At 29.7% G+C, this 115,343-nt stretch carries 98 protein-coding genes and 1 pseudogene (2 of these 99 running past the window's edge); 85 read left to right on the top strand and 14 right to left on the bottom strand.

Going from position 1 to position 115,343, the window contains the following annotated elements; all coding sequences use genetic code 11:
- Positions 1-277, top strand: partial view of a [FeFe] hydrogenase H-cluster radical SAM maturase HydG gene (gene hydG, locus L3B96_RS04190; RefSeq protein WP_238858931.1) — the 3' end only. It extends 1,142 nt beyond the left edge of the window; 277 of the gene's 1,419 nt are visible here — the last part of the coding sequence; its start codon lies beyond the left edge, outside the window; its stop codon occupies positions 275-277.
- A gap of 274 nt (positions 278-551) precedes the next feature.
- Entirely contained in the window at positions 552-2,264 is a 1,713-nt protein-coding gene (locus tag L3B96_RS04185) for a methyl-accepting chemotaxis protein (RefSeq protein WP_238858930.1), read from the top strand.
- Between the two features lie 83 nt (positions 2,265-2,347).
- Here the strand turns inward: L3B96_RS04185 and L3B96_RS04180 are convergent, their stop codons facing one another.
- Positions 2,348-2,947, bottom strand: coding sequence for a tyrosine-type recombinase/integrase (locus tag L3B96_RS04180; RefSeq protein ID WP_077309346.1), 600 nt, complete (start codon positions 2,945-2,947; stop codon positions 2,348-2,350).
- Between the two features lie 390 nt (positions 2,948-3,337).
- Between L3B96_RS04180 and L3B96_RS04175 the strand changes: the two genes are divergently transcribed.
- The 12 genes from L3B96_RS04175 (at position 3,338) to L3B96_RS04120 (ending at position 20,411) form a co-directional block, all read left to right on the top strand.
- Positions 3,338-4,762 carry a bifunctional diguanylate cyclase/phosphodiesterase gene (locus tag L3B96_RS04175; RefSeq protein ID WP_238858929.1) on the top strand — a complete coding sequence of 475 codons (1,425 nt, stop codon included), beginning with the start codon at positions 3,338-3,340 and terminating at the stop codon, positions 4,760-4,762.
- Positions 4,763-4,790: 28 nt separating this feature from the next.
- Complete coding sequence (locus L3B96_RS04170; protein WP_238858928.1) at positions 4,791-6,497, top strand: methyl-accepting chemotaxis protein; 1,707 nt, start codon at positions 4,791-4,793, stop codon at positions 6,495-6,497.
- A gap of 717 nt (positions 6,498-7,214) precedes the next feature.
- Positions 7,215-8,285, top strand: a complete 1,071-nt coding sequence (locus L3B96_RS04165) for a galactose ABC transporter substrate-binding protein (RefSeq protein WP_012060590.1) — start codon at positions 7,215-7,217, stop codon at positions 8,283-8,285.
- 88 nt (positions 8,286-8,373) lie between these two features.
- Positions 8,374-9,873, top strand: a complete 1,500-nt coding sequence (locus L3B96_RS04160; RefSeq protein WP_012060589.1) for a sugar ABC transporter ATP-binding protein — start codon at positions 8,374-8,376, stop codon at positions 9,871-9,873.
- Between the two features lie 205 nt (positions 9,874-10,078).
- The gene (mglC, locus tag L3B96_RS04155; protein ID WP_023973608.1) at positions 10,079-11,305 is read left to right on the top strand and encodes a galactose/methyl galactoside ABC transporter permease MglC; all 1,227 of its coding nucleotides are present in this window, start codon (positions 10,079-10,081) and stop codon (positions 11,303-11,305) included.
- A 336-nt stretch (positions 11,306-11,641) separates the two neighbouring features.
- Positions 11,642-13,258: a response regulator gene (locus L3B96_RS04150; RefSeq protein ID WP_238858927.1), complete on the top strand. Its 1,617-nt coding sequence runs from the start codon at positions 11,642-11,644 to the stop codon at positions 13,256-13,258.
- 11 nt (positions 13,259-13,269) lie between these two features.
- Positions 13,270-15,078 (top strand): sensor histidine kinase, encoded by a 1,809-nt coding sequence (locus tag L3B96_RS04145; protein WP_077856087.1) that lies wholly within the window; start codon positions 13,270-13,272, stop codon positions 15,076-15,078.
- Entirely contained in the window at positions 15,078-16,058 is a 981-nt protein-coding gene (locus L3B96_RS04140; RefSeq protein ID WP_012060585.1) for a substrate-binding domain-containing protein, read from the top strand. Before L3B96_RS04145 ends, L3B96_RS04140 begins: the two co-directional genes overlap by 1 nt.
- Positions 16,059-16,135: 77 nt before the next feature.
- The gene (locus tag L3B96_RS04135; RefSeq protein WP_038457975.1) at positions 16,136-17,194 is read left to right on the top strand and encodes a galactose ABC transporter substrate-binding protein; all 1,059 of its coding nucleotides are present in this window, start codon (positions 16,136-16,138) and stop codon (positions 17,192-17,194) included.
- Positions 17,195-17,568: 374 nt separating this feature from the next.
- The gene (locus tag L3B96_RS04130; protein ID WP_012060583.1) at positions 17,569-18,630 is read left to right on the top strand and encodes a galactose ABC transporter substrate-binding protein; all 1,062 of its coding nucleotides are present in this window, start codon (positions 17,569-17,571) and stop codon (positions 18,628-18,630) included.
- Positions 18,631-18,686: 56 nt separating this feature from the next.
- Positions 18,687-19,730: a galactose ABC transporter substrate-binding protein gene (locus L3B96_RS04125; RefSeq protein ID WP_238858926.1), complete on the top strand. Its 1,044-nt coding sequence runs from the start codon at positions 18,687-18,689 to the stop codon at positions 19,728-19,730.
- Between the two features lie 108 nt (positions 19,731-19,838).
- Positions 19,839-20,411 carry a carbonic anhydrase gene (locus tag L3B96_RS04120; protein ID WP_087701205.1) on the top strand — a complete coding sequence of 191 codons (573 nt, stop codon included), beginning with the start codon at positions 19,839-19,841 and terminating at the stop codon, positions 20,409-20,411.
- 865 nt (positions 20,412-21,276) lie between these two features.
- On the opposite strand, the gene L3B96_RS04115 is transcribed toward L3B96_RS04120, so the two are convergent.
- The 7 genes from L3B96_RS04115 to L3B96_RS04085 all read right to left on the bottom strand — a co-directional run bounded on the left by L3B96_RS04115 (position 21,277) and on the right by L3B96_RS04085 (position 29,680).
- Positions 21,277-22,023 carry a TIGR03915 family putative DNA repair protein gene (locus L3B96_RS04115; RefSeq protein ID WP_236896123.1) on the bottom strand — a complete coding sequence of 249 codons (747 nt, stop codon included), beginning with the start codon at positions 22,021-22,023 and terminating at the stop codon, positions 21,277-21,279.
- 2 nt (positions 22,024-22,025) lie between these two features.
- Positions 22,026-23,450, bottom strand: a complete 1,425-nt coding sequence (locus L3B96_RS04110; protein WP_077830879.1) for a putative DNA modification/repair radical SAM protein — start codon at positions 23,448-23,450, stop codon at positions 22,026-22,028.
- A gap of 493 nt (positions 23,451-23,943) precedes the next feature.
- A complete protein-coding gene (locus L3B96_RS04105) occupies positions 23,944-24,957 on the bottom strand; it encodes a LacI family DNA-binding transcriptional regulator (RefSeq protein WP_238858925.1) in 1,014 nt (337 codons plus the stop codon).
- 12 nt (positions 24,958-24,969) lie between these two features.
- Complete coding sequence (galT, locus tag L3B96_RS04100) at positions 24,970-26,469, bottom strand: UDP-glucose--hexose-1-phosphate uridylyltransferase (RefSeq protein ID WP_238858924.1); 1,500 nt, start codon at positions 26,467-26,469, stop codon at positions 24,970-24,972.
- 182 nt (positions 26,470-26,651) lie between these two features.
- Complete coding sequence (gene galE / locus L3B96_RS04095) at positions 26,652-27,644, bottom strand: UDP-glucose 4-epimerase GalE (protein WP_012060576.1); 993 nt, start codon at positions 27,642-27,644, stop codon at positions 26,652-26,654.
- Positions 27,645-27,751: 107 nt separating this feature from the next.
- Complete coding sequence (locus tag L3B96_RS04090) at positions 27,752-28,921, bottom strand: galactokinase (RefSeq protein ID WP_012060575.1); 1,170 nt, start codon at positions 28,919-28,921, stop codon at positions 27,752-27,754.
- Positions 28,922-29,218: 297 nt separating this feature from the next.
- Positions 29,219-29,680: an RNA-binding protein gene (locus L3B96_RS04085; RefSeq protein WP_105411519.1), complete on the bottom strand. Its 462-nt coding sequence runs from the start codon at positions 29,678-29,680 to the stop codon at positions 29,219-29,221.
- Between the two features lie 369 nt (positions 29,681-30,049).
- On the opposite strand from L3B96_RS04085, the gene L3B96_RS04080 reads away from it, so the two are divergent.
- From L3B96_RS04080 to L3B96_RS04040, 9 genes are all read left to right on the top strand, one after another.
- Positions 30,050-30,877 (top strand): hypothetical protein, encoded by an 828-nt coding sequence (locus tag L3B96_RS04080; RefSeq protein ID WP_238858923.1) that lies wholly within the window; start codon positions 30,050-30,052, stop codon positions 30,875-30,877.
- A gap of 247 nt (positions 30,878-31,124) precedes the next feature.
- Positions 31,125-31,688, top strand: a complete 564-nt coding sequence (locus L3B96_RS04075; RefSeq protein ID WP_238858922.1) for an HDIG domain-containing metalloprotein — start codon at positions 31,125-31,127, stop codon at positions 31,686-31,688.
- A gap of 82 nt (positions 31,689-31,770) precedes the next feature.
- Complete coding sequence (locus L3B96_RS04070; protein ID WP_238858921.1) at positions 31,771-32,373, top strand: HAD family phosphatase; 603 nt, start codon at positions 31,771-31,773, stop codon at positions 32,371-32,373.
- Positions 32,374-32,568: 195 nt separating this feature from the next.
- Complete coding sequence (locus tag L3B96_RS04065) at positions 32,569-32,913, top strand: DUF3892 domain-containing protein (RefSeq protein ID WP_017212590.1); 345 nt, start codon at positions 32,569-32,571, stop codon at positions 32,911-32,913.
- A 222-nt stretch (positions 32,914-33,135) separates the two neighbouring features.
- Complete coding sequence (locus L3B96_RS04060; protein WP_238858920.1) at positions 33,136-33,828, top strand: hypothetical protein; 693 nt, start codon at positions 33,136-33,138, stop codon at positions 33,826-33,828.
- 283 nt (positions 33,829-34,111) lie between these two features.
- Positions 34,112-34,930, top strand: coding sequence for an adenosylmethionine decarboxylase (speD, locus tag L3B96_RS04055; RefSeq protein ID WP_171781401.1), 819 nt, complete (start codon positions 34,112-34,114; stop codon positions 34,928-34,930).
- Between the two features lie 18 nt (positions 34,931-34,948).
- Entirely contained in the window at positions 34,949-36,406 is a 1,458-nt protein-coding gene (locus L3B96_RS04050) for an aminotransferase class I/II-fold pyridoxal phosphate-dependent enzyme (RefSeq protein ID WP_238858919.1), read from the top strand.
- Positions 36,407-37,261 (top strand): polyamine aminopropyltransferase, encoded by an 855-nt coding sequence (gene speE, locus L3B96_RS04045; RefSeq protein ID WP_238858918.1) that lies wholly within the window; start codon positions 36,407-36,409, stop codon positions 37,259-37,261. It begins immediately after the preceding gene.
- Positions 37,262-37,404: 143 nt separating this feature from the next.
- Complete coding sequence (locus L3B96_RS04040) at positions 37,405-38,607, top strand: saccharopine dehydrogenase family protein (RefSeq protein ID WP_238858917.1); 1,203 nt, start codon at positions 37,405-37,407, stop codon at positions 38,605-38,607.
- Positions 38,608-38,623: 16 nt separating this feature from the next.
- Here L3B96_RS04040 and L3B96_RS27165 read toward each other — a convergent pair whose 3' ends face one another.
- Entirely contained in the window at positions 38,624-38,752 is a 129-nt protein-coding gene (locus tag L3B96_RS27165) for a hypothetical protein (protein ID WP_275297085.1), read from the bottom strand.
- A 265-nt stretch (positions 38,753-39,017) separates the two neighbouring features.
- On the opposite strand from L3B96_RS27165, the gene nspC reads away from it, so the two are divergent.
- The 38 genes and pseudogenes from nspC to L3B96_RS03845 all read left to right on the top strand — a co-directional run bounded on the left by nspC (position 39,018) and on the right by L3B96_RS03845 (position 84,690).
- Positions 39,018-40,157: a carboxynorspermidine decarboxylase gene (gene nspC, locus L3B96_RS04035; protein WP_238858916.1), complete on the top strand. Its 1,140-nt coding sequence runs from the start codon at positions 39,018-39,020 to the stop codon at positions 40,155-40,157.
- Between the two features lie 402 nt (positions 40,158-40,559).
- Entirely contained in the window at positions 40,560-42,737 is a 2,178-nt protein-coding gene (locus L3B96_RS04030; protein ID WP_238858915.1) for a transcriptional regulator, read from the top strand.
- 57 nt (positions 42,738-42,794) lie between these two features.
- A complete protein-coding gene (locus L3B96_RS04025; protein ID WP_012060562.1) occupies positions 42,795-43,220 on the top strand; it encodes a hypothetical protein in 426 nt (141 codons plus the stop codon).
- A 27-nt stretch (positions 43,221-43,247) separates the two neighbouring features.
- Positions 43,248-43,673 carry a membrane-associated protease 1 gene (locus tag L3B96_RS04020; protein ID WP_238858914.1) on the top strand — a complete coding sequence of 142 codons (426 nt, stop codon included), beginning with the start codon at positions 43,248-43,250 and terminating at the stop codon, positions 43,671-43,673.
- Positions 43,674-43,777: 104 nt separating this feature from the next.
- Positions 43,778-44,215, top strand: a complete 438-nt coding sequence (locus L3B96_RS04015; RefSeq protein WP_238858913.1) for a DnaJ domain-containing protein — start codon at positions 43,778-43,780, stop codon at positions 44,213-44,215.
- Between the two features lie 160 nt (positions 44,216-44,375).
- Entirely contained in the window at positions 44,376-44,945 is a 570-nt protein-coding gene (locus tag L3B96_RS04010) for an FHA domain-containing protein (protein ID WP_238858912.1), read from the top strand.
- An 82-nt stretch (positions 44,946-45,027) separates the two neighbouring features.
- Positions 45,028-45,528, top strand: a complete 501-nt coding sequence (locus L3B96_RS04005; protein WP_238858911.1) for an FHA domain-containing protein — start codon at positions 45,028-45,030, stop codon at positions 45,526-45,528.
- Between the two features lie 11 nt (positions 45,529-45,539).
- Positions 45,540-46,388: a protein phosphatase 2C domain-containing protein gene (locus tag L3B96_RS04000; protein ID WP_238858910.1), complete on the top strand. Its 849-nt coding sequence runs from the start codon at positions 45,540-45,542 to the stop codon at positions 46,386-46,388.
- Positions 46,389-46,450: 62 nt separating this feature from the next.
- Entirely contained in the window at positions 46,451-48,289 is a 1,839-nt protein-coding gene (locus tag L3B96_RS03995; RefSeq protein WP_238858909.1) for a PP2C family serine/threonine-protein phosphatase, read from the top strand.
- Between the two features lie 72 nt (positions 48,290-48,361).
- Positions 48,362-49,642, top strand: coding sequence for a normocyte-binding protein (locus L3B96_RS03990; RefSeq protein WP_173714304.1), 1,281 nt, complete (start codon positions 48,362-48,364; stop codon positions 49,640-49,642).
- Positions 49,639-50,337, top strand: coding sequence for a hypothetical protein (locus L3B96_RS03985; protein ID WP_238858908.1), 699 nt, complete (start codon positions 49,639-49,641; stop codon positions 50,335-50,337). Before L3B96_RS03990 ends, L3B96_RS03985 begins: the two co-directional genes overlap by 4 nt.
- A gap of 73 nt (positions 50,338-50,410) precedes the next feature.
- Complete coding sequence (locus tag L3B96_RS03980) at positions 50,411-53,041, top strand: molecular chaperone (protein WP_238858907.1); 2,631 nt, start codon at positions 50,411-50,413, stop codon at positions 53,039-53,041.
- A 682-nt stretch (positions 53,042-53,723) separates the two neighbouring features.
- Complete coding sequence (locus tag L3B96_RS03975; protein WP_238858906.1) at positions 53,724-54,503, top strand: hypothetical protein; 780 nt, start codon at positions 53,724-53,726, stop codon at positions 54,501-54,503.
- Between the two features lie 188 nt (positions 54,504-54,691).
- Positions 54,692-55,297: a hypothetical protein gene (locus L3B96_RS03970; RefSeq protein ID WP_173714301.1), complete on the top strand. Its 606-nt coding sequence runs from the start codon at positions 54,692-54,694 to the stop codon at positions 55,295-55,297.
- Positions 55,297-56,727, top strand: a complete 1,431-nt coding sequence (locus tag L3B96_RS03965; protein WP_173714300.1) for a phage tail protein — start codon at positions 55,297-55,299, stop codon at positions 56,725-56,727. Before L3B96_RS03970 ends, L3B96_RS03965 begins: the two co-directional genes overlap by 1 nt.
- A gap of 26 nt (positions 56,728-56,753) precedes the next feature.
- Positions 56,754-57,356 carry a hypothetical protein gene (locus L3B96_RS03960; protein ID WP_173714299.1) on the top strand — a complete coding sequence of 201 codons (603 nt, stop codon included), beginning with the start codon at positions 56,754-56,756 and terminating at the stop codon, positions 57,354-57,356.
- 70 nt (positions 57,357-57,426) lie between these two features.
- Positions 57,427-57,954, top strand: a complete 528-nt coding sequence (locus L3B96_RS03955) for a hypothetical protein (RefSeq protein ID WP_173714298.1) — start codon at positions 57,427-57,429, stop codon at positions 57,952-57,954.
- 18 nt (positions 57,955-57,972) lie between these two features.
- Positions 57,973-58,353: a DUF4280 domain-containing protein gene (locus L3B96_RS03950; protein ID WP_173714297.1), complete on the top strand. Its 381-nt coding sequence runs from the start codon at positions 57,973-57,975 to the stop codon at positions 58,351-58,353.
- Positions 58,354-58,388: 35 nt separating this feature from the next.
- Positions 58,389-59,879, top strand: coding sequence for a phage late control D family protein (locus L3B96_RS03945; RefSeq protein WP_238858905.1), 1,491 nt, complete (start codon positions 58,389-58,391; stop codon positions 59,877-59,879).
- A 1-nt stretch (position 59,880) separates the two neighbouring features.
- Positions 59,881-61,029, top strand: coding sequence for a hypothetical protein (locus tag L3B96_RS03940; protein WP_173714295.1), 1,149 nt, complete (start codon positions 59,881-59,883; stop codon positions 61,027-61,029).
- Between the two features lie 2 nt (positions 61,030-61,031).
- Positions 61,032-61,289, top strand: a complete 258-nt coding sequence (locus tag L3B96_RS03935) for a hypothetical protein (protein WP_238858904.1) — start codon at positions 61,032-61,034, stop codon at positions 61,287-61,289.
- 306 nt (positions 61,290-61,595) lie between these two features.
- Positions 61,596-61,871 (top strand): annotated as a pseudogene (locus L3B96_RS27400) (DUF4176 domain-containing protein).
- Positions 61,872-61,901: 30 nt separating this feature from the next.
- Positions 61,902-62,447, top strand: coding sequence for a hypothetical protein (locus L3B96_RS03920; protein WP_173714294.1), 546 nt, complete (start codon positions 61,902-61,904; stop codon positions 62,445-62,447).
- Between the two features lie 187 nt (positions 62,448-62,634).
- Positions 62,635-64,077, top strand: a complete 1,443-nt coding sequence (locus tag L3B96_RS03915; RefSeq protein WP_238858901.1) for a phage baseplate assembly protein V — start codon at positions 62,635-62,637, stop codon at positions 64,075-64,077.
- Positions 64,078-64,146: 69 nt separating this feature from the next.
- The gene (locus L3B96_RS03910) at positions 64,147-64,764 is read left to right on the top strand and encodes a hypothetical protein (RefSeq protein WP_238858900.1); all 618 of its coding nucleotides are present in this window, start codon (positions 64,147-64,149) and stop codon (positions 64,762-64,764) included.
- Positions 64,765-64,851: 87 nt separating this feature from the next.
- Entirely contained in the window at positions 64,852-66,294 is a 1,443-nt protein-coding gene (locus L3B96_RS03905; RefSeq protein ID WP_238858899.1) for a late control protein D, read from the top strand.
- A gap of 65 nt (positions 66,295-66,359) precedes the next feature.
- Positions 66,360-67,454, top strand: coding sequence for a pentapeptide repeat-containing protein (locus tag L3B96_RS03900; protein WP_238858898.1), 1,095 nt, complete (start codon positions 66,360-66,362; stop codon positions 67,452-67,454).
- Entirely contained in the window at positions 67,451-67,972 is a 522-nt protein-coding gene (locus L3B96_RS03895; protein ID WP_041899850.1) for a hypothetical protein, read from the top strand. The genes L3B96_RS03900 and L3B96_RS03895 overlap by 4 nt, the downstream gene beginning before the upstream one ends.
- 2 nt (positions 67,973-67,974) lie before the next feature.
- Positions 67,975-68,748 carry a DUF4280 domain-containing protein gene (locus L3B96_RS03890; RefSeq protein ID WP_012060533.1) on the top strand — a complete coding sequence of 258 codons (774 nt, stop codon included), beginning with the start codon at positions 67,975-67,977 and terminating at the stop codon, positions 68,746-68,748.
- Positions 68,749-68,937: 189 nt separating this feature from the next.
- A complete protein-coding gene (locus L3B96_RS03885) occupies positions 68,938-76,560 on the top strand; it encodes an RHS repeat-associated core domain-containing protein (RefSeq protein ID WP_238858897.1) in 7,623 nt (2,540 codons plus the stop codon).
- A gap of 13 nt (positions 76,561-76,573) precedes the next feature.
- A complete protein-coding gene (locus tag L3B96_RS03880) occupies positions 76,574-77,173 on the top strand; it encodes a double-CXXCG motif protein (protein WP_041899848.1) in 600 nt (199 codons plus the stop codon).
- A gap of 346 nt (positions 77,174-77,519) precedes the next feature.
- Positions 77,520-77,855, top strand: a complete 336-nt coding sequence (locus tag L3B96_RS03875) for a hypothetical protein (protein WP_238858896.1) — start codon at positions 77,520-77,522, stop codon at positions 77,853-77,855.
- Complete coding sequence (locus L3B96_RS03870) at positions 77,846-78,469, top strand: transposase (protein ID WP_238858895.1); 624 nt, start codon at positions 77,846-77,848, stop codon at positions 78,467-78,469. The genes L3B96_RS03875 and L3B96_RS03870 overlap by 10 nt, the downstream gene beginning before the upstream one ends.
- A gap of 405 nt (positions 78,470-78,874) precedes the next feature.
- Complete coding sequence (locus tag L3B96_RS03865) at positions 78,875-80,017, top strand: ADP-ribosylglycohydrolase family protein (RefSeq protein ID WP_238858894.1); 1,143 nt, start codon at positions 78,875-78,877, stop codon at positions 80,015-80,017.
- A 198-nt stretch (positions 80,018-80,215) separates the two neighbouring features.
- Positions 80,216-81,049 (top strand): Rpn family recombination-promoting nuclease/putative transposase, encoded by an 834-nt coding sequence (locus L3B96_RS03860; RefSeq protein ID WP_238858942.1) that lies wholly within the window; start codon positions 80,216-80,218, stop codon positions 81,047-81,049.
- Positions 81,050-81,780: 731 nt separating this feature from the next.
- A complete protein-coding gene (locus tag L3B96_RS03855) occupies positions 81,781-81,873 on the top strand; it encodes an SHOCT domain-containing protein (protein WP_238858893.1) in 93 nt (30 codons plus the stop codon).
- Between the two features lie 873 nt (positions 81,874-82,746).
- Positions 82,747-83,550, top strand: a complete 804-nt coding sequence (locus L3B96_RS03850) for an RNA ligase family protein (protein ID WP_236896179.1) — start codon at positions 82,747-82,749, stop codon at positions 83,548-83,550.
- A 3-nt stretch (positions 83,551-83,553) separates the two neighbouring features.
- A complete protein-coding gene (locus L3B96_RS03845) occupies positions 83,554-84,690 on the top strand; it encodes an AAA family ATPase (protein ID WP_143765805.1) in 1,137 nt (378 codons plus the stop codon).
- Positions 84,691-85,008: 318 nt separating this feature from the next.
- Here the strand turns inward: L3B96_RS03845 and L3B96_RS03840 are convergent, their stop codons facing one another.
- The 3 genes from L3B96_RS03840 to L3B96_RS03830 all read right to left on the bottom strand — a co-directional run bounded on the left by L3B96_RS03840 (position 85,009) and on the right by L3B96_RS03830 (position 87,425).
- Positions 85,009-86,226: a DUF5105 domain-containing protein gene (locus tag L3B96_RS03840; RefSeq protein ID WP_236896181.1), complete on the bottom strand. Its 1,218-nt coding sequence runs from the start codon at positions 86,224-86,226 to the stop codon at positions 85,009-85,011.
- Positions 86,227-86,633: 407 nt separating this feature from the next.
- Positions 86,634-86,939 carry a hypothetical protein gene (locus L3B96_RS03835; protein ID WP_238858892.1) on the bottom strand — a complete coding sequence of 102 codons (306 nt, stop codon included), beginning with the start codon at positions 86,937-86,939 and terminating at the stop codon, positions 86,634-86,636.
- 15 nt (positions 86,940-86,954) lie between these two features.
- On the bottom strand, positions 86,955-87,425 hold the full coding sequence (locus L3B96_RS03830; protein ID WP_236896185.1) for a hypothetical protein: 471 nt from the start codon (positions 87,423-87,425) through the stop codon (positions 86,955-86,957).
- 444 nt (positions 87,426-87,869) lie between these two features.
- On the opposite strand from L3B96_RS03830, the gene L3B96_RS03825 reads away from it, so the two are divergent.
- The 3 genes from L3B96_RS03825 (at position 87,870) to L3B96_RS03815 (ending at position 90,051) form a co-directional block, all read left to right on the top strand.
- On the top strand, positions 87,870-88,388 hold the full coding sequence (locus L3B96_RS03825) for a hypothetical protein (RefSeq protein WP_238858891.1): 519 nt from the start codon (positions 87,870-87,872) through the stop codon (positions 88,386-88,388).
- Between the two features lie 128 nt (positions 88,389-88,516).
- A complete protein-coding gene (gene splB, locus L3B96_RS03820) occupies positions 88,517-89,539 on the top strand; it encodes a spore photoproduct lyase (protein ID WP_238858890.1) in 1,023 nt (340 codons plus the stop codon).
- A 191-nt stretch (positions 89,540-89,730) separates the two neighbouring features.
- Positions 89,731-90,051 carry a YddF family protein gene (locus tag L3B96_RS03815; protein ID WP_012060517.1) on the top strand — a complete coding sequence of 107 codons (321 nt, stop codon included), beginning with the start codon at positions 89,731-89,733 and terminating at the stop codon, positions 90,049-90,051.
- A 182-nt stretch (positions 90,052-90,233) separates the two neighbouring features.
- Here the strand turns inward: L3B96_RS03815 and L3B96_RS03810 are convergent, their stop codons facing one another.
- On the bottom strand, positions 90,234-91,556 hold the full coding sequence (locus L3B96_RS03810) for an alpha-glucosidase/alpha-galactosidase (protein ID WP_238858889.1): 1,323 nt from the start codon (positions 91,554-91,556) through the stop codon (positions 90,234-90,236).
- 161 nt (positions 91,557-91,717) lie between these two features.
- Here L3B96_RS03810 and L3B96_RS03805 point away from each other — a divergent pair, with 161 nt between their 5' ends.
- The 3 genes from L3B96_RS03805 (at position 91,718) to cysK (ending at position 94,605) form a co-directional block, all read left to right on the top strand.
- On the top strand, positions 91,718-92,557 hold the full coding sequence (locus L3B96_RS03805; protein WP_238858888.1) for an AraC family transcriptional regulator: 840 nt from the start codon (positions 91,718-91,720) through the stop codon (positions 92,555-92,557).
- 147 nt (positions 92,558-92,704) lie between these two features.
- On the top strand, positions 92,705-93,226 hold the full coding sequence (locus L3B96_RS03800) for a nitroreductase family protein (RefSeq protein ID WP_012060514.1): 522 nt from the start codon (positions 92,705-92,707) through the stop codon (positions 93,224-93,226).
- 443 nt (positions 93,227-93,669) lie between these two features.
- Positions 93,670-94,605 carry a cysteine synthase A gene (gene cysK, locus L3B96_RS03795; RefSeq protein ID WP_077830614.1) on the top strand — a complete coding sequence of 312 codons (936 nt, stop codon included), beginning with the start codon at positions 93,670-93,672 and terminating at the stop codon, positions 94,603-94,605.
- A 76-nt stretch (positions 94,606-94,681) separates the two neighbouring features.
- Here the strand turns inward: cysK and L3B96_RS03790 are convergent, their stop codons facing one another.
- Positions 94,682-95,092, bottom strand: coding sequence for a hemerythrin domain-containing protein (locus L3B96_RS03790; RefSeq protein ID WP_171787537.1), 411 nt, complete (start codon positions 95,090-95,092; stop codon positions 94,682-94,684).
- A gap of 370 nt (positions 95,093-95,462) precedes the next feature.
- Here L3B96_RS03790 and L3B96_RS03785 point away from each other — a divergent pair, with 370 nt between their 5' ends.
- From L3B96_RS03785 to aepY, 18 genes are all read left to right on the top strand, one after another.
- A complete protein-coding gene (locus L3B96_RS03785; protein WP_238858887.1) occupies positions 95,463-96,593 on the top strand; it encodes an iron-containing alcohol dehydrogenase in 1,131 nt (376 codons plus the stop codon).
- A 106-nt stretch (positions 96,594-96,699) separates the two neighbouring features.
- A complete protein-coding gene (locus L3B96_RS03780; protein WP_238858886.1) occupies positions 96,700-98,145 on the top strand; it encodes an APC family permease in 1,446 nt (481 codons plus the stop codon).
- Positions 98,099-98,917: a carbon-nitrogen hydrolase family protein gene (locus L3B96_RS03775; RefSeq protein ID WP_238858885.1), complete on the top strand. Its 819-nt coding sequence runs from the start codon at positions 98,099-98,101 to the stop codon at positions 98,915-98,917. Before L3B96_RS03780 ends, L3B96_RS03775 begins: the two co-directional genes overlap by 47 nt.
- 281 nt (positions 98,918-99,198) lie before the next feature.
- A complete protein-coding gene (locus tag L3B96_RS03770; protein ID WP_017212547.1) occupies positions 99,199-99,924 on the top strand; it encodes an amino acid ABC transporter ATP-binding protein in 726 nt (241 codons plus the stop codon).
- 81 nt (positions 99,925-100,005) lie between these two features.
- On the top strand, positions 100,006-100,890 hold the full coding sequence (locus L3B96_RS03765; protein ID WP_065418959.1) for an ABC transporter substrate-binding protein: 885 nt from the start codon (positions 100,006-100,008) through the stop codon (positions 100,888-100,890).
- A gap of 58 nt (positions 100,891-100,948) precedes the next feature.
- The gene (locus L3B96_RS03760) at positions 100,949-101,656 is read left to right on the top strand and encodes an amino acid ABC transporter permease (RefSeq protein WP_238858884.1); all 708 of its coding nucleotides are present in this window, start codon (positions 100,949-100,951) and stop codon (positions 101,654-101,656) included.
- A 316-nt stretch (positions 101,657-101,972) separates the two neighbouring features.
- On the top strand, positions 101,973-103,190 hold the full coding sequence (locus L3B96_RS03755; RefSeq protein ID WP_017212544.1) for a PucR family transcriptional regulator: 1,218 nt from the start codon (positions 101,973-101,975) through the stop codon (positions 103,188-103,190).
- Between the two features lie 293 nt (positions 103,191-103,483).
- Positions 103,484-104,824 (top strand): 4-aminobutyrate--2-oxoglutarate transaminase, encoded by a 1,341-nt coding sequence (gabT, locus tag L3B96_RS03750; protein ID WP_012060504.1) that lies wholly within the window; start codon positions 103,484-103,486, stop codon positions 104,822-104,824.
- 219 nt (positions 104,825-105,043) lie between these two features.
- A complete protein-coding gene (locus tag L3B96_RS03745; RefSeq protein WP_238858883.1) occupies positions 105,044-105,979 on the top strand; it encodes a M14 family metallopeptidase in 936 nt (311 codons plus the stop codon).
- Positions 105,976-106,911 (top strand): M14 family metallopeptidase, encoded by a 936-nt coding sequence (locus L3B96_RS03740; protein WP_077830606.1) that lies wholly within the window; start codon positions 105,976-105,978, stop codon positions 106,909-106,911. The genes L3B96_RS03745 and L3B96_RS03740 overlap by 4 nt, the downstream gene beginning before the upstream one ends.
- Positions 106,912-107,174: 263 nt before the next feature.
- Positions 107,175-108,578 (top strand): cation:dicarboxylase symporter family transporter, encoded by a 1,404-nt coding sequence (locus L3B96_RS03735; RefSeq protein WP_238858882.1) that lies wholly within the window; start codon positions 107,175-107,177, stop codon positions 108,576-108,578.
- 159 nt (positions 108,579-108,737) lie between these two features.
- On the top strand, positions 108,738-109,118 hold the full coding sequence (locus L3B96_RS03730) for a GntR family transcriptional regulator (protein WP_077830604.1): 381 nt from the start codon (positions 108,738-108,740) through the stop codon (positions 109,116-109,118).
- 172 nt (positions 109,119-109,290) lie between these two features.
- The gene (locus L3B96_RS03725) at positions 109,291-110,145 is read left to right on the top strand and encodes an ABC transporter ATP-binding protein (protein WP_238858881.1); all 855 of its coding nucleotides are present in this window, start codon (positions 109,291-109,293) and stop codon (positions 110,143-110,145) included.
- Between the two features lie 158 nt (positions 110,146-110,303).
- Positions 110,304-110,963: an ABC-2 transporter permease gene (locus tag L3B96_RS03720; RefSeq protein WP_238858880.1), complete on the top strand. Its 660-nt coding sequence runs from the start codon at positions 110,304-110,306 to the stop codon at positions 110,961-110,963.
- 306 nt (positions 110,964-111,269) lie between these two features.
- Entirely contained in the window at positions 111,270-112,268 is a 999-nt protein-coding gene (locus L3B96_RS03715; RefSeq protein ID WP_238858879.1) for a hypothetical protein, read from the top strand.
- A 320-nt stretch (positions 112,269-112,588) separates the two neighbouring features.
- Positions 112,589-113,380 (top strand): phosphocholine cytidylyltransferase family protein, encoded by a 792-nt coding sequence (locus L3B96_RS03710; protein WP_238858878.1) that lies wholly within the window; start codon positions 112,589-112,591, stop codon positions 113,378-113,380.
- Positions 113,381-113,487: 107 nt separating this feature from the next.
- Positions 113,488-114,786, top strand: coding sequence for a phosphoenolpyruvate mutase (aepX, locus tag L3B96_RS03705; protein ID WP_238858877.1), 1,299 nt, complete (start codon positions 113,488-113,490; stop codon positions 114,784-114,786).
- 131 nt (positions 114,787-114,917) lie between these two features.
- Positions 114,918-115,343: the 5' portion of a phosphonopyruvate decarboxylase gene (gene aepY / locus L3B96_RS03700; RefSeq protein ID WP_238858876.1), read on the top strand. Its footprint extends 708 nt past the window's final position; only the first 426 of its 1,134 coding nucleotides appear in the window; the start codon lies at positions 114,918-114,920; its stop codon lies beyond the right edge, outside the window.

The raw sequence follows: 115,343 nt of genomic DNA, 5'->3' as shown, positions 1-115,343 counted from the left end.
TATTCCAAGCTTCTGTACTGCTTGTTATAGAGAAGGAAGAACTGGGGATAGATTTATGAGTCTTGTTAAATCAGGACAAATAGCAAACTGCTGTCAGCCTAATGCACTTATGACGCTAAAGGAATATCTAGAGGATTATGCGTCTGAAGATACACGAAGAAAAGGTGAAGAAGTAATTAAAAATGAAATTCCAAGAATTCCAAATGAAAAAGTTAAAAAGATAGTATTAGAAAATCTTGAAAACTTACATGAAGGAAAACGTGATTTTAGATTTTAAATAGATTAAATTAATTAATAGAGCTATATGCATAGTTAAAGTAGACTTGTGTATAGCTTTATTATTTTTTCTATAATTAAGTTTATAGTTAAAAATGATTAGCAAATACTCAACATTTCGATATAAGAGTAGATTTTTTAGTTGATTATATAAATTAAAAATATTATCATAATAATTAGCAATATATGTTAATTTCAACATCTTAGTAAAACGTTTTCTATTGCAAAAAGGGTAATAAATGGTCGAGATTATAAATTTAGAGAGGGGAAAAGTTATGTTTTTGAGAAGAAGCCTGCCTATAAAATTTAAATTAACCTTATCATTTTTGACGGTAGCAATTTTAATTGGCGTAGTAGGAATAATAGGAGCATTGTCTTTGAAAAATGTAAATAATAAAGCATCAGGAATGTACAATAGAAATTTTAATCATGTCAATGAGATCCTATCTATAAAATCAAATATGACAGAAATTAAAAGTAACATATTAATCATGATGTATGAAAAAGATAAATATAAGGTAGAGGAAGCACAAAAAAATGTTATTACTGCACTTAATGAGAATGATAAATATATAAATGATTATGAAAAATCACAAATGACAAGTAGTGAAACAAAATCTTGGAAGGAATTTAATGATAATGCGAAGGAATATAATCAGGTTAGAGACAAGGTAGTGAATGCTGTAAAATCAGAAGATTTAGAAGAAGCAAAAAAGAGGTATTTAGAAATGGTTCCTCTACAGACAAAAATGATGTATAGCCTGGATAAAGTTATAGATATAAATATATCTGATGCAAAATCAGCTAATGAGGATATATCATCTACTTATATTAATTCTAATAAAATTATGATTACACTTACTATCTTTGGATTAGTGGTAGCAATTATATTTGGGGCACTAATATCAAAGGCTATAAATATACCATTAAAAAAAATCAAAGGATTTGCAGAGAGATTAGCGTTATATGATTTTTCGACTCCAATTTCAATTAAAAGAAAGGACGAACTTGGACAAACAGGAAGTGCATTAAATAAAGCACAAGAAAATGTGAATAAACTAATTAGAGATATTATTCAAAATTCTCAAGATATAAGTACATCTAGTGAAGAACTTTCTGCAACAGCTGAGGAGCTTTCATCAAAAGCTGCGAGTATAGATGAAGCTGTAAGTACTATTTCACTAGGGATGGAGGAATCTTGTGAGGAGGCAGGAATTATAAGTACGACAGTAGATGAAGTAAACTCAAATATAAATGATTTATCTAAAAAAGCTATGGAAGGAAGCCAGAATGCTAATAGATCCAAAGAGAGAGCTATAGAAGTCAAAAACAATAGTAAAAAGTCTATAGATGAAATGGAGAAATTATCAAAGGAAAAACAAAAGAACATGTTAATTGTTATTGAAAATGGAAAGATAGTTGATAATATTAAAATTATGGCTGATACAATTGGACGTATATCTGAACAAACAAATTTATTAGCACTGAATGCAGCAATAGAAGCAGCAAGGGCAGGGGAGCAAGGTAAAGGATTTGCAGTTGTAGCAGATGAAGTAAGAAAGCTTGCAGAACAATCATCAGAGGCTGTAACAGCTATCAAAAATACTATAATTAAAGTTCAGGATGCATTTAATAACAGCATTAACACTGGAAATGATATATTGAAATTTATAAATACAGAGGTGCATGAACAGTTTAATGCCTATGGAAATACAGGAAATATATATTATAGCGATTCTGAATTTGTAAGTAAAATGTCAGAGAATATTGCAAACATGTCAGAAGAAATTACAATCACTGTAGGGAAAGTTAATAAGTTAGTACAAGAGATGGCATCGACAGCGCAGGAATCAAACGATCAAGTAGCTACGATAAAAGAAAGTGTAGATGAGACTTCAAAAGCCATAGAGCAAGTTGCTTTAACAGCACAAAACCAAGCAGGGCTTGCGCAAAAACTCAATGAAATGATACAAAAGTTTAAAATCTAAAGAAGATATGTGATGAAAAATAAAAGACTTATTTTAGTTATTTAGCAGCTAAAGTAAGTCTTTTTTAATTAATTAAGTAAATTTTATACCATTTCACTTTTTCCCTCTAGTTTTTCATACATCTTTTCTTGTTGTTTTGTAGTAAATTGAAAATATATTTCTGTATTGGTAACAGATTTGTGTCCAAGCCACCATTGAAGCTCTTTTATATCCATATCACATTCAGCAAGGTGAACTGCTGTAGTATGTTTAATGGTATGAAAATGGTGCTTTGACTTATCTTGAATACTTGCCATTGAGAAATATTGCTTCGTTAGGTGGTCTAGGGTTTGCCTTGAAATTGGCTTATTCTTTTGACTTGTAAATATAGTTTGAGATTCAGATGTAATTTCATTTTCAGTAATGTATTTGTCTAAAACGCTTTTAGTTTTCTCATCTAGCCGCAGAGTATTATTCTTACTACCCTTTAATCTTTTACAATATATTTCTCCTTTATTAATATTATAATTTTCCAATTTTAACATTGATATTTCGGAAGCTCTAAGACCGCATCTATAAGCTAATCTAAATATTGCTAAATCACGTGTTGAATGCAGCTTTCCAGAATTTTCAATTGCATTAAATAGTGATAATACTTCTTTTTGCGTTAAATATTTAATTTCAGTTTCATTAGATGCCCTCATATGCACTCTCCTCTAGAAGTAATGATACATAATAAATATTTTGTCCTATTATTTTATGTAATAATGTATTTATAGCTCTGCAAATATACAAATATTGCATATTAATGTGTCATAAGAATACAATTTAACCTATATTTGTACATTTTTTAAGCTTTTTTATACAATATTTACATATACTACAACTTATAATATAATAAAATTGGACAAAATATTTATTATGTTCAAATAAATGATATATTTAATTTTTTAAAAAGTCAAAGTTTAAAAGTTTGTAGAATAATTACGCAAAAATTATCATTGAAGATGTCATATTTTATTATTAAATAATAGGAGTGAGGTGGAGAGGTTTTACACGTGTTGAGTTGTACTAATTTAAAAAAGGAAGTTATTATGAATAAAATTAATATGCCCAAAAAAGAACTTAAACTTAAGATAAAAATGGTAAATACCACAAGAGGAAAATTAAACAAGGATATACATAGGAGAAAAAAAAGTAAGCCTAATGAAGAATTCTCAAGGTATGATATTCTTACTGGGCTACCAAATAGTACTTATTTTTTTGAAAAGCTTAATAGGAGTTTAGAGATATCAAAAGTTAATTGTAGAAAGGGTGCGATTATTTATATTGATATCGATGACTACAAAATTATAAATTATAATTGGGGCTATTCTTTTGGTGATTTCATATTAAAATGTTTTTCTGAAAGGGTAAGTAGATGCATTCAAGGAAAAGGTAAATTATTTAGATTAAATGGTGACGAATTTGCAATTTTAATCTATGAATTTAAATTTATAAGTGAAATAGAGGAAATTTGCAATAAAATTTATAAAAACTTATCAGTACCCTTTAAGATAACAGATGCTGAATTAGATATTTCTGTAAGTATAAGCATGGGAATATCTACTTTCCCGGATGATAGCATAAATTCTGATGAGTTGTTAGAGTTTTGTAATTTAGCTATGTACAAGTCTAAGAAAACTGGAAAAAACAATTATACAATCTTTAATAACGAAATATTTGAGACATATTATAGGGACGTATTGATTAGAAGGGAATTAAAGAATGCTATTAATAAGCATGAGCTAAATATTAATTATCAGCCACAAATTGATTTGTCTAATAATGAGATTGTTGGAATTGAAGCTTTATTAAGATGGAATAATGATAAGCTTGGAAATGTTTCACCAGCAGAATTTATTCCGATTGCTGAAGAAAACGGAGATATAGTTCAAATTGGCGATTGGGTGATGGAGAAATCTATAGAGCAAGCGAGTTTGTGGAAGCGTATGGGATACAAGTTTAATAATATTGCAGTTAATATATCACCAATTCAAATCAAGGAAAAAGATTTTAAGGATAAGTTGTTAAAATGCTGTAATAAGTATAATATTTCTCCAAACTTTTTAGAGATAGAAATAACAGAGAGTACTTTATTAGATATATCAGAAAAAAATATAGAAGTATTAAATGAACTTAAAGGGATGGGAATAAATATTGCAATAGATGACTTTGGGACGGGATACTCTTCTTTAAGCTATTTAATTAATATTTCAGTAAGTACATTAAAGATTGATAAAACATTTGTAGATCATGTAGAAAATTATAAGAACATGGTATTAATAAAGAACATAGTTAACTTATCAAAGGACTTGAAATACAAGGTAATAGTTGAGGGAGTTGAAACAAGAGAGCAGATAGAAGTGCTTACTGACTTAGGATGTAAGATAATTCAAGGTTTCTATTTTAGCAAACCGCTTACAGAAGATGGTATGAAAACTTTATTGGATAGTAATAGAAAAAATAATATGCAATAGCATTTTAACAGTAGGAGGAAATTTTAATATGAATTTATTAAACCAAGTAAGAGCTAAGTTAATATCAGCATTTTTATTAGTGGCTATATTAATTGCAGTTGTAGGCACAATTGGTGGAATAGAAGTAAAAAGAGTAAATAAAAATGCAGAAACAATGTATAGCGTAAATTTACAGAGTGTTAATGAAATCTTGTCAATAAAATCAAATATGTCGCAAATAAAGAGCGAAGTTTCAGTTATAATGTATGATCAAAATAAAAAAGAAACTGATAAAGCAAAAAAGAACATTACCGATATGGTAACTGAAGATAACGAATATATAGCTAAATATGAGAAATTAATCGCTACTGCAGAGGAAAAAGAAAATTGGACGAAGTTTACTGAGAATGTAACAAAATATAGAGATGCAAGAAACAGGATAATAGATGCAGCAGATCTAAACGATTCAAATGAAGTGACGAAACAGTACATGATTTTTTTACCCATAGAAGATGAAATGCTCGCTAGCCTTGATAAAGTTATAGAAATAAATTTAACGGCAGCAAAAGTAGCAAGTGATAATATCAATTTATCATCTGCGCGAACAAACATAATTATGATTTTGATGAGTATTGTAGGTTTTATAATTGCTGTTTTACTTGGAATATTTATGTCAAGTCATATAAATAAGCCTTTAAGGAAGATAAGAGATTATGCAGAGAGATTAGCAATGTATGATTTTTCAACTCCAATTGCCATTACTAGAAAAGATGAATTTGGACAAACTGGTATTGCTTTAAATAAGGCGCAAAAAAATGTGAACATATTAGTTAAAGAGATTATGGAGAATTCTCAAGATATAAGTGCGTCGAGTGAGGAACTATCTGCTACAGCTGAAGAATTATCTTTGAGAGCTAGAAGTATTGATGATGCTATAGCAAACATTTCTGATGGTATGCAAGAATCTAGTGCGGCAGCCGAGGAAATAAGTGCATCGGTAGAAGAAGTGGATTCAAGTGTTAATGAACTTTCAGGAAAGGCAATGGAGGGAAGCAGTAGTTCAAGTAAATCCAAAGAGAAAGCAACAGAGGTAAAGAATAGCGGTAAAAAGGCTATAGAAGAAACAAGAAATCTATATGCAGAAAAAGAGAACAAAATGTTAGAAGTTATTGAAGATGGAAAAGTAGTAGATAATATAAAAGTTATGGCAGATACAATAGGAAGTATAGCTGAACAAACAAATCTATTAGCTTTAAATGCAGCTATAGAGGCTGCAAGAGCAGGAGAACAAGGTAAAGGCTTTGCAGTTGTTGCCGAAGAAGTAAGAACACTTGCTGAACAGTCATCACAAGCTGTAACGTCTATACAGGAAACAATAAATAGAGTACGTGATGCTTTTAAAAATAGTATCGATACTGGCAATGACATACTTTCATTTATTAATACTGAAGTACATAGACAATTTAATGCTTATATGGAAACCGGTGACCAATATTATAATGATTCAAATTTCGTCAGCATGATGTCAGAGGAAATTGCAGCTATGTCAGAAGAGATAACAGCTACTGTAGGTCAGGTTAGTGAAGTTGTACAAGATATGGCACAAACTACTCAAAAGTCTAGTGAAGAAGTAACTACAATCAAAGAAAGCATGGATGAGGCAACTAAAGCTATAGAGCAAGTTGCGCTAACAGCACATAGTCAGGCAGAGCTCGCCCAAAGACTTAATGAAATGGTACAAAAGTTTAAAATTTAGGTATCAAGATGCAAGAAATAATGATTTTATCTTTAAGTCAATTTCATCAATAGAAATATAATTATACATATAATTTATGGAGGATATAAGTTTTGAATTTATATCCTCTTTTTATATTTTCATAGTTTTTCGGAATCAAAATATTTATGATTTAGGTAAGTTATCCCATAAGTATAAGTTATATGTTGTTTATAGATAACACAATCATAAATTATATAGGATATGAAATATATTCCAAACAGAAATGAGTGATATACTTTTGTGGAATGTTTCGTTGGTAATTTTGATGGATGTGATTCTTTGGCTATAAGTTGTTCCAAATGTGCTAGTTCAAAAAGTGAGAATCGAAAAGTGATGCTCCAAATTTTACATTTGGTAAGCAGAACTTTCTCTATGAGCATTTTATATTTCGTTCTTCGAACTTTCTCTGTGAGCGCTTGTCTTTGAGGCTAGCACTTTGGGTGCAACTTTATAGCCTTAGAATCACCCATCAGAATTGCCTAGAAACTGGAATAAAAGTATATTATTCATTTCGGTGTGGTATACGCATAAGTATAGATTATAGCTAGTTTATCTATAACATCTAAGAAATTCGATAAAAAAGTGAAGAATTTCGTATGGAGACTAATTGATAAAATCCCTATAATTAGTAATGTAAACGAAGAACAGATTTGAGTCTTTGTTTTAGGATTTAGATAAGAATATGGAGGGGTAAAAATGAAAAGGTTTAAGAGTCTATTAACAATTGTAATGTCAGCAGCTATAGTTGCAACAATGGCAGGATGTGGAGCAAATAAGAGTGCAAGTTCTGGAGGGGATGCACAAACAAGTACTAAATCTTCAAATACTTTAATTGGTTCTGCAATATATAAATTTGATGATACTTTCATGACAGGAGTTCGTACTGCTATGGAAGGTGAAGCTAAGGAAAAAGGATCAACTATTGAACTAGTGGATTCACAAAATAAACAACCTACTCAAAATGAGCAAGTTGATACATTTATTACAAAAGGTGTAAACGCTTTAGCAATAAATCCAGTTGATAGAACTGCAGCAGGTCCTATCATTGAAAAAGCAAAAGCTAAGAAACTTCCAATCGTATTTTTAAATCGTGAGCCAGAAAAAGCAGATATGGATAGCTATGATAAGGTTTGGTATGTAGGTGCACATGCAGAACAATCAGGAACTTTATCAGGTCAACTTATAGCTGACTACTTCAAAGCACATCCAGAAGCAGACAAAAATCATGATGGAGTGGTACAATACGTAATGCTTCAAGGAGAACCAGGACATCAAGATGCTACTCTTCGTACAGAATATTCTATAAAAGCTATTGAAGCTGCAGGATTAAAAACTCAAAAACTTGCTGCTGATACAGCAATGTGGGACAAGGCAAAAGCTACTGACCTTATGAAAGCATTTATGACAGGTCAAGGCGTTGATAAGATAGAAGCAGTTCTTTGTAACAATGATGATATGGCTCTTGGTGCAGTAGAAGCATTAAAAGCTGAAGGATATAACAAAGGTGATGCATCTAAATATATTCCAGTAGTTGGAGTTGATGCAACAGCACCAGCATTACAAGCTATGAAAGAAGGATCACTTCTTGGAACAGTTCTAAATGATGCACAAAACCAAGGTAAGGCTACAGTTAATATAGCTTTAGCAGCTGCTCAAGGTAAAGAAATTAATAAAGAAAATGTTGGATTTGATGTAACTGATGGAAAATATGTATGGATTGACTATGTAAAAGTTACTCAAGATAACTACAAGGATTATTTAAAATAAGATATATCTGACATAGAAATTGTCAGGGATGCGAGATTATAAAAAATCCCCATCCCTGAATTATTATTTAGAAAAGGAGGATGCTTGTATGGGTGAATATGTACTGGAGATGAATAACATAACAAAGGTATTTCCAGGAGTAAAAGCATTAGATGGTGTAACATTGAGGGTTCGCAAGGGAAGTGTCCATGCATTAATGGGAGAAAATGGTGCTGGAAAATCAACCCTAATGAAATGTCTATTTGGTATTTATCATGAAGATGGTGGAGAGATCATATTAGATGGAAAGAAAATGGAGATAAATACTTCAAAACAAGCATTGGATTTAGGTGTATCAATGATACATCAAGAATTGCACCCAATTCGTTTCCGTCCAGTTATGGAAAACATTTGGCTTGGCAGATTTCCAATGAAAGGAATTGCTGTTGATAAGAAAACTATGATTAAGAAAACAAAGGAATTATTTGAAGAAATTGAGTTAGATATAAATCCTGAAGCATTAGCGGGAACACTTTCACCATCTAATCTTCAATTAGTTGAAATAGCAAAGGCTGTTAGCTATAATTCTAAAATTATTATTATGGATGAACCGACTTCATCATTAACAGAAAATGAAACTAAGCATTTATTTAAGATAATAAAACAACTTCAAAATAAGGGCTGTGCAATTATATACATATCCCATAAGATGGAGGAAATTCTTAAGATATCAGATGAAGTAACAATTATGAGAGATGGTCAGTATGTAGGAACTTGGGATGCTAAGGATCTTACAACAGACTTAATTATAAATCGTATGGTTGGTCGTGATATGACTAATAGATTTCCACCAAGAGAATATACACCAAGTAAAGATGTTGTATTAAGGGTAGAAAATCTTTGTTCTCCAATTAAAAAATCATTCCAAAATGTAAGCTTTGATTTACATAAGGGTGAAATACTAGGAATAGGTGGTCTTGTTGGGGCACAACGTACAGAATTAGTCGAAGCTTTATTTGGACTTCGTGAAGTAGCCTCTGGTACTGTAGAAAAGGATGGGAAGATTATAAAAATAAAAATCCCTAAAGATGCAAAAGAGTATGGTTTTGCACTGTTAACAGAAGAAAGACGTGCTACTGGTATATTTGGTATTCTTTCAGTACTAGATAATACTGTAATTGCAAGTCAAAAAGAATATGCTAAAGCAGGAGTTTTGCAAGAAGCAAAGAGATATAAAGCTGCAAAGCAGTCAAATCAAGAACTTAGAACTAAAACACCAAGCATGGAACAATTGATTCAAAATCTTTCAGGTGGAAATCAACAAAAAGTTTTAATTGCACGTTGGCTTCTTACAAATCCAGATATTCTTATATTGGATGAGCCTACAAGAGGTATTGATGTTGGAGCTAAGTATGAAATCTATTCGATCATGCATGAATTGGTTAAGAAGGGCAAGTCAATTATTATGATTTCTTCTGAAATGCCAGAATTGCTTGGTATGTCAGATAGAGTTATGGTTATGTGTGAAGGTAAGGTTACTGGAATTTTAGATCAAAGTGAAGCAGATTCAGTAAAAGTTATGAATCTTGCTACAAAATTTATGCAATAAGAAATATCTCCTTTATCAAGTGGGACTTAATTCAGGTAGGGTTAATCCATAGCTGAATTTTAGTTGAACTTATGTCCTTAAGTGTGCAGTCGTTATTTTATCCTACTTATAAAGAGGTGAAAATATTACGGATGCTAGGTATTGGATAAATGAAATTTTATAACAAATGATTTTGGTAGGAGAGAAAGAAAGTGAGGTATGTAATATGAGTGGAGAGAAGATAGTTTCACGAAAAGGCTTTGGAAAAATATTTTTAGGTATTGGTGCTTTTTTGGTGGCTTTAGGAATTGTTTTTAATTTTATTTTAGATCCAAGTGTATTTTATGATTTACCAATTTATGTAGGTGGAGTTGGTATAGCATTACTTGTTTATGGCGCAAAACAGTTTTTGGATAAGAAGAATGCAGACATGGATGTTATTTTTTCATCAAAGACTGTAAAACATTTCTTTACAGATAATGCGATTATTATAGCATTATTATTACTAGTAGTTGTAATTATGATAATTCAACCACGTTTTATGCAATATGCTGTATTTTTAGATATTTTGACACAATCATCAACAAAAATGATTGTTGCTTTAGGAATATGTTTTACATTATTAATTGCTGGTACTGATTTATCAGCAGGACGTATGGTAGGTCTTGCAGCTGTAATATCAACTTCAATGTTGCAAAACCCTGATTATGCAAATAGATTCTTCCCTAATATGCCACAGTTAGCAGTTATCATTCCAATACTGTTAGCAGTAGTTGGATGTGCTATATTTGGAGTTCTTAATGGTTTCTTGGTTGCAAAATATGATATGCATCCATTTATTGCAACATTGGCGTCTCAAGTTATAGTATATGGTGTAACTTCTCTATACTTTGATTTACCTCCAAACAAATCACAACCTATTGGTGGTATTCGTCAAGACTTTATAGATCTTGGACAAACAAAATTATTTCAAATTGGAAGTTTCCCAGGAATATCAATTCTAGTTCCAATTGCTGTAGTATTTATAATTCTAGTTTGGTTTATTTTAAATAAAACTGTATTCGGTAAGAATGTATATGCTATTGGTGGTAACCGTGAAGCAGCAGTAGTTTCTGGAGTAAATGTATTTGCAACTATTATGGGTATATTCATCTTCGCATCACTTTTATATGGTGTTGGTGGTGTACTTGAAGCAGCTAGAACAGCTGGTGCAACAAATAACTATGGTAATGGTTATGAGCTTGATGCAATCGCAGCCTGCGTTGTAGGTGGTGTTTCATTAAATGGTGGCGTTGGTAAAGTTGGTGGAATAGTAAGTGGTGTTCTAATCTTTACTGTTATCCAATATGGATTACAATTTATAGCGGTAAGTCCTATGTGGCAACAAGTTATAAAAGGTATTATCATAGCAGTTGCAGTTGCAATAGATATGGCAAAATACAGAAGAAAATAATTATTAAATAAATAAAATGCAGGCAAATCATTAGTTTTTTAGCTAGAGATTTGCCTGTATTTTATTTATTTTCTAAATAATAATCAAATTGGTAAGCCTTAGCACTCGTGCTAGTAATAATTTAATACATAATGTATAATAGTATTTAGGCATAATCAAAAAATAACAAATCTATCTGTCAGTATTTTTTAATCATAATTTATTGCCAAAGTGCCCTAATAGACCTGATATGAGAGTAATTTGTCTCCTTGGCTAATAAAAAATATTCATGGCAGTTCTAATTGTTATTTATTTTCATGTGCCTTATTAAATAATTCATCTATCGGAGGTAGTTAAATGAATTCATATAGAATTATGATTGTAGACGATGAAGAAGAAATACGCCTTGGAATCATAAAAAAGATTGATTGGGAAGCCAATGGATTTATAGTTGTTGGTGATGCTGAGAATGGACAAGATGCCTTGGAAAAAGCAGAAAAACTACAGCCAGATGTTATAATGACAGATATTAAAATGCCATTTATGGATGGGTTGGAACTAGGAAAGAAGTTGGTAGAATTAATGCCATCTACAAAAATTATTGTATTTTCAGGATGTGATGATTTTGAGTATGCTCATAAGGCAATAAAGATAAATGTAGTTGAATATGTTTTGAAACCGATTAACTCAGCAGAACTCATAGAAGTTTTAGTGAGGCTAAAAGAACAGCTCGATCGTGAATATAACGAAAAACGAAATTTAGAAACACTTTATAAGCATTATATTAAAAGTCTACCAGTAATTAGAGAACAATTTTTAGTTGGTGCAATTGAAGGCAGGATAAATGAAGAACAATGGCATGAACAAATGGAGGAGCTGGGAATAGAATTCAAGTATAAGCATTTAACAGTAGGGATTATTCAGGCAGATGGAACACTATCCTTTGAAGAAAACTTAAATAGTTTTTCGGGGCAAAAGGAATCAGCACTTACACCAATTTCTATTAAGAAAATTGTAGATGAAAATGTGGGTAAGTATTGTAAATTTATTAGTTTTATTTATTCTGGTATGGTAATAGTTATGGGTAACTTTGAAAAAAAGGAAGATATATTATTATTTATAAAAGGTATAAATGAGGTTTGTAAGGTTTATAAGAGAATTATGAGTTTAACAATATCTGCAGGAATAGGGTATGTTTATAGTAATCCTTCGCAAATACGTTTTTCATATAGAACTGCACAAAATGCATTAGATTATAGATTTATATTAGGAGCTGGAAAGGCTATTTATATTGATGATGTAGAGCCAGATAATTCAATCCAGCTACAACTTGATGAGAAAGAAGAACGATCGATGTTAAATGCAATAAAAATTTCTTCAGAGGATGAAATTTCAGAGGCAATTGATAGTTTGTTTAAGAAAACAGAGGATTTATTATTGCCTTTTAATCAATATAGAATTTATCTTATGGAAATTATGACGTCACTTTTAAAACTTGTTCAAACATATGCATTTGATATAGAAGAAATTTTTGGTGAAAATTTTAATGCATACAGTTATTTAGAATCCTTTAATTCTATTCATGAAGTCAAAAAATGGATTATAGAAAAAGCTATTAGGATAAATAGTTATATTAAAAGAGAGCGAATCAATTCATCTATGATGCTTATTGAAAAAGCAAAACAATATATAAAAGAAAATTACAGTGATTATGATGTTTCAGTAGAAAAATTATGTTCTAAATTGCATGTTAGTCCAACATATTTTTCTACAATGTTTAAGAAGGAAACAGGAACAAGCTTCGTAAATTATCTCACAGCAACACGTTTAGAAGAAGCCGTTAAACTTTTGAATACAACAGATGATAAGACATACATGATAGCGGAAAAAGTTGGATATCCAGAAGCTAATTATTTTAGTTATGTTTTTAAGAAACAGTTTGGAGTATCTCCATCAAAGTATAGAAAGAATTGAGTTGATTTACTATGCTTAATTTGTTTAAGAGAAAAATACAGAAGACAATAAATTACGTTAACAGCGGAAGTATACAACATATAATATCAATTTCTTTTACCGTAATAGCAGTTATAGGAATGGTTACTGTTGGAGGGGCTTTATATTTTCGTTTTATAACTTCCACTGAAGAAATGGTATCTGAGCATAATAAATCTATGTTAGATCAAGTAAATTTGAATTTAGATTCTTATCTGAGGAATATGATGAAAGTGTCTGATACCACTTATTACAATGTAATTAAGAAGAAAGATTTGGCTACAGATACCATAGATAAAGAAATGGACTTATTGTATGAAACAAATAAAGATTCACTTATAAGCATATGTGCCTTTTCGCAAGATGGGGAAGTTATAGCGGCATCTCCTGTAAAACAATTAAAAAGCTCTATTGATCCACGAGTGAGTGATTGGTTTACTAAAGCGATAGATAAGAAAGAAAATTTACATTTTTCAACACCTCATGTTCAAAATTTATTTGTAGATCCAGATTATAAATATCGTTGGGTCGTATCATTAAGTAGGGCTATTGAACTTACTAATAATAAGAAAACAACATCTGGAGTATTGTTAGTTGATATAAATTTTAGTGGAATAGAGCAGATATGTAAAAATGCAAATATAGGAAAGTCAGGATATGTTTATCTAGTTGATAGAGAAGGCGAAATTATTTATCATCCTAGGCAGCAATTGATTTATTCAGATTTAATAGATGAAAATAATAAAATTGAAGCAGCTTATGATGATGGAAATCATATAGAAACTTTCAGAGGAGAAAAAAGATTAGTTACAGTTAAAACTGTTGGATACACTGGATGGAAAATTGTCGGAATTACACCGATGTTAGATATTACTTCAGATTATTATCAAATGAGTATATTTGCTGTGTTCATTATGTCTTTCGCTATCTTTATACTTGTATTTCTTAATATGTTTGTCTCTTCAAGAATAGCTAACCCAATACGATTATTAGAAAAGTGTGTGAAGAAATTGGAAAATGGAGTAAAAGATGTAGATGTTTCGATAAGCGGATCATATGAAGTTCAGCATTTAGGAAAAGCAATTCGTTCTATGGTCAACCAAATGCATACACTTATGGACAACATAATGATTGAACAAGAATCAAAAAGAAAAAGTGAGCTTAATGCTCTTCAAGCACAAATTAATCCCCATTTTTTATATAACACATTGGATTCAATCATATGGATGATAGAAAATGAAAATTATGATGGGGCAATAATTATGGTAACTGCTTTAGCAAAACTTTTTAGAATAAGCTTAAGTAAAGGCAAAAATATAATAACAGTGAGAGATGAAATTGAGCATGCACGAAATTATTTGACCATACAAAATATACGGTATAAAAATAAATTCACATATAATATTGAAGTTGATGAGAAAGTTCTTAATTATGGAAGTATTAAATTAATTATTCAACCGTTAATTGAAAACGCAATTTATCATGGTATGGAATTTATGGGGGGAGATGGTGAGATTTTAGTAAAGGCATATGCAAAAGATAATGAGTTATATATTGATGTTGTAGATAACGGACTTGGAATGCTTCAAGATGTTGCAAATAGCCTTTTAACAGGTGAAAGCAAGATTGAAAAGAAGAGCTCTGGTATAGGATTGAAGAATGTTAATGAAAGAATACAACTATATTTTGGAAAGAGATATGGACTCGAAATTTATAGCGAGCCAGATGAAGGGACAACAGTTCGTATTCATATGCCATGTGTGGACTTTTATGAAATTAGAAAGAGGGAGGAAGATAAATAGTGAAGAGAAAAAGGAAGCAAATTTTTATTACTTTATTTTTGCTATTAATATTATCTTTCTTACTTTTCTTAAATAATACATTGTGGCATGAAAAAGATATAAGGATATACAACATATCAATTATAACTAGAGGAAGAAACAGTGAAAGCTTAATGATAATGAGACAGGGGATAGAGCAGGCAGCTTCAGAAATGAATGTTAATGTAAGTTTTGTTACTTTGTCGGAAGATAATAGTATTGACGAACAGAAAGAACTTATAGAACGAGAGATAAAAAATAAGGCAGATGCAATAATTATATCGCCTGCAGATTACGAGAAAATGGCAGAACCAATAGAAAATGCTAGAAAAAAGATACCAATTATATTATTTGATTCTACTATAAAATCAGAACATGCTCAGCCTAGTATTTCTTGTGATAACTATAAGCTTGGATCTAGCTTGGGGGAAGAATTAATAAAGAACGGAGATATGAACAAGAATATTTTAATAATCAAAAACAACTTAGAGTGCAGCAGTGTAAAGGAACGATATAATGGATTCATGAGTGTTATGAATCGAACATATAACAAATGTACATTTTGGGATTTTTCAGAAGATAAGCAGACTACTTATTATAATCAAGCTAAAAGTTTGTTAGAGAACAATAATATTGATGTTGTGGTTACATTTGATGCAGGATTATTAGAAAATGTTTCTCAAGCTAAAAAGGATGTAATGGGTATTAACAAAGAAAAAGCATCAATAGAGATATATGGGACAGGAAGTACAAGCAAAATTCTTTCTTTTTTAGAAGATAAGGTTATTAGTGCAACAGCTATTCAAAATGAATTTAATGTAGGATATCTAAGTATAAAATCAGCAGTATATAAGATTAATAAAAAAGATATGCCCAATAACATTATCTCTTCAACAGTTATAAATACAAAAAATATGTATTCGGAAGAAAATCAAAGATTATTATTCCCATTTGTTAGATAAGCACCATAAATGCAAGGATGAACTTTTGTATAAATGTATTGTGGTGCTTGATGGAATCATATGGTGGAGGGATTGTAGTGAGATTAATTAAGAAATTATCAGGGCTTTTAACAGTAGTCTCAATTTTTAATGTATTGTCATCTTGTAGTGCAAATGTGAAATCGGCAAATTATAGTAATGATATTAAGGAAATAAAAATAGGTGTAACCTTATATAAACAAGATGATGCATTCATATCAGAAATTTCAAAGAATATTGAGGATATAGCAAAAGAAAAGGAGAATCAAGGTAAATATAAGATCATTGTGAATGTTGCAGATGCTAAAGGAAATCTAATTAACCAAAGTAATCAAGTAGATAAATTTGTTGCGCAGAATTACGATGTTATATGCGTAAATATGGTTGATCGTACAGCGGCATCTATGATCATTGATAAAGCAAAATCAGCTAATATTCCAATTGTTTTCTTTAATCGTGAACCAGTAGAGGAAGATATGGAAAGATGGAATAAGCTCTATTACGTTGGAGCAGATGCGCAACAATCAGGTGAGATGCAAGCAAATATCATTATAAATGCTTATAAAAAAGACAATAAAATGGTAGATAAAAATGGAGATGGCAAAATCCAGTATGTAATGCTTGAAGGAGAGCAGGGACACCAAGATTCTTTAATTAGAACGGAATACTGCATTAAAACTATAACTCAAAATGGAATTGAATTAGAGAAATTAGCTGATGATACGGCAAATTGGCAAAGTGCTCAGGCAACAACAAAGATGTCACAATGGATTAAAAATTTTGGAGATAAAATTGAAGTTGTATTTAGCAATAATGATGAAATGGCACTTGGAGCAATAAATGCAATAAATGATGCTAATATAGGCGGTAAAAAACCACTAGTTGTAGGAATTGATGGGCTTCCTAAAGCGTTAGAGGCAGTGAAAAATGGATCTATGATAGGAACTATTTTAAACGATTCGAAAAAACAGGCAAATGCGATCTTCAATCTTGCATATACATTAGCTTCTCATGGAAATGTAAATTCCATAGAGGGACTTGAGAAAGGAAAGTATATTAGGACTCCTCATGCTGAGGTTACTAGTGATAATGTTGATTTATATATAGAAAATAAATAAAATTATATATTATGTATAGATAATGTAGAAGTATATTTATTACAAAAAAAGAAGTAAGTCTTTTTCGATTTACCTCATTTTTTGTATAAGCATACTTCTATTTTTATAAATTTTTATCAGCAGGATCTATAGCTATAGTTAGATTATATTCAATATGCCTTATACCAGTATAAAGTTCTTTATTACACACATAATAAAATAAATGATTTAAGAAATAAAGATAAAATTTAATGTGCTTTTTATGTATAGAAACTGACCATGAAGGCAAAGTCTTTGCAAAGTACTATGAAAATAGGTTTATTTTCGTAGGAACCTTAAGTATCGAGATGCTAGGAAGAGTAGGGAGCTATTTGATAAATCAACGGAGGATAAAAATGAGAAATTCTAAAAAGATATTGGTATTATTCACTATTATGGTTATGATAATAAATTTATTATTAAATTCTAATAAAGTAGTTGCCAATACCAAGTTAACAGCCACGGAAGGAAGGCCAGTAAGAGCAAGCGTATTATTACGTACTTTGGAGGATCCATATACCGCCTTACTTAAGCAAAGTTTTGAAGAGATTCAGAAAAATAATCAAGGGAATATTGAATTTACTTTTTATGACTGTAAGAATGATCAATCATTACAAAACAGAAATGTTAATTCAATACTTAATGCAGGAAATGCAGATATTATATTACTGAATCTAGTAGATCCAACAGGAGTGAGGACAATTGTAGATAGAGTCAAAGAAAAAAATATACCTTTAGGTTTATTCAATATAGAACCACTAAATATGGAAACTGTAAAATCATATAGTAAAGCTTATTTTGTTGGAACAAATCCAGCCGAAGCGGGAATACTGCAAGGTGAACTTCTTTCCAGCTTATGGAATAAGGATAGAACAATTATTGATAAAAATGGAGATAATATAATGCAATATGTTATGTTGATGGGACCGCGTAATAACTTGGAGGCAATTGGAAGAACTAAGTATTCTGTTTTATCAATCAATGATGCAGGAATTAAAACAGAAGAAATTGCTTTGAGAGTTTGTAATTGGGAAGAAAACTTAGCTAAAGATGCTATGGATGCATTATTCTTATCGAATGGAAATAAAATTGAAGTTATAATTTCTAATAATGATGCTATGGCAATAGGTGCAATTGAGGCATTGCAAAAGTATGGATATAATAGTGGAGATAAAAATAGGACAATACCAATTGTTGGTGTAGATGGGATACCGAAAGCGATACAGCTCATTAATCAAGGAATTATGACTGGATCTGTTCCTCAAGATGCAGCTAGCATGGCAGAAGCGACTTATCTTATAGGAATGAATTTGGTTAATGGTAGACCTCCACTTGATGGAACTTCGTATAAGTTTGATGATACAGGAGTTGCAGTACGTATTCCTTACAAAGGATATATAAGCAATGATAATATCTAAGGTTATTTAAGTCGATTAAATAACTTATAATAAAAAATATGGAGGATTAGTATAAGATGTCTAAGAAAATAACTACCATAATTATTATCATGATTGCAGCAGCTATGCTAATAAGCATTAATCAAAGTAATATCATGGCGAGTTCAAGAATTGCTGAAGGAAAGGCTATTAAAGCAGCTGTACTATTATATAGATTTGATGATGCTTATATTTCTTTAGTTCGTGAAAATTTAGAAAAAATACAAAAAGAGAACGAAGGAAACATTGAATTTATTTTTTATGATGGGAAGAATGATCAATCTATACAGGATAAAGATATTAATAACTTGATTGAAAAGCAAGATGTTGATCTTTTGCTAGTAAATCTAGTCCAAACAACGAGTACACAGTCAGTTATTAATAAAGTAAAAGGAATTAATATTCCAGTAATTCTATTTAATAGGGAACCAGTTGCGATAGATTCTATAAGATCTTATAATAAAGCTTGCTATATAGGAACAGAGGCTGAGGAAGCCGGACTATTACAAGGAAAAGTTATTATAAATGCATGGAATAAAAATAAAACAGCAATGGATAAAAATAAAGATGATATACTTCAATATGTTATGTTAATGGGAGAACAAAATAATTTAGAGGCAATTAAAAGAACAGAATACTCTATATTAAAAATCAATAATTCGGGAATAAAGACTCAAGAAGTTGCATTAAGGGTTTGTGATTGGAATGAGGAAGAAGCTAGGAATGTTACTAAAACATTGTTTCTGCAGTATGGAAATAAAATTGAGGCTATAATTGCGAATAATGATTCCATGGCTATAGGTGCGATTAAAGCATTGCAAGAATATGGCTATAATAAGGGTGGCAAGACTCCTAATATAGCAGTTGTAGGAGTTGATGCAATACCAGAGGCACAGGAATTAATTAAACAAGGAATAATGACTGGGTCTGTTCTACAGGATCCTTATGAATTAGCTAAAGCACTTTACAGTGTTGGAATTAATCTTGTTTCTAATAAAAACCCGCTTTATGATACAGAATATAAATTTGATCAAACAGGAGTTTCAATTCGATTGCCTTATCATGAATACATGAGTAAGTAAGAATTAAAAGATATATAAAATAACTTTACAATCAAACCAACTTAACTTAATATTAAGTTAATAAAAAAACGTATTATATTATTAAAATTTACGAGGAGTGGGGCTAAAATGAGTAAATTAGAAGAAATAATAAAGTATAATGAAAGTTTTGTGGGGAACAAAGATTATCAGGAATATGTAACAACTAAGATACCTAAGAAAAAGATGGCGATATTATCATGTATGGATACAAGATTAACAGAATTGTTGCCTAAAGCCATGAATATCAAAAATGGGGATGCAAAAATAATAAAAGATGCAGGAGCAACAGTTATGCACCCATTTGGTGGCGTAATGAGAAGTATATTAGTTGCAGTATATGAATTTGGAGCAGAAGATGTTTTTGTAATAGGACATCATGGTTGTGGGATGAGTAATTTAAACACAAAAAAACTTGTTGATAAAATGTTAGATAGAGGAATTAAGGAAGAAACGCTCTCTACTTTAAATAACGCAGGAGTTAACGTTGAGAGATGGCTTCATGGTTTTGAATCTGTTGAGGAATCAATAAAAGAAAGTGTTAAAATGATAAAAGATCATCCTCTTTTACCTAACGACGTAAGGGTACATGGTCTCATTATGAGTCCTGAAACTGGAGAATTAGAAATCATAATAAATGGAGATATTAAAGACGTAAACTAAAGGCTAGATACCGAAGTTAAAATTTATAGTTAGGTGTATAAATACCGAAAGGAAGGTCATGCATTTGTTCGGGTTACTTAAGGATTTTGTTGCGAATTTCTAACATTAGAAGTTGTACCCATTTTTGCATGCTCCCGTGACAAGCACAGGACAAGCAATAAATGGAACAACTTCTAATGAAGAAATGTCTGCAACTAAATCCCATATGTAACGCCTCCACAAAAGCATGACCTTCCTTTCTGGAATATATCATAATTGGAAATATATGTTTTGATTTGAGTTCGGTATCTAGATACGAAATACCTAGAGATCAATACATGGATTGTGATTACGTTGTAAATTTTTATGAGTTATCAAATCTATAGTGTTAATAAATACCCAATAATTTTAAAATTAAACATTGAATGTTATGTAGGAGTAAAATTTACCTATCCTATATGGGGACATCAGAATTCTTTGTCTGGCATGGGAGAATCAGCGTATTTTGAGTGTGTTCTTTCATATGCCTAATTTGCTAACCTCGGAAATATAAAAATATTTGCGTGAATATGGATTTACTTTAATTTACTACTAAATTAGAAATGGAATATATGTTTTTGCACAGTGTTCATAAGAAGATTTTGCTGGCTGTAATTCTAGATTATAAGTTGTTCCAAATGTGCTTGTTCAAAGCATAGTCTTTGAAGCAAGCACTTTGGATGCAACTTATAATTGTAGAATTACCCAGTAAAATCTTCAAGGAACCGGAGCAAACACATATATTCTATTTCGTCTTTTCAGCAGCAAACATAAATTGTCCTCAATACTTGCAAGTATTTCTATATTTCACTCAATTAGCAATACTTACACTTATGAAGAATGTAAATTATATCTTGGTTTCTAGTATGTGCTTCCAATATCTTTTAGGCATCATTCTACATTGAAGTTTAAGATTTTTTCGCTCTTGTATAGTAGTGGCTTTAAAATATGTTTTCCAAAGGTCTGTATATTCATCGTTGTGAAATTTTAGTTTTTCATAAGTTTCCATATCCATATCTATTATTTCGTAAAAATTTGTATTATATATTAAAGCCTTTTGTCTAGAAATATCGTGTATAATAAAATATTCCCTAGGAAATCTATTTTTAAAATGATCCCCAATAAGCTCTAAAATATCATTATCTGGTTCAATAGAAGAGTATAAAAGTTTCTCTTCTATTTGATTAAATCTAATAAATCCTTCAAATCTATGGCATTCATTTAAAACCTTTTTTGTAATATTATCTACAAGTCTTATTACATCTATATTTAAAAAATCATGAACATCTGGTCCGAGTTTAAAGGCTATCTTTAAATAATTAAATATTATTATTCCTTTGTCCTCATAATTACTTAAAAATGCAAAGTATATTTTTTTTAATGAGAGGAAATTAATTTTATTTATAATAGCATTTTTTACTTTTTTGAACTTATTAATATCAGTAGAAATTTCAACTATATTCCCTAGTAGAAGGGGAGTATTTGTTTGGCTTTTTCCATATATAGATGTTGGAGGTGAGCCGTTTGAGTAAAAAGCATCATATATGGAAGTTAATAGGCCTTCAAAAGTATCGTCATATAAGTATATTTTCATAATCAAAACTCTCCAGTTAAAGAAGTAATTTTATCACCTAATGTTAATATATTTGACTTAGGAATTATATTATTTAAAGAGTTTTCATTTTTTATAGATGATATATGTGATAAAGAAATATTATCCTTAGGTAATATAATTCCAGAAGGAAGCTTTACATCATTAAATGAAGTATTATCAAAAAATGATATTTGATTAGGATTTACGCTGCCACTTTTAGAAATATCGTGTTCTAGAAGTTTATTTTTTATTTTAATAGTATCAAAAAGAACATCTCCATGATATTTTCCGTTACAGGTAATAAAATATTTAGCTCTTTTAAGTACAACCCTTAGATTTCTCAAGTCATCAAAGGTCAGATTATGAACTCTTCTTATTTTTAAAATTTTCTTAGCAGAAGTAACTCCTATACCAGGTATTCGTAATAATTTTTCATAAGAAACTTTGTTAATTTCAACAGGAAATTCATTCAAATTGGATAATGCCCAATGTGTTTTTGGGTCAAAATTTAAATCAAAGTTATCATCATCATTCTTCAAGAGTTCATTAGCTTTAAATCCATAATATCTAAGAAGCCAATCGGCTTGATAAAGTCTATGTTCTCTAAGCATTGGTGGATGCGTAATGTCAGGAAGCAGGTTATTGTCCTTAATTACAGGGACATAAGCAGAGTAGTACACTCTCTTTAGACTATATTTATTGTAAAGAGCTTCAGAGAGTTTTAGGATTTTTCCATCACTTTCAGGAGTTGCACCAACGATTAATTGAGTACTTTGACCACCTGGTACAAACAATGGTGTACTTTTTATGCTTTTTTTCATTTCACTATAATTAAGTATTGAATTTTTTATAGTTTTCATAGGTTGTAGAATTTTTTCTTTACTCTTTTGAGGTGCTAAAAGTTTAAGACTATTGCTAGAAGGAAGTTCTATATTAACACTCATTCTATCTACAAACTTTCCAGCTTCCTCAATTAAAGCATTATCAGCGCCAGGTATAGCTTTTAGATGAATATAACCATTGAACTTATTTTCTATACGCAGTTTTTTCACAGTTTTAAGTAGAAGTTCCATAGTATAATTAGGATTATAAATAACAGCAGAACTTAAAAAGAGGCCCTCTATATAATTACGCCTGTAAAAATTAATAGCAAGACTGCATATTTCATCAGGAGTAAAGCTTACTCTTAAAAAATCTCTAGATGATCCATTAATGCAATATTTACAATCAAAAATACAATCATTTGAAAATAATATTTTAAGGAGAGAAATGCAACGTCCATCCGGAGTAAAGCTGTGACAAATACCAGCTTCTGAAGCATTGCCTATTCCATTTTTAGCATTCTGTCTCTTTGAGCCAGAAGAGGAACAAGAGACATCATATTTTGCGGCATTAGATAATATTTTTAATTTTTCCATTAAATCCATTTTGATTACACTTCCTTATAAAATGAAACTTTAAAATTAAAATATATGCTCTGACAAAACTTGAATAGTGTATTGGAATTTAGTTTTTGTATTTTTGCATTAATTAGGCACGTAGAGAATAAAATTTTAAAGTTAAATTAATTATCATAAAATATACACGCTCTAAAAAATTTAATTCATCGAAGTTTATTTTAAAATATAAGATAATAAAAAATTAGGTAATTCTATAATGATTGAATCATATTTTTTAGAACATATATTCGTTAAAAATATTATATACGAATATATGTTCTGTGGCAATGAATTCATTTTAAAGTTTTGATAAAAAACTAAAATGAAAAGTTAAATTCCATATGTAAGAGTAACTTCTGTGTAAATAGAATTCAGTTATAAACTTATTTATGATTAAATTAAAAAAATAATGCTTTGGTATATGTTACATTAAAAATAATCAGTAACTATAACAAATGCATTATTTATTTTAATAAATATATTAAATAGCGGTTACAGTATCACGCTCAATTAAAGTATTCATAAGAATAATTCTCTTGCTGCAAGAATTATCACATTCTATTTTTTCTAATAGCAGTGTTGCTGCATTTGAGCCAAGAAGAAACATGTTTTGATCTATAGTAGTTAACTTAGGTTCTACAAATTTACTCAAATCTATATTATCGAATCCCATAATAGATAATTTATCTGGTACATCTATATTTAGTTTTTTGCAAGCGTTAAGTACACCAACAGCCATAAGGTCATTGCAAGCAAGAACTGCAGTTGCAGTAGATGATTTAAGGATATTTAGGAATGTATTAACAGTGTTATCAACAGTTTCACTACTATTTCCATTTCCTATGTTGATAATATTTTTTGGATTAAAATTATTTAAATCATCCATTATTTCTGTATAAACTTTTTCTTTTACGTCATAAGAATAACTATCTTTTCCTCTAACAAATAGTATATCTTTGTGATTTTTTTCTAATAAATAATTTAAAGCCATACTTGCACCCATAGCTTCATCATTTACAACAGATGAAATATTTGTGGACACGGAATGTCCATTAACAAAAACAATGGGAGTTTGTTTTGAAATATTATGAAAAAATTTAGATTTAATATTTTCTGTATTTGGGTCAATAACTATTATTCCAGATACATTCCTAGATAATAAATTGTTAACACATAATTTTTCTTCTTCACTATCATTATTACTACATGCCAGCACTAAAGACAAATTATTTGCTTTTAAGCTGCTTTCAATCCCGTTTATAACTTCTGGGAAAAACATATTATTGATACTAGGAACAACAACACCTATAGTAGCTGACTTCTGTTTAGTAAGCTCACGTGCTTGCATATTGGGAATATATTTAAGTTCCTCTATTACTTCAAGTACTCTTTTTCTTGTTTCTTCTTTCACTGGATAATTGCCATTCATTACCCTTGAAACAGTGGCAACAGATACATTAGCTTTTTTTGCTACATCTACTATGGTTAATTTCATAATTATTCCACCTTATAATATATTTATAAATTTATCAAAGGCAGCAAATCCTTCTTTATTTCTTTTAAATACTCCGGAGTGACATAATACTTCTAAGAATTTAAATCCAACTTCCTCTTTTAAAATAGAATCAACGTTTTCTTGAGATATATTAGAGTGTTTTTCTAGAAGATATTTATACCAATCAGAATGTTTTGCCACCATTTCATCATCTAAAATGTTGTCTTTTCTATTAATTAAGTATTCCTTTAAAATGTTTAATTCTTCTTTTAATCTTGCAGGAAGAACTGCAAGTCCCATGACTTCTATTAGTCCTATATTTTCTTTTTTAATGTGATGAACTTCACTATGAGGATGGAAAATACCAAGAGGGTGCTCAGTACTTGTTCTATTGTTCCTTAAGACTAAATCTAGTTCGTACTTATTATTCCTTTTTCTTGCAATAGGAGTAATAGTATTATGCGGTTCATCCATTGTATGACTTAATATATTTACAGATTCATCAGAATAACTTCTCCATGAAGTTAAAATATGATCAGCTAAATCTAATAATTTATCTTTATCATTACTTGAAAGTCTAACAACAGACATAGGCCATTTGACTCTACCTATTTCAACATCTTCATAATTTTTAACTGAGTAGTTTTTTTCTATTATAGCCTTTTCCATAGCAAATGTGTAGTGACCACCTTGATAATGATCATGAGATAGTATTGATCCTCCAACTATAGGCAAGTCAGCGTTAGATCCAGCAAAGTAATGAGGGAGTATATCAGTAAAAATCAATAAATTCCTAAAAGTATCCTTATTAATTTTCATAGGTATATGTTCGCTATTTAGAATTATACAATGCTCATTATAATAAGTATAAGGGGAATACTGTAAGAAATATTTTTGTTTATCAAAATCCAAAGGTATAATTCTATGAGTCTGTCTGGCAGGATGATTTATATGACCATAAAATCCTTCATTTTCTTTACATAATAAACATTTAGGATATGAACTAGATTTAATCAATTTAGCCTTTGCTATATCTCTAGGATCTTTTTCTGGCTTTGATAAATTAATTGTTATATCTAAGTCTCCATATTCCGTTGGTGCTTTCCAGATTATGTTCTTATCAATTCTATCTTTTCGAATATAGTTAGAAGAAATACTTAAATCATAATAGTACTCAGTAGCTTTAGTTGGAGATATATTATATAAATTATTAAAATTATTTATAACCTCAGAAGGTCTTGGCATTACGCAGTTCATAATTAAAGTATCAAATAAGTCTCTTTCAGTCACTGTATTTTCTATTAAATTATTTTCACATGCGTAGTCTAAGATATTTTCTAAGATAGGAGTTGGAGTTTCTAAAGTTTCATCAACTTCACAAACTTCAAATTCATTTAAGTTTAATACTCCAAGAATCATATTGGTAGAGTAAATTATATCATCATTATTTATAAGATTTTTTTTCAATGCAAAGTTTATAAGTCTACTTATTTCATGATTTATATTTATCATGCTAAAACCTCCTCAATTTTAACAAAAGGTATTAATCTAAGACATATCTAAAAAATAAGTCCATGTTAGTTTATTTCATAGACTATCTTTTTCTATGCCTAGGTGGCGGAAACTTGAACCATATAAGTTTTTAGGTTGGCTCTAGTTTCCCAAGATAAATTTTAAAATTCTATATGATTTTATTATTTGTCATCATATCCGTTAGGATTATTTTTGTGCCATGTCCAAGCTGTTTTGATTATAGCTTTTACATCAGTATATTTAGGAGTCCAGCCTAGAATCTTTTGAGCTTTTTCATTAGAAGCTATTAATCTTGCAGGATCACCAGCACGTCTTTCGCCCACAACAACTTTAATTTCTTCACTAGTTGCTTCTTTAGCTGAATCAATCATTTCTTTAACGCTAAAGCCAATTCCATTACCTAGATTGAAGATGTTACTTTTATTTCCGCTTTGTAAATACTCAACAGCTTTTATATGTGCGTCTGCTAAGTCTAGTACATGAATATAATCTCTTATACAAGTACCATCAGGAGTATCATAATCTTCTCCAAAAACAGTTATAGCTTCTCTTTTTCCAAGTGGAACTTGAAGTATTAGAGGTATTAAGTGACTTTCAGGAGAGTGATCCTCACCGATGCTTCCATCTTCTAGTGCACCAGCTGCATTAAAGTATCTTAAAGAAACGTAATTTATTCCATTAGCTTTGCTAACCCATTTCATCATTTTTTCCATAGTCAGCTTTGTTTCACCATAGGTATTAGTTGGATTTGTTTCATCATCTTCAGAGATAGGAATTTTCTTTGGTTCTCCATATACTGCTGCAGTTGAAGAAAAAACTATATTCTTAATATCATGTTTTACCATGCTTTCAAGTAATATTTGCATACCATATACATTATTATTGAAATATAGTAGAGGTTTTACCATACTTTCGCCAACTAAAGAATTAGCAGCGAAATGTATAATAGCATCGATTTTATTTTCAGAAAAAACTTTATCTAAAAACTCAGAATCTCTTATATCACCTTTATAAAATTTTGCTTTTGGATTTACAGCTTTCATATGACCTGATTGTAAATTATCAACTATTATTACGTCTTTATTTTGTTTTACAAGTTCATGAACTGTATGAGAGCCGATATATCCAGCACCACCACAAACTAATATTGACATATTAACATCTCCCTTATTTTTATTGATTTGGTTTAAAGACTTATACTTTAAATTTAAACTAAATCTTTCTTATAATCAACTTAATAAAATCTTAAGTAGTAAATCTTTTATCCAATTTTTCTTGTTCCATCTGAAATGCTAACTACATAGAAGCTAGGTTCATAGCCAATTTTGCTTGTATATTCAGCTTTAACTTTTTCTACAAATGAATCTATGCAGTCTTCTTTAACAATATTAACTGTGCAGCCTCCAAAACCAGCGCCTGTCATACGAGCTCCAATTACACCTTCACTTTTCCAAGCAAGAGAAACTAAAGTATCTAGCTCTATTCCAGTAACTTCATAATCATCTCTTAGAGAAATGTGAGAATCATTCATAAGTTTTCCGAATAGAGTTAAATCATTTTCTTCTAGAGCTTTTACAGCCTTTAATGTTCTTCTATTTTCATATACTGCATGTTTTGCTCTTTTTGCTTTAATAGGATCTGAAATACAAGATTTAACTTCTTCAAATTCTTCTTCTGTAAGCTCACCTAAAGCATTAATATTCTTAACTTTTTGTATTTCAGCTAAGGCAGTTTCACATTCACTTCGTCTTTCATTGTACTTAGAGTCAGCTAGACCACGCTTTTTATTTGTATTGGCAATTACTATCTTGTAGCCATCCATAGCAATAGTACTGTATGAATATTTCAAGGTATTACAATCTAAAAGAATCGCACAATTTTCCTTTCCCATGCCAATAGCAAATTGATCCATTATTCCACAATTTACACCGATAAATTTATTTTCAGCTTCTTGACACATTTTTACTATATCAACCATGTTGATATTTAAATTGAACAAATCATTTAATATAGTTCCCATCAAAACTTCTATTGAAGCAGAAGAGGACAATCCAGAACCATTTGGAATATTTCCATAGAAAAGTATTTCAAATCCATTAGGAATATTATAACCATGATTTTCAAAAGTTTTAATTACACCTTTAGGATAATTGGCCCAATCGTGTTGTTTTTCATATATCATATTCTCTAAACTAAATTCTAAAATTCCTAATTCTTTAAAGTTTAAAGAGTTAACTAATACATTTTTATCTTCTCTTTGTCTAACTAAAGCATAAGTTCCAATAGTAAGAGCGCAAGGAAAGACATTACCTCCATTGTAATCAGTATGCTCTCCAATTAAATTAACTCTTCCAGGTGAAAAGAAAACACTTTCAGCATCTTTTGCAAATAATTTTGTGAAATCACTTTTTAATACATTAATATTCTCCATATTTAATACCTCCCTTTTAATTTAATAGTAAGCGATTACTATTAAAAAGTAAAGAGGGAATTAAGAAAATTTAGAATTTTTTAGATATATACAAAATCTGTGAATATACACTATAGATGAAGGCTTAATAGGACAACAGTGATAAGCTTGATCTTTCATGAGAAAGATTACAAATAATAATTATTTCTGAAGTGATTATTTGAGAATATATAAATTTAGAATATTTTTATAGAAAAGGCTTACTGTTATAAAATTTAATAGGTAGCCTAAATTTTAAGCTACCTATTAGAATGTCCACTATTTTTTTGAATGGGAATGTCTATTTGAATTGTTGTTCATATTGTTCATCATGTTATTCATATTATTCATATTATTCATATTATTCATAGGCATATTGCCCTGATTTCCCATTAGCATACTTAATAAGGAATTAATATCGTTCATATTTCCCATATTATTCATATTTGGACCATTGCTATTCATATTATTTGCATTATTCATGTTAGGGTTGTTATTTGGATTATTAAATGGAGAACCGTTAGATCCGCCCATATTTCCCATCAACATGTTCATTAATGGATTTCCATTCATAGGGTTCATGCCGCCACCCATGCCACCCATAAGCATGTTCAATAAAGGATTACCACCCATTTGATTTGGATTACTGCCACCATTTTGGTTAGGCATCATGGGATTTCTAAATCCGCCACCCATTCCATTAAAAAGGGAACTGAGTATCATACTTAATAAAGGATTCATTTTACCACCTTTTTGTTAATTGCTTTATTATAGTTTATTACAGAGGCATATAAAAGGATACTAAAATTTAATCTATAATAAAATATATATATGTTGCAATTCACAATGCACAACGCACATTGCACAATTCACAATTGCAACTAAAATTATTGCAATATTTTTAGAATTATCATGAAGAATCATTTTTGAAATATATATATTAATGAAAGAAAATATTTTATGTTTAGAATACAGAATAAAAGAGGAAAAAATGAATAAAATAAACACAAGAACGAGGGCTGAGAACTGTAATCTTAGTTCTTTTTTATGTTTGTTTATGAAATATAAAGACAGCTAGAGAATATAAGCTAAGGAACTTAGGAGAATTTTATGAGAATCGGAGAACTGGAGATAGCAATAATAGATATAATTACATTTACGGGAATATTAATAACTCTTTTAACAGGAGTGCTTAATTTATTTCAAAACAAGAAAACTCTTTACATAAATAATATTACAAGATTTAGAGTCATATGGATAACTACATTAAGAACGCATATTGCAAGCTTGAAAGAGCTAAGCAATATAACTAACTTATATATTAGAACTAAAGATGGAAGTAATAAGGTTGAATATAGAAGAGAGTTAGATAAAATAGTATCGTTGATTAAAATGCATTTGAATTTTACAGGAAAACTAGATATTGAGCTAATATCAAAAGTAGAAGAATTAAAAGCTACACTTAATAGTTATTTATTAATATATTATTGTAAAAATGCAATAAAATCTGCAGAAAGAAATGAAGATATAACAACGAAATTTTATGAAGCTATAGATGTGATAAGTGAAAAAAAAATATTAAAGGAATTTTTGACTATGGCAAATAGTTATAAGAATGTTGAACATAAAAATAATATAAATTTATTAAATTTACTAGAACTTAAAAATGAAGTTAAATCTGCATACAGAGATGATTTGCAATTAATAAATAATATAGTTGAAAAAAGCGACTATATAGTAAGTAATTATGAAAATGAAATTGAAAGCCTAAATAGAGATATAGATGAGCTTGTGCAAATATGTTTAAAAGCTGAGTGGATTAGATGTAAGGTAGAAACTAGAATATGGCCGTATAATAAATATGATGAAGAAAGAGTAATTACTAAGCTAAAGGATGAATATAAAAATATTAGCCATAAAATGCAGACTTATAAATAGGAAGTCGCATTTATAAAGTTGAATAATAAATTTACATTTAAAAATGCTAGTAAGAAGGATCTTGCATTGGGATTAGAATTTAGAAACTTAAGTATGATATATATAATTTTATAACTTAAATCCTAATAATATTGATTATAAATTTTCATAGTGATATTATTTTTATTAACATGGATATAATTTCATATATAGAAATAAATGTTAATAAAAATAATTTTATATACATATGTTAAGGGGGCTATATAATATGGAAGAAAAAATTAATAGACAAAAGGCATGGGACGCACTTTGTAAGTATAATAAAAGTGATGCACTCAGAAAACATGGACTAGCAGTAGAGGGGGCAATGAGACATTTTGCTAAACTCTATAATGAAGATGAGGATGTATGGGGCATAATTGGATTACTTCATGATATAGATTATGAAATGTATTCAGATAAGCATTGTGCTAAATCTCAAGAAATAATGAGAGAAGAAGGATTTCCGGAGAGTTATATAAGAGCGGTTGCATCTCATGGATATGGAATAGTAAATGAAATAAAACCTGAAAGCAATGCTGAGAAGGTACTTTATACAATAGATGAACTTACAGGTCTTATAGGGGCAGCTGCATTAATGAGACCATCTAAAAGCGTAATGGATCTAGAAGTTAAATCTGTTAAGAAAAAATTTAAGACTAAAGGATTTGCGGCAGGAGTAGACAGAAATGTAATATTAAATGGTTGCAAGATGATAGATATGGAATTAGACAAGGTTATAGAAAATACAATTTTAGGAATGAGAAATGTAGCAGAAGATATTGGCCTTTAGTATGGAATATTAATAGTTAAATTTATTAGAAAAATATAAAATTATATTGATAAAATACATTATTAAAATTAGGAGAATTTTTATGATTAAAAATGTAATATTTGATCTTGGAAATGTTATTTTAGATTTTCAACCAAAGATATATGTGGAATCTAAAATTGATGAAGAAAAGGTAGAAGAAATATATAAATGTGTATTTCAGAGTGATGAATGGCCGATGCTTGATAGAGGAACAATTTGTGAAGAAGATGCTAAAAGAAATATAATTAATAGAAACACTGAAAGTGAAGAGTTAATTAATAAAGTCTTTGAAAATTGGTACGACATACTGACTCCAATAGAAAGCAGCGTGGATACATTAAAAAAACTAAAGCAAAAAGGTTATAAAATTTATTATCTATCCAATTTTCATCTAGCAGCGTTTGAATATATAAATAATAAATATGACTTATTTAAATTATTTGAAGGAGGAGTGGTTTCTTATAAAGAGAAATTACTTAAACCTGAAAAAGAAATTTATGAGAAGATACTATATAGATATAGTTTAGAACCAGGTGAAACTTTATTTATAGATGATATGGAGCAAAATATCGAAGCTGCTATTAAGCTTGGATTAAAAGGAATAGTTTTAAAAGAACCAAGGAAACTGGAAGATGAATTACAAAAATTTGATATCAATATTTAAATAGTAAATAATAGAATGCATTAAAGTATTTTTATTGGACAATATAACACTAAAGGTTTTTAGAATAGGCATATAAAATATACTAAAATACTGACTTGCTATATTTTAATTATTCAGCAAGTGTATTTTAAAAAATTAAAAAACAGAGTTTAAAAATATACACATATGCTTATCTAGAAAATAGGAGGTGTTTGTATGGAGGATAAATATAATGTATCTTCAATGGGATTAACATATGACTTTATTCATAATGCTGCTGTAGCAAATACTGACATAAAGTTAAGTGATAACGAAGATTCACAGTCAAATGTTGAAAAAAGCTCTATAAAGGCTATAATAAAGCATTCGGGTGAGATAACAGGATATGAGCTTTCAAATGGAGAGAGAATAACTAAAGAAAGAGGCGTGGAGCTAGCCAAAGATGGAGCTATATCTGGAGTATCTGTCTCAACATCAAGAAAAGGTGAGGAATATTTACGGAGCTTAAGAGATGATGATGAGTCAAACAATTTAAGCGCCTTGCCAGTAGTAGAAGAATAAAATACTTTTTTAAATAAAATTTGCTTATAAACTCTATGAAATATGTTACTATTAAAATAAAGAAAGAATATTTTTAACTAGAAAACTCATATCATTGAATTCAATGATATGAGTTTTTTCTTAAAAGTGTTAAAATAGTAAAAGAAGCATAATAATGAATAGATATGTGCTTAGAGGAAAAAAATAATAATTATAAGTTGATTAATGTAAGGAGATGTATTCATGAGTGATTTAAGTGACTTAAAGGAAATGACAAAAGCTAAGGCAGCAAAAGAAATGCAAGAATTGAAAGATAAGATATTAGAAAGATTGAGCTCGATTAAAAGAGATGGGATAGATGAATTAATAAAATATCTTTTAGAAAGAACCGATTATTTTACAGCCCCAGCATCTACTAAGTTTCATTCAAACTTTGATGGAGGATTAGCACTTCACTCTGATAATGTTGTTGAACTATTAATACAAAAAAATAAACAATATAACATAGGTTTGAGTCATGATACAATGTATTTAACAGGATATCTGCATGATCTGTGTAAGTGTAATTTTTATGAAAAAACTATGAGATTAAAAAAAGATGAGATGACAGGAAAGTGGATAGGATATGCAGCCTATGAATTTGACGATAAAATTCCTTTAGGACATGGAGAGAAAAGTGTAATTCTACTTCAACAGTTTGTCAAGTTATCATTAGAAGAATGTTTAATGATAAGATGGCATATGGGTGCTTATGTTCCAAAGGATGAATATAGAGACTACAATAAGGCAATAGAAATGCATAAGTCAGTTTTGGCATTTAGTAATGCAGATGCAGAGGCTTCACATTTCTTGGAAGAAGTAAGAGAACCAGAAGTTTATTCAATAGAAGAATATAATCAATATGTAAAAGAAAGAGCTTTAAGAAAAAATAGTTAATTATTACTTTATTTATATATGTGAGAAATAAGAAGGATTTGCAACCAAAATAAAGCATAAGGGACTTCAAACAAATTTATCAAGTATATTAAAGAAATATTGTCATAAATAGTAGCAATTTTAAAGATAATATAGTAAAATGTCAATGTTGTATAATAAAGATGTTTCAAGGTAAACTAGAAGGTGAGTATTTGAAGGTTATAAACATTAGAATATATAGGATTTTAGTGATTGAATTTTTGAAACAAATTCTAATGCAACTATAATTTATGCCAGAAAGGTTGTGATGTTAGGGTTGGAAAACAAGCTGAAGTTATACGGCTTTAACAACCTCACAAAAACACTTAGCTTTAACATCTATGATGTATGCTATGCAAAAAGTGAGCGAGAGCAAAAGGACTATATTGCTTATATTGATGAGCAATACAATTCAGAAAGACTTACTAGAATTCTGTGTGATGTAACGGAAAGTATTGGAGCACATGTACTTAATATTTCAAAACAAGATTATGATCCTCAAGGAGCAAGTGTAACTATTCTAGTATCGGAACAGACCCTAGCAGTCAAAGAAATAGATGCATCTTGTAATAAAGGTGAAATTGACATTTTGAAAACTAGAGACACTGTTGTAGGACATTTAGATAAAAGTCATGTTACTGTGCATACTTATCCAGAATATCATCCAGATAATTCAATTGCTACTTTTCGTGTTGATATTGATGTAGCCACTTGTGGAGAAGTATCTCCGCTAAATGCACTAAACTATCTTATAGGAAGTTTTGATTCAGACATCATAACGATAGATTATCGTGTCAGAGGTTTTACCCGAGATGTTGATGGCAAAAAATTATTTATAGATCATAAAATAACATCAATACAAGATTATATTGATGAAAATACCTTGAAGAGATATGATGCAATGGATATAAATGTATATCAATCAAATATATTTCACACTAAAATGCTAATTAAAGAAATTGAACTTCAAAATTACCTTTTTAATAGAGATGTTTATGAAATCAAGCCAAAGCAAAGACTTGAAATTGAAAACAACTTAAGAAGAGAGATGATTGAGATTTTTAGTGGAACTAATATATATTAACGGGGAGGGATGTATACGATGAAAAACAAAGAATCCCACTCAAGAGCACCAATCTATGAAGCATTAATAGAATATAAGAAAGCTAGAGTGGTTCCGTTTGATGTACCAGGTCATAAGCAGGGCCGAGGAAACGATATGCTTAGGGAATTCTTGGGAGAGCAATGTCTTTCAGTAGATGTAAATTCAATGAAACCACTCGATAATCTTATTCACCCGGTATCGGTTATAAGAGAAGCTGAGGAGCTTGCGGCTGATGCATTTGGTTCTAAACACGCATTTTTAATGGTTAATGGAACAAGTTCTGCAGTTCAGGCTATGGTTATGAGTGTATGTAAAAAAGGTGAAAAGATTATAATGCCTCGTAATGTGCATAGAAGTGCTATAAATGCTTTAATAATTAGCGGAGCAATTCCGGTTTATATAAATCCAGGAACAAATAAACAACTTGGAATACCACTTGGGATGTCAGTTGAAGATGTAAAAAAAGCAATTAGAGAAAACCCAGACGCAAAAGCGATATTTGTAAATAATCCTACTTATTATGGGATTTGTTCAAATTTAAAAGAAATTACGAAACTTGCCCATGAAAATGGAATGTACGTATTAGTAGATGAAGCTCATGGAACACATTTTTATTTTGGTGACAATATGCCTTTATCAGCAGTTGATGCTGGGGCAGATATGGCAGCAGTTAGTATGCATAAGACTGGAGGATCTTTAACTCAAAGTTCTTTTCTACTCTTAAATTGTGATTTAGCAATAGGATATGTTCGTCAAATAATTAATTTGACTCAGACAACAAGTGGTTCATATCTTTTAATGTCATCACTTGATTTGGCAAGAAGAGATCTTGTATTACATGGAAAAGAAATTTTTGATAAAGTAAAGCAAATCTCTGAATATGCTAGAGGAGAAATAAATAAAATAGGCGGTTATTATGCTTTTTCAAAGGAATTAATTGATAATGATTCTGTGTATGACTTTGACATAACAAAGTTATCTGTATTCACTAGAGAAATAGGTCTCGCTGGAATAGAAGTATATGATCTATTAAGAGATGAGTATGGTATACAAATTGAATTGGGAGACATTGCGAATATTTTAGCTATTATTTCTGTTGGCGATCGTAGTCTTGCAATTGAAAGATTAATATCTTCATTATCTGAAATTAAGAGATTGCATTCAAAAGACAAAATTGGAATGTTTGATCATGAGTATATAGATCCTGAAGTTGTATTAACTCCTCAGGAAGCATTTTATTCTCAAAAAACTTCAGTGCCGCTAAATGAAAGCAATGAGAAAATATGTGCTGAATTTGTAATGTGTTATCCACCAGGAATACCAATTCTTGCTCCAGGAGAAAAAATAACAAAAGAAATATTAGACTACATAAATTATGCAAAAGAAAAAGGCTGCTTTTTAACTGGAACGGAAGACACTAAAATTGAGAATATTAATATTGTGGAGGACAAGTAAATGGAATTATGGTATACAGAACAACACACAGAAAATGTAAGATTTTCAATTAAAGTTGAAAAAGAAATACATACTGAAAAAACTGAATTCCAAAGAATAGATGTACTTGAAGCTAAGGAATTCGGAAGGTTTTTTACATTAGATGGATTAATGATGGTAACTGAAAAAGATGAATTTATTTACCATGATATGATAGTTCATGTACCAATGGCAACTAATCCAAATATTAAGAATGTTTTAGTTATAGGCGCTGGTGACGGTGGAACAATAAGAGAACTTACAAGATACAGTACAGTTGAAAAGATAGATATGGTTGAAATTGATAAAAGAGTTGTTGATATTTGCAGAGAATACTTTCCAGTAACATCATGTAAGCTTAATGATAAAAGGGTTAATTTATTCTATGAAGATGGTTTGAAATTTATAAGAGATAAAGAGAATGAATATGATTTAATCATAGTTGATTCAACAGATCCGTTTGGACCAGGAGAAGGATTATTTACTAAGGAGTTTTATGGAAATTGCTATAAAGCGTTAAAAGAAGATGGAATTTTAGTTAATCAACATGAAAGTCCATACTATGATAATGATGCAGCTGCAATGAAAGAAGCTCATGAAAAAATAACGAAATTTTTTCCAATCATTAGGGTCTATCAAGCACATATTCCAACATATCCATCAGGACATTGGTTATTTGGATTTGCTTCAAAAAAGTATCACCCTATAAAGGATTTTGATGCAGAAGCTTGGAATAAGTTGGGGATAAAAACAAAATATTATAATACAGATCTTCATGTAGGGTGCTTTGCACTTCCAACTTACGTTAGAGATATGTTAAATGGACTTACTGATTAGAAAAATTATCAGATAATACAATTAAATTTTTTGTTCATGACTTGAAGATAATCAAAAAATAATAAGTCAATATTCTAAATTCAGCTGGAGCATAAAGCTACGTCTGAAAAGTTTCATTTTATAAAGAAATTGGAGGAATTGGAATGGGAAAAGCTTTAATTATTGGCGCTGGTGGTGTTGCTAGCGTTGCTATTCATAAATGTTGTCAAAATTCAGAGGTGTTCGAGGAAATTTGTATCGCTAGTAGAACTTTATCAAAGTGTGATGCAATAAAAGCTTCATTAGAAGGAAAAACTAAGACAAAAATACAAACAGCAAAGGTCGATGCTGATAATGTCCCAGAATTAGTGGCGCTTATTAATAAATTCAAACCAGAAGTTGTTATAAATCTTGCACTTCCTTATCAAGACTTAACAATTATGGATGCTTGTTTAGAAACAAAAGTTCATTATGTAGATACAGCTAACTATGAACCACTTGATACAGCAAAATTTGAATATAAGTGGCAATGGGCATATAAAGAAAAATTTGAAAAGGCAGGTTTAACTGCATTACTTGGAAGTGGATTTGATCCAGGGGTTACTGGTGTATTTAGTGCTTATGCTCAAAAACATTATTTTGATGAAATAAATTATATAGATATATTAGATGCTAATGCTGGTGATCATGGTTATCCATTTGCAACTAACTTTAACCCAGAAATCAATATTCGTGAAATTACAGCTCCAGGAAGCTATTGGGAAGAAGGAAAATGGATAGAAACAGAACCTCTTGAAATAAAGAGAGTTTATGATTTCCCTGAAATCGGACCAAAAGATATGTATTTATTACATCATGAAGAATTAGAATCTTTAGGTATAAATATTAAAGGAATTAAGAGAATAAGATTCTGGATGACATTCTCACAAAAGTATATAACACATTTAAATGTACTTGAGAATGTTGGTATGACTTCAATTAAACCAATTGAATTTGAAGGAAAGCAAATAGTACCATTACAATTCCTTAAAGCAGTATTACCAGATCCTGCATCATTAGGTCCAAGAACAAAAGGAAAGACTAATATAGGATGTATCTTCCAAGGTAAAAAAGATGGAAAAGATAAAACATATTATGTTTACAATGTTTGTGATCATGAAGAATGTTATAAAGAAGTTGGATCTCAAGCAATTTCGTATACAACTGGGGTTCCAGCTATGATAGGTGCAAGCTTAGTAATGAAAGGTTTATGGAAGAAACCAGGAGTATATAATGTAGAAGAATTTGATCCAGATCCATTTATGGAAGAGTTAAATAAATGGGGATTACCATGGAAAGAAAGTTTTGATCCAACTTTAGTTGAATAAATTGTGAGTATTTTAATTATGTAATAACGGACTGAAAGGGCAGGTACTCTGTTGTTTCGGTTGCTATAGAAGATGGCTGTGGATTTCTAACATTAGAAGTTGCATCCCAAAATGCTGGTTTCAAAGGCAAGCTTTGAACTAGCATATTTGGAACAACTTCTAATTAAGAAATACCTACAGCCATCTTCTAAATGCAACACTGCACAAAAGAGTACCTGCCCTTTCTGAGATTAAGAATGATTTAGATACTAATTTATTAAACTAAATTAGTAAATTATTATATGAACGAAAAAATAAGAATAAAGTCTTAAGTAGAGTTTCTTGGAACTAGTTTATTTTCACGAAAAGCTGTGGCTTTCATTCTTACTTTTTACTGTAATTTTATAACTAGAAAAAGGTTTGGTGATTTAATGAAAGATATAGATTTAAGCAAATTACCATCACCATGTTATTTGGTTGATGAGAGACTTCTTAAGAAGAATTTGGAGACTTTAGATTATGTTCAAAAGGAAACAGGTGCCAATATTATTCTGGCAACTAAAGCATTCTCTATGTACTCAACTTTCCCATTGATTGGAAGATATCTAAAAGGAGTTACTTCAAGTTCTCTTCATGAAGCTAGACTTGGATATGAAGAGATGGGGAAAGAAGTACATATTTATTCTCCTGCATATAGAGAAGATGAATTTGATGAGATAATGAAATATAGCGATCATATAGTGTTTAATTCATTTAGTCAATGGAGAAAATATAAGGATAAAGTCAAAAACTTTAAAGGAAAAAAAATCGAATGTGCTATTCGTATTAACCCTGAGTATTCAGAGATAGAAACAGATATATATAATCCATGTTTTGAAAATTCAAGAATGGGAGTTACTTTGGCTAACTTTGAGGAAGAAGAACTTGAAGGTATAGATGGATTGCATTTTCATACAATGTGTGAACAGAATTCAGATACCCTTGAACGTACAATAAAAGTGGTGGATGAAAAATTCGGAAAGTACATCAAGAAAATGAAGTGGATTAACTTTGGTGGTGGTCATCATATTACTAGAGAAGATTATGATATAGAAACACTAATAAGATCTATTAAATTTATAAAAGATAAATATGGAGTACAGGTATATCTTGAGCCAGGTGAAGCCATTGCCTTAAATACAGGATTCCTTGTATCAACAGTATTAGATACTATGAAAAATGGAATGGATATAGCTATATTAGATACTTCAGCGGAATGTCATATGCCAGATGTACTTGCAATGCCATATAGACCTAATATAATAGGTGCTGGAAAGCCAAATGAATTCGAATTTACTTATAGATTTGGTGGGCCTACTTGCCTTGCAGGTGATATTATAGGAGATTATTCATTTAAAGAACCTTTAAAGCCAGGAGATAAACTTGTATTTTGTGATATGGCCATTTATTCAATGGTTAAAAATAATACCTTTAATGGAGTTAATCTTCCTGCAATTGTAAAATATAGTGAAGAAAAAGGTATTGAAGTAATAAAAGAATTTGGATATGAAGATTTTAAAGCTAGATTATAAATTATAATTTGGTTAAAGTTTTAAAAATATAATTAAAAATAAACATAAATTAGCTGTCTAAAAATAGGATTTTATTACTACTTTTAGACAGCTGTTTTTTTAATAATAAATTATATATTATATTAACTTAAAATACAATAGAAAAAGAATAAAACGTACATATTATAGAATTAAAAGAATATTTAAGCTGAAAAGAGGGTAAAATGCGTTTTGTTCCTGAATATTGGCGTTTTATTCCTAAATATGTACGTTTTGTTCTGGGTTAATTTACATAATTTCGTTAATATGTAAAAATATTATTAGGGATAAATAATAATGCAAAACTACTGATAGTGGGGTAAGAGGGATCATATTAAACGAATTAGATTAAAAAGTAATTTTACAATATAGGAGGATTATAAAGTGGATGTCATAAATCAAACAAATAGAACAATATTATTTGAGGAAATAAACCCTGAAAAATTAGATTTGATTACTATAGTAGGTGATACAAAAGGGTTAAACAGCTTAAACGACGATAAGATAAAAGAAATTAATGAACTTCTTTTAGTTAATAGTTTTGATGAATTTTTGGATAAGTTCTCACCAGTTGTATATTCTTTCTATAATGCGACTAATCAAAAGGTAATGTATACGTTAAAAAAGCCTGAGAACTTTCCAAGTGAACTAATAACAGAAATTCCAATTAATAAGTCTAATGATTTCTTAAAAATGTTATTCACATTAATTGACACAAAGAGAGCTCAAGGGATTGCTAATGTAGATTTTAAATTTGAAAATCTATTGGATATGATATCACCTAAAAAAGTAATGGATGATATAAAACAAACCAGAAAGGAAATTCAATATACATATAGCCAATATGAAGCTTTAGATGATGAAGATCCAAGTAAACTTGATCTAGGGGACAAGCTTAATGTTATGTTTGAAGAAGCTAGCTCAAACTATAATAACATAATGGCAATGTTGCCACTTGCTATTGAAGATATAAAAACAAGGTTACTTCTTGGAGGAGATGATAAGAATAATTCAAACGAACCTCTTAAACTAGGCGTCTTAAGCATGGGAGAAGATGGAGAGTTAAAAGTATTAGAAGCTCCAAAGGTAGAAGAAACATCATTGATTGCTATAGATGATAAAGCCAATATGGGACTTATTGAAGCTTTTGAAGATGACTATGATGAAGTAAATGAAGTGAAGTCAGAGTATGTAAAAAGCTTAGTAGTAAGAACTTTCTGCCCTTTAGCATCTACTATGGAAAGCTCTGTTGATTTAGGGGTAGAAGTAAGCAATTATAACACATATTTAGATTTCTACAAAACATCTAAGGATGATTTTATAAAGACAGTTAAGCCATTAATAGAAAAGATATTAGGCGTAAAAATGTTTTTTGATCAATACAAGACAAAGAACAAAGGAATGAGGCCAAGTTTGTTAGTTACAAATACAAAGCTTAGCAGATTAGTAAATGCTCAAAACTTACCAAGATTAAATACTTATTTAAGCTCAGTAAATGATAAAAATGACTTTGATAACACAATTTGGTTTGGAGTAGTTCCATCAATTGAGCTTGAAGGTCAAAGTAAGAATAAGGTTAGAAGAGAAAGATTTAAAGCCAATAAGCAAGTGGAGAAGACAGATTCAAACTCTATGGAAGATTTAGCAATGCTTTTAGATACAGTTCAAAAGTATCGCGTACAAATATTCTTTAGTTTTGAACCAAGAGAAGATACTACTTTTAACCATGTAGCAACAGCCGGAATTGAAAAGTTTGTGGATAAATGTGAACCACTTATGCATAACACTTATAGTGAATTTGCAATTCCATGTGTACCTAATTTCACAGTTATTCCAAAGGAAAAGTCTGGAGTTGTATTAGATAAAAGAATGGTACTTTCTGAAGAAGGCTCTGCAGAGTTATCTAAAGAAAAAGAAGATATTCTAAAACTTTGGATTGAAGGAGTCTATATTGGAAGTTCATATATAGCAGCTGGAATTGTGGCTGCATACCAATGCCCAGAGTATTTAAGAGAGCATTTTAGAGATATATATAGCGAATATCCAGGAGTTAGATTTGATATAGAATCAGGTTCTAATGCCTTAAAGATAACAACTACTTTGGCAAAGGAAATATCTGGTTTTACAAATGAAATTAAAAATTCAATAAATAGAAAAAATTTCGGTTTTGTCTTTTCATCTGAAAATGCAAAGCTTGAAGGTAAAGATATAAAACAAATTACTGTTTATAAAGCTAGAAGCTTACAAGCTACCGAAAATGATTTTGAATCAATATATAAAACACTAGTAACAACATATATAGAAAGAATATTAAGATTCTATACTAATGATTTCAAAGAAGATAATATTATTAAATTCTTTAGCAATAATCCTACTAGTGTTAAGAGTAAGTGGGTGGCTCATAAAGAATATACTAATGCCATAGTAAAAGATGGTGATGATATTAACTTTGTAATAAATGAAAAGAATGGAACATGTAATATTGACTTAGTATTTAACGGTAACGTTAAGAACTTAGAAGTTGAGATTACACGTAATGATGCACACAGTCAAGTTGGCTAATTATAATAGATTAAAAATCTATTTTAATTATAAATAAAAATAAAGGGAGGCTCAAAAATGGGATTTAGAGTAAAAGTTGAGGGCGCAGAAAGTATTGATTTAAACATCGAAAGTATTGAAACTGTAGAGTTTAAAACAGATACACCAGATGATTCTAATGCACGTTCAACAGACTTAGGAACAACATTAGAAATCGCTGGTAAAATTTTGACACCAGTAAATGGGGAGGCAGCAGATACTACAATCAAGCTAGCACAATGGTCATTAGTACCAGCAGAAAAGGCTGATTGTTATAGAAACGTTAAAGTAGATGTTATTTCTGCTTCTCAAATCGTAAGACAATTTACTTTACCTAATGCATTTGTAGTTAAATACGAAGAAGATTTTGGTGATGTAGAAGGTGTTGGTACATTTAGATTGTATGTTAAACAAAAGAAGGACAAAACTGCTAGCGTTAAATTTGAAGGCGGTTTTGCTGAATAAAAATTAAAATAAGGAGGATTTTAATAAATGGGATTTAAAGTTAAAATTGAAGGCGCAGAAACAATAGATCTTAGCATAGAAAGTGTTCAAACAGTAAAGCTTATTACAGATACTCCAGAAGATTCAAATGCAAGATCAAAAGATGTAGGAAGTACAATGGTTATTAAAGGTAAGATATTAACAGCAGTTGATGGAGATCCATTTGATAGCACAAGAAAAATGGGTACATGGTCATTAGTGCCAGCAGAAAAAGCTGACTGTTATAGAAAAGTAACAGTAGAAGTAATTTCAGCAGATCAAATTATAAGAAAAATAACTTATCCTAATGGCTTTGTAGTAGATTATAAAGAAACATTTGGAGATACTGAAGGTATAGGTACTTTTGAACTTGTTGTAAGACAAAAGAAAGACAAGCTAAGTACAGTTACAATAGAGGGCGGATATAGCGCTTAATCTTAAAATTAAATTGATTTTTCTTTTGGAGTTAAGCTCCAAAAGAAAAATCTTTTACTATAACGTAGAAGCACTAAAATCATTCTTAAAAGATGGGGTGTAAGGTGAAAGATTATTATAAAGTATTAAATGTATCAGTAAATGCTAGTAATGATGAAATAAAAAAAGCATTTAGAAGTTTGGCTAAGAAATATCATCCTGATAGAAATAAAGATGATAAGGATGCCTTAAGAAAATTTCAAGAAGTAAATGAAGCTTATGAAGTTTTAAGCAAAGAAGAATCAAGAAAAAAATATGATCAAGAAATATTTAAAGAAAAGAATAATCAAGAAACAAAAAATAAAAAAAATAAATCAAATAGAGAAAATAAGACAAGGACATATCAAGATAAAGGTGAAAGTATAGAAAACTTAAATAAATATTTTGAAAGTTTTTTTGGGTTTAACGCAAACAGCAATGATATTAATAAAGAAAAGTTAAAAAAGGAAAAGAATCCAATAGACACAAGCAAAATGTTTGATAGCTTTTTTAATATAAAGTGAAGCTTTTCGGGTAGAGTTTTATACTCTTTCTGAAATTAGTTTAACTGATACCCTCAAAGGGGATATCGTCTGAGAGCATGCAGCTTAAATTCTCAATTTAAAAGAGAATGGTTACAGATGCTAGCTATTAGATAAATAAGAAGTAATGGAGTGAATTACTTTGAAAGAAGAAAATAATATGAATTTTAATAATAAGCTGTTAGTGACAATGCAGATAATTAATGTATTTATAGGCGTAATAATTGCACTAATATGCGTAGTTGCATATATCACAATACAATCAATTTATATAAGAACGCTGATTATTATTATTGTGATTGGATTTGGAATATGGGGATTTACCAATTTATATAAGAAACTGCACAAAGAAGAAATAATGCAAGATGAAAGTAATATAAGCAAAATTGAGTTGGTTAACGAAGAAAATGAAATTATAAGAAATTGGGATATAGGAGAGCGAATATCATTTCTTATTGGTAAGAATGGCAGGAGTGATGAAATGCTTATAGATTTAAGTACTTCAATTTACTCTAAATTTATAGAAAATGAACATGCAGTATTAAATTATGCGTCAGGAAGATGGTATGTGGAAGATTTATCAGAAAGTGCCGGAGTTGTAATCCAGAAAGCTGCTGATGATACAAAATATAGAATTGTAAAAGATGCTCCTTGTGAATTAAAAAGAGGAGATATTCTATTTATTTCTAAGGTTAAACTTTTACTTAGATAAGCCAGAGAAAATAAAAGTTACTTAATTAATAGGAAATACATTGAAATGTTAACTTTTACTTAAATGAAATGGAGTGAGGTAAATGGGTCTTATTAGATGTCCCAATGGTCATATGTTTAGTGAAAGGCGTTATGGAACTATATGTCCATATTGTAATATAGATACTTCAACAAAGGAAAGACCAGAACCAGTTCAAGAAAAAATGGATATAGAAACTAATCTTTTATACCAAGAAATTGAACCAGTTTGTGGATGGCTTGTATGTATTGAAGGTACAAGGGTTGGTAAGGATTATAAGATAAAAAGTGGGAAAAACTTTATCGGTAGATCAGATGATATGGATATTCAAATAATAGGGGATAATGGCATTGCTACTAGAAATCATGCAATAATCGTATATGATCCTAAGAAAAATAATAATGTCTTATTACCTGGGGATTCATCAGGTATTGCTTATTTAAATGAAGAACCTGCTTATATGCCTTCTGAATTGTCACCATATGATGTGATTGAGCTTGGTAAAAGCAAATTTCTTTTTGTACCATTTTGCGGAGAACATTTTGAATGGGGAGATAAAAAGTAGGTATATATAATATGATTAATGTTAATGATTACTCAAATTTGAAATTTATATTTTTACTATTAGCAGTATTAATCCTGTTACTAATAGCACGAGATTTTCTAATAAGAAGAATTTATAAGCGAGAATTAGAGATAGCAAATGAAATATTTATTGGAAATGAAGAAATACAAGAGGATTATTTAGAAGTAGTAAATAAATCAAATGGAACCATGGCAGTTTTGGCAGATGGGTTAGGAAAAAATGAGGCAGGAAGAATTTCAAGCATTGTGGCTGTAAAAACAATAAGTAAGTTATTTAAAGAGGAAGGAAACAAGGAAAAGATAACATACTTTTTTAAGAAAGCTTTTAATAAAGCCAGCCGTGAAATTATAAAAAGAGTCGAAAAGGATAAGGGCGGAGCAAGTGTACTTAGTGTAATAATATATGATAATTTATTATCTTACGCTCTAGTTGGAGACGTTATGCTAGCCATTTTTAGAAATAAGGAACTTGTAAAACTAAGTAACGGTCATTCTATAAGTGAAGTAGCAAAGAAACAATATTATAATGGGAAAATTCAAAAAGACCAAGCTTTATATGCACTAAAGGAAAAGAAACTCCTATATTATATTGGACAAGAATCGTTTAGAGATATAGAAATTTCTGAAACCCCAATTGAAATTCAAAAAAATGACATAATAATACTCATGAGCAGAGGAGTATATGAAGGGTTAAGATGGATAGAAATTGAAAGAATTTTAGGAAATAAAAAAGCTAATATAAATGAAATTTGTGGGCAAATAATGGAGAACGTTAAAGATAATAATAAAAATAATTGCAATGGCAGCATTATGCTTATGAAATATTGCGGTAAAAAATAAAAACTTTTAAGGATAAAACCAAATTTATTTAAACTAATAAAACTAAGTTAGGGTGGACGATAATGAGAAAGTTAAACTCGAAGTTTAAGACAAGCTTTATATCAGAAGAAGGAACTTTTCTACAAAATAAAGATTACTTTGCATTCGCTGAATTAGATAATTATGCATGTTATGTAGTAGCTGATGGAATCGATGAAGATAAGGAATTAGAAAGCGCAAAAATTGCAGTGACTACATTTATTAGAGATTTCACAGCTAAGCCAACTATGAATAGATTCATTCTAAGAAAATACTTAAAGGATGCAAATAGTGAGTTAATAAGAAGCAGTAGGAATGTTAGATTAAAAGCATCAATTACAGTAGTTGTAACTAATTATAGTAAATTAATATATTCAGTTATAGGAAATACTAGATTTTACTACTTTAAGGATGGATATTTAAAGTATAAGAGTAAGGATCAGTCGTTAGCTCAAAATTTGGTAGATGATGAAATGATTCCATCAGATGCAATGTCAAAACATTTTGAGAGAAATAATCTTTCTTCGTATTTAGGACAAGATAATTTAAATAAACTTTATATATCAAAAAAAATTAAACTTTCTGATGGAGATGCATTTGCAATTCTTACAAAAGGAATATGGGAGAATTGCGATGCTAAGGAGATAGAGGATTCACTAGAAGGTGCAAAGGAACCTAAAGAGGTTACTGATAATATTGAAGAAATGATTTTGTCAAAGCAGCTGAAGGAAATAGAGAACTATACATTAGCATTAACATTTGTAGAAAAGTCATACATAGACCCAAAAAGAAGCAAGAAAATAAAAATAGCTATAATAGTTGCAATACTCTTACTCTTAGTTATAGCAATAGGAGTAGGGGCATTTATAATTCATAAAAATAGAAAACAGGATGCTATTGCGTCTGTTAACGAAGGTAAACAAAATGCAGAAGAATATATAAAGAACGGTAATATGGAAAAAGCAGATGAGGAGTATAAGAAAGCTTTAGATACAGCGAAGAAATATAAACTTAAAGATGATATTGATAATTTAACTGAAGATTATAAGTACACAGAAATAGTATTAGATGGAGATAAAGATTTAGAAGGAAAAAAATATGATGATGCGTTAGATAAATATGTACTAGCTTTAGAAAAGTCAGGAGAAGCAGAAGAAGCTGGAAGTGACTATGTATTAAAGAAAATAGATATTGCAAAAGAATGTGTAAAAGTAGCTGATTTATTAACTTTAGCAGATAAGCAGTATGATGATAATGACTTAGATGGTGCACTAAAAAATTATTTAGATGTAAAAGATTTAGCAGTAGATTATTACTTAAAAGATGAAAAGAAAGAAGCAATGGATAAAATTCAAAAGATTTATGATCAAAAAGCAGCCGATACAAAACAAAAAAAGGCAGATGATGATAAGGCTGCGGCAGATAAGAAACAAGCTGAGGATGATAGTAAAAAAGCAGCTGATGATGCAGCTAAGAAGGCAGAAGATGATAAAAAAGCTGCAGAAGATAAGGAAAATAAAGCTATAGATCTTAGAAAAAATGGAGATTTAAAATATACAGCAGGTGATTATGTAAGTGCAAAAATGTATTATGAATTAGCTAAGAAATCATTTGAGGATGCTAGTGACACTAGTTCAGCTGATGAATTAGTGGACAAAATAGCTCTTATGGATAAAAAAATCAGTGAAACTTCAGATAAAAAAAGTGAAGCTGATAAATATGCACAGGCGGCTGATGCAAAATATGCGGCTGGTGATAATGCTTCAGCAAAAGTATTATATCTTTTAGCTAAGGACGCATATAACAGCCTAGGAGATGCAGATAATGTAGCTAAAGTAACGGAAAAAATCACAGCTATAGACAAGGCTTCTACTAAGTCATAATCATAATTAAAAAATGTTAAGTTTTGAGATAGATATATCTAAATAAACTAATAAGCAGATGTAGGTGAAAATATGGAGAATAGAATTTATGAGAAATTAAGTGAAATAAAAGATCTAAATGACAGAATCATGCTTAAAAAAATAATGAATAGTGTATTTGAAGAGCTAGAGGAACATTCAAACAATAGAATTAATGGATTAGAAAAAAGAGTGTTTAACGAATTACATTATATAAAAGAAAAATACAATATCTATTCAACTATAGTTAAAAGAGACAGGCTTGATATAACTGATGAATTTCTATTTCCTATGTCATTAGAAGATACAGAAGAAAAAGTATACGATACTAAAGAAATTTTAAAAGTGCTTGAAGCCAAAGAAAGCAAGAAGCTGTTCAAGGTTTTTCTTAAATGTGATTATTTGATTTTTAAAGAATTTATCAGTAGAAATTTTAATATAAAGGGAGTAATAAAAACAGATAAGAAAACTTATGAAGCTCACTTTAAAGTTCAGGAAAATAATGAGTATAAAAGCAAAATAGAGAGATTATATAAAAGCTTTATAAACAGCAATATTGCATGGACAACAATTAATAATCCATATATTAATAAGATAGCAGATTTATTTTTAATTGGCTGCGAAGATAAAATTCAAGAGGATGAAGAGATAATTGAAATTGAGGTAGATTTCGGGGATTATAGCAAGTTCATTAAATATAATATGGTTCCACTTTGGAACGTAAAGGAATTAAGCATAAAATGTAGCGGTTTTCCAATGCCGTGTATCGATAAAGTAGGGTACGAACATGATATCTCAATTGAAAAAGAAGGAAAAGATAACGGATATCTAATAGATAGTAAGAATCCAGATATTAATTGGGCTATGTTTACAAAAGAATCAGTAATAATATCTTCTAACATTAAGGATTCTATAGAGTGGAATTTGTGGAGTATTATTAACCCTGATAAAAACGACCAAAAAAAATATGAGTATGAACTTATGACTAATCAAGTTAGTATAAACTTCTCTAATAAATTAGCTTTTGATAAATCATACACAATAAAAACAAAGACTGAGCTCGCAAGACTTATAAATTCATTTAAGGCTTCAAAATACTTGAAGTTTCATGATATTTCACTTATGGAAAGTTCAAAGGAAGAGCAGAAGCACACTTATGAAGTAAATGACTTTATTATTGATGAAATAAGAGAAGATAATATAAAAAAATCTCTTATTCTATACTTTGAGCCAGCCGATAAGGAAAATTATTTAAACAAAGATATTTTAAGTTTCTTAGTATCTGAAGTTCAATTTATATATCCAGAATATAAGTGTGAAGGAAGATTGATATGAATTATATTTGGGAAGTGCTTCTAAAAGCAGATGAAGAAACCATTCCTAGAGAAGATATTAAGTTTGTTCAAGCTGATGCATGCAGTCCATATATGGAAATTGCTCTTGATAATTTAAATTCAAATTCTCTTCCAGAAGATAATGTTATCGAAGTAAATGAATATTATAGATTTTACGAGATTTTTAAGGATTTGTTTAATATAAATTTTCAAGAGAGCAAAGAGTTAAGAGAAGCACTTTTAGATATATTATTGCATTATTTAGGAGAACTAGACTTAAAAAGCGGACTATGTAAAACAGAAATATATAAGAAGTTTTTATATAAGGATATATTAGATAATGTGTTTGGAGAAAAATTAAAGAAAAATATAATTTATTTCAACAAAGATGAAGTAGATGTATTGCTGAATGGCTTTATGACCTTGTATAAAACAGGAACTTCAATCCAATTGTTTAAAAAGATTTTTAAGGAAATATTCAAAAAAAGCATAATTTATTCCAGCAAGGAAAAGCCTAAAAATATTTATATTTATCTAGATGAAATAAAAAAAGTAGAACTTGAAAATAAAGTTAGTTCTATAGTAGATACATTTTTACCAATAAATATGAAGCCATTAATATTTTGGGATAAGCATTTTGGGATTATTGGACTTAATGATACTATGAAAATCAATGAGGCAGTTATGGTTGAATAAGGCATATCAATATAAAGACATTGATTTTAGTACATCCTAGTTTCATATGTTTTAACAGTTTAGGAGGATAAAGATGAGTTTATATTCATACAAGTTGCATAAAGGAAATGAAGAGCATATTAAAAAAAGTAAGTATAAAGAAAAAGATTTAAGACTTATGACAACTTTTCAATTAAGGGAAATATGTAATAAAGAAAAGTTAGTAAAGAGTATAATTAATCCTCTTGATAAAGAAGAACTTATAAGACTCATAATGAAATATAGAGGAGAAAAGGAAAGTAAACTCATAAAGAATTACTTAGTTGGAGGAATTGAAAGAGTTGAAAGATTTTTAAGCAGAAGCAATAAAGAGGTGATTAGTAATAGGTATATAGATTATCCAGGTAAGATCACTATTTATGAAAACTTAGCTCTTGAAATTTATGATAATTATGTTTTAAGAAGCAGTGAAAAGTTAGAAGAGGGTAATATTTTATTAGTTGACAGTAATTATAAGGTTTGCACTATATTTAACATTAAAAAATTGATACAGAATAATAAAGAGGAATACTTCCTAACTAAAGGTGAATATATAGAGGCAAGAGAATCTGAAAGTAAGCATTATAGTCTTCTATTTTTTTCAGAAAAGGATTCAGAGACTATTTATGATACGTATGAAGGAGATAATATAGAAGTTGATTATAATATAAAGTTTACTTCGCTGCCTATATTACAATTTGAAGTAAAACCATTAAAAGAGACAAAAATGCCGCTTGCAATTGATTTTGGAACATCAAATACAACTGCTGGTATTTATATAGATAAAGAGATATTTCCAGGCTTAAATGAAAATTTAACTGATAATCGGGAATACGCAGATTACGAAAATGATAAAGTGAAATTCGTAAAAATAATAAATGAGAGCAAAGAAGATTTAGAAATAACACCACTTATACCAAGTATTGTAGGTGTTAAGCATATAAAAGAAGATGAAATAGAATACGCTTTTGGGCATGATGCAATGCTTGAGGCAAGAAGAAGATATGTGGATGATGGGATGAGTCTTTTTTATGACATAAAAAGATGGATAAGTGACTTTGAAAAAAGTGAAAAAGTAATTGATGTAAAGAATAAAACTACATTTATAAAAAGAAAAGACATTATAAAGGCATATTTAGAATACATTATATCTTTAGCACAGCAGAGATTTAAATGTAAGTTTAAAAATATCTATATATCCTGTCCATCAAAGCAAAAATATAAATTCCATACATTATTTAAAGATGTTTTAAGTGACTATACCGTTGAAAGTTCAAACATATTAGAAGAAAGTGCAGCTGTACTGTATAACACTATTTCAGATTTGATTGAAAAGAAGAAATATGTTCAAGGCGAATGGTATAAAGCTTTAATTATAGATTGTGGAGGGGGAACTACTGATCTTACTGGTTGTAGCTTTAGCATATCAAATAGCAGAGTCTCTTATAGATTAGATATAGAAACCTCCTATGAAAATGGAGATACGGATTTTGGAGGAAATAATCTTACTTTTAGAATATTGCAGTTAATAAAAATATTAATGGCAAATGCTTTAAGTAATTCTAAGAGTGAATTAAAAAAAGCAATAATAGATGAATTTAACATAGATATATTTAGATTCATAGATAAATCTGGGATCAATGAGCTATATGAAACTTTAAATGAAGAATACGAAAAGGCAGAAGCAGTAATTCCAACAAAATTTCAGATATATGAAACAAGAAGTAAAGAAGATTACTGTAAGGTGAGAAGTAATTACTATTTCTTATTTGATCTAGCAGAAGAAGTAAAGAAATTATTCTTCTCAAATCCAGATATTTTAAAGGTTTTATTAACGTCTAAGGAAGATACAAATTTAGATGAAAATATAATAAATTTTGATAAATGGAAATTATCTTACATGAATAAAGGAACTTTACAGGTGGTAAAGGAAGCTCCAAGTATAACTCTTAGTATATATGAAATTGAAACCTTAATAAAAGGTGATGTTTACAACATAATAAAGAAGTTTTTAGAAAAGTTATATGAAAATGATGAGTTATACGATTATTCTCTAATCAAACTAACAGGACAATCATGTAAGGTAGATATATTTAGAGATGCACTAAAAGAATTTATACCTGGAAGAATAATTGAAATAAATAAGAGTAAAAAGGAAGTTAAAGAGGAGTATGAATTAAAATTATCCTGTCTTAAAGGAGCTCTAAAATATCTATATGATAAAAATTTTGGTTATGCAGATATAAATATAGAAAGTAAAAAGCCTACTCTTCCATATTTATTAACAGCCTACACTCATGCTGGAGAGCAAAAAACACTAATTAAAGGTAGGGAAATAAATAAAGGGTTTATTTCTAGGTTCATGGATAGGATTCTACTTAAATTATATTTAAAAGATAGCAATGATAATGTGAAATACGAATACAATTATCAATTTAATGAGGAAGAATTAGAAAAGACAAACGCAAGGAAAATAGGAGAAAGATATCCAAATATAAATCAGCACGAAACAGATAATATAGAAAATAATGAAGTGAAATTCTTTGTATGGGAAGAAGAAGAGCTATGGGGATTTTATGTATTAGCCATTTTAAGAAAAGAAGAAGAACTTTATATAGGGCAAGAAAAGTTCTTCTATTTTGAAAATGATAGATGGGAGAGAAACTTCTTTGATGGACTTAAATAAGTTCAGGTGAAAATGCCGAAATCAAATACATTGTTCTTCCGCAGGACTTATGAAAATATCGCTGAAAGCACTAAATGGAAGCTTGCACCTACATTAGCATGATCCTACTTTCAGTATGACAAGCTAATCTAGAACAAGCTTCCATTAACTGCTTTTGGCAGTGATATTTTCAAATGCCTGCTTCAGAAAAATGTATTTGATTTCTGGTGAAGTATTCATTTTAAGTGCATTGAATATAAAACAGAACAAATAAAGTATTCGATGTAAAATTCTATAAAAGCATGACCAATATTTCTTGTATGTGACTGAAATTTATTGGTAGGAATGAGTAATGAGTAGGTAAAGTTTTATAGAAGAAGGTGTTTTAGTAGAGAGATTTTCAGATGTCTGCTTCGGAAAGATGTATTTTATTTCTTAAATATTCTGAAGAATATTACAATATATATTCTTAAGAATTTTAGAAGTTAAGAATATAAGAATATAAGAATATCTGAGAAAATTTGATTCAAATGTGTTTGATGGATATTTATAGAGTAAGCGAACATCATCAAATCATAAGTACATTGAGTGAAAGTTCTGCTGACCGAATACAAAATTTAGATAATAACTTTTAGGTTTTTTGTTTAAGAATTTACTTGTAAGATATGGATTGCGAGAGTTGGATGAAAAGGAGGGAAGAAAGGTGTTTAAAAATAATTATCCGCTTTTTAATAGCGGACGACTTTTAAAGATAGAGATGCTGGAGGAGCTTAGAAATTTTCCGAGGGGATTTTTTGATGCAAGGTTTAAGGGATATTCTAATGGAATAATCTGCGGGTGCGAGATAGAGGTTTCTGATAATTACATAAAGATATTGGAAGGCATAATAAAATACCAAGATGTGATTTATCTTTTAAAAGAAGATATCAAAGTTGAATATACCTGTAATAATAAGCTTATGCTTTTAAAAATAAAATTCTTACCTGAAATACAGGATAGCGATTTTAAAATAAATTCAACGGAAATTTATCTAGATGAAAAGTTAGATATTAAGGAAAATGAGATTGAAATCTGTAGGTTTAAATTAAGAGCGGGTGCAAAGCTTAGAGCAGATTATACAGATTTTATTGATTTAAGCACAGAATACGATACGGTAAATACAATATATGCTCCTTATGCAGCCTACGGAAGTAGCAGTTTAAGTCCTGAAATTTTAAGAAGATTTGGAAGAGAATTATTAGAGTGTAATTTAAGCGAAGCTTGGGATATATCATTTGCAATGATGTGTGTTCAAAGTAAGGATGCTAGTCAAAAAGAAATAATAATAAGTTATCTAGTAAACAAACTAGATATTGAAGTGAGAGATTATAATAATGAGGATTTATACTTGTACCTTTCAGAAGTATTAAGAAATGCTAAAGATGGAGCAAAAGGTAATGGGCGCAGAGGTAATGGCAGATTTAAAAAGATACTTATAGATTAAGGATTGTTAATTAAAAATTTCAACTCATATTATAGCTAATATTCATAACACTCCATACTGTTAAAGTAAGATGGAGAGGATTAAGAAATACTGGTCAATATGAATTGAGTGGATAACCTCAACTGAAAAGTTTCACTTTATAAATAAAACTAATATTGCGTATAGGAATGAATAGGGGGAGATGAAATATGTCAGAGAGAGTTGACGAAAAGATTCTAGATTTTTTGAATGAAATGGAAAAGAGAGAAGAGATAAAAAACATTTGTAATGGTGATCCAATTAAAGTTGGAAAGAGATATTACGAATTTGAGGAAAAATGTTTTTTTGAGGATAAGTTAAAGATTTATATTCCAAAAGATTTTGAGGACATGTCAATAGAGGCAAGAAAGTTAAAGTATCCATCAGAAAGCAGACCAGATATTATAAAATGCAATGAAAAAGGTAACACATGTGTAACATTAAAGATTATTGATAATCCTTTAAATGAGAAACGTGTCGGTAAATTAAAAGATCAAATGAAGGTAATAATAAAAAGAACAAATCCGGCAAATATATTTTATGAAGACGGAGTATTAGAGGTGTATTCAAAAAATATAGGATTTTTTGAATTTAAGAGCTATGCCATAGACGATTTTTTATATAACTTAATGTTTTTTTTGGAGTTTGAAGGGAACACATTAATGGGAACTTTTAGTTGTATTCATAAAGAAAGTAAGGAATGGAGAGACATTGCTTTCCAAATCATTAGAAATATAAGAGTAGTAATACAAGAAGATAAGGGGGATGAAAATTAATGAGTGACGAATATATATATACTCAAGGAGATATTTTAACAGCGCCCTATAAATTTCAAAAAGTGACAAAGCTTAAGATAACTAGAGAATTAAATGAGCATGCAATACTTTATATAAGTGGAATTATAAGTGATGAAAATTTAGACAAGTATGTTGAAGAAACTGGAATAAATCAAGATATTAAGGTTGCAGCAAAAGATTATGAAGGAAATATTAGCTCATTATTTGAAGGAATTGTTACTAAGGTTGGCATTAAAGCAAAAAATGATGTGAGAACATTAGAAATACAAGCTTTAAGTGCAACGTTTTTAATGGATATAAGCAAAGTTAATGGTTCATATCAAGATGAAAATCTTACTTATGGGGGTATTTTCAGTCAGAAAAACAGTCTATATGGCGATGTGGTAATGGTAGATAATATCACAAATGGAACTAAGATAGATAAGTTATTAGTGCAATACAAAGAAACAAATTGGGAATTTCTCAAAAGATTGGCTTCTCACTTTAATGTAGCGTTAGTGCCGGAATGTAGATTATCAGGAATAAAGTATTCTATAGGAGGGGCTGGAGAAGCTGTAGTTTACGATATTGATGAATTTGATTATTCAATAGAAAAAGGTCTACAGGAATACAATTTAAAAGCTTCTAACGAAGATTATGAATTAAATGATACAAATTTAATAAGTTATGAAGTATCAACTGGAAAAGTAATGAATCTATATAACCAAGTAAGCTTTAAAGGAAGAAAACTTTTAGTGTATAGATGTGAAACAGAGCTTAAAGGCGGGATAATTATAAATAAATATATACTAAGAGATGAAAATGGTATGAAAGTAAGTAAAACTTATAATAATAGGATAACTGGTATTTCTCTTAAAGGCAGGGTATTAGATGTTCAAAAAGACAAAGTGAAAGTTTCATTAGAAATAGATGGAAGTCCTACAGAACGGGAGGGAGCAAGATGGTTTGAATTTGCTACTATTTTTTCATCACCATATGGAACAGGTTGGTATTGCATGCCTGAAATTGAAGATGTAATTAGATTATACTTTCCAGATAATGAAGAAAAACATTCATATGTAGTAAGTTCATCACACTATTCATATCCAGATGCTGATCAAAGTAAGCGTAGCGATCCAGCAGTAAAGAGTATAAGTACAAAATATGGAAAGGAAATAGTAATGAGTCCAGGTTCTGTTGAGATAATAGGAAATGGGAATTTACTTATGAGGCTCACAGATGATGGTGGAATAGAAGTAAATAGCGATAAAAGTATAGTACTTGATGCTGGTGGAGATATAAACATAAGTGGAGGCGGAAAAGTTACTATTACAGGTGATGCCGGAATTAGTTTGACGCAGGCAGGAGCAAATATGACAATACAGGATGATGTAACTATGAGTGGAGGAAAAGTAAATATTCAAAGTTAGAAAAAGGTTATATAGGTGTTTGAAAGATGATAATAAAGACAGACAAAGAAAAGGTATTAAAAGAATTTCATGAAAAGTATATACTTGATCGGTATAAAGAAGAATTTACAAAAATTTTAGAAAAATATAATACTGATAGAGAAACAATTAAAGATAATTTAATTTTAAAATTTGATTCTGTTTGCAAGAATGCAGTTTTGCTTCAAGAAAAAGAATTAAAGGGAGAAATAAAATATATATATTTTTCAATACTTAGAACAAAAATCCTTGAAAGCAGAGGTCAATGGAGAATTGATTTGTATGATAAAAAATGGTTCTTAGATAAAGAAGAATGTCCAGTATATATGGATTTGGATTTTATTTACAAGCCATTATTTGATCATATGAAGGAACTTTTGGAAAAGAAAAGAGAGTATGGAAGAATTATTAAAGAAAGAGATATAAATCTTATAAGGCAGAGAGAAGCAAATAAATATCATGCTTTAGCGCTAAATATCATTAGAGATCTATTAAAAAGTTTTTTTAAATGTGGTTCATATAAGGAAATGAAAAAAGAAAAAGATATGGTTATTATGGCGGGGGAATATATGGATGCAGCTGTAGTTATATATTCTAAGAGGAATAGCTGATTTGATAATAACTATAAGATTTTACAAAAACCTGTAATAAGCATATGCAAACTAATGGAAAGGGAAAAAGATGGATTATTTTTTGTTAAAGCAGGATGATGAGTATACAAATACACCAAAGTTATTGGATATCTTTAATAAAATTGATGTTAGAGATATAAATTTGTTAAATGCACATAAAATTGAAGATATTGTTATATTTAATGTTAAGTGTAGTGAGAAAACAGAGTTCCTAGATATCATCCAAGGAAGCTTGTTTCTTATTTCAAAAGAAATGAAAAAAATAATTGGGAAATATGATTCGAAAATTATATTTAAAACTATTCCGCTTATAGATTTACTTTATGAAAGGCAGGAAAATTATTATATGCCAATATTTGAAGAAATAGAGTGCTTAAGTGAGAATGCAGAATTTAATTTAAACAAGACATTAGTAAAAAAAATTATATTAGATAATAAAAAGATAAAAGGAAAGAAAATTTTTAAGATAAAAGAAAGTTCAAAGACATTAATAGTGGTGAGATTAGATGTTGCCGAAAGTCTTCTTAGAAGAGAGTTTAGTGGGATTTGTTTGGAAAGACTAGAAATTGAAAATTAAAAATAGGAGATGGTGAGGATGGCTCAGGCATATATAGTTAGAGGAGCGAAAATGAAATGTGATAAGGGGACTCATAAAAGAAAAATAAATCTTCCTGTAAGTCATGGAGCATATTCAAATGGAAATCCAATGATGAACGAAAGCGATAATGTTGTAGGTAAAAATATAAGTGATTTTGGAATATGTAAGGGTAGCTGTCCATCAAGTGGGAATATTACATTAACCAAAGAAAAGGGTGGAAGTGTAACAGGGAAAAAGTGCCAAATAAAAATATTAAAAGAGTGGATGAACACTAAAGAAGATACTATAGTTGATGGATTACCAGCGTTGACAACTGATTCTGTTTTAATATGTGCCTATGGTGGGAAAATAAAATTTGTGACAGACGGACAAGCATAACTAAAAAGATTCCAACATATGGGGGAGGAATAAATATGGGAGAAATTCATAGATTAAGGGTAAAGTCACCTTATGAGTTAATGAAGATAGTAGATATAAAAATTGAAAATAAGCCTAATGAACATGGATACTTATATTTAAAGTGTTTAGTAGATGAAAGTATAAATTTCGATGCTGCTATAAAAGCTTCCACAAAAGATGAAATAAGTGTTTATGAAGAATTAGAAGAAACTAATGATGATGTCAAAGTTAATATAAATTTGGTTAATGAAAGAAATAGTAGGAGACTATTTAGCGGAATAGTTCAAAATATTAGGACAACAAATTTAGGCGGAATTTACTACTTGGAGATTCAGGCTCTAACTTCAAGCTTTAAATTAGATATAAAGAGAAAAAACAGATCATTTCAAAATGTTAATCTAACATATGACGATCTTATAAATAATATATTATCAGAGTATTCAGGTTATGGATTTACTCAATATATAGGAAAAGGTAAGAAGATAGATAAACCTCTATTTCAATATAAAGAAACTGATTGGAACTTTTTAAAGAGAATTGTAAGTGAGTTAAACTCAGAATTATATTGTGATATAATAAATTTACATTATATGTTCAATTTTGGAATACCGAATGACCACAGTTATGAATTAAATGATAATAAAGATTACAATGCTTTTAAAGATATTAAAAAATTTCATGAAGCTGACGGATATAATAAAGGATATGAACATACAGACTATTTCTATTACGAAGTGGAAAGAAGATGTATCATGGAAATTGGTTCAGAAGTTTCTTATAAGCAAAAAGATTTATATATTAGGGAATACGAAGCTTATAAGCATAAGGAACAAATTTATTATAAATACAAGCTATGCAGAAAAAATGGAGTATGGCAGAATATAATCTACAATAATCTATTAAAAGGAGCAACTATAGAGGGGAAGGTTCTTGCGGCAGAAGGCGAAACAGTAAAGCTTCATTTAGATATAGATGAAAATCAAAGTGAAGACGAAGCTTATTGGTTTTGGTATTTACCACCATCAGTAAACATAATGTATTCAATGCCATTAGTTGGTGAAAGTGTAAGTCTTTACTTTCCGAATGAAAGTGGTGAAGAACCAATTGTAACAGAATGCGTAAGAAAAAATGGAGATACTTGCGAGAAGACTTCAGATCCAACTCAAAGATATTTTGAAACAGAACATGGAAGCGAAGTAGCAATGCTACCAGGTTCAATAAGCATAAAAGGAGGAAGTGAAGCTCCACTTAGTATAAGTTTTGATGATGAAGCAGGGGTAACTATGACAAGTCCAAATGGACTAAGTTTAAGTGCTGGCGGAGGAATTGTAATAAGTACACCAAGCAGCATAAACATAACTGCTCAAAGTCAAATATCAATGACAAAAGGAAACACTGAAAATGGAGTTTCAATAGAAGGAGAATTCCATATTAAAGGAAATAATGTAATAAAAAATGGAAGTAGCAGGGAAGCATATGCACCTTTCCCACAAGGAGGTGTATAGTATGGGCTTTTTTGGAAATTTAGTACATGCTGTTGCAGGCGCAATTGCATCAGTAGCAAATGCAGTAGTTAGTGCGTTATCACCAGTGGTGGAAAGCGGTGGAGTTGTTGGAGAAATTGCTGGAGAAGTATCTGATGTGGCAAAATCAGTTCTTGGAGCTTCAACAGAAGTGGCAGATATTAGTGAAGATGGAGAAATCGATGATGATGAAGCAGAAGAACTGATTGAAGATGCATTTAAATTGTTAGTTGGAGCTTATATAGGGACGTTTGACTCTAAGTCATCGGATTCAAGTGTTGAAGATAGAGCAGGAGATGATATTTCAAGTATAATTAAAAGAGGATATAATAAAGGTATAGATGACGCAAAGAATGTATATAACAATGTAGTTGATATAGTTTGGAATGGATATAATAAAGGTATAGATGATGCAAAGAATGTATATAACAATGCAAATGATATAGTCAGAAATGGATATAATAAAGGCGTATATGATGCGGGGAATATATATAACTATATGTCTGATATAACTAAAAAGGGATATGATAAAGGTATAGATGATGCAAAAAATGCATATAACTATGTATCTTCCAACAGTAAAATTGAATGGAAGCATCAAGATATGGAGGATTATATATATGGAAATGATGATAGCGATGTAAATGTAAAAGTGAAAGGCAATGTGGCTGATGCCAAGGCAGAAGCAAAACTTAGTGCATATGATGATAAGAAAATTAATCCGCAAGTTAGATTTGGGGGGGAAGCAAAAGCATCAGGAATTAAAGTTGAAGGAGAAGGAGATATCGGAGATAGGAATTTAGGAGCAGGTATAGAAGCAAAGGGAGGCTTAATGAATGGAGATGCCGAAGCTTATTTAAAAGTAGGAAAAGATGAAGTTAACGGCAAATGGAACACTTGTGTTCAAGGAAAAGCAATGGCATCGATTGTTGAAGGCTCAGCAGAAGGAAAATTTAAAATAGGTGGTATAGAGATAGATTTTGAAGGGAATGGATATGCAGGTGCCGCTGGAGTAGGATTTGAAGGTGGAATTGTTGATGGTAAATTTAAAATTGGGGCAAAAGCGGCGGCTATTTTGGGTATAGGAGCTTCAGTATCGGTAGGCTTTGCAGATAAAGATAAGGAGAAATAAGCATGAAAATGAAAAAGTCAAAAGAGTGGACATTTGGATTTGGAGAAATAAAATATCTTTTTTTTAAGAAGAAAATATGTAAAAAGTGTGGAACTAAAATGAAAAAGATTGCTATTGAGGAATATGTAGGTATAAAAAAGTGGATGGATGACGAAGGAATAAAATCTGAGTCAGAAAATTACACGGTTCAATATTACTACCACTGCCCAAAATGTAATAAGACATATTCATTAGAAGAATTAGCAAGTAGGAAGGAATAGCTATGAAAAAATTTATTAAAAGAATAATACGAGATAAGCTGTATATTGGAAGTCTAATATTTATATTAATACTCTATATAACTCGAACTAATTATATAGAAGAAATATTATTTAGTACTACTAATTTATCAAAATTTAGTGAATATAGTTTATTAGTTTTATATATATTAGGTGCAACTATATTTATGGGAACAATACTATTTATTTCTCTTAGCGTTTTTATATTTATGTTCAAAAGATTTACATTACCCACTTGGAAAAAATTAATTAAGTTATTTAGGAATTGAATGAAGGAGAAATAAATTTATGAGAAAATTACTATCAATCGGTTCAGCTGTTTTATTAAATAACAGTAACAAAAAATTAATGATAACAGGGAGATTGCAAAGAGAGTAAAGCGATAAAAAACAAACTGAATGGGATTATGCAGCTTGCTTATATCCACAAGGAAATTTGAGCCCAGAAAGTTCATTATTATTTAATCATGGACAAATAGAAAGAGTATATTTCATAGGTTTTCAAGATATAGAGGAATTAGAATATAATGAAAAAATAAGTGAATATTTTAATACAAACATTTGAAAGTAACATTTTATATATAGGATGGTAGAAATGGAACAAATATTTATAGATATATTTAAAAGACATTTATTGAAAGAAGAAAAAATTTTATGGCTTGGAAAACCTAATAATAGTAGATTATTTTCTAAGAAAGATGCTTATTCAATATTTGTTGGAACTGGTTTCATTGGTGCAAGTCTAATTTGGACAGTGAATGGAATAATGTATATGAGTGGTGCAAAAGTTGAAAATAACATTAAACCTAAACAAGGAATGGTATTTATTGTATTAGGATTATTAGTCACTTTGCTAGGCATCTATCAGATAATTGGAAAGCCTATAATAAGAAAAAATAAAAAAGAGAAAATATTTTACGCAGTGACGAATAAACGGTTATTAATATTTGAAGATGGGGTTAATAAAAAAGTAATCTCAAAATATCTTAGTCAAATTAATAGAGTGGATATTATTAAAAGTAACAATAAAATGGGTACAATAGAATTTGGAGAAAACTATCCTGATAGTGAATTCATTGATATAAATGATGTAGAAAATGTTTATGAATTAATAAATGATTTAAGAAGCAAAATAATGTAAATTCTAATAAATTAGCCTCAGTATAAAGCAATAATTACTTTTTACTGAGGTTAAATTTTAAAATTGATAGTTAGGCTTGTGTATTATGTGAACAATAAATAATAAAAATTTATTATAAAATTGAAAAAAGCAAAATAGAAGGATTACCAAATGAGTTAAAGATTAAAATGGGAGGAAGTATGTATTTATGAAAGATGATTTTATATCATATGAAAATTTAAGAATATCTACTTATGAAGTGAAGTCTATAAAAGAGATGTATATACAAAATTGCTTAAACAACCATGTGACATTAAATTTTACGTGTATACTAGATGATGAAATGAGGGACAGCTGTGTTCAGAGCACAGATGAGAGGACCCCAATAGAAGTATTTTATGAAAAGGAAGGTTCACATTTCTCTTTATTTAATGGCATTATAACTAACATAAAAATCAGTGTTATTAATTATGTTTATACATTGTTTATTGAGGCTAAAAGTCTTGATTATACAATGGATATCGAGAAGAAAAAAAGAGATTTTCAAAATATAAATATGACTACGCATGAACTTATAGATGAGGTGATGAAATCATATCATAATGCAATTTATAACATCAATATTCCTAATGAGCCAATCGGTGAATTTATACTTCAATATAATGAAACCGATTATGAATTTCTAAAGCGTATAGTGTCCAAGTATAATGAGAGTCTTATAAGTGAAATGGAACTTAAGGATATTCACTTATATTTTGGCGCACCAGAAATACATGTGGAGCCAAAAACAAAAATCATTAATTACACTGTTTCTAAAGCAGTTGAAGAATATAATGATGTGAAAAATAATGACGCACCTGAAGTATTAGAAACAGATTTTATTACTTATAAAATAAGAACACAAGAAATATTAAATCTTGGAGAAAATTTTGATTTTAATGGTAGACAATTTTATATAAGCAAAGCAACGTATTCAATGGAAGGCGGTAATTTAGAAAATATATATGAATTAAGATCAAAAGGTGGTCTTAGATCAAAGCGCTTATATAATATGAATGTAATAGGAATTTCAATTAACGGATCAATACTGGAAGTTCAAAGAGATAAGGTAAAAGTTCAACTTGAGATTAGTAGCAATACTGACATATCTACTGCATATTGGTTTCCATATGCTACGGTTGCAGCATCACCTGATGGTGGAGGCTGGTATTGTATGCCTGAAGTTGGAGAAAAAATAAGATTAAATTGTCCAACAAAAGATGAAAGCAAAGCCTTTGTTGTAAATGCAATAGGAACTAATAAAGGAAAATCCGGAGCAGAAGCGGAGAATGATAGAATGTCAAATCCTGATAATAAATCTTTGCAAACTAGTTCTGGACAGGAAGTTAAGTTTACTCCAAATGGAGTAGTTATAGCATGCAGTGGAGGACAAGCATCTGTAAATTTAAATAATGACGGAACTGTAGATGTTGTAGGTCAGAAGAATATAAATATTGCTTGCGCAAATAACCTTTCTTTAAGAGCCGAAAATGAAATGACAATCAGCGCTGCACAAAGCGTAGAGATTTTATCTGAATCAGGAAGTAACCTTATATTATCAGAGGGGGATGAGATATTAGTAAATGGAACTAGAGTTCAAAACAATGGATAGAAACAGAGAGTTTTGAAATTTGAAAATCAAAAACTTAAGAAGAATTATTAAAAAAAGGAGGCATTAACTATGGATAATATAGATGAAAAAATAGCAAAATTAAAAATGCAGCAAAGGCTTGAAAAGGAAAAGCAGCAAAGAAAAGAATCTGAAGAAGAAAATTTAATTTCAGAGGAAGAAAAGCTTACTATTGAAGAAGTAATGAAACAAGTATATGAAGGCTCTTTAAATATAAATAATACTAACTTTAAATTTGAAAGAAAAATGTTTTTAAGTGAGAAGTTAGAAATTCCAATGCCACTGGCATATTTCGAAGAAAGAGTAAATACTGATAAAAATACTACCTTAGTAAATGATAATGATGGAGTGAGTTTTACTTTAGCTTATGTAGATAAGGGAGCTCAAAAGCAAAGTTTTGCTAAGTTTAAGAGAGGCATGGAAAAGAATTTTAAAGATATGGATCTTTATCTAGAATGGATGGAAGAAGGAGAATTAGGTGAAGGTCATTCAAAAATATTTTATGGAACTTATAAGACACCTACAGGACGAGGAAATATTTATAATTTGATTTTTTATAGAGAGCATAAAGGAACATTGATAATTGGAAATTATAATTGCTTCGAAAGAGATATAAAGACTTGGGAGCTTATAATGAAGGCAAGTATGATGCTCATGAAAATTAGGTAAAGCTACAATTTAGTTATAGTTTAGATTTGATAAAAATAAGTCCAAGTTAAATTAACATGGAATAAAGCTCAAAAGGAGGGAATTAAAGTGGGAGAAAGTCAAATCATTAAAGCTATTGGCTATGAGGAAATAAAAGTTAATGGCTATAGTTTAGAAACAATAAAAAGCTTAAAAATAGAAACTGATATAAATAAGCATGCTGTTTTGAAACTGACAGGAATATTAAAAAATGAAATTAAGGATAGTGATATTACTTCAACAACTAATAATAAAACCATAGAAGTTTGTTATGGGGAAAATGAAAATATAACATTATTTTATGGCATTGTTACAGATATAAAAATAAATGTAGAACTTGATGTATACACTTTAAGTATTGAAGCAAAAAGCATGTCTTATCTAATGGACATAAAGTTAAAATCCAAATCTTTTCAAAACACATCCATAACCGTTCATGGTCTTATAGATTCCATAATGAAGAATTATAGTGAATCTAATTATATTTTAAACATACCTGATGAGGAAGTAAAAGAACTACTTATACAATATGAAGAAACTGACTGGGAGTTTTTAAAAAGAATAGCATCTAAATATAATCAAGGATTATTTCCAGTTATGGATAGTAAGGAAATACAATTTGTGATGTCTATACCAGATCAGCATAAAGAATTAAAATCAGAAAATATAAATTATAAAATACACAAAGATTTAGATGAATATAAATATATGCTTGAAAATTATCTACAAGATGCCAATGAGATAGATTATTTAACTTATGAAATAAATAATTATGAAGTATTAAAGCTTGGAGATAATATAGAGTTTCAAGAACAGAATTTTTACATTTTTAAGGGAATCTATGAAATGAAAAATGGAATATTAACAAATACTTATAAGCTAAGAATAAAAAATGGTTTAAGACAGGAAAGAATTTTTAATACAAAAATTATAGGAAGTTCAATTGAAGGAAAAATCATAGGAGTTCAAGCTGATAAAGTAAAAGTTCATTTAGAAATAGACGAAATGCAAGATCAAGGAACAGCTTATTGGTTTAAATTTTCTACTATGTCAGCATCAAGTGACGGCAGTGGATGGTATTGTATGCCTGAAATGGTAGATAGTGTAAGAGCGTATTTCCCAACAAAAGATGAAGATGAGGCTTTTGCAGTTAGTGCGGTAAGCAGCTATCAGCAAGGAGCAGGTGAGGCAGAAGATAGAATGGGAAATCCTGATGACAAATACTTAAGAACAGCTCATGATAAACAGGTAAAGCTTACATCAAGTGGTATTTTTATTTCCTGTGACAGCGGACAGGCATATATGAGTCTTACTAGTGATGGAACCCTTAGTATAACAAGTCAAAATAATATAAATATTAGTGCTGAGCAAAACATCAAAATTCAAGCTCAAAAAAGCTTTTTAGTAAGTGCAAAGCAAGGGATAAATTTTGCTTGTGATAAAGGTGGAGGTCTAGAGTTTGATGATTCGGGAAACATAAAAGAAAAAGGTACTAAAGTAAATAATAATTAAGTTTTTATTTACTTTTAGGTATATAAGCTAAGAGGTATAAGTCCTAGTAAGAAAGAAGGGATTTTATGAATAGGGAAGAGTCATTAAAAGAATTTAAAGAAAAAGTAGTTAAAACCTTAGAAGAAGAAAGTATATCAGTTTTTGAAAAAAAATTTAAGGATGATGAAGAAAAAGTTAAAGAGATAATAATAAACGGAATGAAAAGCTTAATTAGCAAGGCAAATGAGATTAAAGAAGAAAAGAAAATAGCAGTTTTCCAATTTGAGCTTCTTAGAATTAATATTTTAAATGAATCCTATAAGATATTAATTCATGGATACAGCTCATCTTGGTATTTAGATACTAAATCCATATACGAAGAAATAGATTTAAGATTTTTATTTGAAACATTTATCACCTTTAAGGAAAAGTTAATTAAAGAAAAAAGAATTTATATGGGCAAAGTTAATGACTATGACATTCAAAAAATAATGTTTGAATCTGTAGTGAAATGTTATAAGGATATGTCAAAGACAGTAAGGAATTGGTTTTGGAATTTAGATGAAGAAAAGTGGATTAAGGAAAGTTCATTAGAGGACTTTTACTTAGTAAAGTGGAGTGAATATCAAGGAAGAAGTGAAACTCTATTTGCCATGGATAACAGAGAAAAGAATATAAAAGAACTTTTAGAATTTAAAAAGCAGCCTAAAGAAAAGTTACCTTTTGTATATACTGTCTGGAAAGATAGCACCTTAGAAGATGGTGATTTAACAAAACAAAATATGTTATTTATTAGTTTTAAGGGAAGTAAGCTTAAAAATATCAATTTATCAGAAAGTGACATAATAAGAGGTCAGTTTAAAGATACAGAAATAAGAAAATGTATATTTAAAAAATGCCGATTAATAGGAAGTTCTTTTGAAAATTCTAAAATTGAAGATTCTGATTTTAGTAGTGGGGATTGCACAGGAGTGGATTTTAGAAAAGTGGATCTTAGATATGTAGATTTTTCAAATTCAAATCTCAAAAATTCTAATTTCATAAATGCGAAGTTTAAAAATGTGTCTTTTGAAGGAGCAGATTTAGAAGATGCAATATTTAGTGCTAAGGATATACCATTTATTAATTTAACATCAGAGCAGCTCCAAACTATATATATAGATGGAGGGGAAGAAATATGAAGTATTTCATTTTAAGGCAGGATAGAAATTTAGAAAATGCAATTGAAATAGAAGGTTTTAATAATAGTCAAAAAATGACATTGCTTAAGGCTGATGAGGACAAATATAAGGATTCCACGAATGTACCTGTCCACGGAAACGAGAATAGCATTTATCCAGATTTAATACAAGCACCTGTATTACTAATTTCAGATGATCTTCATAAACTTTTTAAATTATATGAAAACACTGTAGTTTATAAAATAGCGGTATTTTCAGATTTAGAAAGGAAGAAACAGAAAGTATATAGATTAGTGCTGCCAGAATTACTAGATGCATTAAGTGATAAAGCTATTTTCTTTAAAAATGGCTGGATTGATAAGATAGTTTTAGATGCTGATAAAATAGGTGATTACAATATATTTCAAATTAAAGCTGGTGTAGATTATTACTTTATAGTTTCTCTTGATGTAGTTGAAAGCATGCTAAAAAGAGGGCTATTTGTAGGAATTAAATTTGAGGAAGTTGAGGTGAAATAAAAATGGCAAGCGAAAATGAAGAGAAATATGGTGTTATAGCTGGAACAGCAATAAATGAAGCTGAAAAAGGTGCCAAAGATACAGTAAATACAGTAAAGCAAATTGGTACTATGGCTGAGAGAGTTGGAGGTTTTTTAAAGAGAGATGCTACAAACGAATGGAAATGGCTTAATCTATCTCCAGAAGAAAAAGCGGCTGAGAAGGAAAAGGAGAAGCAAGCGGCAGAAGAAGCTAAAGCGGCTGAGGAACAGAAGAAAGCAGATGAAGCAAAAGCTGCTGAAGCTGAAGCACAGAGAATAAAAGATCTTCAAAAAAGCTATATAGTGCATACGGCAGCTATTACCTGCAGCTGTGCACTTCATGAAAGTTATGTGGTAGTTCCAACTGGTCATGGAGAATTTATACATGGAATTCCACAATTAAATATAGGAGATAGCAAACCGGAAATAAATATAAGAAGTTTTGGAATATGTAATAGTCCACAAAATCCAAGTGTACAAGCAAATGCTAAAAAAATAGCAGATGAGATTAAAAATAGGCCTAAAAGTTTCACAGAAAAAGTTATGGACTTCTTTTCAAAACCACCAGCTGAAGATATAGGAAAAGATTTACTAGCTCAATGTGTAGGTGTATGTACTCCAATGATAGCGACTGAATGGATAGATGGGAAAGAAGATGTTCTTGTTGATGGAAAACCAGCGTTGTTAGGGAAGTGTACACTTCAGTGTGCATATGGTGGAGAAATCAAATTATATACAAGTGGACAGAGAGAATAGGAGAAAATTGGATTTTGATCTGATGTCTAGCTACTGTAACACTCCCATCTTTTATTAAAGTGGGAGATAACAGTGAAACGGCTCTAGACATTATGCCGCCTGGGGGTATAAGTTCAGCTAATCTTCAGAGGAAGATTAAACTCTTCCTGAAGCTAAGTTTCACTTTATAAATGAAAAGGAGGGAATTAAATGATACTGACATATAAGAGTTTAAAAGTAGAAATACCTTATGAAGCAATTCAAATAGAAGACATAGATATATTACAGCCTATAAATGACCATGCATATTTAAAGATTAAATTGTTAATAGAAGAAGGAAAAATAATAGAATATTTAAATAAAAATGTAAGTGATGAGAAAATAACTGTATCGAGAATTGAAGATACTGGTGAAGAAATTAAGTTATTTGTAGGAAAGATAAATGAAGTTTTTATGTCTTATAAAGGCAGTGTTCATGTTATGGAATTAGGGGCTGTGTCTTATACAAAGGATTTTGATATTAAGAAAGATAGCAGAACCTTCTGTAATTTAGATATGACTTATCAGGAAGTTATAACAAAGGTTTTAGATGCTTATGCTGATAAGGCTTTTACAGACAATATAACAAATGGAAAGACTATTGGGGAATTTATTCTTCAGTATGAGGAAACTGATTGGGAATTTTTAAAGAGGTTAGCAAGTCATTTTAATGGTGTATTACTTGCTGAAACCACAGAAGAGTATGGAAGATTTCACTTTGGAATGCCAGATTTAAACAATAATAATAAAATTAATATAGATGATTATGAAGTAGTAAAAGATATTGATAATTTCAATAAGCGTGAAGCTATTGGATTTGAAGAAAATTATCTTCAAGAATATACAACATGGGATATTGTAAGCCCAATTAAATTAATACTTGGTGAGAAAGTTTTATTCAATCAAATTGAATGTGTAGTAGAGAAAATTCATATTGAGGTCTATAAAGAAGAAATCAGAACAATATACACATTAGGTCTTGAAAGAGGACTTAGAACTACCTATATGGTAAATCATAAGATTTTTGGAATGAGTATTCCTGCAACAGTTAAAGACGTACAGGGGAATACTATGAAAGTTCACTTTGAAATAGATCAAGAATATGAAGAGTGCGCAAACCAAAAATATTTTACTTATGCAATAGAAAGCAGCGCCTGGTACTGCATGCCAGAAAAAGAAAGCCAGGTGAATATTTATTTTCCAACCAATGATGAGAAAGAAGCTATTGCAGTTCATGCAGTAAGAATTGGAGAAGGCTCTGCAAGAACACAAAATCCAGATATTAAGTCATTTTCTCATACAGGAGGAAGTGAAATGAAGCTGACTCCAAGTGATATGAATTTTTCACCAGGTGGCGGAGGTGTAAGTTTAAACTTAGCCCAATCGGGAGATGTATCTCTTAACGGGCAAAATATAAATCTTACAGCAACTGAAAATTTAGAACTCGGTATTAGAGATGGAAGTGGAGATGCACCTCCGTTTAGGCCACAAAATATAAATATTTCTGCTAAGAGCAAAATAGAAATAGCTAAAGGCGGTATTGGAATTCAAATGGAAGATGCCACATTTTTAAAGGGATCTACCATAAAATATGAAGGAAGTGCTAAAGATCCAGTAGAGCTACCAGATGAAATAGCTTATAGAAATGACGGAGATGCAGAGGCGATAGAGCAAATTAATAACCAGGCTAAAGCTAATATGGAAGCAAAGGTTGATGAAGCTAAGAGTAAAATTGGTTTTGGAGTAGTTGCTTCAGTTATTGGAGCAGTAGCGGTTGGAGTTGGAATTGCTGTACTTGCAGCAGCTACAGTTGCAACTGGAGGATTAGCTCTTGCTGTTGCTGGAGCTGCAGTGGCATCTGGTGTTACAGCTATGGCAGTAGGTGCATCTGAAACCAGTGAAGGTTTGTCAGATTATAGCAAGGCTCAAAGTGGAGATTATTCAAAATCCTATAATTTTATGAGGGATACTGTCTGTGGAGGAAATGAAACTCTTTATAATGTTGTAAAATATGGATCAGTTATGATTGCAGGAATAAGTACTGCAATTTTGACAGGTGGAGCAACTATAGAGGCTATGACTAAAACCTTAGGAAAAATAGGGCTTGATTCAGCTATGAATACAGGATTTGAATTAATTGCAGATTATGCGGATGATGGAAAAATTGATAATGGATGGGAAAGCTATGCAGAGTCCTTTGCTTTAAGTTGTGGCTTAAGCGGTGGAGGTACAACTGCATTTAAAGGAGTAGAAAAAATTGGGAAAGGCTTGGAGCTAGGATGTCCAACCATGAGTAAGCTGAGAATAGCAACAGATGTGGCAGTAGATATGGGAGGCCAATTGGCTACAACTGGAGATGCAAATCTAACATCTACTTTAATAAGAAAATATGTTAGTAATAAATTATGTTTCTCTGACCCTGTAGATGGAGTAACAGGAAGTTTGTATATTCCAGCAACAGATATAGTTCTTCTAGATATTCATGAAGAATTTAAGATAGAAAGAAAGTATGAGTCTGTAAATAACAGAATAGGACTTCTTGGACTTGGCTGGACTACAAATTTTGAAACTTGCCTTGGAGTTGAAGGGGAAAAAATAAATGTACTTTGCCCAGATGGACATATTGAAAGCTTTTATTTAAGTGATGATGAGTGGGTAAATGATAAAGGCGGAGCTAAGATTTATTCTCTAAAACAAGACAAGGATTATTGGATATTTAAAACTTCACTTGATAAGAAAACTTATAAATACAATAGTTCAGGGAAATTAATAAATATAACTGACAAACATGGAAATAAGCTTTTGGTAACTTATGTAGGCGAAAATATTGAGACTTTAATTACTTTCTCAAATTATAAGTTATTCTTTACCTATAGAGATGGAAAAGTAATTGAAATAAAAGATGAGCTTGGAAGAACAGTTCAATATAAATATGCTGGAGATTACTTAACAGATGTTATCCATGTTGATCAGGGAATAACAAGATATACGTACGATGAGAAAGGATATATAAGCAGTATAACAGACCAAAATGGACATACTTACACTAAGAACTTCTTTGATAAAAAAGGAAGAGTAGTAAGGCAAGACTTCCCAAATGAGGATACTTGTAAAATAACTTATGATGATTCAGAAAAAGAAGTAACCTTCTACTATACTAAGAGCCAAAGAACTGAAAAAACAAGATTTAATAAAGATGGCTTAATTACACATTTATTCTATGAAGATGGAAGTACAGAAGAATATAAATATGATGATTACCAAAACAAGATTTATATAAAAGATAGAAATGGCTTTGAAAGTTACAAGGTTTATGATGAATTTGGAAACTTATTAAAAGAAACTTTACCAAATGGATTAGTTACAGACTACACTTATGATGAAAATGGAAATTTAGTAAAAGAAACAGATAATGAAGATAAAGAAATTATCTATGCTTATGACAGCCAAGGTAATTTATTAGAAAAGAAAACAAAGCTTTCAGTTGGAAATTGGAAGACTGAAAGATTCACATATGATTCCTATGGAAGAATTCTAAGTAAAACTGATGGGAATGGAAATACATCAAAATATGAATATGAAAACGCAAGTGTTTTAGAAGGAAAACAAGGAAAAGATCCAGTAAGAGTAATTACAAATAGTGGATATGAGTATGAATACACTTACGATAAAGTGGGCAGAAATACTGAAATAACTACAGATTATGGAACAATAGAATTTGGTTATAATAACTTAAACTTTGTTGCAAGTATTAAAGATGCCAATGGAAATGTAACAATTAAAAATTATGATAATATGGGGAATTTAACAAGCCTTTATACTCCAAATGCATGTATAAAAGGAAGTATTTCTGATGAAGGTTATAAATACACCTATGACCATATGGATAGACTTATAAGCATAAAAAATCCACTTGGAATTATAGAAAAAAATATAAGAGACAGCGAAGGAAACATAATAAAAGAAATAAATCCGAATTATTATAATCCTGAAACCTATGATGGAATTGGAGTAGAATATGCTTATGATAAGGATAATAGAAAAATAAAAACCATATATCCAGATGGAGGTATAGAAAGATTCTTCTATGATAGTAATGGAAATGTCATTAAGCACATAATTCCAGAGTATTATAATGAAGAAACGGATGATGGTCTTGGATACAGCTATACTTATGATTCCATGAATAGATTGAGTTCTATAATAAATGAAGATGGTGTAGTTGAAAAAAGATTTGAATATGACTTACATGGAAATATTATTAAGGAAATAGATGTTGAAGGAAATTCTACATTATTTAAGTATGATTTAGCAGGAAACCTAATTGAAAAGAGAGTTCCAGCAGAAAAAGATAACATTGGTAATGTTAAATATAATTTGACTTGCTACGCTTATGATAAAAATAGTAATAAAATCTTAGAGAGACATGGTATAAACTTAGTCTCAGAAAATGAAATCTGTAATTATTATCATGAAATTTACTTTGAATATGATGAAGAAAACAGGCTCATTGAAGTTAAAGACAAATATGGAGCAAAAGCAAGATATAAATATGACTGCTTAAATAAAAAGACCTATGAGAGCTTTAAGATTAATGATACAACAACTAAAGCAATTCATTATATTTATGATAAGGTAGGAAACCTAACTCAAAAGAAAGAAGAAATAAATGGAGGTTTTGTATCACCAGAAACAAAGGGCAGAAATGTCTGGGCAATAACAAGTTATGAATATGACAAAAACGGAAACATAACAAAAATAACAACTCCAAAAGGCTATGAAATAGGAAGAGTTTATGATAAAGCTGATAGAGTCATAGAGCAGCATGAAAAAGATGAGACTAATGGAATCTTTAGAAGTTATGTTTATAAGTATGATAAAGCAGATAATATAATCAGCATAAGCGAATATTCTGGAGAAGAAGCAAAGCTTATAAGTAATAAATATACTAGTGAAAATAACTACATGGTTCATTGGTCCGAGAGATATGAAAATAGAAAAGAAAATGAGAAATTATTTGGGAAAATAAACTTTAAGGAAGATAAAAAGAAAAAATCTTATGTTTATGATCCTCAAAACAGACTTACTCATTTTATAAATTTCTCAGGTAATGTAACAAGATTATTCTATGATAAAAACGATAGAATAATAAAACAAGTACTTCCAGAGCAATACGATGAAGGCGCAGACAATGGAGTTGGAACAACTTATTACTATAACTTAAAAGGACAAGTTGTAGAAGTTAAAAACGCTTTAGGGGAAACAATAACAAAAAATACCTATGACCCTAAAGGTAATCTTAAAACTAGAGTAGATGGAGAAAATAATAAAGTTGAATACACTTATACTTTATTAGGTCAAATTAAGGATATAGTTACTCCGAACTCTAGAAAAGAAAACAAATCAGCTCAAAGCTATAAGTATGATGCCAGAGGAAACATTACAGGAATAACTGATGGTAATGGTAATGAAACAAGCTATCTTTTAGATGACTGGGGAAGAATAACACAAATAACAACACCAGAAGGCGGAGTTGAAAAGTACACTTATGATTACGCAGGAAATATAACAAGTACGACAGATGCTAATGGTAGAACTATAGAATATATTTACAACAGTTTAGGGCAAGTATGCGAAATAAAAGATCAAGAAGGAAATAGCGAATATTTCTACTATGATAATGAAGGTAACTTAACAAAACACATAGATAGAAATGAAAATCATGTAGATAGAACTTATAACTTAGATAGAAATATAGTTTCAGTAAAAGCTTATCAAGTTGATAAAGAAGCAATAGATTTAGAATCAAGAAGAGCTGAGGCAGATAGGATTAAAGCCATAGAAGAAGCTGAAAATAAATCAGAAGAAGGTTTTGTAAGCAGTCCACTAAACCAAACCCATGGTCGAAGAAGAAGCTTTACTGAAAGACTAAAAGATAAAAAGGAGAAACAAAAGCAGGAACAAGAGGACGAATTAAATAAAACAAATTCAACTGAAAAAGCAGAGGATTCAAATAAAAATAAGCTAAATGTAATAGATCAAAGATTTAAATACAATCCAGATGGTACTTTAAAAAGTGCATATACAGGAAATATGCAGTATGAGTATGCCTATAATATTGAAGGAATGCTTGAAACTAAGAGTGCTTCAGGAAGAACGCTTTTAAGCTACACTTATGATAAAAATAACAACATCAAAAGTATAAAAGACATCACAGGAAAAAGCAGCATTTATAGCTATGATGATGCTGATAGAGTTAAATTAATTCAAGATGATAATCAAAATAACCTTGCTATTTATGACTATTATAAGAATGACAGCATAAAATCAGTAAGCTTAGGAAATGGCTTAAAGACAGATTATACTTATGATGGTGATGGCAATGTTCAAAGCTTAGTTACTATATCATCTAATGGTGAAGTTTTAGTAGATTATAATTATGCGTATGATTTAAATGGAAATAGGCTTCAAAAAGTAAGTTCAAAGCATAAGAATTTCTATAGCTATGATTCAATGAACAGACTTGTTGATTCAAGATATGATGATCGATGTGAAAGCTTTACTTATGATAAAGTAGGAAATAGATTAACTAAAACAACAAATGATATCACAGAAAAATATGTTTATAATGTAAAGAACCAATTAAAGGAATTACACAACAATTCTGGTATAAACCACTTTACATATGATAAACAAGGAAATACAATAAAAGAAGAGACTGAAAATGGAAATAATATCTTTGAGTACAACACTTTAAATCAGCAAGTTAAGGCTATAACTAAAGATGGAAATACTTTAGTTAGTAGATATGATACAGAAGGTTTAAGAGCTGAAATTGAAGAAAATGAAAAGTTAACTAAGTTCATTTTCCATAAGGAAAATGTTTTGGTTGAGGCTGATAAAGATTGGAATGTTGTTTCTAGGTTTGTTAGAGGATATGAGGTTGTTGCTGCTGATATTACAGAATTATGTGAAGATTCGGAAGAGAACCTAAATAAATATTATTATACTGTTGATGAGCAAGGCAGTACAACGTTAATTACTGATGGAAATCAAAGTGTTAAAAATGAATACTGGTATGATGCATTCGGAAGTGTTCTTGAAAGTAAGGAGCAAGTCCATAATAGAATAACTTATACGGGACAGCAGTTTGATAGCATAACTCAACAGTATTATTTGAGAGCAAGATTTTATAATCCTGTTATTGGTAGATTTACTCAAGAAGATGTTTATAGAGGCGATGGGCTGAATCTTTATGCTTATTGTAGGAATAACCCAATTATATATTATGATCCTAGTGGATATATGAATTGTGATACTAAGAAAAATCCATGGAATGACTATTTAAGCAAACATAAAGATGAAGGAAAGAATATATCACAATTAAGAGAGGAATATTATAAATCTCAAGGTATAAATCCAGATTCAGTAAAAGTTAGCAATAAAACACCAACAGATAAATTGAGGGCTATTTGGAAGGAGTATACCGGAGAATCATCAAGTAACGAAATTCATCATGGTTTACCAGAAGAATTTGATGACTGGTTTGTTTCTAGGAAAATTGATGTTAATAGTGGGGAGTATTATTTTGATTTACCAGCCGATGTACACAGATTAAAAGAAGGAAATGGAATTCACACAAATAATAGTCCATTGAAAAAAGAATGGAATACTATTTGGCATGAATATACTATTAACAATCCAAATGCAACAAAAGAACAAATATTAGCGAAGTTAGATAAAATGGCAAAAAAGGCAGGAATAGATAAATATAGGGCAGTACCCAAAAAATAGGAGAGATGATTTTATGGAAGAAAAAAACTTTTTTATAATGAAAGCAGTGTATACTAGTTTTGCACATGCTGTAGAACTTGGGGGAAAGAAAGAAATAAATGAATGTCCTAAGTGTGGTGCAATAGAAACAATTAGATTAGAGCCAATTAAAGTTTATTTTAAAGGTAAGAAACAAGGTGATTATTATGATGTGCCTGGTGGAAGTATTTTGGGAAAAAAAATGCAAGAATTATTGATAAGTGAAAGAATTACTGGATTCAAATTGGAAAGTATAAATGTAGAAGGTTGGTATGATTCAAATGGAAAAGTATTACCAATAGAATATGAGGATCTTAAAGAATTAAAAGTCGTAGGTAGATGTGGATATTTAAGACATAAAAGTGGTGATATACTTGAAAAATGTGATGAATGTGGATATTTTAATTATGATAGAGCTGAAGATGAAGTAGATGGATTAAGAGTAGATTTAGATGAGTGGGATGAATCAGATATGTTTCAATTTAAAAATTGGCCAGGAGTAATCATAGTAACTGAACGAGTTAAAGAAATGATTGAAAAGAATAAATTGAAGAATATTAAGTTTACAAATGTCAGTGAATTTAGATTTGATTAAATGAGTGCTTAAGATAATGACTATATATAGATTTGTTTGAAAACAGGTCTATACATAGTCTTTTTGTATTATTATATTGTAAATTTTAAATAAGTAATTAAAGTGATAAAAGGATAACCACTTTGATATAAATTACTTTGAGAATGCTTCTACTACTACAGTGAAGCAGCAGTTTAGCTTCTAAATCATAAAATCATTGAAATCACTAGTGTTTTTAGTAATCTAAAAAGTGTATTAAATTCGGAGAATTTTCACTATAAAAGGAAACCTCATTTTTGTTAAACTAATAACCGAAATGAGGTTTTATAAATTGAGGAAAAATTACTTTGCTAAGTTAATAAGATACATGAAAAATGTATATCATATTGAAAGTGGATTAAATAAATTAACAGATGTGAGAGTTAATCCTACATATGATGCAGCAAAGGCTGTAACACTTGTACTATTAGGTTTTTTACTTAGAATCAAAAGTTTTAATGAATTGAATTTGATGATTAAAAATAATGAATTCAGCAAACTATTTCCAAGAGGTACAAGGCTGCCATTGGTTGATAGTATTAGAGATACTTTAGAGGTTATTGATATTAAAGGCTTAAAAGAAATAAATGAATATATAATAAAGAAGGCAGTAGAGAATAAAGTTTTTCTCATTGTTTTCATAGTGGAGTCGTTATGTCAATAGTTGGAGAAGGACCAAAGCTTGTTATTGATTTTGAAAATTATAGACCAGGACAAGATTCGGAATCAAAGGATGAAGGAGAACAAAATGTGGCAAAAAGGCTGCTTACAGATGTATTAAGAGTTCATAAAAGTTTAATTGATGTTGTAGTTTATGATGCTCTTGTCTGTAATTCCGTTTGGATTAATCATTGTAGGCATCATGGTGTTGATACAATTGTTAGAACGAAGAATAACAATAATAAAAGCATTAGAGAAGTGAAAAAGAGAGTAAATAAGTCAGAGAAAGCTGAAGTTTGGACAGATGAAAGAGGTTTTGAAAAAATTGAAGTATATGAGTTAGTATTTATTATGGACAAGGTAAAAGAGCCATTGCGTTTTGTGAAATATGCAATGAAATATCAAAATAAAAAGAGGTCACAAATAATGATTATAACGACTTGTATGGATATGGAACTTGAAACTTTATTTAAAATAATAAGAGCACGCTGGGATATTGAAAATTCAATTTTTAATAATTTGAAAAAAGAAAGTGGCTTAGAACATTGCTTTGTGCATGGAGGTAAAGCAGTTGAAGCTGTACTTTATTTGATATTTATTGCATCAAACATAATGTAATTATTTCTATTTAGGCGGTTGAGAAAGCATTTTTCAATACAACGAGAAATTGTAAGACTTTTGCTAAAGGGATTGTATCTGATTGAATATAAATCAGAGTTGGTTTTCAATATTGCTTAAAGAGTAAAAAAACATAATAATGGAGAAATAATTTTTGGGGTAGGGGAAAGTCTATCTATTTTTAGAATATTGAATGTTTTCAAGCAAGGATTAATCGAAAATATTTACAAATTTATGTATAATTATAGCAAAAGCTAGATTGCTCATTTAATGCAGGTCAAAAGATGCTTATTACAGATACTGAAACTAGGGGTGGGATACTCTATATTAAAGTAATAATAAAATAAAGGAGAATATATTGATGAGCAAAGAAAAAAGCAACTTCCGATTAGTGAACGTTGGAAATTGGATATAGAATCTTATGAAAGGTACGGAAGTGGAGGAAATGTTTTAATATCTATCCCACAATGTGAAAAATGCAAGCATTTTGTAAAAGGAAATGCGCTTCATTGTAAAATGTATGATAATGAAAATAAACCTGAATATGTTATGTTTCCAAGCAAGGAATGTCCAAAGTATGAGAGTATTGAATTAATAGACATTGCAATAAATAACCAGTATGATAGTAAAATGTTTGGTGGACTATTTGGATTTTGTGTCGGAGATGCTTTGGGAGTTCCTGTAGAGTTTTCTACTAGAGATGAAAGAAAAAGAGATCCTATAAAAGAGATGAGGGCATATGGAACATATCACCAACCATTTGGTACCTGGTCAGACGATACTTCATTAACATTATGTCTAGTTGAAAGTATTAATAACGATTATTCTGTACAAAGAGTAGCAGAAAATTTTATAAAGTATTACAGATGTGGATACTTAACACCATATGGTGAGGTCTTTGATATTGGGAATTCTACTAGAGATGCTATTGATAGAATGATACATGGAATAAATCCTGTAGAATGTGGTGGAAAAACTGAGCAAGATAATGGTAATGGTTTATTAATGAGAGTTTTGCCATTGGCATATTATGTAAAAATAATGTTGCCACTTAAGAGAATAGAAATAGTTGAAGAAGTATCATCATTGACGCATTCACATAAACGTTCCAAGTTTGCTTGCATTTTCTATATAGAGTTTATGATAAATTTACTGCATGGAAATAAAAAGGATGATGCATACAAGAAGACTATTGAATTTGTAAAGAAATATTGTATAGAAAGTTATTCTCAAGAAATAGATAATTACAGAAGAATATTGGATGGGACAATAGCAACTTGTGACGAAGAGCAAATAAACTCATCAGGATATGTAATAGATACACTTGAAGCAGCATTATGGTCATTTTTAAAAACAGACAGTTATAAGGAAGCTGTTCTTAAAGTAATTAATTTGGGCGGTGATACAGATACTATTGCGGCAATTGTTGGTGGAATGGCAGGAACATATTATGGCTTTCAAGCTATTCCTGATAATTGGGTACAAAACTTGGCAAGGAAAGAAGAAATTTATAAGATGTTAACTATATTTAGAAATGTAGAAAAATAATTGTTATTTTTAAAATATTATTTTCACTGAAAAAAGTAAGTATAGTGACTGCAATATATTCAGCAATTTAGCTACTAAATCATAAAACTGTTGATATTAGTGATAGTATTAGCAATTTAAAAAGTGTATCAAATTTGGAGAATTTTCACTATAAATGAGACATTATTTTTGTTAAGCTATTAACTGAAATAAGATTTTATAATTTCACCTAAAAATGATTTTGTCTTTAAATTATTATTTGGAGATGAGAAAAATAAGGATTTATTAATAGAATTATTAAATTCAATATTAAAAATGCCACATGATGAATTAGAAGATATAGAACTAATTAATACAGAACTATTAAGAGAGTTTGCTGAAGATAGAAAAGGAATTTTAGATGTTAGAGCAAAAACTAAAAGTGGTGAACATGTAGATATAGAAATCCAAGTTTTATATATCGATTACATGGCTGAAAGAACATTATTTTATTGGAGTAAAATGTATAATGGTCAGATAAAATCAGGAGATACATATGATAAACTAAAGAAATGTATAACAATAAATATAGTTGATTTTAATTGTATAGAAATAAATAAACTTCATACAAGTTTTCATATTACAGAAGATGAAACAAATAAAAAGTTAACAGATGTATTCGAGATTCATTATTTAGAATTACCCAAATTGTTTGATAATAATATTCAAAAAGATGAATCTGAACCACTGGTTCAATGGATGATGTTCCTACAATCAAGAAATAAGGAGGCGTTTGAAATGTTAGCAGAAAAAAATGAAAAAATAAAAAAAGCATATAATATTCTTGAAGTTATAAGTAAAGATGATAATGCAAGAGCAGCATATGAAGCAAGAGAAGCAGAACTTCATGATCAAATGACAAGACTTAAAAGTGCTAGAGAAGAGGGCATAAAAGAAGAAAGAATAAAAAATGCAAAGAATTTTTTGGTTATGGGATTAGATGTTGATATGGTTGCTAAGGGAACAGGGTTAAGTGTTGATGAGGTTTTAAAAATTAAGAGAGAATTAAATTAATAAAAATAAAATAGTATGATAAATTATTGGATTAAATGTTGTAATAAATGAGGGAGTATATATTTCAAATTGGAGAAATAGATGCTCTTTTATTATGTAAAAAAATATAATATGAGGGAAAATACTTTATGAATTTGGAATTGATAATTATGTTGAAAGAGCAGATGAAGGCTCAAACATTTCATTATCTTTAAAAGATGAGAATAACTCTGTAACAGACATATTTCAAGGTATAGTTACTAATATTTCGGTTAATATTGAGTATTATTCAGCAAATATTTATGAAATTAATGGAAATGATTGGCGAGGAGATGTATAATTATAGCAAAAAGCTATATTTCTGATATATAGATAATTTAGATTTTAATAATGTAGTATTAATAAGCGTTGTGTAAGTTAGAAATAATACGTCAAAATATATTTGTGAAAATGTATAAAGTCTAAACAAAATTGTTTAAGGAGGACGTAATATGTCAAAGAGGGGAAGAGTCAAACCAAATAAAAGTATATCAATTATTGGTATGGTTGCTGGAGCTGGTATGACGTATATTTGAATAACTCAGGCTATACCAGATACAGGTGCATTTGGTGTTGTTTGGACGCTAGTAGCTATCGGAATAGGAGTAGCTAATGCTATCAATGTTTTTAGTGAAAATGGAGTTGCATCATTTCAGATTGATTTTGAAGATAATGAATCTGATGAAGGAAAATATAAGAACTTTGATGAAAAGTTGAGAAAGATTAAAGGTCTTAAAGAAGATGGAATTATAAGTGAAGAAGAATATGAAGCAAAAAGAAAGGAAATATTAAGTGAAAAATGGTAGTAGAATTTTATTTTAGTGACATTATTATTAAGAGATGTATCTTTAGCGTTTATGTTAATCACAGCAATTTAGCGTCTAAATCATGGAACGTTGTATCAGTGGTACCTTTTGAGATTTAAAATGTGTATCAAATTCGGAAAATTTTCAATATAGATGGAACCTCATTTTTGTCAAATTGTTAAAATGCATGGAAATGTATATCATATTAAAAGTTATAAAAGAAGCCAAAATAGTTGTGATATGGATTAATTTGACATATAAATGTTAAGATGTTATATTTATATAAATTGTAATTTTGAGAGGAAGAGAACTATGTAATGTGTATATTCTAATAGATTATATCTAATTTTATTAGGTAGTCGATTATATCAAGAATATTTGATATAAAATTAAGAGATTTATTAAAAGTATGATAAATAAAAGTTTTTATATTAAAGAAAACTTCTTTTTTGAGATGCTCTTATTTAAATCGCATGAAAATAAAATGGCAGATGGACTTGCTATTTTTTGAATGTGCCTAATTAGAATATACTTTTCAATAACATAGCAAAGGCAATTATAAGATGTGATATTTTATTATTACTTTCTTTTAAATGTTTAATTCTCTAAAAAAGCAATATCTTTTTTAGTTTATTTGTGTTGTGAAAAGTTAAATTCGCAGCACTTTTTATTTTGTAAAAATATTGGTGCACGGAGAGATTTTGTGATTGTAGATGTTCAATATAAATTTCTCATTGAAAATAATAAGTTGAACTTATACTATCAGGGACACAATGTCTAGGGTTTAAGTAACTGTTATCTCCCACTTAAAAGAAGATGTGAGTGTTACAGTAGCTAGACATCAGATAAATAAACTAAGAAAGAAGTGATAATATGGACAGAATGTTTAAATATCCAAGAACTCGCCACATTGAGGGATCAAGGCTTCAAGCTGGCGATGATGATTTAAAAAGTGTTAAATTTGAAGTTATTAAAGATAAATATATAGTTGTAGAAGAAAAAGTTGATGGAGCGAACACAGGAATCAGCTTTGACAAAAGTGGAAATCTACTTTTGCAGAGTAGAGGTCATTTTTTAAATGGAGGATATGGTGAAAAGCAGTTTTCACTATTTAAAATGTGGGCTAATTCTAATAAAAATGAGCTTGAAAGCATACTAGGAAATAGATATGTAATGTATGGGGAATGGCTATATGCAAAACACACTGTTTTCTATGATGAACTCACTCATTATTTTATGGAATTTGATATTTACGATAAGTTGGAAAGTAAATTTTTAAGTACTAAAAGAAGAAAGGAAATGCTTCAAGGACATAAATCTATTACTTCAGTTTTAGTACTCTATGAAGGAAAATTGAATAAATTAAAAGAGTTAACTTCGTTTTTAGGTAGATCTAATTTTAAATCTGAAAACTGCCAAGAAGTTTTTAAAAAGCAATGTGAAGAATTAAATTTGTCTTATGAAATTGCAAAAAAGCAAACAGATTCATCAGACTTAATGGAAGGATTATATATTAAGGTTGAAAGTGAAAATGAAGTTATAGATAGATTTAAATATGTAAGGAATTCTTTTTTAAATACTATATTAGACTCTGAAACTCATTGGATTAATAGACCTATCATTCCCAATAAACTTAAAGAGGGGTTAGATATATTTTCTCTAGGAGAAGAGGTGTAAGAAATGAAGATTGATTTATTTGAAAATGTAATTAATAAACAATTTGATTTTCAAAGTATAGCTGATAACTTTCAAGTTATAAATAACCTTACTGAAATACCTCAAAATCCAAAATATCATGGTGAAGGGAATGTTTATATTCACACTAAAAATGTGTGTGATAAGCTTTTGAATTTAGATGAATGGAAGGAACTTTCTAATAAGCAAAGGGTGGTTTTATATTTAGCTGCCTTGTTCCATGATATAGGGAAAATAAGCTGTACCAAAATTGAAGAGGGAGAAATAGTATCTCCAAAGCATGCCATAAAAGGAGCAAAGAGGTTTAGAGAACTAGTTTATATGGAATATGCTAAAAAATATGAAATTGACTTTCAAACTAGAGAACAAATTGCAGCCTTAATAAAATATCATGGCTTGCCACTACTCTTTATGGAGAAAGAAGATTTAGAATATAATTTAATTAAAGCCAGTGAATGTTTGGACATGAATTTATTATATCTTTTGTCAAAGGCAGATCTGTTAGGAAGAGAATGTTGTGATAAAAAAGAGCTTTTAAATAAGATAGAGTATTTTAGGGAATACTCTATTGAAATTGGATGCTTTTATTCTAAAAAACAATTTAGAAATGAATATACGAGGTTTAAATATTTTAATAGTAAAAATATATGGTATGGTGATGAAGTATTCGATATTACAAGTTTTGAAGTTGTAGTAATGGTTGGATTTCCACTTGCAGGTAAGGATACTTATATAAAAGAAAATTTGAGCCATATGCATGTGATTTCCTTAGACGATATAAGAGAAGAATTTAATGTATCACCAAGGGATAATTCAAGTAAGATTGCCATGGCTGCAAAAGATAGAGCAAAGGATTATTTGCGATTAAAGGAGCCATTTGTATGGGATGCAACAAATATTGTAAGTGATACTAGAAAGAAGTTATGTGATTTATTTTCATCCTATGGAGCTAGAGTCAAGTTTATTTATATTGAAGTGCCATATAACGAACTTATTTCTAGGAATAGGACTAGAGCTAGAAGCGTACCAATAAAAGTAATAAATAATATGATTCATAAATTTGATATGCTAGAAAGCTTTGAAGGATATAAAACGGAATTTCATGTAAGTGGTGGAGTTTAAAGAAGTAGGCATTGAAAATGAATATTAGATGTTAGAGTTAAAATCAAAAATGGTGAGCAAATAGATATACAAATCTAAGTTCTATATGAGGAATATATAGAAGAAAGAACTTTATTTTATAATTATTTTAGTAAGAATAAAGAGTAAAAATATATCACTGTATTGATTAGTTAAAAAATAAAAGGAATATATATTTTTAATTGAAAAAATATGTGTTCCTTTATTATATGAAAATAATGCATATACAAAATATAAATAGCCCTAATGAATAGGACTATTTATATTTAAAAATCTTGATAGATCACTCAATAAATTTTATTATTTCATAACCATTTTAGAAATGCTTTCAGTATAATTAGTTGTATCTGATGGCAACCATATATTTCCGACTTTGGTGAAGCTGAATGTATTTTCAGTTGTTGTTGAGCTTATTTGGCCCTTATTAATTGAATCTATTAGGTTTGCAACGTAAGCTTCTGTAAGTTTTTGTTTATCTCTAATACCATTTGATAGTGCCTGAGATGTAGTAATATTTACAGCATCTTTAGAGATTTGATCTCTATCTATAAATGTTGATGATACTTTAACTTGTGCAGAATTATCTGTTTTAGACACTTCTTCAAAATTAACTGAGTTTTTACTTATAGCACTTCTTAGAGCAGTTATCATTCCTTGAAGTTGATCATCTGATAATGAAATACCAGATTGTTCAGATTCTTTCTTAAAAGTTTTAAAATCATTCTTATTTATATTCTTAATTATTCTTTCGCCAAAAGCTTTGCTGTAACCAAGTTTCTCCATGCCGCTACTATCTTCCTTAATTACTAAGTTCCAAAGAACTTCAGCACTTTCTTTTGGTGAGATACTTTCTTCATCAATATTAAGATTAGGATTATCTTTATTTACCGCTAATTCAACTAACTTGTACCCGAAATTAGTTTGATCATCTGCAATCCAATATCTATTAACTTTTTTAAATTTAAATGTATTTGAAGATTTATCAGAGCTCACTTCTGCATTTTTTAATCCTTCTGTAAGCTTGTTTAAATATATTTCACCAAATTTTTTATTTTCCTCTTCATTACTTGTAAATTCCATCTTATCCGTTTCGTCTAAAGCATCCATTGCTGCTTGTTCATCGATTTTTTTTATATCAAAATTAGTAGTTGAAATTTCTACTTCGGCTTCGTCACCAGATTTAGAAATTTGCTTTGTTTCATAGGTAATCTTTGAAAGTGCTTCTTTATATGCTTCGCATATAGAATTTAACTGTTCATCTGAAGCTGAATATTGCATCAAAAGAACATTTTTTCTTAATTGATCCTTAATTTTATCTTCGTATTCTTTTACTATATTGTCTTTCTCGGAGTCAGATACCCCTATCTTTTGAAGATCTTTAGCATCAGATTTAAATATTAGTGAACAGTAAATGTCAGCTGAATTTTTTGCTGCATTACTATCAAAGCATCCACTAAATAAAAAACTAAATAGTAACGCCACCAATACTAAAAAACTAATTATTCTTTTTTTCTTCATTATTTTTTACCCCTATCATTTTAAGTTTAGTAGTTAACAAAGTACATTATATCATCCAATTAAAGTAATTTAAAGTTGTTTTTTACTAATATGGATGCTATTATAAAATGGAATTGGGGTAAAATTTCATATCTATCTTTAAATATAAAGAGAAAAGAGTGATGAAAATAATGAAGGATAGATTAAAGAAAATATGTTAAATACAGTTAAATTTCAGCAGTAACTAAACTTTTAATTAATATAAAATATTCTTAAGTAAAGTTTATATATAATTTTAAAGACCACTGTCCTAAGTTATTTTAGAACGGTGGTCTTTGTGTAGAACTTTTATCATAATAATGAAGGCGCAAGTTTATATATTAATATTATTAAAGTTTTATATATTATGCTCGAAATTTATTTGTGAGTTAAAATATGCAAAATATATAAAGTACTACAAAAATGATGCCAATTAATAAGCCTATTATAGATGTGATTATACCAGCAATTGCTATTTTTAATCCATCACGTTTTTTAGCGATACTAATGAGTCCGATAATTATACCAGCAAGACCTAGAATTATTGGGTATGAAAAAGCCCAAAAAAGTATAATAGCCATAATTCCTAATACTAACGAAACTACTGCTAGGCCACTATTTTTTTTACTAATCTGATTAGTTACTACAGCTTTTGTTGATTTTCCCGTTACAATATTTTTATTATCATTTTCCATAAACAAATATATCCTTTAGTATAAATATAGTAAAGATACAAGAAAGCATCCAATCAGACCTTGAATTGCGCTACAAATAATGAAGCATGCAATAACAGGGCCAGTCTTTTTTTTGAGCCCAAATTGAATATACAAAATACTCATTAAAAGACCGACAATAAGGCTTAGAATTCCTGCAAATAACATGCCACCTAAAATACTCAAGCCTACAAGCACATAAATCCATACAGGTAAGTTGCTTATTGGCTCGTATGGCTTTTTGCTGCCTAAGAAAGTTCCATTAACAGCTAAGTCTGCCTTAGCCCCAATAACTACTAACCTACAGTCTGTATCGCCAAAAGAAATTGCATAATCTATCAAATTGATAAATGCATTGGAAGACTTCACCTTATAAGTCTCACCGTCTACAATAATTTTTTTTGTAAAGCCGACTTTATATTCAATTGTATGTTTTATACCGTCAGCTTCAACTTCCCATTTTTTCACTATGTTTTCCCCCTAAAATTGATTATTTTCAGTATAATATTATCATAATGTTAATTATTTTACAAATAATGCTTATTATGTAAAAGAAATTTATAAAATGAAAATGTATACAAAAATTTTAGATTAACCGTATCAATGGTAAAAATACAGTATAATTACATATTTAATTTATTAATTAAGTTTATTATTTATGTTATAATAAATCTGAAACAAGTATTCTACATATTATTTTATAGGAAGGCACAGTAAGCACAGAATGTTTAACGTTAACAATGCCACTATTAAGCCCTATTTAAATATGAATAATCAATCACTATAAAATTAAAACTCTTAAAATAAGAAAAATATTTATAATTTCGATATGTTTCACTATAAGTCTAAATTATATATTATCCATCTATAGTATTAAAATTTCACATTAAAATATAAAAAAGGAGAACGAATATGAAACAAGATAAAAATTATCTATCAGCAATTTTAATTGTAGCAGCTGCTGGTTTTAGCTTATTTATTATTATGCAGAATTTTTTCACTAAAACAAATGAGAGAGGAGTTAGTGCTGGATTGCCATTAATGATTCCAACGTTAGCATTAATTATTCCTTTAGCGATAATAATTACAACAATGATTTCAAGGGAAGTAAGATATAAGAAAGCTCTGGCTAATGGAGTTAAAAGTGTGGGACTTATTAGAAAGGTAACAGAAACAGGGAAGAAGTATTCAAGAAAATTGGAAGAAGTTAAATTAGAACTTGATGTTTTAGAGCAGAATGGAAATAAGTTTTTAGGGGAAGTAACAACAGGCATTCGTTATGCAGAATTAGAGTTCTTAAAAGAAGGGGAGCCAGTTCCTGTTATTTATAAATTAGATAATAAGCAAGAAATATCAATAGATAGGAAACCCAATGTAAACGAGCTTAAGGATAGAATAAGCAATTATAAAACACAAAATAATATTAAGTAATTAAAAGTAAATTTAGGTATATATAATATAATTTTTAGCAAATACTAGCTTTATATAAGCAAACACACAATAAATATAAAGAGAGGAGAAAAAGAACCAGCGTATATATGCTGGTTTTTTGAAAAAATATGTTTATACCTAAAAGAGTTATATTTGAAAAAGATTCATTAGACTATGAGGCAGCTAAAAATATTTTAAATAAGTTTAAAGATAAAGAGGATGTTGAAATTATCAATATTACTTCAAATAAATTAAAACAGCATATTCCTGGAGAAGATTTTTATGCTCATTATAGGGAAGGAAAGAAGACTTTAGTGGTTGGAACGAAGAAGAGTCTGAAATTTCAATCTTGTAAGCCTTCGGCTCATTATCAATTACCACTAATATCAGGGTGTATGGGGCAATGTGAATATTGTTATTTAAATACAAAACTCGGAGATAAACCTTTTGTGAAGGTACATGTAAATATTGATGAGATTTTAAGTCAAGCTCAGAAGTATATAGATGAAAGGCTACCTGAAATAACCATATTTGAAGGTGCAGCTACATCAGATCCAATACCAGTGGAACCTTATACTCATTCACTTGAAAAGGCTATCGTATTTTTTGGTAAGCATGAGAATGCTAGATTTAGATTCGTGACAAAGTATAACGATATAGATTCACTATTGGATTTAGAGCATAATGGTCATACTGAAATGAGATTTAGCATTAATACATCATCAGTTATTAATAAGTATGAGCATGCAACAGCTTCTCGTGACTTAAGGATAGAAGCTAGTATAAAGGCGGCTAAAGCAGGATATCCAATTGGCTTTTTAGTTGCACCTGTGTTCATTTATCCAAATTGGAAAGAAGAATATCATGATTTATTGCTAAGCTTAAGTAAAAATCTGCCAAGGGATTTAAAAACTCCAGTGACCTTTGAAATAATATCTCATCGTTATACATCAACAGCAAAAAATATAATACTTCAGATTTTTCCAGAAAGTGAATTACCAATGAGTGATGAAGAGCGTAAATTCAAATATGGTCAATTTGGATATGGAAAGTACGTTTATCCAAAAGAAAATATAGATGAAATGAAACAATTCTTTATAAAAGAAATAGAGGACTTGTTCGAAAATAAAGAAATTAAGTATGTTATATAAATAACCATAAAAATTAGAATTTTATTGAACTTTAATTTCATTACAGTATATTACGTCTAAAAAGGAGCATATGAAAGGTGCTCCTTTGTATCTTGTAAATACTTTATTTATAGGATAAAAGTATATTATTCCAAGGAAAACATTGGCAAGGACAAAGTTTATGTAATAATATATTAATAGAGGTGATGAGAATGAAGATAGGAATATTTAATGGAACTGTTGCTACAACAAATGGAGTATATAAAATAAGTGACATAGACATAAAGGAGGCAAAAGAACTTCTAATTGAAAATGGATTTATATCTGCAATAGGCCATGAGGCAACGGCAGAAGCAGTATCTGATACATTTAATATGGATATTAAAATGAACCGTATAAATTTTAAGCAGGAAGTAGGGCAAAAAGCCATAGTTTTTAAATTAAATGAAAGGCCAGAGGAAGGAAGAATACTTTCAAGAAAAGAGATAGAAGAGATAGGGTATTCATTTAAGTTAATGGAGAGATTGGAATAAAACAAGTCTATAGATTATTTATAAAGAAGTAGTGAGTAATTACCAACTGCTATTGGTTATGGTAGTTATGTTAAATAATAGTTTCATATTGAGTTAGCTAAATAATAGGTTGTCTAAGAATAATTCATAGACAACTTATTATTTTCTTGTTAGTATACTCAAATTATATGAATATGCTAATCTTATTTAAAGTCTTTCATATAATCTCCGTGAGCTTGGATCATTTCATCACACATTTTTATAATGTCATCAATAGATAATTCGGCAGCTGTATGTGGATCCATCATGGCAGCTTGATAGATTTTACGTCTATCTTTTGTAACTGCTGCTTCAATTGTCAATAGCTGAGCATTTATATTACTCATATTCATAGCAGCAAGTTGAGTTGGAAGTTTTCCTACATGAGTTGGATGAATTCCCATAGAGTCAACCATACAAGGAACTTCTACACAGGCATCAGTTGGTAAATTATCAATTAGCCCGGTATTTATTACATTACCGCCAATCTTATAAGGAATATTGTTCACAATTGCCTCCATAATATAAGATGCATATTCTTTTGAACGTTCATGCATAACTTTACCATCACGTAATATTTCGTTTTTCTCTTTTTGCCAGCCATCAATTTGTTCAATACATCTTCTTGGATATTCATCTAGAGGGATATTAAATTTATCAATTAGTTCTGGATATTTTGATTTAATGAAAAAAGGATTATATTCTGCATTATGTTCGCTTGACTCAGTGCAATAGTATCCAAGGTGTTTGATGTATTCATAACGAACCATGTCTTTATGTTTTTCTTCACCAGAATTTTTTAGCTCAGCTCTTTTTCTAATCTCAGGGTATAAATCATTGCCTGCTTTATCATATATTTCTAATAACCAACCCATATGATTAATACCAGCAATTAGCTCTTTTCTACCTTCTAATTTATCTTCCATGCCTAAATCTTTTAACAAATGTTCTGAACATACTTGCACACTATGACAAAGTCCAATTGTTTTCACTTTAGTGAAACGTTGCATAAAACCTGTAAGCATAGCCATTGGATTAGTATAGTTTAAGAAATATGCATCAGGGCATACTTCTTCAATATCTTTTGCGAAGTCAGCCATTACGGGAATTGTTCTTAGAGCTCTCATAATTCCACCGATTCCCATTGTATCTGCAATAGTTTGTTTTAAGCCATATTTTTTAGGAATTTCAAAATCTGTGATTGTGCAAGGATCATATCCTCCAACTTGAATAGCATTAACCACAAAAGTTGCATCTTTAAGTGCTATCTTTCTATTTTCAATGCCTAAAAAACATTTTATATTAGCTCTGCCATTATTTATATTTTTGTTGATTGCATTTAGGATTATTTCACTTTCCTTTAATCTTTCCTCATCAATATCATAAAGTGCAATTTCACTATCTCGTAGTGCTTCTGTGCACATACAATCGCCTAGCACATTTCTTGCAAATACAGTACTTCCAGCGCCCATAAATGTAATTTTCATATAATCATCCTCCTTGAGTAATTTTGATTTTATTATAAATAAATTATATAATTGTAAATGTATACTTTCTATGTTCTATGTTTCTAGAAATTGTGCTTATGTTGAATATTTCTATATTTATATTCATAAAGTATATAAGTATCCTAGAGGAGGATTAATTAATGGAAGCAAAGTTAGAATTTACTTCAAAATATAGATCAATCAGTACTTTAACAATATACTATGGAGGCCATGAAATTTGTGCACCATCTCATTCTTTTGGGCCTGCCATTCGTCATCACTATCTTTTGCATTATATTTTAAATGGAAAAGGGAAATATTATGTAAATAACAAATGCTATGAATTACAAAGAGGAGAGGCTTTCTTAATTTGTCCAGGTGAATCTACCTATTATAAAGCAGATAAAGAAGAGCCTTGGGAGTACTGTTGGGTAAGTTTTGATGGGAATGATGCTAGCACTATTCTAAAAAATTGTGGATTATCAAAAAATAATTTAATTTTTAAGGATAATAGTAATGGGATTTTCAAAGAAAGACTACTTTCACTAATACATAATTATGAAGAAGATAGTCACAATGAATATGCTCTCATTGGTCAGTTGTATATGTGTTTTTCAAGCATGTATAATCAGGTAAATATAAAAGAAAAAAACACTTGTGAGTCATATGCTGATAAGGCCCGCGATTATATTTATAATAACTTTGGCTATGATATCAAAGTTAGCGATATAGCTAAATATGTTGGAATTGATAGAACATATTTATATAAAATATTTATGGAGGAATATAAAATTTCACCTCAGAAATATCTTATTTCTTTTCGGTTAAATACTGCTGTGAATTTACTTGAAACCACGAAAATGAATATAACAGAAATTTCTTATTCTTGTGGATTTAAGGATACTCCTACTTTTTATAAACATTTTAAGAAACAGTTTAATATTACACCTGTGCAATATAGAAAAAGTAACATTGATTATATCAAACTACCTAATGAATAGAAAAGTTGATATTAATAGACCAGATTGATGTAATTAGTTATAAAATTGATATAGTGGTATAATTTAAATATAAAACTATAATTAATTATCTTTAAATTAAATGGAAAAATAACGTATAAAAATTTTTGTGTAAAAGGAGATGTTATCATGAATGAGGTATTACAAAACATATTAACAAGAAGAAGTGTTAGAGCTTTTAATGAAGAACAATTAAAAGACGAAGAATTAGATTTGATTTTACAGGCAGGAGTAAATGCACCAAGCGGAATGAACAAACAAAGTTGGCAATTTACAGTTGTTCAAAGTAAAGAAAAGATGGAGCAGCTTGCAAAAGTAGTTAGAGAAGCTTTGAAAAGAGATGCTGGATATAACTTTTATGCGCCTCCAACTTTAATTATGTTGTCTAATGATAGAGAGAATACAAATGGACTTGCAGATTGTTCTTGTGCATTAGAAAATATATTCTTAATGGCAAATTCACTAGGAATAGGTTCATGTTGGGTTAATCAATTAAAGAATATTTGTGATGAAAAAGAAGTAAGGGAAGTATTAAATAGCTTTGAAATACCTGAAAACCATATTGTTTGGGGAATGGCAGCTTTAGGGTATCCTGCTAATACACCGAAGGCACATGGAAGAAAAGATGGAGTGATTAAATTCATAAAGTAATATATATTAAAACAAATATCAGAATCAAGATGTGTTTCAATATAGAGAAAAATAAGCAAAATATCCTGAGTCTAGGAATTTGCTTATTTTTTATTCTGTAGGAAATCTACACATATAAAAAGAGTTTGAAGCACAATACGGAATTTATCTAAAGTCACCTGAAACTTTGTTCTTTAAAAATTAGTAATAATTGAATCGTGAATAAATTACTATAAATAGTTAGAAAATAGAATGTAATAATATATCAAAAATAAAAATTTACTATTTTATTTTAAAAAAATAATTATTAGTATGTATATTTATCATCAATTGCATATATATGTAATTTAGACAAAACTTTTTAAAATATACAAAAAAGTATTGACTATATAAAAACAGAAGAATATACTTATAACATAGTAAACTGATAAGAATTATATGAGAAAGTTTAAGGAGTGGTTGGAATGTCAAAGATATATAAGAATTTAGCAGAATTAGTAGGTAGAACCCCATTATTAGAAGTTGCAAATTATAGTAAGGGAAAAGATTTAAAAGGAACAATATTAGCTAAGTTGGAGTATTTTAATCCAGCAGGAAGCGTTAAAGATAGAATTGCAAAGGCTATGATAGAAGATGCTGAAAACAAAGGTTTATTAAAACCAGGATCAGTAATAATTGAGCCAACTAGTGGTAATACAGGAATCGGTATTGCATCTGTAGGTACAGCAAAAGGGTATAAGGTTATAATTGTTATGCCAGAAACAATGAGTGTAGAAAGACGTAGTCTTATAAAAGCTTATGGAGCTGAAATAGTTCTAACTGAAGGAGCAAAAGGAATGAAAGGAGCTATAGCTAAAGCAAGTGAGTTAGCAAATGAGACTCCAAATTCATTTATACCAGGACAATTTGTAAATCCAGCCAATCCAGAAGTTCATAAAAATACAACTGGTCCTGAAATATGGGAAGACACAGATGGAAAAGTAGATATATTTGTTGCTGGTGTTGGTACAGGTGGTACTGTTACAGGAGTTGGAGAATACTTAAAGTCTAAAAATCCAAATATTAAAATTGTTGCAGTAGAACCAGCGGATTCACCAGTTTTATCAGAAGGTAAATCAGGTCCTCACAAAATACAAGGAATTGGTGCTGGATTTGTACCAGACGTTTTAAATACAAAAATATATGATGAAATTATAAAAATAACAACAGAAGAAGCATTTTCTGCTGCTAGAGAATTATCTAAAACAGAAGGCTTGCTTGTTGGTATTTCATCAGGAGCTGCTGCATTTGCTGCAACAGAATTAGCAAAACGTCCAGAGAATGCAGGAAAAACAGTTGTAGCATTATTACCAGATACAGGAGAACGTTATTTATCAACTGCATTATTTGAAGATAAATAAGAATATATAGGAAAAATATTTATAAACTCAATTCGCTTAGTTTTAAGTGAATCGAGTTTATTTTAGTTATATAAATCTATCTGATTAATTTATATAACTCACTTTCTTCTTTACTAATTCTCTTTTCTATAGCAACTAAGATTTTTTTTGTTTCGCTTATAAAAACTTCATTGCCTTCAGATATTATTTTACTCTTTGTATTAAATTTATTTTTATAATTTGTAAATGTATCTGAAATTCCACCCATTTCATTAATATATGAATTTGCTAGGTTTTTAAGTTTATTATCATCTCCATTAAGTAGATTAGGGTATAAAAATTTGTCCTCTGAACTTAGATGAATTTTCAACTTTCCAGCAAGTTTGTTTATATGAGTAGTTATATCCAAAAGATTAGATTCGAATTTTTTATTATTAATTGACTCATTTATATAATTTATTTCCTCAAAAATACCTTTATGTTCTCTCATCAAATTATCTATATTCATAATTAACACCTCATTAATATTTGTAATTCATTAACTAAAGTATAGTTTTTATATGATAATAAGTATGTAACAAAAGTTACAACATTTATTTGTTTATGAATATTTATCTTATAGCTGAAAATTTTAGTATTAACACTGAAATAACAAGAAAATTATTAATTGTCCAATGTGCACTAAATTATTGTCTATAAAATTATAGAATATATATTGCGAATATGGTATTATAGTTTTGACAAAGATGTCTTTATTATTAATAAAGGCATTTTTTTATATTCTTTTATTGAAAATTAAGATTATAAGAAAATGCTAAGATAAACAGAAATTATCGGTAGTTTATAATCAACAATTAAACTACTTAGGGGGAGTTAAAATGAATTTCAATTATAATTTACCAATAAATCTTCTATTTGGGAGAGGGAGAAGTAATGAAATAGGAACTGAGGTTGCTAAGTATGGAAAGAAAGCGCTTATTGTAACTGGGAGAAACAGTACAAAAAAAAGTGGTTTACTTGATAAGACCATAGATTTGTTAAATGAAGCAAAAGTTCAATATGAAATTTTTGATAAAGTAGAGCAAAATCCACTTACTACAACTGTATATGAAGGGGTGGATGTTATAAAAGAAACTGGATGTGATGTTGTTTTAGGGCTTGGTGGTGGAAGTATTATGGATGCAGCCAAAAGTATAGCCTTTTCAGCTAAAAATCCTGGAGATATATCAGAATATATATTTGGTATTAAACAAGGGAGTGAAGCATTGCCTATAGTTCTAGTTCCGACAACATGTGGGACTGGAAGTGAAGGAAACTGTTTTTCAGTTCTTACAAATCCTGAAACTAAGGATAAGAAATCCCTTAGAACAAATATAATTATTGCAAAAGCATCAATTATTGACCCAGAACTTATGGTGACAATGCCAAAGAGCATACTTGCATCTGTTGGATTTGATGCATTAGCACATAATATGGAAGCGTATTTATCAAAAATAGGACAACCATTAACAGATATGAAAGCATTTTATGGAATAAAATTACTATCAGAGAACTTAATTAAAGTGTACAATGATCCAAGTGACTTAGATGCATGGGATAGTGTAACTTTAGCAAGTACACTAGGTGGAATGGTGATAGGAATAGCGGGAGTAACTGCACCTCATGGACTTGAACATCCAGCGAGCGGCTTACATGATATTGTTCATGGCAAAGGATTGGCAGCACTTACACCAATTATTGTTGAAAAATCATGGGAAAGTAATTTAGAAAAGTACAGTAACATATCTAAATTATTAGGAGGCACTGATGCAGCAGATTGTGCAGATGCTATAAGAAGCTTTCTGAAAAAAATTGATTTGAAAGTTACTTTAGGAGAGCTCGGTATTGAAGAAAAAGATGTAGAATGGATGGCTGAAAACTGTATTAAGGTTTCGAAACCAAGTATAGCAAATCATCCTAAGGAATTTTCATTAGAAGAAATTAAGGATATATATTACAAGTCATTATAACATAGAAATTTAAAATAATTTATTAGATGCAAAGGCGCACTGAAATAAAAATCAGTGCGCCTTTTGTGTTATCCAAATTAGAAAATATTTATTAGGAGGAATAATTATGGAAAAATCAGGTTTAAAGAAGGATAATTTAAGTATTATTGAAACAGTGGCTTTATCAGTGGCTATTATAGCACCAACAGCAGCGATGTCATTAAATATATCTCTAATGGCTCAGACATGCTCGTTTTCTGCACCACTTGTATTTCTAATTTCAACTATAGTAGTAGGTCTTGTATCATATTCGATTATAAAATTTAATCATTATATATCTGCATCAGGCTCACTTTATGCTTTTACTAAAAAAGCCCTAGGAAATAAAATGGGATTTACATCTGGATGGGCACTATTACTTGCCTATATTGCATTAGCAGGAGGCACTGCAGCAGGGTTTGGTAATTTCTTCTCTGGATTTTTATCTGTATTTGGATTTCATGTGAATTGGATGCCAATCTCAATAATAGCATCTATTGCAATGATTGCATTAGGAATCATTGATGCAAAGATATGTAATAGAATTATTCTAGTAATAGAAGGAATATCAATATTACTTATACTATTACTTTCAGTTGTAATTTTAATTAAAGTTGGTACTACAAATGGTTTGAGCTTGATTCCTTTTAAGAGTAACGGGGTTAGCACATCAGCTTTAGCTTCAACTTCAGTATTTGCATTTCTTTCTTTTATAGGTTTTGAAAGTGCTTCAAGTTTAGGTGAAGAAACAAAGAATCCTAAAAAATTCATTCCAATAGCAATAATAAGTGCTGTATTTTTATCAGGTTTATTTTACTTAGTTTGTAGTTATGCACAAGTTATAGGTTTTGGTCTTGATGCAAAAGGACTTGAGGCGTTATCTTCTTCAACACTTCCACTTTCAGATTTATCAACAAAATATATGACAGCAGGATTTGGTACAATATTGATGTTGGTTGCTGCATGTTCAAACTTTTCTTGTGCGCTTGGATCTTATTGTGCTGGTTCAAGAATGTTATTTGCATTAGGTAGAGATGGAATAATGCCAAAAGCGATGATGAAAATACATCCTAAACATAATACACCATATTTTGGATTAATATTAATAATAGTAATATCAGATATAGTTCAAGTTGCATTATTTAAACATGATGGTATAGAAGTATTTGATTATTTGGCAACAATAGGATCATTAGCTATACTTGTTTCGTATATATTTACAAGTATAGGAGCTATGGTTTATTTTACAAGAAACAAAGTATGGGGAAAAACTCATTTAATAATACCAATAGCATCAATAGCAGCCTTGTTATATGTATTATATTCTAATGTTTATCCTATACCAGAGTTTCCTAATAACCTATTCCCATATATAGTATTGGCATGGATTATAATAGGCTTTGCTATTAGTAATATATTTGGAAAAAGTAAGATTAAAAGTGATGAAAAGAGAGAGGGTTACGTATTAGAAGTAAGGGGATGGAAAGATGAAAATAAAAGTTACTTGCGTTCAAATGGAGCCAAAACTAAATAATGTAAAGTATAATTTAGAAAAGATGGTTACATTCATAAATGAGATTATGGAGAAAGATAGTGAAATTGACTTAATAGTATTTCCTGAGTTAATAACATCTGGATATGAATGTGGTAATAAATTTAAAGAACTAGCTGAAGTAGTGGAAAGTAGTAATAGTATAAAAGTCATAAGTGAACTCGCAAAAAAATTTTGTACTAATATAGTTTATGGATTTCCAGAAAAAGATGGTAATCTAACAGATGTTCTCTACAATTCATCTGTGTGTATAGATAGTAGCGGGAGAGTGGCAGGAGTATATAGAAAAGTACATCTATTTGATACAGAAAAAAGATATTTTAAAGCAGGCTGTGAGTTCCCAATTTTTAATACCTCTTTTGGAAAAATTGGAGTAATGATTTGCTGGGATACTGCATTTCCTGAAGTTGCAAGGACGTATTGCTTGAAAGGGGCTGAGCTTCTTGTGGTTAATACTAATTGGGAAAAGCCATATTCTGATGATTGGGATCTAGTAACAAGAGCACGAGCATTTGATAATTGCATATATTTAGTAGCAGCTAATAGAATTGGACAAGATAAAGAATTGGGCTTTTTTGGCCATAGTAAAATAGTAGATCCTGTTGGAAGACCATTAAAAGAGTTAAATGATGAGATAGAGGGAATAGTATCTGGGGAAATAGATTTAGAATTGCCTAGAAAGCTTAGATCAGAATACTACACTTTATTTCAAGATAGAAGACCTGAACTATACAAAGAGATAATAAAAGAGTAATTACAAGTTAAAATATTTAACAAGGAAGTTAGATATTGCATACAAATTTTGGTTGGATTGATAGATTTAGACATTATTTAATAAACTTAGTGTTGAATCAAATAGTGTGCATACTGCACAAAAAAATTGTTATTTATGGTTATAGAAATAGGGTAACTACCATGATAATATTATCCTAAAGCAAAACAATGTAATAATTTAATATTAAATGCGAAGGCGCACTGTAAGAAAAAAACGGTGCGCCTTTTTCTTATTACTTTAGATGAAGTGGAGTTGAGAATATGTATAAGGTTAATGAATTATCAAAGAAATATGGAGAGCTAGAGGTTTTAAAAAATATAAGTGTGGATATAAAAGAAGGGGAAGTAGTTTGCATAATAGGACCATCAGGATCTGGTAAAAGCACATTTTTAAGGTGTTTAAATTTATTTGAAGTTCCAACAGGTGGGGAAATGTTCTATGATGGTAAAAATATACTGGGTAAGAATGTTGATAGCCGTTCTCTTAGGGAAGAAGTAGGAATGGTATTTCAAAAATATAATTTATTTCCACTACACACAGTGATAGAAAATGTTATTTTGGCACCTGTGCTTACAAAAAAGAAAAATAGAAAAGAGGCTGAGGAAATAGCTCTAGAACTTCTTAAAAAGGTTGGTTTAAAAGACAAAGCAGATGTATATCCTAGGACTCTATCTGGTGGACAACAGCAAAGAGTTGCAATAGCAAGAGCGCTAGCAATGGAACCAAGGATGCTCTTATTTGATGAACCTACATCAGCGTTAGATCCAGAATTGGTTGGTGATGTGTTAGATGTTATGAAGCAATTAGCTAAGGATGGTATGACTATGGTAGTTGTTACTCATGAAATGGGATTTGCTAGAGATGTATCTGACAGAGTAATTTTTATGGACAAGGGTTATATAGTTGAAGAGGGGAAACCAAAAGAGATTTTTGCAAATCCAAAAAATCCAAGAACAAAGGAGTTTTTATCTAGAGTCTTAAACTAAATTCACATGTTAAATTTGAAATTACTATAGATAATAAAAAGATTCAACATTAAAAATAATTACGAAAAGGGGAAATTAATTATGAAAAAACTAGGGAAAAAATTATTAGTTGTAACAATGGTTATAATGAGTTGTATTGGATTTATGACAGGATGTGGTTCGGGAAGTTCTAGTACTACATCAACATCATCAAGTAATGATAAATCAAAGGATACATTAGCAGCTGCAAAAGAAAAAGGGGTATTAACAGTTGCTTCATCAAATGATGCACCATTTGCATTTATGGATGCTAAAACAAATGAATTTACTGGAATTGACGCAGAAATCATAACAGAAGTTGCAAAAAGATTGGGAATTAATAAAGTTGAAATGAAGCAAATACCATTTGAAAACCTGTTGGTTGAGTTAAATAATAATACAGTAGATATGGTAACAGATGGAATGTATGTTAAAGATGAGCGTAAGAAATTAGCATTATTTACAAACATATGGTATAAGGAAGGTGAAGCCATAGTAATTCCTAAGGATTCAAAAATTGCAAGTAAAGACGATTTGAAGAATGCAACATTGGGAGGGCAAAAAGGTACAGCATTTCTTGAAACAGCTCAAAAGTGGCAACAAGATGGATCAGTGAAAGATGTTAAAGTATTTGGAAGTCAATCTGAATTAATGTTAGCAGTAAATACTGGTAAGGTAGATGCATGTATAACTGATGGAATGGTTGCGGGATACACACTATCACAAGATAGCAGTCTTAATTTAAAGATATTATCTCCATATAAAGCTGAAACATCTGGAATGATAGCAGCAGCAGTTAGAAAAAATGATAAAGCTTTAGCAGATGCAGTTAACGAACAGATTGATGAAATGAAGAAAGATGGAACAATATTAAAACTTCTTAAGAAGTATGGAATGAATGAAGATTATTTTGTATCAGTAGAAGATGGTAAAGCTTCTGACAAGTAACAATATAAACTAAAAAAGAATCCAGACGGGTTCTTTTTTAGAAGGGGAGGAAATATATATGGATATTCTATCTAATTTAGATTTTGGTACAGCTTTCAAGTTCTTAGTACCTTCATTAAATGCAGGTCTTTGGGTTGTAGTACAAGCGACGGTATTTGGATTTTTTTTAGCAATAATCTTAGGGTTATTTATTGCAATTGGACGTATTAGTAAAATAAAAATTTTAAGAGGATTTCTATTAGTATTTTTAGAATTTATAAGGGGAACTCCTTTATTAGTTCAATTAGTATATATGTATTATGTAGTACCGCTCTTAGTATCTATCATTGTACAAATCTGGAATCCAGGATATCAATTTAAAATAAGTTCGCTAGTTGCGGGAACACTAGGTCTTGGGATTAACTATGGCTGCTACATATCGGAAGTTATTCGTTCATCAATATTATCAATAGATGGAGGGCAAACAGAAGCAGCATTAGCATTAGGACTTACAAGTAATCAAACTATGTTTAGAATAATAATACCGCAGGCACTTCGAAATGTAATACCTGTCTTTGGGAATTACCTTGTAATGATGTTAAAAGATACATCACTTCTTGCATATGTCTCGGTTAGTGAACTATTATTACGTACTCAAAGTTATGCGTCTCAGTCATTTTTAACTATTGAATCATATACAATTTTAGCAGGATTTTATTTAATATTAAGTTTGCCACTTTCACAACTAGTAAAATTAGTAGAAAAGAAGATGTTGAAATTTAACTAGTGGGGTATATGGTGAACAATTATTTAGGTGTCACCTGGTAAATTATTTTCTATTATAAACGTTTATGTAAAAACTGTAACTAAGAATCAAGGTATTTACCCATATTAAAAGAGAATATGAAACATTGTTAGTAGAAGGTTGAGCAAATTCTGATTATATCAATAAATATTGAGAGTAAGAAGAATTTGATCAACCTTCTTTTTAATATGAAAAAATTATCATAATATTATATCTTTTTTTATGAGGAGATATTATTATAAAAATATAATAAATAAAGATGACATTTTAAATAATTAGAGGGGCAAGGGTGAAGTTTATGTCAATTTCGGTAAAAGATATACTTAAATTAGATTCCTTAAGAAAAATTAATCTTGTTGGTGGAGAAGGTGGCTTAGAAAAAAGCATAGAGTGGATATATGTGGCGGAATGTTTTGAGAATCCATTGGAGGGAATTAAATGGCTGCAAGGTGGAGAAATCATATTTATAACCGGCGTTGGAATTAGAGAAAATGAGGGGCTATTACTAGATTTTATTAAAGGAATTAGTGAGAAAAATGGTTCGGGCTTAGTAGTAAATATAGGTCCATACATAAGGAATGTATCTGAAGAGGCGATTAAACTCGCTAATGAACTTGAAATTCCATTGTTCACATTGCCTTGGGAAGTTAAATTGGTTGAAGTCTCAAGGGAAATTAGTAATGCTATTATTTTATCTCGTATTGAAGAAAATTCTTTATCACATTTTTTAAGTAATATTCTATTTGGGGATGGTGAATTAGAAGGAGATGCAATACAAAAGGCCGCATATTTTGGATATAATCTATCAGGCGGATGTTGCATATGTGTTATAGATATTGATGGTTTCGAGAGATACTTAAAGTTAAAGAATTTAGGCGATGAGAAAAGTATATCTAAGATTAAAATAAACTTTAGAAAAACAGTTCAAGATATACTTGATAAACATGCACTAAAGGTACCAATAATAGATAAGGATGATGCTGTAATCTTTTTTATTAGGTCAGAAGAAAATTGCATGAATAGATTAGACAAGGCGTTAAAAGAGATACAGTTAGCTACAAAGAATCGCATGGATGGAATGTCTGTAAGTGTAGGAATAGGAAACTCGTACAAGGATTTAAAAATGATGAAACAATCATTAAATGAAGCGGAGCTAGCGATAAATAGTGCTAAATGCCAAGGTTTAGATGACACAATTACAAGATACAAAGATATAGGAATTTACAGCCTGCTTTTTAGCGTTGAGAATAGGAGCATATTACAAAACTATTTTTCAGAAGTTTTAGGTCCAATTAGTGGTGCCGATAATAAAGATAATAATTTAATTGAAATATTAGAAATGTATCTAAATGAAAATTGTAATATCACAGTTACAGCAGAAAAGCTATTTCTTCATAGAAACACCCTTAAATATAAAATTAAAAAAATAGAAGAACTATTAAATTGTGATTTACGGAATTTTAATGATTGTATTAAAGTAAAGATTGCACTAGACATTGGTAAAATTCTTAAATAGGCAGATAAATAATATGGTCAATGTGCACTAATACATTAATTTTGATCATGTATTAAGCTAAGTTTTAATATGTTTATGTGTATTTGATGTTGGGACTTTAGTCAAAATAGACAAAAACATTATAATGCTTGGACATAGAAAAGAAAAATAGAAAGTATTATTATATAAACAAGTTAAGAAATTTAAATAAATTTTATAGGCAATGGAGTCTTTCGTGTAAATAAACATGATGGCTCCTTTTTTATGGAATTAGAAATATATTAAGAAAATAAACGTTAATGGAGGTTTTTATAATGATAGAAGAATCAAATGTAAAATTAGTAACATCAATACCAGGTCCTAAATCAATAGAGATATTAGAGGAAAGAAAAAAATATGTTGCCGATGGAGTTTCAGTATCAACTGGTATTGCTATAGCTGAAGCAAAAGGAGCATTAATTAAAGATGTAGATGGAAATGTATTTTTAGATTTTGCAGCAGGAATTGGTGTTCAAAATGTTGGACATTGTGATCCTGAGATTGTTGAAGAGATAAAGAAACAAACAGAATTATTTATTCACCCAAGCTACAATGTAGTAACATATGAATCTTACGGTGCTTTGGCAAAAAAATTAACTGAAATAACAGTTGGAGATTACGAAAAGAAAGTAATGTTTGCTAATAGTGGAGCAGAGGCAGTAGAAAATGCTATAAAAATAGCAAGGACTTATACTAAGAAAACAGGAGTACTTTCAGCTACTGGGTCTTTCCATGGTCGTACAAATATGACTATGTCAATAACAAGTAAATATAAACCATACAAAAATGGTTTTGGACCATTTGCACCAGAAACATATAAATTTGATTTCCCTTATTCGTATAGAGCACCACTTGGAGTTTCAGAAGAAGAATATGCAGATGAATGTATTAATAGGCTAAAAACTATGCTTAAAACAACACTTTCTCCAGACATGATTGCATGTTTAATAATTGAGCCATTACAAGGTGAAGGTGGATTTGTAGTTCCATCTGCAAAATACATGAGAGAATTGCAAAAAGTTTGTAATGAGAACAATATAGTATTTATAGTTGATGAGATACAAGCAGGATTTGCAAGAACAGGAAAAATGTTTGCACATGAACATTATGGTATAGAACCAGATATTATCACTATGTCAAAATCAATAGCTGCTGGAGTACCGCTAAGCGCAGTTGTGGCTAAAAAGGAAATAATGGATTCAGCATGTGTTGGTGGAATTGGCGGAACATATTCTGGAAGTCCTCTTGGATGCGTAGCAGCACTTAAAGTTATTGAGAAGATTGAAAAAGAAAATCTATGTGAAAAATCATTAAAACTTGGCGGATATATTATGGAAAGACTAAATGAGATGAAGGAAAAGTATACAGTTATAGGTGATGTAAGAGGCTTAGGTGCAATGGTAGGATTAGAATTTGTAAAAGATAGAAGCACAAAAGAGCCAGCAGCAGATTTAGTTAAATCTATAATTAAAAAATGTTATGAAAATGGTGTTATATTCTTAAATGCAGGTATACTTGGAAATGTAATTCGTTTCCTACCACCACTAGTTATGACAGATGAACAAGTTAAATATGGAATTGATGTATTGGAAGAATCAATAAAAGAGTGTATATAAATAATATTCAAATATTTTGGAAAGTAATTTTATATATGGCATGTAAAAAAGTTTGACAATAAAATATCCAAGTAGTAATATTAGATTAAAGCAAAGAAGCTCACACAGTGGGATTCTTTGCTTATTTTTTGTATAAAAGAAAATTTTTTTACAATAATAATATTAATTTAGATTGTTTTTACAGAATAGGTTTTTGAGTGTGAGCATATGGAGGGGAACATGGTAGAAACGGTAGTATCTTTAGGATTAGCGGTTGATGAAAAGTTAGTAATCAAAAAAAATAGACTTACGTCAGTAAATATTAATGAAAAGGCTAAAAGAATATGTATTATAACAGGTCTTCATGGAGATGAACTTGAAGGTCAATATGTATGTTATAAATTAATAAGAAAAATTAAAGAAAATATTAAATACTTAAATGGAATTGTTGATATATACCCATCTTTAAATCCGCTTGGAATAGATTCAGTACATAGGGGAATGCCAACATTTGATTTAGATATGAATAGAATATTTCCAGGATCTGAAAGCGGAGCAATGGCAGAACATGTTGCAGCTAAAATTATTGAAGATATAGAAGGGGCTGATATATGCATAGACCTGCATGCAAGCAATATATTTTTGAGAGAAGTGCCTCAAGTTAGAGTGAGTGAGCATATAAAGGAGAAATTAGTACCTTATGCAAAGCTGTTAAATATGGATTTTATATGGGTTCATCCAGAGTCTACTGTTCTGGAATCAACACTTACATATAGCTTAAATAATAAAAATATACCAACATTGCTTGTAGAGATGGGGGTTGGAATGAGAATTACACAAGAATATGGGGATCAATTAGTGGAAGGTATATTTAATTTAATGAAAGAATTGGACATATGGAATGGCACAGTAAATCCTGTAAGAGATCCCATAATATCAACTGAAAAAGAAGTGAATTTTATAAATGCTAATTCATCAGGAATATTTATGCCTTGTGTAAAACATTTGGATGAAATAAAAAGAGAAGAAAAAATTGGAGAGATTTTTAATTCTTTAACTGGAGAAATAGAAGAAGAGGTTATTTCATCTTGTGATGGAGTAGTATTTACATTGAGAGAATACCCAGTTGTTTATGAAGGGTCGCTTATTGCGAGGGTACTTGGAGGTGTAAAATGATAAAAGAAATAATATATACGTTAAAGTCACCTCATAGAGATGATATGAGAATAACAGGATATAAATTTGGAAAAGGTGGAAAGTCAGCATGCATAGTAGGTGCAATAAGGGGAAATGAGATACAGCAATTATATACGTGCTCTCAATTGATTAAAACTTTAACTAAGTTAGAGCAAAGGGGAGCAATTTCAAGACATAGCGAAATTCTTGTGATTCCTTGTGTAAATCCTCATTCAATGAATATAGGAAAAAGATTTTGGACAATGGACAACACTGATATAAATAGAATGTTCCCAGGAGAAGTAAATGGGGAAACAACTCAGAGAATTGCAAGTGGTGTTTTTGAACAAGTTAAGGATTATACGTATGGAATACAGTTTGCTAGTTTTTACATGCCTGGAGATTTTATTCCGCATATAAGGATGATGGAAACAGGATATCAGAGTCCAAGTCTTGCAAATTTATTTGGACTTCAGTATGTATTAATTCGTAAGCCGAAACCTTATGATACAATGACATTAAACTATAATTGGCAGATGTGGAATGCAAGTGCCTTTTCTTTGTATACAAATGCAACGGATCAAATTGATGAAGTTTCTGCCAAACATGCAGTAGTGGCTGTATTAAGATTTTTAACTAGAATGGGAGTTATAAAATATACTAGTCACAGTGGATACATAGCTAGTGTTTTGCAGGAAGATGATTTGCTTTCGGTAAAGACTACTACAGGTGGAATATATAGAAGGTTAAAAAATCCAGGAGATGGAGTGGAAAGAGGCGATGTTCTTGCAGAAATAATTCATCCATATGAAGGTGAAGTCATTGAAAAAATTACATCTCCTACTGATGGAATAATATTTTTTGCTCATAAATCACCAATGGTCATGGAAAATGTGGTTGCATATAAAATTATAAGAAGACTTCATGAGTAAAACTTACATAACTATTATGAATATTAGCTTTTGATAATTGAAAGTTATATTCATGGTGGTTATTTTTTTGTCATAAATTTTAAATGATATTTTGATTAAAGTAATAATAAGTATTCCATAATTATTATAAAGTATTAAGAAGTATATGTTTTCATGAAGAATATATTTAAAAATAGTATTAACTTTTATTGACATATGATCATATAATTGATACTATAAGTATACTAAATATATAGGAATTGTAGGAATTATAGGAGGTAACAATGGATAGTACATTTTTTTCAAAATTTATAATGATAACAAGCTATAAACCAATAATATTTATAGCAATTTTAATAGGGTTATTCTATGGACTTTATAAGTTAGAAAAGGCTGGATTAAACTTTTCAAAACGTATGATTATTTCAACTGTGGGAGGATTATTACTTGGAGTTATAATACAATTTATAGCAGGATTTCCAAGCAATACAGGAGATGTTACCTGGATAGGTGAGGTTACAAAATGGTATGGGCTAGTAGGAAATGGATTCATGGACCTATTAAAAATGTTAGTAGTACCATTAGTTTTTCTTTCAATGTTAAAAGTTATAATAAACATGGATGAAAAACAAAGCTTAGGAAAACTTACTTCTAGATCAATATTTGTTTTATTAGGAACTACAGCTATTGCTTCGATAGTTGCTATAATAATCGGAAATTTATTTAGACTTGGCGTTGGAGTTGAAGCAATCCAAAGTAAAGCTGAATTAAAAGAAATAACATCTTTTGTAGATACTATGAGAGGACTTTTACCAGCAAATCCAATAAAAGCAATGGCAGATGCAAACATAGTGGCTGTTGTTATATTTGCAGCATTTCTTGGAATAGCTATAAGAAAACTAAATAAGACAAACAAAGATATTATAAAACCAGCAATAGATGTTATAGAGGCATTCTATAACATAATGACTACTGTAGCTAGAACAGTTATCAGATTTATGCCATATGCTGTATTACCACTACTTTCAAATACAGTTGCATCAAATGGAATATCAGCAATAATAAATGTGGTTAATTTCATAGTTGCTTTATATGCAAGTGTTATTATTGTATTTGTAATTCATCTTGTAATAATTTCACTTAATGGCTTAAATCCTATTCAATATTTAAGAAATGTAATTGAGCCGTTAGTTTTGGCTTTTACATCTAGATCAAGTCTTGGAACTTTACCAGTTACTATCGAGACTTTGAATAAAAAAGTCGGAGTTGAAAAAGGAATTGCAAGCTTTGCAGGAAGTCTTGGAGCTAATATGGGAATGAATGGCTGTGCTGCTATATATCCAGCATTAATGGCTGTTACAATTGCAAATATGTCTGGAACTCCAATGGATTTTAGCTTCTACGCTATGCTGGTAATTACTATAATTATAAGTTCCTTTGGAATAGCTGGATTACCAGGAACAGCAATAATGTCAGTATCAGTAGTAATATCAGGAATGGGAATGGGAAGTTTCTTCCCTCTTGCAGGAGGAATACTTGCAATAGATCCGATACTAGATATGGCGAGAACAGCGCTTAATGTTGATGGATCAATGGTTACAGCAGTAACAGTTGCTAAGAGCTTTAATGAATTGGATAAAGATGTATTTAATAATGTTCAGGATAAAGTTATAGCAGAAGGAAATTAAAAAAATAGAATTAAGATATTAAAGACCATTAGGTGAGAATATAAATCACCTAATGGTCTTTTTGAATTCAAAGTGTACTAAAAAAATTATTGACAAAACTGTTCATACTGTATATATTGTATATATACAGTATGAACACAAAGGAGGCGAAGTAGTAATTTGAAAATATTACTTTCTAATAAATCTGATTTGCCTATTTATGAGCAAATTAAAGCTCAAATAAAAGAACAAATCCTATCAGGAGAAATTTTAGAAAATGAGTTTTTGCCATCAATAAGACAGCTGGCGAAAGACTTAGGGATAAGTGTTATTACCACAACCAGAGCTTATTCAGACCTTGAAAGTGAAGGGTTTATAGCAACTCTTAGAGGAAAGGGAAGTTATGTACTTCCTAAGGATAGCGAAATGGTAAGGGAACAATATTTAAAGAAAATAGAAGAAGCTCTTATGGTTGCGATTGAAAATAGTAAGTTAGCAAATATATCCAATGATGAATTAGTGGTTATGCTAAAAACATTGGCAGATGAGCAAATTACATAAAGTGAAACTTTTAAGGTGGAGTTTTATACTCAAGCTGAATTTAGTTGAACTTATCCAGGAGCGTGCAGCCGTTATAAGAGAGTGTTACGGAGGCTAGCTATCGGATAGAATATGTGAAAGTTTAATTATTACAATTTATTATTAAGAATATGAGTTTAAGGAGTAGGGAAATATGAATGCACTTGAAATAAAGAATTTAAATAAAACATTTGATGGCTTTGAACTTAAGAATATAAATTTAGAATTGCCAAAAGGTTATATATTGGGATATGTAGGACAAAATGGTGCTGGGAAAACAACGACTATAAAGCTTATAATGAATCAATTAAAAAAGGATAGTGGAGTAATAAAAGTATTTGGAAAGAGTTATGAGGATGGAGAAGAAGTTTATAAAGACATGATAGGATTTATCGGAGATGAATGCTATTTTCCAATAAATTTTACATTAAAAGATGTAATTAGTACGCTAAAAGATTTTTATACTTCATTTGATGAAAGCAAATTTAATGAATATGCTGAAAAATGGAACCTTCCTTATAAGAAAAAAATAAAAGAATTTTCAAAGGGAATGAAAGTTAAATTGTCTTTTGCAAGTATTTTATCAAGAAATACAAAACTTCTTCTATTAGATGAACCAACAAGTGGCCTTGATCCAGTAGTTAGAAATGAAGTTTTAGAGATATTACAGGAATATATAGCGGATGGAGAAAAAAGTGTTCTATTTTCAACCCATATAACAAGTGATCTTGAAAAGATAACAGATTATCTATTCTTTATTAATAATGGAGAAAAGGTGTTTTATGATATAACAGAAAATGTACTAGAAAGTCATCTATTGGTTAAAGGTGGCCTTGATGATTTAACAAAAGAATTAAAAGAGAAGTTAATTGGATATAAGTCTTCTAATTTTGGATTTGAAGGATTAATTGACTCAAACAATAGAGATCATATAAGTAAAGATTTGTTAGTAGAAAAACCATCGATGGATGACATCGTGATATTTTATATCAATGGAAAAAGGGATTAGTATAAAATATTCTATGCATATACGTTGCAAAAATAATTCTCTATCATAATTCTAAAAATATTGCAAGAATTTTAACTGGAATTGTGAATTGTGACATATATATTATGTTTTAGTATTAATTCTATGTAGAATTTATAAAGAGAAAGAGGTTTTAAAATATGAGTAGATCAATAAGTTATTTAAGATTTGATTTAAGATTAATAAAAGAAAGTATTAGGCTTTATGTGTTAGCACCAGCGATATTTTGTGCTTTATTTATGTTTTCAGGAGAAACATATAGTATGGCATTATCATACTTATTTTTCTTTTTAATAATTTTGGCAACAATACCGTTTAGTACTCAAGGTAATGAAAAAAGCACTCAGATGTATTATATGTTTCCTGCTAAAATTTCTGATATGGTTCTTGGAAGATTTTTGTATTTAATAGGTATAGCTTTGTTTATATTTCTCATTAATACATCTATTGTGACCTATCTATATCAGATTAATAGAATTCAAAATTTTGAAATTTTAACAATGTTCTTTTGTGGGTTAATGAGCTTAATAACTTGCTTTATTCAATATCCTATATATTACAAGCTTGGAATGGAAAAGGGCAAAGCAGTATCGTTGTTAGTATATCTTTTACCTGCATTCTTCATATTTGCGTTACCATCATTTTTGGTAAATAAGGATGGTTTTATATTAGAAAATTCTTTAGATTTTATTATAAATAATAAGTTAATATTAATAATTATCAGCATGTTAATCACGGCACTTATAGGATATATTTCATATCTAATTTCATGTAAAATATGTAAAACAAAAGAAATATAGTGTGTAAAGATATTTGTTAAAAAATATTTAGAAATATTAAGTATAAATTAAGGTAAATTTAATATTTTTTTCTAACATTTATTAATGAAATATATGTATAATAGAAATATGATGAAAAGTAAATTATTAACATACATTGTATTTTTATCATCAAGTGAAACTTGATTCAGGTGGGGTTTGATCCTCATCTGAATCTTAGTTGAACTTATCCAGGAGCGTGCAGCCGTTATCTCCGGCTTAAATAAGTGGGAGTTTTACGGATGCTAGCTATCGGATAAATATGAGTATTTACAGGGGGAAAGAAAAATGAAAATGAAAAAAACTTTGGCATTCATTATGACAGCAGCTTTAACTGTTGGAACAATGGCAGGATGTAGCCAAGCAACACTTAATTATGCACAGGAGCTTTCAAATACGGCTAAATGGGAAGCAACAACATCAAGTATTGATGGAGACCTAAATATCAATGTAAAAGGAAAAGATGGAACTGAAACAAAACAAGAAATAAAATTTGCAGCTACTGGATATACAGCAAAAGATAAATCATATGTTGATATGACATTTACTGATCCAGCAGGAAAGCTTAATATTCCAGAACTTAAAGCATATTGCGATGGAACTACAAGTTATATAAATAAGAGCTTTTACCAAGGGATATCTTCTTTAAATGGACAAAGCGCTCCAACAGGTTTAAATAATATAACTCAAGAGTATATAGGTATTGATACAGAAGCATCAGGTGTTGATGTGACTAAATTAAAAGCACTAATGACTCAACCAGATGGAATGGTTGAATTCGGAAAGATGATATTTGGAGGAAATGCTGATCTTGATTTACCTTTCGTTCAAAATGGAAGAGAATATACAATAAATCTTGATGCAGATAAAACTGTAGATTTAGCTGCAAAAGCATTAAAAGCAACAGCTAATAATTTAGATAATCTTAATAGTACATTTAAGTTAGGATTGCCAGCTGAAAGTATTACACAGATGAAAACTGCTGCTAACAGCCCAGAATTTGATAAATCATTACCTGAAATTAAGGCATCATTAGCTGGAACAACTATTAATTCAAAAGAAGTGTTCACAGATAATGATTATAGCTCAGATTTCAATATGAATTTACAAATTAAAGATTTTGGAACTATTGCATTAACTATGAAAACAACAGATACTAAGAGTGATGTCAAAGGGATAACTTTCCCAACTAGCACATTAAAAGTTTCTCAAGAAGAGTTTAATAAATTAATGATTCCAGGAACAAAAACAACTATAGCACCCTCTACAAATGTAGTATCAAAATAATACTTTAAAATAATTAAATAAGAGCTGTATCAGAATTGGACCGCTTCTTATCAAGTAGATAAGGAGTGGTTAGTTTTGATATAGCTTTTTTTATTCTCTAGGAATTTATATTGTAATGAAATCTATGGATATTGTGGATATAAATTATGGAAAAGGCAGATTCAGAAGGTCATGTTTTAAATGTAGCAACTTAATTACAATATATATGATTTAAATATATTTTTAGAATTAAAGTAAATTTTTGTATGAACATATTGTTTTGAACAATGAAAGGTGTTAATATAATGTTGTTCAAAATATGAACTTAATGGAGGGGGAAAATGGGAAAAGTAAAAACAGCAGTAATTTTAGCAGCTGGAATGGGATCAAGATTGCAGGATATAACAAAGGATATGTTACCAAAAGGATTTATAAAGGTAAATGGGAAAAGCTTGATAGAAAGATCTATTGAAAAATTAAGAAGTCTAGGCATAGATAAGATTTATATAGTGACAGGACATTTGCATGAATTTTATGATGAACTAGCAAAAGATAAAAATTATATAGAAACAAGAAAAAATAGAAAATATAAAGCTACAGGCAGCATGACTTCTCTTTCGATTCTTGAAGATGAATTAAAGGAAGACTTTTTGCTACTTGAAAGTGATTTAATATATGAGGTCTATGCACTGATAAAGACTATAAATTTTGAGGAAAATGATTGTATTTTACTAAGTGGAAAAACAGATTCTGGAGATGAATGCTATGTAGAAGTTAGAGATAATAACTTATATAAAATATCTAAAAGAAGAGAAGATATAGGACATGTATATGGGGAATTGGTTGGGATTTCTAAAATATCGTTAGAGCTATATAAGGAAATGCTGAAGCAGTATAAAGAATTCAATAGAAAAATATATGATTATGATAGCATTTTTGAAGATAGGTGCGAGAAGACAAAGAAATACGATTATGAGGATGCAATATTTGATGCTGCTAAAAAAAGAAAAGTAGGATATCTAAAGATTGAAAATTTAGTATGGGGAGAAATAGATGATAAAAATCATCTTGAAAGAATAAAGGAATCAATCATACCAAAGCTAGAAAAAATTTCAGAAGAGAGAGCAGTATAGAGGAAAATGTTTGGATGTGTTCTAGATTAATAGATTTTTTATGGTTGAGTTTTAACGTCTAGTAATATTCATATAAAAATGTAGAAAATAGGAGAGTGTGAAAGAATATGAAAACAGTTTATGTTGCTATGAGTGCGGATATAATTCATCAAGGACATTTAAATGTACTAAATGAAGCAAGAAAATTTGGAGATATAATAGTAGGATTGCATACAGATGAGGTTATAAGAGGTTACTGGAGAAATCCAATAATGAAATATGATGAGAGAAAAGAAGTGATTAGTAATATTAAAGGAGTTATATCTGTAGTTCCTCAAGAAAGCTTAGATCAAGTTCCAAACCTTCTTAAAATTAGACCTAACTATGTTCTTCACGGGGATGATTGGAAGGAAGGCTCGCAAAAAGAATTAAGAGAAAAAGTTATAGAGGTGTTAAAACAATTGGAAGGAGAACTTATAGAAGTTCCATATACTAAAGGGGTTTCTATTTCAAAATTAGATGAAGAATTAGCTAAAATAGGTATAACACCTCAAATGAGAATGAAAGGTCTAAAGGAATTAATTTATTCAAAGAAACCCCTAAGAATACTTGAGGCTCATAATGGCTTAACAGGACTCATTGTTGAAAAGACTAAAGTTCAAAGGGATGGGAAAATAAAAGAGTTTGATGGAATGTGGATTAGTTCATTATGTGATTCAACAGCTAAGGGAAAACCTGATATAGAATTGGTAGATTTAACATCAAGATTAAATACAATTAATGATATCTTAGAGGTAACAACGAAACCGATAATAGTTGATGGAGATACAGGAGGACAAATTGAACATTTCGTTTATACAGTTAAGACTTTAGAGAGGTTAGGAGTTTCAGCTATTATTATTGAAGATAAAACTGGTCTTAAAAAAAATTCATTATTTGGAACAGAAGTGAAGCAAACTCAAGATACAATAGAACATTTTTGTGACAAAATAAGAGCTGGGAGAGAGGCGAGAGTGACTAGTGATTTTATGATAATTTCAAGGATTGAAAGTTTAATTGCAGGCGCTGGAATGGATGATGCTATAAAAAGGGCTAAAGCTTATATTGAAGCAGGAACAGATGGTATCATGATTCATAGTAAAGAGAAAGATGGAAGAGAAATTATTGAATTCTGTAGAAGATATAATGAGTTTGAAAATAGAGTACCTTTAGTAGTAGTCCCAACTTCATATAATTTTATGAAAGAGGAAGAGTTAATGGAATTAGGAGTTAACGTTATTATTTATGCAAATCATCTGATAAGAAGTGCATATCCAGCAATGGTAAATACAGCAAAAAGCATTTTAGAGAATGGAAGGTCAAAAGAGGCTTCAATCAACTGTATGCCTATAAAAGAAATACTTACTTTGATTCCAGGAGGAATGTAAAGAAATTAAGTAAACAACTGAAATTATATATATTTGAGTACTTGTTCCATTTTTTGACTATTAAAATATTGTATTTGGAGTATGCTGAAAATATAGTTTTCATAAGCGTAATATTAAAGGAGTTAAAAAGAATGATTGAAGTAAAAGAGTTTTATAATGAGCTATTAAATAACAATATAGATTTCTTTACGGGTGTTCCAGATTCTTTACTAAAGTCTTTTTGTGCATACATTAAGGAAAATGTAAGTAGCGAAAAGAACATAATTTCAGCTAATGAGGGGAATGCAATAGGAATAGCAGCAGGATATCACTTAGCAACAAAGAAAATTGGCCTAGTATACATGCAAAACTCAGGTCTTGGAAATGCATTAAATCCACTTGTATCCCTTACAGATAAATTGGTCTATAGTATACCAGTGCTTTTAATAGTTGGATGGAGAGGTGAGCCAAATAAGAAAGATGAACCTCAACATAAGAAACAAGGACTTGTTACAATCGAAATATTGGATATTCTAAGCATTAAATATGATATTTTAGAAAATAACACAAGCAATGAT

Source organism: Clostridium sp. YIM B02569, assembly GCF_022320765.1.
Classification (GTDB): Bacteria; Bacillota; Clostridia; order Clostridiales; family Clostridiaceae; genus Clostridium; species Clostridium beijerinckii.
This window is presented reverse-complemented; position numbering and strand designations above follow the sequence as displayed.

Excerpts from the sequence above, each read along its gene's own strand:
- L3B96_RS03720 (WP_238858880.1), top strand. The coding sequence starts at position 110,304 with ATGAGTAGATCAATAAGTTATTTAAGATTTGATTTAAGATTAATAAAA.
- L3B96_RS03770 (WP_017212547.1), top strand. The coding sequence starts at position 99,199 with ATGTATAAGGTTAATGAATTATCAAAGAAATATGGAGAGCTAGAGGTT.
- L3B96_RS03910 (WP_238858900.1), top strand. The coding sequence starts at position 64,147 with ATGGATAATATAGATGAAAAAATAGCAAAATTAAAAATGCAGCAAAGG.
- L3B96_RS03900 (WP_238858898.1), top strand. The coding sequence starts at position 66,360 with ATGAATAGGGAAGAGTCATTAAAAGAATTTAAAGAAAAAGTAGTTAAA.
- L3B96_RS04115 (WP_236896123.1), bottom strand. The coding sequence starts at position 22,023 with ATGAAAATATACTTATATGACGATACTTTTGAAGGCCTATTAACTTCC.
- L3B96_RS03785 (WP_238858887.1), top strand. The coding sequence starts at position 95,463 with ATGAATTTCAATTATAATTTACCAATAAATCTTCTATTTGGGAGAGGG.
- L3B96_RS03745 (WP_238858883.1), top strand. The coding sequence starts at position 105,044 with ATGGTAGAAACGGTAGTATCTTTAGGATTAGCGGTTGATGAAAAGTTA.
- L3B96_RS03945 (WP_238858905.1), top strand. The coding sequence starts at position 58,389 with ATGGGAGAAATTCATAGATTAAGGGTAAAGTCACCTTATGAGTTAATG.
- speE (WP_238858918.1), top strand. The coding sequence starts at position 36,407 with ATGGAATTATGGTATACAGAACAACACACAGAAAATGTAAGATTTTCA.
- L3B96_RS03845 (WP_143765805.1), top strand. The coding sequence starts at position 83,554 with ATGAAGATTGATTTATTTGAAAATGTAATTAATAAACAATTTGATTTT.
- L3B96_RS04085 (WP_105411519.1), bottom strand. The coding sequence starts at position 29,680 with ATGAATCCTTTATTAAGTATGATACTCAGTTCCCTTTTTAATGGAATG.
- nspC (WP_238858916.1), top strand. The coding sequence starts at position 39,018 with ATGAAAGATATAGATTTAAGCAAATTACCATCACCATGTTATTTGGTT.
- L3B96_RS04185 (WP_238858930.1), top strand. The coding sequence starts at position 552 with ATGTTTTTGAGAAGAAGCCTGCCTATAAAATTTAAATTAACCTTATCA.
- L3B96_RS04065 (WP_017212590.1), top strand. The coding sequence starts at position 32,569 with ATGGAGGATAAATATAATGTATCTTCAATGGGATTAACATATGACTTT.
- aepX (WP_238858877.1), top strand. The coding sequence starts at position 113,488 with ATGAAAACAGTTTATGTTGCTATGAGTGCGGATATAATTCATCAAGGA.
- L3B96_RS03875 (WP_238858896.1), top strand. The coding sequence starts at position 77,520 with ATGAAAAATGTATATCATATTGAAAGTGGATTAAATAAATTAACAGAT.
- L3B96_RS04070 (WP_238858921.1), top strand. The coding sequence starts at position 31,771 with ATGATTAAAAATGTAATATTTGATCTTGGAAATGTTATTTTAGATTTT.
- L3B96_RS04120 (WP_087701205.1), top strand. The coding sequence starts at position 19,839 with ATGAGTAAATTAGAAGAAATAATAAAGTATAATGAAAGTTTTGTGGGG.
- L3B96_RS03995 (WP_238858909.1), top strand. The coding sequence starts at position 46,451 with ATGAGAAAGTTAAACTCGAAGTTTAAGACAAGCTTTATATCAGAAGAA.
- L3B96_RS04175 (WP_238858929.1), top strand. The coding sequence starts at position 3,338 with ATGAATAAAATTAATATGCCCAAAAAAGAACTTAAACTTAAGATAAAA.
- L3B96_RS03825 (WP_238858891.1), top strand. The coding sequence starts at position 87,870 with ATGAAACAAGATAAAAATTATCTATCAGCAATTTTAATTGTAGCAGCT.
- L3B96_RS03810 (WP_238858889.1), bottom strand. The coding sequence starts at position 91,556 with ATGAAAATTACATTTATGGGCGCTGGAAGTACTGTATTTGCAAGAAAT.
- L3B96_RS04110 (WP_077830879.1), bottom strand. The coding sequence starts at position 23,450 with ATGGATTTAATGGAAAAATTAAAAATATTATCTAATGCCGCAAAATAT.
- L3B96_RS04090 (WP_012060575.1), bottom strand. The coding sequence starts at position 28,921 with ATGGAGAATATTAATGTATTAAAAAGTGATTTCACAAAATTATTTGCA.
- L3B96_RS03710 (WP_238858878.1), top strand. The coding sequence starts at position 112,589 with ATGGGAAAAGTAAAAACAGCAGTAATTTTAGCAGCTGGAATGGGATCA.
- L3B96_RS04145 (WP_077856087.1), top strand. The coding sequence starts at position 13,270 with ATGCTTAATTTGTTTAAGAGAAAAATACAGAAGACAATAAATTACGTT.
- L3B96_RS03805 (WP_238858888.1), top strand. The coding sequence starts at position 91,718 with ATGGAAGCAAAGTTAGAATTTACTTCAAAATATAGATCAATCAGTACT.
- L3B96_RS03985 (WP_238858908.1), top strand. The coding sequence starts at position 49,639 with ATGAATTATATTTGGGAAGTGCTTCTAAAAGCAGATGAAGAAACCATT.
- L3B96_RS03890 (WP_012060533.1), top strand. The coding sequence starts at position 67,975 with ATGGCAAGCGAAAATGAAGAGAAATATGGTGTTATAGCTGGAACAGCA.
- L3B96_RS03740 (WP_077830606.1), top strand. The coding sequence starts at position 105,976 with ATGATAAAAGAAATAATATATACGTTAAAGTCACCTCATAGAGATGAT.
- L3B96_RS03775 (WP_238858885.1), top strand. The coding sequence starts at position 98,099 with ATGAAAATAAAAGTTACTTGCGTTCAAATGGAGCCAAAACTAAATAAT.
- L3B96_RS04150 (WP_238858927.1), top strand. The coding sequence starts at position 11,642 with ATGAATTCATATAGAATTATGATTGTAGACGATGAAGAAGAAATACGC.
- L3B96_RS03780 (WP_238858886.1), top strand. The coding sequence starts at position 96,700 with ATGGAAAAATCAGGTTTAAAGAAGGATAATTTAAGTATTATTGAAACA.
- L3B96_RS04020 (WP_238858914.1), top strand. The coding sequence starts at position 43,248 with ATGGGATTTAAAGTTAAAATTGAAGGCGCAGAAACAATAGATCTTAGC.
- galE (WP_012060576.1), bottom strand. The coding sequence starts at position 27,644 with ATGTCAATATTAGTTTGTGGTGGTGCTGGATATATCGGCTCTCATACA.
- cysK (WP_077830614.1), top strand. The coding sequence starts at position 93,670 with ATGTCAAAGATATATAAGAATTTAGCAGAATTAGTAGGTAGAACCCCA.
- L3B96_RS04025 (WP_012060562.1), top strand. The coding sequence starts at position 42,795 with ATGGGATTTAGAGTAAAAGTTGAGGGCGCAGAAAGTATTGATTTAAAC.
- L3B96_RS03970 (WP_173714301.1), top strand. The coding sequence starts at position 54,692 with ATGTCAGAGAGAGTTGACGAAAAGATTCTAGATTTTTTGAATGAAATG.
- L3B96_RS04170 (WP_238858928.1), top strand. The coding sequence starts at position 4,791 with ATGAATTTATTAAACCAAGTAAGAGCTAAGTTAATATCAGCATTTTTA.
- L3B96_RS03920 (WP_173714294.1), top strand. The coding sequence starts at position 61,902 with ATGGAACAAATATTTATAGATATATTTAAAAGACATTTATTGAAAGAA.
- L3B96_RS03755 (WP_017212544.1), top strand. The coding sequence starts at position 101,973 with ATGTCAATTTCGGTAAAAGATATACTTAAATTAGATTCCTTAAGAAAA.
- mglC (WP_023973608.1), top strand. The coding sequence starts at position 10,079 with ATGAGTGGAGAGAAGATAGTTTCACGAAAAGGCTTTGGAAAAATATTT.
- L3B96_RS03895 (WP_041899850.1), top strand. The coding sequence starts at position 67,451 with ATGAAGTATTTCATTTTAAGGCAGGATAGAAATTTAGAAAATGCAATT.
- L3B96_RS03955 (WP_173714298.1), top strand. The coding sequence starts at position 57,427 with ATGGATTATTTTTTGTTAAAGCAGGATGATGAGTATACAAATACACCA.
- L3B96_RS04075 (WP_238858922.1), top strand. The coding sequence starts at position 31,125 with ATGGAAGAAAAAATTAATAGACAAAAGGCATGGGACGCACTTTGTAAG.
- galT (WP_238858924.1), bottom strand. The coding sequence starts at position 26,469 with ATGATAAATATAAATCATGAAATAAGTAGACTTATAAACTTTGCATTG.
- L3B96_RS04180 (WP_077309346.1), bottom strand. The coding sequence starts at position 2,947 with ATGAGGGCATCTAATGAAACTGAAATTAAATATTTAACGCAAAAAGAA.
- L3B96_RS03765 (WP_065418959.1), top strand. The coding sequence starts at position 100,006 with ATGAAAAAACTAGGGAAAAAATTATTAGTTGTAACAATGGTTATAATG.
- L3B96_RS04000 (WP_238858910.1), top strand. The coding sequence starts at position 45,540 with ATGATTAATGTTAATGATTACTCAAATTTGAAATTTATATTTTTACTA.
- L3B96_RS03815 (WP_012060517.1), top strand. The coding sequence starts at position 89,731 with ATGAAGATAGGAATATTTAATGGAACTGTTGCTACAACAAATGGAGTA.
- L3B96_RS03950 (WP_173714297.1), top strand. The coding sequence starts at position 57,973 with ATGGCTCAGGCATATATAGTTAGAGGAGCGAAAATGAAATGTGATAAG.
- L3B96_RS03980 (WP_238858907.1), top strand. The coding sequence starts at position 50,411 with ATGAGTTTATATTCATACAAGTTGCATAAAGGAAATGAAGAGCATATT.
- L3B96_RS03940 (WP_173714295.1), top strand. The coding sequence starts at position 59,881 with ATGGGCTTTTTTGGAAATTTAGTACATGCTGTTGCAGGCGCAATTGCA.
- L3B96_RS04160 (WP_012060589.1), top strand. The coding sequence starts at position 8,374 with ATGGGTGAATATGTACTGGAGATGAATAACATAACAAAGGTATTTCCA.
- L3B96_RS04040 (WP_238858917.1), top strand. The coding sequence starts at position 37,405 with ATGGGAAAAGCTTTAATTATTGGCGCTGGTGGTGTTGCTAGCGTTGCT.
- splB (WP_238858890.1), top strand. The coding sequence starts at position 88,517 with ATGTTTATACCTAAAAGAGTTATATTTGAAAAAGATTCATTAGACTAT.
- L3B96_RS03725 (WP_238858881.1), top strand. The coding sequence starts at position 109,291 with ATGAATGCACTTGAAATAAAGAATTTAAATAAAACATTTGATGGCTTT.
- L3B96_RS04080 (WP_238858923.1), top strand. The coding sequence starts at position 30,050 with ATGAGAATCGGAGAACTGGAGATAGCAATAATAGATATAATTACATTT.
- L3B96_RS04005 (WP_238858911.1), top strand. The coding sequence starts at position 45,028 with ATGGGTCTTATTAGATGTCCCAATGGTCATATGTTTAGTGAAAGGCGT.
- L3B96_RS03850 (WP_236896179.1), top strand. The coding sequence starts at position 82,747 with ATGGACAGAATGTTTAAATATCCAAGAACTCGCCACATTGAGGGATCA.
- L3B96_RS03790 (WP_171787537.1), bottom strand. The coding sequence starts at position 95,092 with ATGAATATAGATAATTTGATGAGAGAACATAAAGGTATTTTTGAGGAA.
- L3B96_RS04125 (WP_238858926.1), top strand. The coding sequence starts at position 18,687 with ATGTCTAAGAAAATAACTACCATAATTATTATCATGATTGCAGCAGCT.
- L3B96_RS04060 (WP_238858920.1), top strand. The coding sequence starts at position 33,136 with ATGAGTGATTTAAGTGACTTAAAGGAAATGACAAAAGCTAAGGCAGCA.
- L3B96_RS27165 (WP_275297085.1), bottom strand. The coding sequence starts at position 38,752 with ATGCTAGTTCAAAGCTTGCCTTTGAAACCAGCATTTTGGGATGCAACT.
- L3B96_RS03735 (WP_238858882.1), top strand. The coding sequence starts at position 107,175 with ATGGATAGTACATTTTTTTCAAAATTTATAATGATAACAAGCTATAAA.
- L3B96_RS03960 (WP_173714299.1), top strand. The coding sequence starts at position 56,754 with ATGATAATAAAGACAGACAAAGAAAAGGTATTAAAAGAATTTCATGAA.
- L3B96_RS03935 (WP_238858904.1), top strand. The coding sequence starts at position 61,032 with ATGAAAATGAAAAAGTCAAAAGAGTGGACATTTGGATTTGGAGAAATA.
- L3B96_RS03870 (WP_238858895.1), top strand. The coding sequence starts at position 77,846 with ATGTCAATAGTTGGAGAAGGACCAAAGCTTGTTATTGATTTTGAAAAT.
- L3B96_RS03885 (WP_238858897.1), top strand. The coding sequence starts at position 68,938 with ATGATACTGACATATAAGAGTTTAAAAGTAGAAATACCTTATGAAGCA.
- L3B96_RS04165 (WP_012060590.1), top strand. The coding sequence starts at position 7,215 with ATGAAAAGGTTTAAGAGTCTATTAACAATTGTAATGTCAGCAGCTATA.
- L3B96_RS03990 (WP_173714304.1), top strand. The coding sequence starts at position 48,362 with ATGGAGAATAGAATTTATGAGAAATTAAGTGAAATAAAAGATCTAAAT.
- L3B96_RS03835 (WP_238858892.1), bottom strand. The coding sequence starts at position 86,939 with ATGGAAAATGATAATAAAAATATTGTAACGGGAAAATCAACAAAAGCT.
- L3B96_RS03840 (WP_236896181.1), bottom strand. The coding sequence starts at position 86,226 with ATGAAGAAAAAAAGAATAATTAGTTTTTTAGTATTGGTGGCGTTACTA.
- L3B96_RS04130 (WP_012060583.1), top strand. The coding sequence starts at position 17,569 with ATGAGAAATTCTAAAAAGATATTGGTATTATTCACTATTATGGTTATG.
- gabT (WP_012060504.1), top strand. The coding sequence starts at position 103,484 with ATGATAGAAGAATCAAATGTAAAATTAGTAACATCAATACCAGGTCCT.
- L3B96_RS03715 (WP_238858879.1), top strand. The coding sequence starts at position 111,270 with ATGAAAATGAAAAAAACTTTGGCATTCATTATGACAGCAGCTTTAACT.
- L3B96_RS03915 (WP_238858901.1), top strand. The coding sequence starts at position 62,635 with ATGAAAGATGATTTTATATCATATGAAAATTTAAGAATATCTACTTAT.
- L3B96_RS03880 (WP_041899848.1), top strand. The coding sequence starts at position 76,574 with ATGGAAGAAAAAAACTTTTTTATAATGAAAGCAGTGTATACTAGTTTT.
- L3B96_RS03760 (WP_238858884.1), top strand. The coding sequence starts at position 100,949 with ATGGATATTCTATCTAATTTAGATTTTGGTACAGCTTTCAAGTTCTTA.
- L3B96_RS03800 (WP_012060514.1), top strand. The coding sequence starts at position 92,705 with ATGAATGAGGTATTACAAAACATATTAACAAGAAGAAGTGTTAGAGCT.
- L3B96_RS03965 (WP_173714300.1), top strand. The coding sequence starts at position 55,297 with ATGAGTGACGAATATATATATACTCAAGGAGATATTTTAACAGCGCCC.
- L3B96_RS04105 (WP_238858925.1), bottom strand. The coding sequence starts at position 24,957 with ATGAAATTAACCATAGTAGATGTAGCAAAAAAAGCTAATGTATCTGTT.
- L3B96_RS04050 (WP_238858919.1), top strand. The coding sequence starts at position 34,949 with ATGAAAAACAAAGAATCCCACTCAAGAGCACCAATCTATGAAGCATTA.